At 31.5% G+C, this 115,343-nt stretch carries 105 protein-coding genes, 3 tRNA genes and 1 pseudogene (1 of these 109 running past the window's edge); 52 read left to right on the plus strand and 57 right to left on the minus strand.

The genetic code is table 11. The annotated features are described in order from the left end of the window. Positions 1-204: 204 nt before the first annotated feature. The gene (locus tag ACVC08_RS14495) at positions 205-1,563 is read right to left on the minus strand and encodes a TlpA family protein disulfide reductase (protein ID WP_452602563.1); all 1,359 of its coding nucleotides are present in this window, start codon (positions 1,561-1,563) and stop codon (positions 205-207) included. Positions 1,564-1,694: 131 nt separating this feature from the next. On the opposite strand from ACVC08_RS14495, the gene hutH reads away from it, so the two are divergent. Then, complete coding sequence (hutH, locus tag ACVC08_RS14500) at positions 1,695-3,200, plus strand: histidine ammonia-lyase (protein ID WP_452602564.1); 1,506 nt, start codon at positions 1,695-1,697, stop codon at positions 3,198-3,200. On the opposite strand, the gene ACVC08_RS14505 is transcribed toward hutH, so the two are convergent. The 4 genes from ACVC08_RS14505 to ACVC08_RS14520 form a co-directional block, all read right to left on the minus strand. Continuing rightward, entirely contained in the window at positions 3,197-3,583 is a 387-nt protein-coding gene (locus ACVC08_RS14505) for a hypothetical protein (RefSeq protein WP_452602565.1), read from the minus strand. The genes hutH and ACVC08_RS14505 overlap by 4 nt on opposite strands. Before the next feature lie 216 nt (positions 3,584-3,799). After that, on the minus strand, positions 3,800-4,189 hold the full coding sequence (locus ACVC08_RS14510) for a hypothetical protein (protein ID WP_452598778.1): 390 nt from the start codon (positions 4,187-4,189) through the stop codon (positions 3,800-3,802). An 82-nt stretch (positions 4,190-4,271) separates the two neighbouring features. After that, the gene (locus ACVC08_RS14515) at positions 4,272-4,652 is read right to left on the minus strand and encodes a hypothetical protein (RefSeq protein WP_452598779.1); all 381 of its coding nucleotides are present in this window, start codon (positions 4,650-4,652) and stop codon (positions 4,272-4,274) included. 70 nt (positions 4,653-4,722) lie between these two features. Next, complete coding sequence (locus ACVC08_RS14520) at positions 4,723-7,272, minus strand: ATP-dependent Clp protease ATP-binding subunit (RefSeq protein WP_452602566.1); 2,550 nt, start codon at positions 7,270-7,272, stop codon at positions 4,723-4,725. 261 nt (positions 7,273-7,533) lie between these two features. Between ACVC08_RS14520 and gyrA the strand changes: the two genes are divergently transcribed. Together gyrA and ACVC08_RS14530 are read left to right on the plus strand one after the other, a co-directional pair. Continuing rightward, positions 7,534-10,062, plus strand: coding sequence for a DNA gyrase subunit A (gyrA, locus tag ACVC08_RS14525; protein ID WP_452602567.1), 2,529 nt, complete (start codon positions 7,534-7,536; stop codon positions 10,060-10,062). Between the two features lie 53 nt (positions 10,063-10,115). Then, entirely contained in the window at positions 10,116-11,369 is a 1,254-nt protein-coding gene (locus ACVC08_RS14530; protein ID WP_452602568.1) for a tetratricopeptide repeat protein, read from the plus strand. Positions 11,370-11,437: 68 nt separating this feature from the next. Here ACVC08_RS14530 and ACVC08_RS14535 read toward each other — a convergent pair whose 3' ends face one another. Next, entirely contained in the window at positions 11,438-12,187 is a 750-nt protein-coding gene (locus tag ACVC08_RS14535) for a C40 family peptidase (protein WP_452597874.1), read from the minus strand. 55 nt (positions 12,188-12,242) lie between these two features. Then, positions 12,243-13,421, minus strand: coding sequence for an acetyl-CoA C-acyltransferase (locus ACVC08_RS14540; protein ID WP_452597873.1), 1,179 nt, complete (start codon positions 13,419-13,421; stop codon positions 12,243-12,245). A 164-nt stretch (positions 13,422-13,585) separates the two neighbouring features. Here ACVC08_RS14540 and ACVC08_RS14545 point away from each other — a divergent pair, with 164 nt between their 5' ends. The 7 genes from ACVC08_RS14545 to ACVC08_RS14575 all read left to right on the plus strand — a co-directional run bounded on the left by ACVC08_RS14545 (position 13,586) and on the right by ACVC08_RS14575 (position 19,115). Next, entirely contained in the window at positions 13,586-15,634 is a 2,049-nt protein-coding gene (locus tag ACVC08_RS14545) for an HD family phosphohydrolase (protein WP_452602569.1), read from the plus strand. A 97-nt stretch (positions 15,635-15,731) separates the two neighbouring features. After that, positions 15,732-15,819, plus strand: a tRNA-Ser gene (locus ACVC08_RS14550). A gap of 17 nt (positions 15,820-15,836) precedes the next feature. Then, positions 15,837-15,911 (plus strand) — tRNA-Pro (locus tag ACVC08_RS14555). An 18-nt stretch (positions 15,912-15,929) separates the two neighbouring features. After that, positions 15,930-16,003, plus strand: a tRNA-Arg gene (locus ACVC08_RS14560). A 137-nt stretch (positions 16,004-16,140) separates the two neighbouring features. Continuing rightward, on the plus strand, positions 16,141-17,028 hold the full coding sequence (locus ACVC08_RS14565; RefSeq protein WP_452602570.1) for an EamA family transporter: 888 nt from the start codon (positions 16,141-16,143) through the stop codon (positions 17,026-17,028). A 311-nt stretch (positions 17,029-17,339) separates the two neighbouring features. Continuing rightward, positions 17,340-18,371 (plus strand): hemagglutinin protein, encoded by a 1,032-nt coding sequence (locus tag ACVC08_RS14570; RefSeq protein WP_452599660.1) that lies wholly within the window; start codon positions 17,340-17,342, stop codon positions 18,369-18,371. Positions 18,372-18,851: 480 nt separating this feature from the next. Next, positions 18,852-19,115, plus strand: coding sequence for a hypothetical protein (locus tag ACVC08_RS14575; protein ID WP_452602571.1), 264 nt, complete (start codon positions 18,852-18,854; stop codon positions 19,113-19,115). Positions 19,116-19,199: 84 nt separating this feature from the next. Here the strand turns inward: ACVC08_RS14575 and ACVC08_RS14580 are convergent, their stop codons facing one another. The 8 genes from ACVC08_RS14580 to ACVC08_RS14615 form a co-directional block, all read right to left on the minus strand. Then, positions 19,200-19,619 (minus strand): thiol-disulfide oxidoreductase DCC family protein, encoded by a 420-nt coding sequence (locus ACVC08_RS14580; RefSeq protein WP_452602572.1) that lies wholly within the window; start codon positions 19,617-19,619, stop codon positions 19,200-19,202. Between the two features lie 7 nt (positions 19,620-19,626). After that, a complete protein-coding gene (locus ACVC08_RS14585) occupies positions 19,627-21,792 on the minus strand; it encodes an endonuclease MutS2 (protein ID WP_452602573.1) in 2,166 nt (721 codons plus the stop codon). 186 nt (positions 21,793-21,978) lie between these two features. Next, positions 21,979-22,260, minus strand: coding sequence for a hypothetical protein (locus tag ACVC08_RS14590; protein WP_452602574.1), 282 nt, complete (start codon positions 22,258-22,260; stop codon positions 21,979-21,981). Positions 22,261-22,399: 139 nt separating this feature from the next. Then, a complete protein-coding gene (locus ACVC08_RS14595; protein ID WP_452602575.1) occupies positions 22,400-23,164 on the minus strand; it encodes a TIGR02757 family protein in 765 nt (254 codons plus the stop codon). Then, the gene (locus ACVC08_RS14600) at positions 23,157-24,854 is read right to left on the minus strand and encodes an LIC_10190 family membrane protein (RefSeq protein ID WP_452602576.1); all 1,698 of its coding nucleotides are present in this window, start codon (positions 24,852-24,854) and stop codon (positions 23,157-23,159) included. The genes ACVC08_RS14595 and ACVC08_RS14600 overlap by 8 nt, the downstream gene beginning before the upstream one ends. Before the next feature lie 253 nt (positions 24,855-25,107). Then, the gene (locus tag ACVC08_RS14605) at positions 25,108-25,662 is read right to left on the minus strand and encodes a CPBP family intramembrane glutamic endopeptidase (RefSeq protein ID WP_452602577.1); all 555 of its coding nucleotides are present in this window, start codon (positions 25,660-25,662) and stop codon (positions 25,108-25,110) included. Between the two features lies 1 nt (position 25,663). After that, positions 25,664-26,329 (minus strand): ABC transporter ATP-binding protein, encoded by a 666-nt coding sequence (locus tag ACVC08_RS14610; RefSeq protein WP_452602578.1) that lies wholly within the window; start codon positions 26,327-26,329, stop codon positions 25,664-25,666. Positions 26,330-26,379: 50 nt separating this feature from the next. Next, the gene (locus tag ACVC08_RS14615) at positions 26,380-28,824 is read right to left on the minus strand and encodes a DUF5916 domain-containing protein (protein WP_452602579.1); all 2,445 of its coding nucleotides are present in this window, start codon (positions 28,822-28,824) and stop codon (positions 26,380-26,382) included. A gap of 179 nt (positions 28,825-29,003) precedes the next feature. Between ACVC08_RS14615 and msrA the strand changes: the two genes are divergently transcribed. From msrA to ACVC08_RS14630, 3 genes are read left to right on the plus strand one after another with little or no spacing between them, the layout of a single operon-like run. Then, entirely contained in the window at positions 29,004-29,558 is a 555-nt protein-coding gene (gene msrA, locus ACVC08_RS14620) for a peptide-methionine (S)-S-oxide reductase MsrA (protein ID WP_452602769.1), read from the plus strand. A gap of 2 nt (positions 29,559-29,560) precedes the next feature. After that, on the plus strand, positions 29,561-30,157 hold the full coding sequence (folE, locus tag ACVC08_RS14625; RefSeq protein ID WP_452597809.1) for a GTP cyclohydrolase I FolE: 597 nt from the start codon (positions 29,561-29,563) through the stop codon (positions 30,155-30,157). A 55-nt stretch (positions 30,158-30,212) separates the two neighbouring features. Next, positions 30,213-30,515, plus strand: coding sequence for a hypothetical protein (locus ACVC08_RS14630; protein WP_452597810.1), 303 nt, complete (start codon positions 30,213-30,215; stop codon positions 30,513-30,515). 42 nt (positions 30,516-30,557) lie between these two features. Here ACVC08_RS14630 and ACVC08_RS14635 read toward each other — a convergent pair whose 3' ends face one another. The 9 genes from ACVC08_RS14635 to ACVC08_RS14675 form a co-directional block, all read right to left on the minus strand. Next, positions 30,558-31,394 (minus strand): class I SAM-dependent methyltransferase, encoded by an 837-nt coding sequence (locus ACVC08_RS14635; protein ID WP_452602580.1) that lies wholly within the window; start codon positions 31,392-31,394, stop codon positions 30,558-30,560. A gap of 34 nt (positions 31,395-31,428) precedes the next feature. Then, positions 31,429-32,115 (minus strand): alpha/beta fold hydrolase, encoded by a 687-nt coding sequence (locus ACVC08_RS14640; RefSeq protein WP_452602581.1) that lies wholly within the window; start codon positions 32,113-32,115, stop codon positions 31,429-31,431. Positions 32,116-32,153: 38 nt separating this feature from the next. Beyond that, the gene (locus ACVC08_RS14645) at positions 32,154-32,933 is read right to left on the minus strand and encodes a GNAT family N-acetyltransferase (RefSeq protein ID WP_452602582.1); all 780 of its coding nucleotides are present in this window, start codon (positions 32,931-32,933) and stop codon (positions 32,154-32,156) included. A 212-nt stretch (positions 32,934-33,145) separates the two neighbouring features. Further along, complete coding sequence (locus ACVC08_RS14650) at positions 33,146-33,640, minus strand: DUF6787 family protein (RefSeq protein WP_452602583.1); 495 nt, start codon at positions 33,638-33,640, stop codon at positions 33,146-33,148. A gap of 29 nt (positions 33,641-33,669) precedes the next feature. Further along, a complete protein-coding gene (locus ACVC08_RS14655; protein ID WP_452602584.1) occupies positions 33,670-34,116 on the minus strand; it encodes a DUF6146 family protein in 447 nt (148 codons plus the stop codon). A gap of 201 nt (positions 34,117-34,317) precedes the next feature. Then, positions 34,318-34,956, minus strand: a complete 639-nt coding sequence (locus tag ACVC08_RS14660; RefSeq protein ID WP_452598102.1) for a DUF937 domain-containing protein — start codon at positions 34,954-34,956, stop codon at positions 34,318-34,320. Between the two features lie 121 nt (positions 34,957-35,077). Further along, on the minus strand, positions 35,078-36,034 hold the full coding sequence (locus ACVC08_RS14665) for a D-2-hydroxyacid dehydrogenase (RefSeq protein ID WP_452602770.1): 957 nt from the start codon (positions 36,032-36,034) through the stop codon (positions 35,078-35,080). Between the two features lie 63 nt (positions 36,035-36,097). Beyond that, positions 36,098-37,159 carry a 3-phosphoserine/phosphohydroxythreonine transaminase gene (gene serC / locus ACVC08_RS14670; RefSeq protein WP_452598103.1) on the minus strand — a complete coding sequence of 354 codons (1,062 nt, stop codon included), beginning with the start codon at positions 37,157-37,159 and terminating at the stop codon, positions 36,098-36,100. Positions 37,160-37,269: 110 nt separating this feature from the next. Then, complete coding sequence (locus ACVC08_RS14675) at positions 37,270-38,328, minus strand: acyl-CoA reductase (protein WP_452602585.1); 1,059 nt, start codon at positions 38,326-38,328, stop codon at positions 37,270-37,272. A 76-nt stretch (positions 38,329-38,404) separates the two neighbouring features. On the opposite strand from ACVC08_RS14675, the gene ACVC08_RS14680 reads away from it, so the two are divergent. Then, a complete protein-coding gene (locus ACVC08_RS14680; protein WP_452598105.1) occupies positions 38,405-38,755 on the plus strand; it encodes a 4Fe-4S dicluster domain-containing protein in 351 nt (116 codons plus the stop codon). 74 nt (positions 38,756-38,829) lie between these two features. Here the strand turns inward: ACVC08_RS14680 and ACVC08_RS14685 are convergent, their stop codons facing one another. From ACVC08_RS14685 to ACVC08_RS14695, 3 genes are all read right to left on the minus strand, one after another. Then, a complete protein-coding gene (locus tag ACVC08_RS14685) occupies positions 38,830-39,162 on the minus strand; it encodes a hypothetical protein (RefSeq protein ID WP_452598106.1) in 333 nt (110 codons plus the stop codon). A gap of 170 nt (positions 39,163-39,332) precedes the next feature. Beyond that, positions 39,333-41,012 (minus strand): TonB-dependent receptor plug domain-containing protein, encoded by a 1,680-nt coding sequence (locus ACVC08_RS14690; RefSeq protein ID WP_452602586.1) that lies wholly within the window; start codon positions 41,010-41,012, stop codon positions 39,333-39,335. A gap of 98 nt (positions 41,013-41,110) precedes the next feature. Then, positions 41,111-42,037 carry a TonB-dependent receptor plug domain-containing protein gene (locus ACVC08_RS14695; protein ID WP_452602587.1) on the minus strand — a complete coding sequence of 309 codons (927 nt, stop codon included), beginning with the start codon at positions 42,035-42,037 and terminating at the stop codon, positions 41,111-41,113. Between the two features lie 240 nt (positions 42,038-42,277). Here ACVC08_RS14695 and ychF point away from each other — a divergent pair, with 240 nt between their 5' ends. The 9 genes and pseudogenes from ychF (at position 42,278) to ACVC08_RS14740 (ending at position 50,917) form a co-directional block, all read left to right on the plus strand. Further along, positions 42,278-43,372, plus strand: coding sequence for a redox-regulated ATPase YchF (ychF, locus tag ACVC08_RS14700; protein ID WP_452602771.1), 1,095 nt, complete (start codon positions 42,278-42,280; stop codon positions 43,370-43,372). An 85-nt stretch (positions 43,373-43,457) separates the two neighbouring features. Next, positions 43,458-43,919, plus strand: coding sequence for an SRPBCC family protein (locus ACVC08_RS14705; RefSeq protein WP_452598110.1), 462 nt, complete (start codon positions 43,458-43,460; stop codon positions 43,917-43,919). 61 nt (positions 43,920-43,980) lie between these two features. Further along, entirely contained in the window at positions 43,981-44,229 is a 249-nt protein-coding gene (locus tag ACVC08_RS14710) for a hypothetical protein (RefSeq protein WP_452602588.1), read from the plus strand. Then, a pseudogene (locus tag ACVC08_RS14715) lies at positions 44,202-44,357 on the plus strand (EamA/RhaT family transporter); the annotation flags it as partial. The gene ACVC08_RS14710 and the pseudogene ACVC08_RS14715, both read left to right, overlap by 28 nt. Positions 44,358-44,471: 114 nt before the next feature. Beyond that, positions 44,472-44,888, plus strand: coding sequence for a DMT family transporter (locus tag ACVC08_RS14720; protein ID WP_452602589.1), 417 nt, complete (start codon positions 44,472-44,474; stop codon positions 44,886-44,888). 155 nt (positions 44,889-45,043) lie between these two features. Then, positions 45,044-46,903, plus strand: coding sequence for a DNA topoisomerase IV subunit B (locus ACVC08_RS14725; RefSeq protein WP_452602590.1), 1,860 nt, complete (start codon positions 45,044-45,046; stop codon positions 46,901-46,903). Positions 46,904-46,932: 29 nt separating this feature from the next. Beyond that, positions 46,933-47,088: a hypothetical protein gene (locus ACVC08_RS14730; RefSeq protein WP_452596833.1), complete on the plus strand. Its 156-nt coding sequence runs from the start codon at positions 46,933-46,935 to the stop codon at positions 47,086-47,088. Between the two features lie 34 nt (positions 47,089-47,122). Beyond that, complete coding sequence (locus ACVC08_RS14735) at positions 47,123-49,750, plus strand: DNA gyrase/topoisomerase IV subunit A (protein ID WP_452602591.1); 2,628 nt, start codon at positions 47,123-47,125, stop codon at positions 49,748-49,750. Positions 49,751-49,786: 36 nt separating this feature from the next. Then, positions 49,787-50,917 (plus strand): hypothetical protein, encoded by a 1,131-nt coding sequence (locus tag ACVC08_RS14740; RefSeq protein WP_452602592.1) that lies wholly within the window; start codon positions 49,787-49,789, stop codon positions 50,915-50,917. Here the strand turns inward: ACVC08_RS14740 and ACVC08_RS14745 are convergent. The 4 genes from ACVC08_RS14745 to ACVC08_RS14760 all read right to left on the minus strand — a co-directional run bounded on the left by ACVC08_RS14745 (position 50,914) and on the right by ACVC08_RS14760 (position 53,393). Next, positions 50,914-51,492, minus strand: a complete 579-nt coding sequence (locus ACVC08_RS14745; RefSeq protein ID WP_452602593.1) for a hypothetical protein — start codon at positions 51,490-51,492, stop codon at positions 50,914-50,916. The two genes, ACVC08_RS14740 and ACVC08_RS14745, sit on opposite strands and share 4 nt — an antisense overlap. 1 nt (position 51,493) lies before the next feature. Beyond that, on the minus strand, positions 51,494-52,282 hold the full coding sequence (locus ACVC08_RS14750; protein ID WP_452596530.1) for a TerC family protein: 789 nt from the start codon (positions 52,280-52,282) through the stop codon (positions 51,494-51,496). A 10-nt stretch (positions 52,283-52,292) separates the two neighbouring features. Next, positions 52,293-52,667: a DNA topoisomerase IV gene (locus ACVC08_RS14755; protein ID WP_452602594.1), complete on the minus strand. Its 375-nt coding sequence runs from the start codon at positions 52,665-52,667 to the stop codon at positions 52,293-52,295. Between the two features lie 237 nt (positions 52,668-52,904). Further along, on the minus strand, positions 52,905-53,393 hold the full coding sequence (locus ACVC08_RS14760) for a helix-turn-helix domain-containing protein (RefSeq protein WP_452602595.1): 489 nt from the start codon (positions 53,391-53,393) through the stop codon (positions 52,905-52,907). A 347-nt stretch (positions 53,394-53,740) separates the two neighbouring features. Here ACVC08_RS14760 and ACVC08_RS14765 point away from each other — a divergent pair, with 347 nt between their 5' ends. The 3 genes from ACVC08_RS14765 to ACVC08_RS14775 all read left to right on the plus strand — a co-directional run bounded on the left by ACVC08_RS14765 (position 53,741) and on the right by ACVC08_RS14775 (position 56,040). Continuing rightward, positions 53,741-54,892: a M14 family zinc carboxypeptidase gene (locus ACVC08_RS14765; RefSeq protein WP_452602596.1), complete on the plus strand. Its 1,152-nt coding sequence runs from the start codon at positions 53,741-53,743 to the stop codon at positions 54,890-54,892. A 64-nt stretch (positions 54,893-54,956) separates the two neighbouring features. Continuing rightward, positions 54,957-55,436 carry an Lrp/AsnC family transcriptional regulator gene (locus ACVC08_RS14770; RefSeq protein WP_452598139.1) on the plus strand — a complete coding sequence of 160 codons (480 nt, stop codon included), beginning with the start codon at positions 54,957-54,959 and terminating at the stop codon, positions 55,434-55,436. An 88-nt stretch (positions 55,437-55,524) separates the two neighbouring features. Then, positions 55,525-56,040, plus strand: coding sequence for a DinB family protein (locus tag ACVC08_RS14775; protein ID WP_452602597.1), 516 nt, complete (start codon positions 55,525-55,527; stop codon positions 56,038-56,040). Positions 56,041-56,045: 5 nt separating this feature from the next. On the opposite strand, the gene ACVC08_RS14780 is transcribed toward ACVC08_RS14775, so the two are convergent. Next, positions 56,046-56,324, minus strand: coding sequence for a hypothetical protein (locus ACVC08_RS14780; RefSeq protein WP_452598141.1), 279 nt, complete (start codon positions 56,322-56,324; stop codon positions 56,046-56,048). Positions 56,325-56,416: 92 nt separating this feature from the next. After that, entirely contained in the window at positions 56,417-57,484 is a 1,068-nt protein-coding gene (gene aroB / locus ACVC08_RS14785; RefSeq protein ID WP_452602598.1) for a 3-dehydroquinate synthase, read from the minus strand. Between the two features lie 99 nt (positions 57,485-57,583). Between aroB and ACVC08_RS14790 the strand changes: the two genes are divergently transcribed. Further along, a complete protein-coding gene (locus tag ACVC08_RS14790; protein ID WP_452602599.1) occupies positions 57,584-58,759 on the plus strand; it encodes a proline dehydrogenase family protein in 1,176 nt (391 codons plus the stop codon). Here the strand turns inward: ACVC08_RS14790 and ACVC08_RS14795 are convergent. The 5 genes from ACVC08_RS14795 to porX all read right to left on the minus strand — a co-directional run bounded on the left by ACVC08_RS14795 (position 58,756) and on the right by porX (position 63,246). Next, a complete protein-coding gene (locus tag ACVC08_RS14795; protein ID WP_452602600.1) occupies positions 58,756-59,133 on the minus strand; it encodes a hypothetical protein in 378 nt (125 codons plus the stop codon). The two genes, ACVC08_RS14790 and ACVC08_RS14795, sit on opposite strands and share 4 nt — an antisense overlap. 28 nt (positions 59,134-59,161) lie before the next feature. Next, the gene (locus ACVC08_RS14800; protein WP_452602601.1) at positions 59,162-60,361 is read right to left on the minus strand and encodes an alanine dehydrogenase; all 1,200 of its coding nucleotides are present in this window, start codon (positions 60,359-60,361) and stop codon (positions 59,162-59,164) included. 65 nt (positions 60,362-60,426) lie between these two features. Then, positions 60,427-60,948 carry a hypothetical protein gene (locus ACVC08_RS14805; RefSeq protein WP_452599055.1) on the minus strand — a complete coding sequence of 174 codons (522 nt, stop codon included), beginning with the start codon at positions 60,946-60,948 and terminating at the stop codon, positions 60,427-60,429. A 291-nt stretch (positions 60,949-61,239) separates the two neighbouring features. Continuing rightward, entirely contained in the window at positions 61,240-61,647 is a 408-nt protein-coding gene (gene tsaE, locus ACVC08_RS14810; RefSeq protein WP_452602602.1) for a tRNA (adenosine(37)-N6)-threonylcarbamoyltransferase complex ATPase subunit type 1 TsaE, read from the minus strand. Positions 61,648-61,692: 45 nt separating this feature from the next. Further along, complete coding sequence (porX, locus tag ACVC08_RS14815; protein ID WP_452600190.1) at positions 61,693-63,246, minus strand: T9SS response regulator signal transducer PorX; 1,554 nt, start codon at positions 63,244-63,246, stop codon at positions 61,693-61,695. A gap of 41 nt (positions 63,247-63,287) precedes the next feature. Here porX and ACVC08_RS14820 point away from each other — a divergent pair, with 41 nt between their 5' ends. The 13 genes from ACVC08_RS14820 to ACVC08_RS14880 all read left to right on the plus strand — a co-directional run bounded on the left by ACVC08_RS14820 (position 63,288) and on the right by ACVC08_RS14880 (position 78,363). Next, positions 63,288-64,517, plus strand: a complete 1,230-nt coding sequence (locus ACVC08_RS14820) for an HD domain-containing protein (protein WP_452602603.1) — start codon at positions 63,288-63,290, stop codon at positions 64,515-64,517. 24 nt (positions 64,518-64,541) lie between these two features. Then, positions 64,542-65,570: a UDP-3-O-(3-hydroxymyristoyl)glucosamine N-acyltransferase gene (gene lpxD / locus ACVC08_RS14825; RefSeq protein ID WP_452602604.1), complete on the plus strand. Its 1,029-nt coding sequence runs from the start codon at positions 64,542-64,544 to the stop codon at positions 65,568-65,570. Next, on the plus strand, positions 65,557-66,963 hold the full coding sequence (locus ACVC08_RS14830) for a bifunctional UDP-3-O-[3-hydroxymyristoyl] N-acetylglucosamine deacetylase/3-hydroxyacyl-ACP dehydratase (protein WP_452602605.1): 1,407 nt from the start codon (positions 65,557-65,559) through the stop codon (positions 66,961-66,963). Before lpxD ends, ACVC08_RS14830 begins: the two co-directional genes overlap by 14 nt. Before the next feature lie 88 nt (positions 66,964-67,051). Then, positions 67,052-67,837 (plus strand): acyl-ACP--UDP-N-acetylglucosamine O-acyltransferase, encoded by a 786-nt coding sequence (gene lpxA, locus ACVC08_RS14835; RefSeq protein WP_452597309.1) that lies wholly within the window; start codon positions 67,052-67,054, stop codon positions 67,835-67,837. A 38-nt stretch (positions 67,838-67,875) separates the two neighbouring features. Then, entirely contained in the window at positions 67,876-68,442 is a 567-nt protein-coding gene (gene efp / locus ACVC08_RS14840) for an elongation factor P (protein ID WP_452597308.1), read from the plus strand. A 73-nt stretch (positions 68,443-68,515) separates the two neighbouring features. Beyond that, entirely contained in the window at positions 68,516-69,454 is a 939-nt protein-coding gene (locus tag ACVC08_RS14845; protein WP_452602606.1) for a UDP-3-O-(3-hydroxymyristoyl)glucosamine N-acyltransferase, read from the plus strand. Beyond that, positions 69,451-69,855, plus strand: a complete 405-nt coding sequence (locus tag ACVC08_RS14850) for a nuclear transport factor 2 family protein (protein ID WP_452597306.1) — start codon at positions 69,451-69,453, stop codon at positions 69,853-69,855. Before ACVC08_RS14845 ends, ACVC08_RS14850 begins: the two co-directional genes overlap by 4 nt. 99 nt (positions 69,856-69,954) lie before the next feature. Next, positions 69,955-70,827: a succinate--CoA ligase subunit alpha gene (gene sucD, locus ACVC08_RS14855; RefSeq protein ID WP_452597305.1), complete on the plus strand. Its 873-nt coding sequence runs from the start codon at positions 69,955-69,957 to the stop codon at positions 70,825-70,827. A gap of 138 nt (positions 70,828-70,965) precedes the next feature. Continuing rightward, a complete protein-coding gene (locus ACVC08_RS14860; protein ID WP_452602607.1) occupies positions 70,966-73,944 on the plus strand; it encodes a M16 family metallopeptidase in 2,979 nt (992 codons plus the stop codon). 237 nt (positions 73,945-74,181) lie between these two features. Continuing rightward, a complete protein-coding gene (fabG, locus tag ACVC08_RS14865) occupies positions 74,182-74,928 on the plus strand; it encodes a 3-oxoacyl-[acyl-carrier-protein] reductase (protein ID WP_452602608.1) in 747 nt (248 codons plus the stop codon). 17 nt (positions 74,929-74,945) lie between these two features. Next, on the plus strand, positions 74,946-75,500 hold the full coding sequence (locus ACVC08_RS14870) for a hypothetical protein (protein WP_452602609.1): 555 nt from the start codon (positions 74,946-74,948) through the stop codon (positions 75,498-75,500). Beyond that, positions 75,501-77,534: a vWA domain-containing protein gene (locus ACVC08_RS14875; protein WP_452602610.1), complete on the plus strand. Its 2,034-nt coding sequence runs from the start codon at positions 75,501-75,503 to the stop codon at positions 77,532-77,534. It begins immediately after the preceding gene. A gap of 10 nt (positions 77,535-77,544) precedes the next feature. Next, positions 77,545-78,363 (plus strand): prohibitin family protein, encoded by an 819-nt coding sequence (locus ACVC08_RS14880; RefSeq protein WP_452602611.1) that lies wholly within the window; start codon positions 77,545-77,547, stop codon positions 78,361-78,363. Positions 78,364-78,431: 68 nt separating this feature from the next. Here ACVC08_RS14880 and ACVC08_RS14885 read toward each other — a convergent pair whose 3' ends face one another. Beyond that, on the minus strand, positions 78,432-78,953 hold the full coding sequence (locus tag ACVC08_RS14885; RefSeq protein ID WP_452596566.1) for a thioredoxin family protein: 522 nt from the start codon (positions 78,951-78,953) through the stop codon (positions 78,432-78,434). 268 nt (positions 78,954-79,221) lie between these two features. Here ACVC08_RS14885 and hisG point away from each other — a divergent pair, with 268 nt between their 5' ends. From hisG to ACVC08_RS14930, 9 genes are all read left to right on the plus strand, one after another. Then, on the plus strand, positions 79,222-80,079 hold the full coding sequence (hisG, locus tag ACVC08_RS14890) for an ATP phosphoribosyltransferase (RefSeq protein ID WP_452602612.1): 858 nt from the start codon (positions 79,222-79,224) through the stop codon (positions 80,077-80,079). 25 nt (positions 80,080-80,104) lie between these two features. After that, positions 80,105-81,388: a histidinol dehydrogenase gene (gene hisD / locus ACVC08_RS14895; protein WP_452602613.1), complete on the plus strand. Its 1,284-nt coding sequence runs from the start codon at positions 80,105-80,107 to the stop codon at positions 81,386-81,388. A gap of 61 nt (positions 81,389-81,449) precedes the next feature. Next, on the plus strand, positions 81,450-82,493 hold the full coding sequence (gene hisC, locus ACVC08_RS14900) for a histidinol-phosphate transaminase (RefSeq protein ID WP_452602614.1): 1,044 nt from the start codon (positions 81,450-81,452) through the stop codon (positions 82,491-82,493). A gap of 74 nt (positions 82,494-82,567) precedes the next feature. Further along, on the plus strand, positions 82,568-83,701 hold the full coding sequence (gene hisB / locus ACVC08_RS14905) for a bifunctional histidinol-phosphatase/imidazoleglycerol-phosphate dehydratase HisB (protein ID WP_452602615.1): 1,134 nt from the start codon (positions 82,568-82,570) through the stop codon (positions 83,699-83,701). 69 nt (positions 83,702-83,770) lie between these two features. Further along, positions 83,771-84,352, plus strand: a complete 582-nt coding sequence (gene hisH, locus ACVC08_RS14910; protein ID WP_452602616.1) for an imidazole glycerol phosphate synthase subunit HisH — start codon at positions 83,771-83,773, stop codon at positions 84,350-84,352. A gap of 135 nt (positions 84,353-84,487) precedes the next feature. After that, a complete protein-coding gene (gene hisA, locus ACVC08_RS14915) occupies positions 84,488-85,255 on the plus strand; it encodes a 1-(5-phosphoribosyl)-5-[(5-phosphoribosylamino)methylideneamino]imidazole-4-carboxamide isomerase (RefSeq protein ID WP_452602617.1) in 768 nt (255 codons plus the stop codon). Between the two features lie 85 nt (positions 85,256-85,340). Beyond that, entirely contained in the window at positions 85,341-86,096 is a 756-nt protein-coding gene (gene hisF, locus ACVC08_RS14920; protein WP_452602618.1) for an imidazole glycerol phosphate synthase subunit HisF, read from the plus strand. Between the two features lie 112 nt (positions 86,097-86,208). Beyond that, positions 86,209-86,808: a bifunctional phosphoribosyl-AMP cyclohydrolase/phosphoribosyl-ATP diphosphatase HisIE gene (hisIE, locus tag ACVC08_RS14925; protein WP_452602619.1), complete on the plus strand. Its 600-nt coding sequence runs from the start codon at positions 86,209-86,211 to the stop codon at positions 86,806-86,808. Between the two features lie 30 nt (positions 86,809-86,838). After that, positions 86,839-87,369: a GNAT family N-acetyltransferase gene (locus tag ACVC08_RS14930; protein WP_452602620.1), complete on the plus strand. Its 531-nt coding sequence runs from the start codon at positions 86,839-86,841 to the stop codon at positions 87,367-87,369. Between the two features lie 15 nt (positions 87,370-87,384). On the opposite strand, the gene ACVC08_RS14935 is transcribed toward ACVC08_RS14930, so the two are convergent. From ACVC08_RS14935 to ACVC08_RS14970, 8 genes are all read right to left on the minus strand, one after another. Beyond that, entirely contained in the window at positions 87,385-88,644 is a 1,260-nt protein-coding gene (locus ACVC08_RS14935) for a mechanosensitive ion channel family protein (RefSeq protein WP_452602621.1), read from the minus strand. Between the two features lie 66 nt (positions 88,645-88,710). Further along, entirely contained in the window at positions 88,711-89,301 is a 591-nt protein-coding gene (locus ACVC08_RS14940; RefSeq protein ID WP_452602622.1) for a pseudouridine synthase, read from the minus strand. Beyond that, the gene (locus ACVC08_RS14945; RefSeq protein WP_452602623.1) at positions 89,291-91,591 is read right to left on the minus strand and encodes a DNA topoisomerase 3; all 2,301 of its coding nucleotides are present in this window, start codon (positions 91,589-91,591) and stop codon (positions 89,291-89,293) included. The genes ACVC08_RS14940 and ACVC08_RS14945 overlap by 11 nt, the downstream gene beginning before the upstream one ends. 188 nt (positions 91,592-91,779) lie before the next feature. Further along, the gene (locus ACVC08_RS14950) at positions 91,780-94,446 is read right to left on the minus strand and encodes a T9SS type B sorting domain-containing protein (protein ID WP_452602624.1); all 2,667 of its coding nucleotides are present in this window, start codon (positions 94,444-94,446) and stop codon (positions 91,780-91,782) included. Positions 94,447-94,563: 117 nt separating this feature from the next. Next, positions 94,564-94,854, minus strand: coding sequence for a hypothetical protein (locus tag ACVC08_RS14955; protein ID WP_452602625.1), 291 nt, complete (start codon positions 94,852-94,854; stop codon positions 94,564-94,566). A 2-nt stretch (positions 94,855-94,856) separates the two neighbouring features. Then, a complete protein-coding gene (gene recQ / locus ACVC08_RS14960) occupies positions 94,857-96,974 on the minus strand; it encodes a DNA helicase RecQ (RefSeq protein ID WP_452602626.1) in 2,118 nt (705 codons plus the stop codon). Positions 96,975-97,043: 69 nt separating this feature from the next. After that, positions 97,044-98,639: a hypothetical protein gene (locus tag ACVC08_RS14965; RefSeq protein ID WP_452602627.1), complete on the minus strand. Its 1,596-nt coding sequence runs from the start codon at positions 98,637-98,639 to the stop codon at positions 97,044-97,046. Between the two features lie 52 nt (positions 98,640-98,691). Continuing rightward, positions 98,692-99,501, minus strand: coding sequence for a DUF1853 family protein (locus ACVC08_RS14970; protein WP_452602628.1), 810 nt, complete (start codon positions 99,499-99,501; stop codon positions 98,692-98,694). 114 nt (positions 99,502-99,615) lie between these two features. Here ACVC08_RS14970 and ACVC08_RS14975 point away from each other — a divergent pair, with 114 nt between their 5' ends. From ACVC08_RS14975 to ACVC08_RS14985, 3 genes are all read left to right on the plus strand, one after another. Beyond that, positions 99,616-101,169 carry a DEAD/DEAH box helicase gene (locus ACVC08_RS14975; RefSeq protein ID WP_452602629.1) on the plus strand — a complete coding sequence of 518 codons (1,554 nt, stop codon included), beginning with the start codon at positions 99,616-99,618 and terminating at the stop codon, positions 101,167-101,169. Between the two features lie 157 nt (positions 101,170-101,326). Then, the gene (locus ACVC08_RS14980) at positions 101,327-102,448 is read left to right on the plus strand and encodes a DEAD/DEAH box helicase (protein ID WP_452602630.1); all 1,122 of its coding nucleotides are present in this window, start codon (positions 101,327-101,329) and stop codon (positions 102,446-102,448) included. Positions 102,449-102,450: 2 nt separating this feature from the next. Next, on the plus strand, positions 102,451-103,683 hold the full coding sequence (locus ACVC08_RS14985) for a class I SAM-dependent rRNA methyltransferase (protein WP_452602631.1): 1,233 nt from the start codon (positions 102,451-102,453) through the stop codon (positions 103,681-103,683). A 278-nt stretch (positions 103,684-103,961) separates the two neighbouring features. Here the strand turns inward: ACVC08_RS14985 and ACVC08_RS14990 are convergent, their stop codons facing one another. The 10 genes from ACVC08_RS14990 to ACVC08_RS15035 form a co-directional block, all read right to left on the minus strand. Beyond that, positions 103,962-104,741: a hypothetical protein gene (locus ACVC08_RS14990; protein ID WP_452602632.1), complete on the minus strand. Its 780-nt coding sequence runs from the start codon at positions 104,739-104,741 to the stop codon at positions 103,962-103,964. Between the two features lie 303 nt (positions 104,742-105,044). After that, positions 105,045-105,572, minus strand: a complete 528-nt coding sequence (locus ACVC08_RS14995) for a thermonuclease family protein (RefSeq protein ID WP_452602633.1) — start codon at positions 105,570-105,572, stop codon at positions 105,045-105,047. Continuing rightward, positions 105,569-106,093, minus strand: coding sequence for a retropepsin-like aspartic protease family protein (locus ACVC08_RS15000; protein ID WP_452602634.1), 525 nt, complete (start codon positions 106,091-106,093; stop codon positions 105,569-105,571). The genes ACVC08_RS14995 and ACVC08_RS15000 overlap by 4 nt, the downstream gene beginning before the upstream one ends. Beyond that, positions 106,090-106,704 (minus strand): hypothetical protein, encoded by a 615-nt coding sequence (locus tag ACVC08_RS15005; protein WP_452602635.1) that lies wholly within the window; start codon positions 106,702-106,704, stop codon positions 106,090-106,092. Before ACVC08_RS15005 ends, ACVC08_RS15000 begins: the two co-directional genes overlap by 4 nt. Beyond that, positions 106,701-108,275, minus strand: coding sequence for a hypothetical protein (locus tag ACVC08_RS15010; protein WP_452602636.1), 1,575 nt, complete (start codon positions 108,273-108,275; stop codon positions 106,701-106,703). Before ACVC08_RS15010 ends, ACVC08_RS15005 begins: the two co-directional genes overlap by 4 nt. After that, positions 108,265-109,512: a hypothetical protein gene (locus ACVC08_RS15015; RefSeq protein WP_452602637.1), complete on the minus strand. Its 1,248-nt coding sequence runs from the start codon at positions 109,510-109,512 to the stop codon at positions 108,265-108,267. Before ACVC08_RS15015 ends, ACVC08_RS15010 begins: the two co-directional genes overlap by 11 nt. A gap of 2 nt (positions 109,513-109,514) precedes the next feature. After that, the gene (locus ACVC08_RS15020; RefSeq protein ID WP_452602638.1) at positions 109,515-112,973 is read right to left on the minus strand and encodes a hypothetical protein; all 3,459 of its coding nucleotides are present in this window, start codon (positions 112,971-112,973) and stop codon (positions 109,515-109,517) included. Between the two features lie 6 nt (positions 112,974-112,979). Next, positions 112,980-114,485 carry a hypothetical protein gene (locus tag ACVC08_RS15025; RefSeq protein WP_452602639.1) on the minus strand — a complete coding sequence of 502 codons (1,506 nt, stop codon included), beginning with the start codon at positions 114,483-114,485 and terminating at the stop codon, positions 112,980-112,982. A gap of 14 nt (positions 114,486-114,499) precedes the next feature. Continuing rightward, positions 114,500-114,961 carry a hypothetical protein gene (locus ACVC08_RS15030; protein ID WP_452602640.1) on the minus strand — a complete coding sequence of 154 codons (462 nt, stop codon included), beginning with the start codon at positions 114,959-114,961 and terminating at the stop codon, positions 114,500-114,502. 6 nt (positions 114,962-114,967) lie between these two features. After that, positions 114,968-115,343: the end of a hypothetical protein gene (locus ACVC08_RS15035; RefSeq protein ID WP_452602641.1), read on the minus strand. The gene runs 1,181 nt beyond the window's last position; only the last 376 of its 1,557 coding nucleotides appear in the window; its start codon lies beyond the right edge, outside the window; the stop codon is at positions 114,968-114,970.

The raw sequence follows: 115,343 nt of genomic DNA on the forward strand, positions 1-115,343 counted from the left end.
AATGACCTTGCTCTACTTCTTCAACTATTTGAAGTTTAAAAGAGAGCGAGTAATCTTTTTGGGTGCGCTTGGTGTACCCATTGTTTTCTGATGTTTTCATTACACTAAGATTTTAGTGTATCGCTATTTTAGGACGGGACAAAATAATAATATAAAAAAAGCGAACTGTTAAGTTCGCTTTTTTTATAATTAAATGTTTACTCATTAAATTTCTAAAGAATTAAATAACTCTTTTAATTTAGGATCAGATGGTCTAGGTGCATCTGCACTTACAATGTTTCCGCTAGGATCTATTAAAATAAATCTTGGAATACCATTAATACCGTAGTCTAATACAAACTGAGATTTCCAAGCTTTATCTGCCATTAATTGCACGCCTCCTAATTCTTTGTCATTAACCATCTTTACCCATGTATCGTGGTCTTTAATAGCATCGATAGAAGTACTAACAAAAGCAATGTTTTTTCCATGGTACTCTTTTTCTACTTTTTTAAGAGAAGGAATCTCTGCTTTACAAGGACCACACCATGTTGCCCAAACATCTACATATACATATTTACCTTTTAAATCTTCAAGAGAAGTTGTTCCTCCTTTATGGTTCTCGTAGTTAGCAAATGTAGGCGACGGTTTCCCTTTTACTAATTTTTTAGCTGTATCGAAGTTTGTTTTTAAATCTTCTTTAATTTTATCGTCTGTAGTATTCTCATTAAAAAAAGTATACATTTCTTGTAAATTATTATTAGCTGGTGATAAAGCCATTTTTGCTAAATAATCTATAACTTGGTTTTTTAATGCAGGAATTTTAATGTCTTTTACAGCAGCAAAATCTGCTGGTTTTACATTATTAAAATCATCTAATCCTTCAAAAATAGGATTCATAATGCTATTAAATGCAAGGTTTTGGTATGCAGTAGAATTGTTAAATGCTATGGCATCATCGTAAGTTAATTCTTTTAATGCTTTTGGTAAGAAATTTTCAGAGGGTTTAAAACTATCGTTTTTTGTATAATATGCATGTGCTCTTTCATAGTTGTTTAACGTTGCATAAGAATCGTACTCTAGGTTTTTTAACTCTGCCGCTAAGAATCCTTGATCTATTCCTTTAATGCTATCTAAACTAGCTTTATTACTATTTTTAATTTCTTCAACTTTAGCTTTATAGGCAGTTTCATCTAGGTTATAAAATGCAGATGAAGGCCCTTGTATTTTTCTTGTATTGTCTCCTTTTTTTGCTAAATAATTACTTTCTGCTGCTCCATCTCCAGAAAATACAAATCCAGTTTTGCCTGTAGCAACACCAACACTGTCACCTACTTTTAAGTACATGCTTGCACGACTTCTTCCTAAACTTAAAGTATAGAAGCCATTTTTAGCTATGTTAAGTGTATCGGTAAATTTACCTTCTTCAACAGTAATTTTTTGTTCAAAATCAGTACCTTTTATAGTCACTTCTTTTGCTTTAGCATCTCCTAAGTCCCCAGATACTATTGTATAATCAATTTTTGGTTCTTGTTTACATGCTAAAATTGCTAAAGCAGATAAACTTAATAGTAGTTTCTTCATTTTTGAATAAATTAATTTTTTATCAAAAATAGGGGTTTAAAATTATTTTTTTGCTTTTTCATTAATTATTAACGTTTAGCTTGCATATTTTATATTGAATGTTGATTTTTGAAGCACTTTAAATTTATAATATGACTACTCATTATATATCCAATCAAGTTTTAGAACTTACAACGATACAATCTATTGTTTCTGAGGGGAAAAAACTACAACTTTCTGAAGAAGCTATAACTCGTGTTACTAATTGCCGTAACTATTTAGATGAGAAATTAAAGACAGAGGATAGACCTATCTATGGTATAAATACAGGGTTTGGATCTTTATATAATGTAAAAATATCTAAAGAGAACTTAACAAAGCTTCAAGAGAATTTAATGATGTCTCACGCCTGTGGTACAGGAGACGAAGTCCCTCAAGCTATTGTTAAATTAATGTTACTGCTTAAAATTCAATCATTAAACTACGGGCATTCTGGTTGCCAATTGGAAACTATCCAGCGTTTAGTAGATTTTTATAACAATGATATTTTACCTGTGGTATATACGCAAGGGTCATTAGGTGCTTCTGGAGATTTAGCTCCTTTAGCGCACTTGTCGCTGCCATTAATTGGAAAAGGTAAGGTAAATTATAAGGGAGAAGTTGTAGAGGCTCAAACCGTTTTAGAAGCATTTAATTGGAAACCTGTTAAATTAAAATCTAAAGAAGGATTGGCTTTGCTTAATGGAACTCAATTTATGAGTGCTTATGGTGTGTATTTATTACTTAAAAGTTATAAGTTATCTTATTTAGCAGATTTAATTGGAAGTGTTTCTATTGATGCTTTCGATGGGAGAATAGAGCCTTTTAATGAACTAGTACATATAGTAAGACCTCATAACGGCCAATTAAAAACGGCAAAAAATGTTCGCGAGTTTTTAGAGGGGAGTAGTATTATTAAACAAACAAAACAGCATGTACAGGACCCTTATTCTTTTCGTTGCATTCCGCAAGTACATGGTGCTACAAAGGATACGTTAGATTTTGTTTTAAAAACATTTAAAACTGAAATTAATTCGGTAACTGATAACCCTAACATTTTTTCTAAAGATGATGAAATTATCTCTGGAGGTAATTTTCACGGTCAACCATTAGCATTAGCTTTAGACTATTTAAAAATTGCAATGGCAGAGCTAGGTAATATATCTGAACGTCGTGTTTTTCAATTGGTTTCTGGTTTAAGAGGTTTGCCCGCGTTTTTGGTTAATAATCCTGGATTAAATTCTGGGTTTATGATACCACAATATACAGCAGCGAGTATTGTAAGCGCTAATAAACAATTAGCTACACCAGCAGCAATAGATAGTATTGTGTCTAGTAATGGGCAAGAAGATCATGTAAGTATGGGGGCAAATGCAGCAACACAGGCATATACTTTAGTTAATAATGTAGAGCGTGTGCTTGCTATAGAGTTATTTAATGCCTCGCAGGCATTACAATTTAGAGCTCCATTAAAGTCTAGTGAGTTTCTAGAATCGTTTTTACAAGCGTATAGAGAAGAGGTACCTTTTGTTGAGGAAGATCAAATTCTTCATGATGATATTCAGGCTTCAATTGCTTTTATAGAGAACTTAGCTATTGATGATGAAGAGCTATTTTAGTATGGAGTAGATGGTGTTTTTGCTTCCGTTAAAAGTGTTTCTGCCCATTTTATAGCAAGTTGTAAATCGTTAAAGATTTCAAAAGGTTTTTTTAAGAATAGTTTTTCTACTTGAGCTGCTTGTCTTGCGTTGCTATTTTCTGAAACGACTGCAAAACCTATTAATGATTTTACATTAGAAGTCTCTTTATAAATTATGGGGTCTACAGCATAAGAATTAACACGATGTGTTATATACACAAAAGGTTTGTTCTTAAAATGATTTAAAATAGCTTTTGTTTGTCTATTACACTTTTCAATGCATATTGTTTCGCCTTCGTATACATTACAAATTGCATAGTTTTTATAAAACTGTATTTTACAGAAGCCTAAATCTTTTACCATTTTTTGTTGTTTTCGGGCGGCAAAAGTACTCTACTGTTCTAAAATTTAAAAGAAAAATATATTGTTTTTTTGGTTTTTTAAACTGTAAAAAGTCATGTGTAAATTAACTAATTTAATAATATTTATACTTTATTTTATGAAGTTTATAATAAAGAATAAGAATTGTTATTTAATAATATATTTTTTTGACTAGTTCTTTGCAGGTAAAAGATTCTATTAACACTCTTCTATAGTTTGTTTTTTCTTAAGTAATTTATTTGCCCATTGAATACTTTTATCTAATTCTGAAAAGACTTCAAAAGGTTTTTTTAAAAACAGTCTCTCTATATCTGTAGAACTTAATGCCATGTGGTTAGTAGAAACAACAGCAAACCCAACAAGATTTTTTATTTTAGAAACCGATATATATATTGTAGGGTCAACAGAGTAGGAGTTTATACGATGCGTTATATATACAAAGTCCTCTCCTTTAAAAGACGGTACAATTGTCTCTACCATTTCATCTATTAAATCTTGAGTTAATACAATACCTTCGTTTATTATAGAAACAACTATATTATTATAAATTTGTAATGAACAAAAAGATAGAGTTACTGTATTAATCATTAGTATTAATTAAAAAAAGCTTCACTTAAAGATAGTGAAGCTTTTTTAATTATACTAGCTATTATAATTATTATTACTAAAATTATTTAGCTTCTTTTATAATACGATTGGACCATTCTAATGCATCATCTAAAGAATCGAAAGTATCTATAGGTTTGTGAGAAAATATTTTTTCAATTTCTATAGTGTTATCATAAAGGTTATCTATTACTATAGCAAAACCTTTAAGGTTTTTTAATTCTGAATTGTATTTATATATAATAGGGTCAACAGAGTAAGAATTCTTTCTATTGGCTATATATACAAAAGGCTCAGATTTAAAATGATTAATTGCTACTTCAATAATTTGAGAGCTTTTTTCAAGAGTTACATCTACGCCGTCATTTATTGTTCCTACTATGGTGTTTTCGTATATATCTATAGTACAAAAAGAAAGTTTTGTAGTCTTCGTCTTTTTATGCATTTTTAGGGAATTAATGTATATAAATATTAAAAAAGGTTGCCACTTAAGCAACCTTTTTTACATATGGTAATTAAGATTCTGTTGATTTTTCTGCTTTATCAATTTTTATTGTTATTTCATTAGCTTTTTTATCTAAATCCATAATAATTTTATCGCCTTCTTGTACATGAGAAGTAATAATTTCTTCTGCAAGAGCATCTTCTATATATTTCTGAATAGCTCTTTTTAAAGGCCTAGCTCCATATTGTTTATCGAAACCTTTATCTGCAATATAATCTTTTGCAGCTTTAGTAAGTTTAAGCGTGTAACCAAGTCCTTTTATACGGGTTAAAAGCTTATCTAATTCAATATCTATAATTTTATGAATATCTTCTTTTTCTAAAGCATTAAACACAACCACATCGTCTATTCTATTTAAAAACTCTGGTGCAAAAGACTTTTTTAATGCATTTTGAATTACGGCTCTGGCATTAGCATCTTCTTGCGATTTTTGTGCAGCAGTACCAAACCCTATTCCTGTACCAAAATCTTTAAGTTTTCTAGCTCCAATATTAGAAGTCATTATTATAATGGTATTTCTAAAATCAATCTTTCTTCCTAAACTGTCAGTTAAATACCCATCGTCTAATACTTGTAATAGCATGTTAAAAACATCTGGATGCGCTTTTTCTATTTCATCTAATAGAACTACAGCATAAGGTTTACGTCTTACTTTTTCTGTTAATTGCCCACCTTCTTCATAACCAACATATCCTGGAGGTGCTCCAACTAAACGAGAAATAGCAAATTTTTCCATATACTCACTCATGTCTATTCTTACTAAAGACTCTTCACTATCAAATAGCTCACGTGATAATACTTTAGCTAATTGTGTTTTACCAACACCAGTTTGTCCTAAAAATATAAATGAACCAATTGGCTTATTAGGGTCTTTAAGTCCAGCACGATTACGTTGAATTGCTTTTACAACCTTTGCAACGGCTTCGTCTTGTCCAATAACTTTTCCCTGTATTAATTTAGGTAACTCAGCTAATTTATTACTTTCTGTTTGTGCTATTCTATTAACAGGAACCCCTGTCATCATAGAAACCACATCGGCAACATTGTCTTCTGTTACAGTTTCTTTATTTAGCTTAGTATCTTCTTCCCACTTTTCTTGGGCAATGGCAAGTTCTTTTTCTATGCGTTTTTCATCATCTCTAAGCCTAGCAGCTTCTTCGTATTTCTGCTTTTTAACAACAGAATTTTTAGTAAGCTTTACGTCTTCTAGCTTTTTCTCTAGTTCTATAATTTGTTTAGGAACATCAATATTAGTAATGTGTACACGAGAACCAGCTTCATCTAACGCATCTATAGCTTTGTCTGGAAGAAAACGCTCTGTCATATAACGATTTGTCAATTTTACACAGGCTTCTATTGCTTCGTCTGTATACTCAACATTGTGGTGCTCTTCGTATTTACTTTTTATATTATTAAGTATCTCTATTGTTTCTTCAACTGTAGTAGGCTCAACAATTACTTTTTGAAAACGACGCTCTAATGCTCCATCTTTTTCGATATATTGTCTGTACTCATCTAAAGTTGTTGCACCTATACATTGAATTTCTCCACGGGCTAGAGCTGGTTTAAACATATTTGAAGCATCTAAACTTCCTGTTGCTCCACCTGCACCAACTATAGTATGGATTTCATCTATAAATAGAATAACATCGTCATTTTTTTCAAGCTCGTTCATTACAGCTTTCATTCGCTCTTCAAACTGCCCTCTGTATTTTGTTCCAGCTACTAAACTTGCTAAATCTAAAGTAACTACACGTTTGTTAAATAAAATACGTGACACTTTACGTTTCACAATTCTATTTGCTAAACCTTCAGCTATTGCAGATTTACCTACACCTGGTTCTCCTATTAATAAAGGGTTATTCTTTTTACGTCTACTTAAAATTTGAGAGACTCTTTCAATTTCTTTTTCACGACCAACTACAGGATCTAGTTTGCCTTCTTCTGCCATAGCAGTAAGGTCTCTACCAAAATTATCTAAAACTGGTGTTTTAGACTTTTTATTACCTTTATTTGCTGGTGTATTAAAAATATCTTTAGACTCATTACTTTCAGAAGTAGAATCATCTTCTTGAAAAGATTCTGCTTTTGGTTCTATATAATTGTTATCGTCGTTTGTAATCATAAACTTAAATTGTTCTTTTACATTATCATAATCTACTTTTAGCCTATTTAAAAGCTTAGTTGTAGGATCATTTTCATTTCTTAAAATGCACAGTAATAAATGTGCGGTGTTTATAGAGGTGCTTTGAAATAACTTCGCTTCTAAAAAAGTGGTTTTTAAAGCACGCTCTGCTTGTCTAGTTAAATGTAAATTCTTTTTTTCGTTAGAGGTTATAGCTATGTTAGGGTTTGCTGGGCTTAATATTTCTACTTTTCGTCTTAAATGATTTAAATCTATATCTAAGGCATTTAATATATTAATAGCTTTACCATTGCCATCTCTTAATAAACCAAGCATTAAATGCTCAGTTCCAATAAAATCATGACCTAAGCGTAATGCTTCCTCTTTGCTATATGCAATTACATCTTTAACTCTTGGGGAAAAATTATCATCCATATATTTATCTCGTTTCAGGATTAAAATTACTAAATCATATTACCAAACGCAAAAACTATTCCTTAAATAATATGAATTCAGCTAAGAGACAAAAAAATCTTTATAAAAGAAAATAATTAGTAATATAACTTATTAACGAAAATCACTCTTGAAATTGTTAATAAATACTGTTAAAAAATCTTGTTTAAACGTTACTGTGACTGATGAAATAATTATATTAGCACGTTTTGAAATACTGATAAAAACTTAATTATATTATATATGGCAGAAGGAGAAAAACTTATCCCAATTAATATTGAAGATGAAATGAAATCGGCTTACATTGATTATTCAATGTCAGTCATTGTGTCACGTGCACTCCCAGATGTACGAGATGGTTTAAAACCAGTTCATAGACGTGTACTATATGGTATGCATGAATTAGGTGTTAGAGCAAATAGCGCACATAAAAAATCTGCAAGAATAGTTGGTGAGGTTTTAGGAAAGTATCACCCTCATGGTGATACATCGGTTTACGATGCAATGGTGCGTATGGCTCAAGAATGGAGTTTGCGTTACATGTTAGTAGATGGACAAGGAAACTTTGGTTCTATTGATGGTGATAGTCCAGCAGCAATGCGTTATACAGAAGCACGTATGCGTAAAATATCTGAGGATATGTTAGCAGATATTGACAAAGAGACAGTAGACCATAAATTAAATTTTGATGATACTTTAGAAGAACCAACAGTATTGCCAACACGTATTCCAGGGCTTTTAGTTAATGGAGCATCTGGTATTGCTGTAGGTATGGCAACAAATATGCCACCACACAACTTAACAGAAGTTGTAAATGGTACTATTGCCTATATAGACAATAACGATATTGAAATTGATGAGCTTATACAACACATTAAAGCCCCCGATTTTCCAACAGGAGGTACTATTTATGGATATGATGGTGTAAAGGAAGCTTTTCACACTGGACGTGGGCGAATCGTTATTCGTGGAAAAGCAAATATTGAAGAAGTAAATGGGCGTGAATGTATTATAGTTGAAGAAGTACCTTATCAAATTAATAAGGCAGACATGATTAAAAAGACTGCCGATTTAATTAATGATAAAAAGTTAGACGGTATTTCTACAATTAGAGATGAGTCTGATAGAAACGGTATGCGTATTGTTTACGTTTTAAAGCGTGATGCCATACCAAATATTGTATTAAACAAGTTATATAAATATACCGCATTACAGTCGTCTTTTAGCGTTAATAATATTGCACTTGTAAATGGACGTCCGCAATTATTAAACTTAAAAGAATTAATACATTATTTTGTAGAGCACAGACATGAAGTTGTTGTTAGACGTACAACTTACGAATTGCGTAAAGCAGAAGAAAGAGCTCATATTCTTGAAGGGTTAATTATAGCTTCCGATAATATAGATGAAGTTATTAAAATTATTAGAGCATCCTCTAATGCAGATGAAGCACGAACTAACTTAATAGAACGCTTTAAATTATCTGAAATACAAGCAAAAGCTATTGTCGAGATGCGTCTACGTCAATTAACAGGACTAGAGCAAGATAAATTACGTGCTGAGTATGAGGAAATAATGAAAACAATAATTGACTTAAAAGATATTCTAGACAAGAAAGAACGTCGAATGAATATTATTAAGGACGAACTTGTAGTTGTTAAAGATAAATATGGTGATGAGCGTCGTTCTACTATTGAATATGCAGGAGGAGATTTAAGTATTGAAGATATGATTCCTGATGAGAAAGTTGTTATAACTATATCTCATGCGGGTTATATTAAACGTACCTCGCTTACAGAATATAAAACACAAAATAGAGGAGGTGTAGGGCAAAAAGCTTCAACAACTCGTAATGAAGATTTCTTAGAACATTTATTTGTTGGTACAAACCATCAATACATGTTGTTCTTTACACAAAAGGGTAAATGTTTCTGGATGCGTGTTTACGAAATACCAGAAGGTAGTAAAACATCTAAAGGTAGAGCAATCCAAAACCTAATTAATATTGAGCAAGATGATAAAGTAATGGCTTTTATTTGTACTCAAGATTTAAAAGATGAAGATTACATTAATAATCATTATGTAATTATGGCTACTAAAAATGGTCAAGTTAAGAAAACATCTTTAGAACAATATTCTAGACCAAGAACTAATGGCATTAATGCTATTACTATTAAGGAAGATGATGTACTATTAGAAGCAAAGTTAACAACAGGAGAGAGCCAAGTCATGTTAGCCTTAAAATCTGGTAAAGCTATTCGTTTTGAAGAAGCAAAAACGAGACCTATGGGCCGTGGGGCTTCTGGAGTTCGTGGTATAACATTACAGCATGATAAAGATGAAGTAATAGGAATGATAGCTGTAGACGATATGGACAGTAATGTTTTAGTTGTTTCCGAAAACGGTTACGGTAAACGCTCTAGTCTAGAAGATTATCGAGTTACTAACCGAGGAGGTAAAGGTGTTAAAACAATATCTATTACAGAAAAAACAGGTAATTTAGTGTCTATTAAAAACGTAACAGATGAAGATGATTTAATGATTATTAATAAGTCTGGTGTTGCTATTAGATTGGCTGTTGCAGATTTAAGAGTAATGGGTAGAGCAACGCAAGGTGTAAAATTAATAAACTTAAAAGGGAAAGATTCTATTGCTGCTGTAGCTAAGGTTATGCACGAGGAAGATGAAGATATAGATGAAACGCTTGAAGGTATTGAAAACACTAGTGCCGAGGATAATGGCACGACTCTTGCTTCTAACGAAGAAGAATAAATAAATATTAAATAAATGATTTTTTCTTTATAGAAAAATAAAAACTAAAACTGATGAAAAAACAATTAATTCTCTCTTTAGCATTATTTGTAACTCTGTTTTCTTTTGCACAAAAGAAAGAAGTAAAAATGCTAGAAAAGGCAGTTAAAAATAACAATTATGCTGAAGCTAAAGCAATGGCTAGTAAATTAGAATCTTTAACGGGTTCTATGGATAATAAAATGAAAGCTAAGTATTACCTTAATAAAGGAAAAGCATACTTTGCTAATGGAGCTGGAAGTAACAAAGATGTTATGATGGCTGTAGAAAGTTTAAAGCAAGTACCAAGTGGATCTTACGAAAGTGAAGTAGGGAAGTTAAAGCAATTAATGGAAAACGACCTATTAACCAAAGCTAATGACTTGTATAAGGCTAATAAGTTTAAAGAAGCCTCTGCTGCTTTTTACAACTTATATAATGTAGCACCAGAAGATCAAGTATATCTTTACTACGCAGCAGTAAGCGCAGTAGGAGCGCAAGATTTCGATTCAGCATTATCACATTACCTAAAACTTAAAGACTTAGGTTATACAGGTGTAGAAACACAATATTTTGCAACTAGTAAAGAAACAGGAGAAGAACAGCCTTTTGATAAAGCTACTAGAGACCTTTATGTAAATAAATTAAAAACACATATAAACCCAAGAGATGGGAAAACAGAATCTAAAACTGCAGAAATAACAAAGAATATTGCTTTAATATACCTTGAGCAAGGGAAAAATGATGAAGCATTAGCTGCTATACAAGAAGCAAGAGCTGCGAACCCTAAAGATACAGCGCTTATTCTTACAGAAGCAAATACACAGTTTAAACTTGGTAATAAAGAAGCTTATGCAACTTTAATTAAGGAAGCTATTAGTAATGATCCAACAAATAAAGATTTATTATTTAACTTAGGTGTTTTAGCTTCAGATGCAGGTAATAAAGAAGAAGCTAGAAGTTACTACGAGAAAGCGATAGAAATAGATGCTAACTATGTTAATGCATTAACAAACTTATCTGCTTTAATATTAAGTGCAGAAAATGCTATTGTTGAAGAAATGAATGGATTAGGTAGTTCAGCTAAAGACGATAGACGTTATGATGAGTTGAGAGCTCAAAAAGATAAAATATATAAAGAAGCAATACCTTACTTAGAAACTGTTTTAGAAATTTCAGAGAAAGAGAATAAAAGTAATGCAGATGTTGCTAGAACGCTAATGAATATATATAATGCCATTGATGAAACTACTAAAGCAAAAGCTTTAAGAGAAAAATATGGATTATAATTTTTAAACCTTAAAAACTTTAAGGTAAAACTAAAAAAACCACTAATTAATTTTAGTGGTTTTTTTAGTTATATAATTTTCTTGATGACTCTTAATTTGTGAGTATGTGTACGTTTGTCTACATTATAAATGCCAGAATGATCTAGCCTGTCTATTCTAACTTTTCCATGGGCATGTACTATATAATTGTCTTTCATAATAATGCCTACGTGTACAATATGGCCTTCACTATTATCAAAAAATGCTAAATCTCCAGGTTCACTTTCTTCAATAAAACTTAAAGCTTCTCCTTGGGTGGCTTGTTGTGATGCATCTCGTAATAATTTATAACCATTTAGTTTATAGACCATTTGTGTAAAACCAGAACAATCTATTCCAAAAGGTGTTTTCCCTCCCCATAAATAAGGAGCATTTAGGTACAGAAATGTTGTATCTATAATATTACCTTTTGGTTGCTTTATTTCAGAAAAACTGCCGTCAAAACTATGGTTTAATAACGTTAATCCATTTAAAGTAGAGCCCAACGTTATTGGTAATAATTGCTGATTTTCTCCTTGTACAAATTCAACTAAATCTGTAGATAATTTAAGAGGTTCGTTTACAAAGTCGGTATAAACTTCCTTTGTAATTTCTAAGTATTGTTTATGGTCTATCCAACCTTCATATTTATCAAACGCTAAACGAATCTTATGCCAAGATTTTCTTTGCTCTAAAACTTTAAAAACATCACCATATAATACTTGCGAAACCATTTCACTAGTATCGGAAGCTTCTAGTCTTAAAGGAACAATGCTTAAATTACAGATTCCGTATTGCATTAATTAAATTAGGATTCTAAAGATATTGTTATTGTAAAAAATGATTTGTTTTATACTAGTTACGTTCTAATACTAATGCAGATGCACCACCACCACCATTGCATATAGCAGCAGCACCAACTTTTGCATCATTTTGTTCTAGTACATTAAGTAATGTAATTAAAATTCTAACACCAGAACATCCAAGAGGGTGACCTAAAGATACGGCTCCTCCGTTTACATTTACATTACTATCATTTAAACCTAATAATTTCATATTTGCTAAACCAACAACAGAGAAAGCTTCGTTAAATTCAAAGAAATCCACATCTTTAATAGTTAAACCTGCTTTATCTAAAGCTTTTGGTAGTGCTTTAGCTGGTGCTGTAGTAAACCATTTTGGTTCTTGTGCAGCATCTGCATAGCTCTTTATTGTAGCTAAAGGTTTTAATCCTAACTCTGTAGCTTTGTCTTTACTCATTAAAACCATTGCACCGGCACCATCATTTATAGTTGATGCATTTGCAGCAGTAACGGTTCCTTCTTTTGTGAAAGCTGGGCGTAAAGCTGGAATTTTTTCTATTTTTACGTTAGTGTATTCTTCGTCTTTACTTACAACAATAGGTTCTCCACGACGTTGGGGTACTTCTACAGGAACTATTTCATTATCAAATTTTCCTGCATCCCAAGCAGCTGCAGATCTATTATATGATTGTATTGCATAAGCATCTTGATCTTCTCTAGAAAAGTTATGTTCTACTGCACAGGCATCTGCACATACACCCATTGCATTTTGGTCGTAAACATCTACTAAACCATCTTTTTGCATTCCATCTACCATGCTTGCTGGGCCAAATTTTGTAGCACTACGTGCGTGAAAATAATGTGGTATTAAACTCATATTTTCCATACCTCCAGCAACAATAATATCTGCATCTCCTAAAGCAATTGCTTGTGCCGCTTGCATTACCGTTTTCATACCAGAAGCGCAAACTTTATTAATAGTAGTACATGGTACTGTATCTGGAATACCAGCAAAAATTGCAGCTTGTCTAGCTGGTGCTTGACCAGTTCCTGCCTGAACAACATTACCCATTAATACTTCCTGTACTAATTCAGGTTTTAAATTTATTTTATCTAAAGCTCCTTTTATAGCTATGGCCCCTAATTTTGGAGCTGGAATTGTCGATAAAGCACCTAAAAAACTACCAATTGGTGTTCTTGCTGCTGAGACGATTACTACTTCTTTATTCATTTTTACAGTATTATTTAATAGTAGCGCGAAATTAATCAATTTTTAGTAAAAATTAGAACCTTCATGCTATAATAACGAGTTAAGCAATGAATATTTATTACATTTGAAATAGTTACATTAAACATTTAATAAAAAACATATAACTAAAGGATAGTTAAACATACATGAAGGATCTTATTAATACGTTTTATAAAAATCATGCTCTTATTTATAAAGTTATTCTTTTTATAACAACTACTTTTTTAATAGTATACTTATTTCCTAAAGGTGGTAGGTTTAAATATGATTTTGAAAAGGGAAAGCCATGGCAGTCCGAAAACCTTTATGCTCCGTTTAATTTTGCTGTTCAAAAAACAGTAGATGAAATTAATAAAGAACGTCAGGAAATTGAGGAAAACGCAGTTACTTACTTTAACTTAAACCCCAAAATAAAACCTCAAGTAAAATCTGAATACAACAAACAGTTTAGCAGAGTTTTTTCAGATTCTATTTATCAAAAAGATTTTAAAGAACTTAAGGAAAAAGGAATTAAAATTATCAATGATTTATATCGTTATGGAATATTAGAGGATAATATTTCTCTACCAGTAAATAAGCATGTTACCATTTTAGACGATAGGGTTGAACGCTATAAAACGGAGTTTTCTAAACTATATAAAGTAGGCGATTTAAAACCAAAAATAATAAAAGAACTAACCAACTCTAGTTTAGAAAGTTACATAACACCACTTACTGTACTCTTTTTTGACATTATAGAGTCTAATTTAGAATATAATAGTTCTTTAACAGAGCAGGATTTATCAGAATCATTAAGTAATATTTCTTTTGCAAGAGGAAGTGTTGAAAAAGAAACGCTTATTATTTCTAAAGGAGAGGTTGTTGAAGGCGACACCTATTTAATATTAAAATCTTTAGAATCTGAATATGAATCTCAGGTTTGGAGCGAATCTAATTATAATTGGATTGTATTTGCTTATACCTTATTAGTGGCCTTAGCTTTATTGATGCTATTATTGTTTCTTAGAAAATATAGAATGACCGTGTTTAATAATAACACCAAAGTAACATTTATTTTCTTTAATGTATTATTAATGGTATTGTTAACTACTTTGGTAGTTAATTATAATTCTAAATACATTTATATTGTTCCTTTAGCCATATTGCCCTTGGTTTTAAAAGCTTTTTTCGATGCCAGATTGGGTTTATTTACACATGTAATAACTGTATTACTTCTAGGGTTTATAGTACCTAATAGTTATGAATATATGTTTTTGCAAATTATAGCTGGTATTGTTACTATTTTAACGGTATCTGAATTATATAAGCGTGCTAATTTATTTATTTCTGTAGGACAAATTACTTTAGTGTACATTATAGCTTATTTTGCTTTTTTTGTAATACATGAAGGAAGTATAGAAACCTTAAAATGGGAAACTTTTGGATTGTTTGTGCTCTGTGGGTTGGCAACATTATTCGTGCAACCACTTATTTATATTTATGAGAAAATATTCGGTTTAGTTTCAGACGTTTCACTATTAGAATTATCAGATACTAATTCTAAATTATTAAAACAATTAGCTAATGATGCTCCAGGAACATTTCATCATTCTTTAAATGTTGCTAATTTAGCCGAAGCTTGCGCCAATGAGATTAGAGCTAATGCCATGTTAGTAAGGGTAGGGGCACTGTATCATGATATTGGTAAGATGAAGAATCCAACGTATTTTACAGAAAACCAATCTTCAGGTATAAATTCGCATGATGAGTTATCCTCAATAGAAAGTGCCAGAATAATTATAAATCATGTTATTGATGGTATTGAGATCGCCAAGAAAAATAACTTACCAGATCGTGTTATAGACTTTATAAGAACACATCATGGTACTAGTAGTGTTTATTATTTTTATATGAAAGAAAAAGCATTAAATGAAGATACAGATATTAATGATTTTTCATATCCAGGGCCTAAGCCTTTTAGTAAAGAAACAGCTATTTTAATGATGTGCGATAGTGTAGAAGCTGCATCCAAAAGTTTAAAAGAACCAACATCTTCTAAAATAGATATGTTTGTAGAAAACATACTTAATAAGCAAATGGATAATGGACAGTTTCTTAATGCAAACATTACTTTTAAAGAAATTCAATCTATAAAAAAAGTGCTAAAGCACAAGCTTGCAAATATTTACCATTTGAGAATTGAATATCCAGAATAATTTTTAAAAAAAAGTGCAAAAAAATGTTGCGATATCCAAGATGTTGTCTTAAATTTGCACCCGCAATTAATTGCTAGTTCATATTACATAAAAAATTGGAGAGGTGCCTGAGTGGCCGAAAGGAGCGGTTTGCTAAATCGTCGTACCCCAAAAGGGTACCCAGGGTTCGAATCCCTGTCTCTCCGCAATCTTTAGATTAATTCGGGGTGTAGCGTAGCCCGGTTATCGCGCCGCGTTTGGGACGCGGAGGTCGCAGGTTCGAATCCTGCCACCCCGACTATTAAATCTAAAATTTGGAGGCGTAGCTCAGCTGGATAGAGCATTGCCCTTCTAAGGCAACGGTCATAGGTTCGAATCCTATCGCCTTCACTCAAACCCTCGTAAACTATATTGTTTGCGAGGGTTTTGTTTTTTACAATAATTAAAAGTGTAATTCATAAAAAAGAAGCATAATACTATTGCCTTCTAAAATAATTATTTAGCTTTACTAACAATTCTTCTACTAAATGCCAAAAACGACCTCTAAAGTTCTTATTATTTTAGCTTTCATTGCTATTTATTTTATTTGGGGATCTACATACATGCTTAATAAAATAGCTGTCGAAGAGTTGCCTCCATTAATGTTGTCTTCTTTTAGGTTTACTACTGCTAGTGTTTTAATTTTTATTATTGCAAAATTTATGAAACTGCCATTATCTATTACTAAAAGACAGTTTTTAAATTGCGCTATCGTTGGGTTTTTATTTTTAGTTTATGGTAATGGTGTTTTTGTTTGGGCTTTAAAGTATTTAGATAGTGGTTTTGCAGCATTGCTGGCTGCTTCTCAGCCTTTATTTGTATTATTACTAATGCGGATTCTCGATAAGAAAACAATGAAACCGAAATCTATAATTGGTGTAACTTTAGGGTTTATAGGTATGTATCTATTGGTTAGTCAAAAAGAATTGTCTTTTAATGAAGGAAGCGCCATAGGTGTTATCATGGTTTTAACTTGTGTTTTGGGTTGGAGTTATGCTAGTATCTATGTCTCTAAAGCAAATTTACCTCCAAGTTATTTTATAAGTACAGCATATCAAATGCTTACTGCTGGAATAATGTTAGCGTGTTTTAGTTTATTGTTTAGCGAAACATGGAGTTCTCCATTAAACTGGTCTGTAGACACGAGGTGGGCTGTTATATTACTTATTGTATTTGGTGGGATTGTGGCGTTTACAGCTTTTAACTACTTATTAAAAAATGTATCTCCAGAAAAAGTGGCAACTTCTGCATACGTAAACCCTTTAATTGCATTGTTTTTAGGTTGGTATATACTAGATGAGAGTTTAACTATACAATCTATTTTTTCAGCAATAATACTATTAACTGGTGTTTATTTTATTACTTCAAAAAAGTGAATAATAATAAATGATACTAATATTAAAAAAATATTGGTGATTAAACTGTTTGTTTACTAGAGAGTTACTATTTATTAAGCAATAACTTTAAATCTGTAATAAGATAAATCAAAAAAATAATTGTTTAAATTATTACTTAGAGAAAGTTTTAATTTTATAACTAACAGAATATACATAATACTTTGCTTTTCATCGAAAAAAAAGCATTGTTCATTGGAAATTTGTATTTTTGAATTATATTAATCAAAATAAAACCTGTTAGTGTGATGTAAAAATTACACTTTAAAACAAACTAACTAAACACAAAAATTATGATTAAAAATATTGTTCGATTAGGAATCCTTCTTTTAGCATTTCAAATGAATGCACAAAGTATAGAACGTCAGGTTATAGGTTCTGCAGGAACAACATTAACTAATGGAACTGTAAGTTTAGATTTTACAGTTGGAGAGTTAGCCGTTTCTACTATTACAGATGGTACTACAACTTTAACTCAAGGATTTCACCAAGGAACAGTTGCTCTACTAATTCGAGTAGATCCAGTAGTATTTTTACAAGGTGCTTTGTTAAATAATGGAGGAGGAAATTTAATGAGGGATGATTTAAGATCTTCTTATTTGCCAACAACCTCTCCTTACAGTGATGGATTAACATGTGCATCTAGTGTATTTAATGATGGGGGAACTTCTGGAACAGGACCTGTTAACGATAATATTGTTGATTGGGTTTTAGTAGAATTAAGAGATGCTAATGATAATGAATTAATTGAAGCTAGCCAATCTGCATTATTGCAAAGAGATGGTAATGTTGTTGGAGTAGATGGTGTTTCTCCTTTAGAGTTTAACATTGCTACAAAATCTTATTATATAGCAATAAAACACCGTAATCACTTATCAATTATGACATCTGCTACAGTTGCTTTATCAAGTGGTTCTGCTACTGTAGATTTTACAGATGTGAGTAATCAAATAACTTTTGGTACAGATGCTCAAACCACTTTTGGAATTCCAACTGGAGCAGTAGCAATGTGGGCAGGAGATGCAAATCAAGATGGAAGATTAAACTATCTAGGTGGATTATCTGATACGCCTTCTATAAGAGCACAAGTTTTTAACGATCCAGATAACTCCGTATTTGGAGGACCACCTGTAGCAACATATAAATCTATTGGTTATTATGCAACTGATTTAAACATGGATGGTTTTACTGTATATTCTGGTGCAGATAGTGATGTTTTAAAATTAAGAAATAACATTTTTAATAATCCATCAAACTCAGTATTCGGAGGGCCTCCAGTTTCAACATATATCTTTACTCAACAATTACCAGAAGGAGCTAACTAATTACAGTTAAGTTTTACATAAAAAATGCCTCTAACTTTTAGAGGCATTTTTTATACAAAAAAGACTCAAAGCAACAAGTATAATTGTGTCTAATCAGAATTACCAAAACTGAAACTTTTAAAATACGGACTAAAATATACTTTAAAAGAACTTAATTCGTTCCCTACCAACCGAGGTAAGGATTAAGTTAACCATATATTGTGCTTTGAGACTTCTAACCAACCTCAAAATGATATTTAAAAGTATTATTTTTTAGAGTTGTGTAAAACCTATTTTGAGGGAAGTAGCTGTTTTGGTGAGTAAAACTATTTTTTCAATGAGTAAAAAGGATTTTTATTACGAGCCTGAATTTTTTGTGCATTTCATCGGTATTTTATGCATTAATAAATGCTTTATCAAATACTTATGTTATTTAACGACTTTTTTATAAACAAGCTTAACGGCTTTATATCTTAGCACCAATAACAGATTATTGTAATTATGAAATTTATTATTTCCATAACCCTTTTTTTTACTATATCATTTGTATCAGCCCAGTCTAATGAGACTGTAAACATAAATAATAACACTCCTAATGCATTAAAAAAGAAGATTGAGGTAGTGGCTAATAAAGAAACTAAAACATTACTGGTTATAAGTGTAAAAGGAGTAAAAAAAATTGAGGATTTAGATATTGAAAATTTTAATAAGAACTCTTTTTTTAATTTAATAGCTTCAAAAAAGAGGAAAAATAACGTTTGCTAAGAGTTTATTTAATATTAAATAAATATAAAGTCTGAATTAATATTCAGACTTTTACTTTCTATACAGTTATAATAAACTAACCTTTTAATCTAAAAACTTAGCCTTTAACTCTTTGGTAGGAATCATACAAGATTCTTTTTTTCCATACCATTTGTATCTATTCTTTGCAATATAGTCGTATACTTTATCTCTAATAAAACTTGGTACAATAAAGAATATCGTTAGTAAATTATTAGGAAAGCCTAATTGACTTGCTATGTGCAAAGCTGCAGACGATTTACTTTTTAAATCCTTAGTTTCGGTATATAATAATATAGAATCTGTTTTTTCTACATCTATATTAAACATATCTATTATTTGTTTACCAATATTGCTTTGTAAAGCAGCAAAACGGAAGCTGTCGCTTTTATCATGTTTAATAACATATTGCACTGTTGTATTACATAAATTACATACGCCATCAAACAAAATTAATTTCTTCCCCTTTGGTAAATCACTAATCATAATTAAATTATTTTACTGCTTCAACTAGTTCTAATGTATCAATATTTACATTAGTCGTAAAAATGCCATAATTTACAATAGCTTTCCCTTTTTCTATGGCATCTATAGTACCAATAGCCTTTCCATCTTGCATTCTTACTCTATCTCCTAGTTTTAATACAGGTTTAGGCTTTTCTATTTTAATTTCTTTTTTCTTTGCTTCTTTCTTTTTCTTTCTTATAACTTCTACTTTTTTTTCTGCTTCTTTTTTTACTTGAGTTTCTTTAGCTTTAATAGCTTTTTTTCTTTTGGCAGAAACTTTTTTGCGTTTAGAGTTTTCTATTTGTACTAACCTAAACAACTCGGCCATTAATTCACGTTTCTTTTTATCTTCAAAATACTTTTCGCTGATATCATTAACCTTTTGACCTAAATAAATTAAACGTTGATTACTGTCGTACAGTTCTTGGTAGCTTTCTAGTTTTTTCTGTATTTTTTCATTTATAGACTCTAATTTGTCTGCTTCGGATTGTTTTTTCTTCTCATTTACTTTTAGAGATTCGGATGTTTTTTCAAGCTTAGAGCGTTCTTTTTGTAATTTAGCTATAGTAGCATCAAAACGAACTTTAGAGCGTTCTATTTTCTTTTTTGCTCTATTAATTAAGCTATACGGAATTCCATTTTTTTGCGCTACTTCAAATGTAAATGAGCTTCCTGCTTGTCCTAAGGCTAATTTATATAATGGCTCTAATGTGCGTTCATCAAACATCATATTGGCATTAATCATTTCCTCTTTTTCTGTAGCAAGTATTTTAAGATTTGCGTAATGTGTTGTAATAATACCAAATGCTCCTCTAGAATAAAACTCTTCTAAAAATGTTTCAGCTAAAGCTCCACCAAGTTCAGGATCGGACCCTGTTCCAAATTCATCAATTAAAAAGAGTGTATTTTTATTACACTTTTTCAAAAAATAATTCATTTGTTTAAGTCTATAGCTATATGTACTTAAATGGTTCTCTATGGATTGATTATCTCCTATATCTGTTAAAATACGACCAAATAGGCTTACTTTACTTCGTTCATGTACAGGAATAAGCATACCACTTTGTAACATTAGCTGTAATAAACCTACAGTTTTTAATGTAATACTTTTTCCTCCTGCATTTGGCCCAGAAATAACAATTATTCTGCTATTATCATTTAATTTAATTGTTTGAGGAAATGTTTTTTCTTTACTTTTTAAATTATTTAAATAGAGTAATGGATGGTAAGCATCTCTTAAATATAAGTGTCTATTCGTAGCAATCTCTGGAAGAATTGCATTCATAGATTTTGCATATTTAGCTTTAGCAGAAATTACATCTATAGTTGTTAAAAAGTCTTGGTATTGCTCTATAAGTGGCGAAAAATCACGTAAGTAATTTGTTACTTCTTTTAATATACGTATTACTTCTTCGTTTTCTTCGTATTCTAAATTATTGAGCTCTCTTGTATGTTGTAAGGTTGTTTCTGGTTCTATATATACTATACTTCCTGTTTTACTGCCACCCATTATGGCTCCTTTAACTTTACGACGATACATCGCCTTTACTGCTAAAACACGTTTATTATCTACAACAGATTCTCTTATATCATCTAAGTATTCTAAATTATGATAGGTATTTAACGCAGATGTAAAACTAGAATTTATTTTACCTTTAAGTCTGCCAATACTTTGTCTTATTTCATGTAATAAAATAGATGCATTATTTTTTACATCTCCAAATCTGTCTACAACACTATCTACTTTTTCTATTATAGCTTTGGTAACTTCAATATTAGAAGCATACTCATTTAGGTTTGGATAATATTCTTCGAATTTTTTAAAAAAAAGAATAATATCATTGCTAGTAATAGATATAGAAACTAATTTTTTTAAACTGTGTGTTTCTAAGTAAGTATTTTCTATACGTAGTAATTGTAGCTCTTTTGCAACAGTATCGAAACCATGGTTTGGTATACGGTTATCGTTATAATATGATGAGACATACTCGTTTGTAAGTTGTAATGCATTTAAAAGAGTGTCTTTATCTTTATATGGTTTAATTTCTAGAGCTTTAGTATTACCCAAATGTGTAACACAATATTCGCTTACTTGCTGTAAAACCGTTGAGAACTCTAAATCTTGTAATGTTTTATTATGTATGTTTATCATTGTATTATCCCTGAAAATATTTACAAAGGAATATATCTTAAAATTGTGAACTTGTTTTTATTGTGCATAACAAAGTTAAGGATTAGAAATGAATTTTATTGAGGTATACTTTGTTGTACATTTAATAATAAAAAAGCCCAATAAGAAGAGACTTATTGAGCCAGATTATTTTATTATAAAATAAGTTTATTCTAATTCCATAAAAGCTTCAAATTCTTTAATACGAATAAAAAAGTCTTTTTTTTCTTTTGAATCTTGTAACTGTAAAGTAAAAATAACTTGATTATTAAAAAAACCATAAGAGCAATCTATAGGGGTAAAAAACTCTTCTAACTCATTAAAATTTAAAAGTATACTAATTGCATTAAAAACATCATTTTTATTTTCAATAGACATATTTTTAATCCCTAATTTCTGTTGGAATACAGATTTTATTTCAGATTTTTTGAATTTGAAAGAATGCTTCATTTAGATTTAGTCAGTTAAAAATTTTTTGGATGCGTGCAAATATATAAAAACTAACACTAATTTGACTACTAGTGAAGTAAATAAAGTTTCTATTTTACCATTTAGGTTTGTTTAGTCTATAGGAATACTAGGTTAATTGCTAAAATCCTTCGAAAACACCAAGTCCAAAAAGTGCAAAATCATATTTTACGGGATCTGTATTATCTAGAGCTCTCAATGCAGCATCTAGTTCTAAAAGTGCTTTTCCATCGTTTTGCTTTCGCTTTAATAACCCTAGTTTTCGAGCTACATTACCCGAATGGACATCTAGCGGACAGGATAATGAGGCAGGGGATATAGTATTCCATATTCCAAAATCTACACCAGCATTGTCTTTACGAACCATCCAACGCAAAAACATATTAATACGTTTTGCTGCAGAATTTTTTAAGGGGTCACTAATGTGTTTTTGTGTACGTTGTAAATGTTCTATTTCAAAGAAATAGCACTTAAAATGATGAATGGCTTGTTGTAGTGAGTCTTTTTCTGCATGTTTAGCAAATATGGCTTCTAACCCGCCATAGGTTTTATAAATGTGTTGCAATCCTTTTATAAAGGTTATAAAATCTGTACCATTAAAAGTACGGTGTACAAATGTGGTTAGTTTTTCTAAGTCAGAATCTGTATGGTTTATAACAAAATCGTATGGAGATTGCTCTAATAAATGCATCATTTTATTTGCATTGTTAATAATACTTTTACGATTTCCCCATGCGATAGTTGCACTTAAAAAGCCAGCAATTTCAATATCTTCTTTTGTATTAAATTTATGGGGTATTTGTACTGGATCGCTATCAATAAAATTTAAGTTGTTGTATTGTTCAACTTTAGAGTCTAGAAAATCTTTAAGTTCTGCTTTAGTCATTTAATAAATTTTTTGAATAGAACCCTTCTTTTAATGTCTCGCCGCGTAATTGAGGAATAGTATTGAAGTAGGTGCTAAAATAATCTAGTTGTTCTTCTTTTAATGCGGGAAGCGGAATATTTCCTGTCCCCCAGAAAAAATCTATTTCTGTAGGTGCGTTTAATTTTAAATTTCCTACTGTAACAGTTTCATACTTACTGTTATATTTTGTGTTTTTATAAGGAAAGAAAGTATAGCTAAACCTGAACGTACTAGATTCTGTATGGTAGGTTGTATTGGTTAAATTACTATTGTTTATGGGATAAAGTAAAGGAACACAAATTAAAACTAATGCCCCAGTTTGTATTAAATACATGAGTTTATGCGATTTTAATATTTGTGCACTAGTAATTAATAATAACACCATTAAAAAAGGAAAGAAAAAGCGATATTGAGGCGAGAAGTTAAAGATTATAATTAAATTAATAATTGTTATGCTATAAATAAAAAAGAACGCTTTTTTATATTTTGATTTTAGTATTACAAGCGGAAAAATTAATAATATTAATAACATTAGTTTATTTATAATACCATCTAATTTGGGAAGCAATAGCCAATGCTTAAATAAGTCTATTTTTGAAGCTGTGTTATAATTGTCTATAGTTAAATTATAAGTTGAAGCTTTAGAGTAGTTTGAGATATACTCAGTAATAGTTTCTGGTAAACTCCAACTTGTTTCTATAATACCATGTAGTGGGTACAATATAGTGCCAGTGAGTATTAAATTTTTAATGATAAATAAACTTAATGTTATTGCACCGAACCCACTTATTAATAGTGTAAGTTTTTTAGCTTCTATATAGTATTTTAGATAAATAATAATAGTAAAGAGAAACAAAAATACACCTGTAAGCTTTATAAAAGAAGCAAAAATAGTAAGTAGTGCTAGAGTTATAAAAGTAGATTTTTTATAAACTAAAAAACAGGTTGTAAATTGGTGAAAAACGATTAAAGTTATTACATAAATTGCAATATCTGCAGATGGAGCACTTATAAACTGAAAGAAAAACACATTGAATAATGGGAATAAGCCAATAATTAAATCTAGAGCATTTTTTTTCTTAGATTTTATATAAAGATTCAATTTACTCATTGCATAAAAGTTACCAAGAAGCAAACAAAAACCACTAATGTCATTTAAAGAATCGTAGATAAAACTAAAATTAAATGCGCTCTGTAGTATATGCCAACCAGATGTTTGCCCTAAGAATACATGTAAATTTGTTAAACCTTTTACAAAACCATATTCATTCAACCATTTTATAGTTTGTATATAGTACGATTCGTTATCTATTAAAAAAGGAGGAGAGGCACATTGCGCTAATGCTAAAATAAGCACTAGAATAAGGCTACTTTTAAAAAAAATAGAGAAGGTTTTAAATTGTTGTTTTAAGTCTGTTAATGCTATTAGTATTAATGGTTTGTTATAATAAAAAAGTAAGCAAACGATTAATATTTGAATAACTTGGTATATTCCATTTATTGGTAGAAATATAGCCCAAAAACCTGTGAAAATACTAATACCAAATAAGCCGAAAAATAAAGTGATAATTACATTTAAATCATCAAGTTTTAAAAGTTGTTTTACAGTTACTCCTACTGTGAGTGCGACTATAAAAATATAAAACCATGAAAGTAGTATTACAAGCATTGATTTGGGTTGGTTTGGAAAACGAATTTACAAATTTGTTAATAAAGTCTAGTTAAAAAAGACTAGGCCTTTAGAATAAAAGCACTAAATCTCATATTAATTATTACTATGCAATTCTAAAATTGTAATATATATTTATTTAGTCTAGTTTTTGTTTAGAATAACTAAACATTCTAAACTTATTAATCTTTATGTTGTTGCATAAACTATATTGTTTATATAAACAATATAGATGTAAATACTTTTAGGGTTTTTACAATTTTAAAAAGAGTATACTAGGGATTACTATACTAGCATTATATAGCATGTGTAGTAAAATGGAGTATATTAAACCTAATTTAACTCTTAAATAACCTAAAATAAGACCCAAACATATTTGAGGAGCAACAAGTATAGGGGATAGGATTAAAACATTAAATGTCGTTTCATAATTTAATATATGAATGTAGCCAAATAAGAGGGCAAAACCATAAAATATATATTTAAAAGCGCCTTTAAATTTACAAAATAACCGTATTGGAGCTCTAAAAATTAACTCTTCAATTATTGGAGCAGCAATAGCAGCCAAAAAAATAATCATAACAGGAGTGTAGTTTTTAAACAAATCGCTAGAGGCATGTTTACCTATATCTAATTCTGTAATTAAAGTTGTAAGTCCGATAACAATAGCTAAAGTGAAACCAATTAGTAGCGATAATATTAGTGTATAAAAAACAGTTAAAACTTTATCCTTAGCAGGGAGTTGTTCTATGGGAGGGCAATTAGGTGCTTTTAAATAGGCTATAATATCATTTAATGTGGTGAGCATGTTAATTGGTTACTATTTTGCCATCTACCATTGTAAGCTTTCTATCAGCAAGATTTGCTAATTCGTCATTATGAGTAACTATAACAAAGGTTTGACCAAATTTATCTCTTAATTCGAAAAATAAGTTATGTAAATTTTCTGCACTCTCGCTGTCTAAATTTCCAGAAGGCTCATCGGCAAAAATAAGCTCTGGATTATTTATTAATGCTCTTGCTACTGCAACACGCTGTTGCTCTCCTCCAGATAACTCGTTTGGCTTATGATTGTAACGATGAGATAAGCCTAAGAAATCGAGTAATTCTTTAGCTCGTTTTTCGGCATCTCCTTTTGGTGTCTTTTTTATAAAAGCAGGAATACAAACGTTTTCTAATGCAGTAAATTCTGGTAATAACTGATGAAACTGAAAAATAAACCCTATATGTTCGTTTCTAAATTGTGCTAGTTTTTTTTCGGATAGGGCGTTAATGTCTTTACCATTAATAATTAAAGATCCATTACTACTATTAGAAATCTTATCTAAAGTACCAAGAATTTGTAAAAGAGTTGTTTTACCTGCCCCAGAAGCACCTACTATAGAGACAACTTCTCCTTTTTTTATGTGAACATTTACACCTTTTAATACTTGTAAATCGTCGTAGTATTTATGTATATTTTCTGCTTTAATCATTGTAAATATTTAAAGTTTCAAAATACTACTTTACTAATAACTGGGCAACTTTAAATGGCTTTAGATTTTCTATTAAATACGTTTTTTATATTATTATAATCTATAAAATAAACCATTTTTAAAGAAAAAGTATTTCCGTTTGGTTGTTTAAGTAATTGGTCTAAACTATCATTCCAACTCTGCGTACCATTAGTATCGAAATTAAATATACGGTTGCGGTATTGTGCGGTTAATTGGCTACCTGGAGCAAATTGCCATGAGTATGTAAGGTTTAAATTCCAAGTATTAAAGTTTACATCTGGGTCTGGTAAATCTTCTTTAGTATAATTATCATCTCTATTCAACCTGCCATTTTCCGAGAGTGCAAATAAATCATTTTCATATTGTACAGAACTCCAATAGTGTCTAAAACTTAGTACGAGCCCATGAAATGAATTAAAATTATAATTAGCAGAAATGCTATTTACTATTGTTATTTGGTCGCGTTGCCCATAAATAATATCGTCTCCAATAAAATCTACAAAATTTCGCTCTCTTAGTTCTTGATCCCATTCAAATTCGTAAATCATGATAAAGTTATCATTTAGTCTTACCCTTGGTTCTAAGCCAAAAAATACACTTTGGTAGGTTCTACCTTCTTCAAATAAAGTTTCGTAACCTATGTTAGCATCAATAGCAAATGTGTTGTTATAGTTAGACGATAACCACGCAGAAGTATTTAACCAATCTTCTGTTATAAAGTACCTACCATCCACTCGTGGGCCAAAATAGTCGTATTGTTTTCCAGGCTGTACATTAAAATTACCTCCGTAGGCCATTAAACTTTTTTTACCAATAGCAAATACGCTACCTCCAAAGTTTTTTCCTGTATAGGTATTAGGTTTGTACAATTGTCTATAATTAGCCCAAAAGTTTATTCTAAAATTATTATGTTTTTCTGTTGGTTCAAAAATTTGATAAGAAAAATTACTACTAAAATTACTATAGTTATTTCTAAATAAAAGGCCTAAATCATTAATGTTGTAATCTTTATCTGCTAATTCATGATTAAAGTTAAAACGATACTTACCACTATTTTTGCCAAATCCTAAACGTGTACTTATTCCTGTTTGGGTACCATCTTCAAGATTTAAATTACTCATTTTCACTTCAGCTACAGCTCCATAAGTATTCTTTTTATTAATTAAATCGAATAAAAGGCCTGTAACATTAGCATCTCTAAAAGACCCATTTCTTGTAACATTAGTATTTATTAAACTAACAGAAGAGTTTTTGTTAAACTGTTGGTCTAATACCAATATACTATAATTGGCCAAAGGTTCTAAAACTTCACTTCTTTTTTCGTTAGTTACCGTATTAATAATATCCACTTCAGTCTTTTCTGTAATAGCATTAAATATTCCAATACCTAAACCATTTTTTGTACGTCCAGAGACTTTAACAGCGTTAAGCATGGTTACCTTTTGAGGGGCGTCTCCATCTATTCTTTCATCATCAGATAGATTTGCTCGACGAGATGGTGCATTACCAATACGTCTCGAATAGAATAAGTTTCCTTTATTAAATAAATCTGTTCCTTCTGTAAAAAACTGTCGTTGCTCATTAAAACGCTGCTCGAAAGGGCCTAAGTTAAGTTGTACATCATCAAAACCTACTTGGCTAAAATCTGGTATTAAAGTAGCATCTAAGGTGAAATTTTCTGTAATTCCGTATTTTATATCTAGTCCTATATTAAAATCGTCTTCAGTATCTCCATCAAAATTATCTATTACAGTAGAGGCAAAAGGGTAAAAGCTTAAACGTGTAGGTGGTTTTAAATTTTGTAAGCCTTTTAATTCGGCATTAAATAAACCTATACCACCGCCAACAGTTGGGTCTACAGCATTCCAAGTACTTTGCTCTCTAGTTTTTCTATAATGTCTGTGAAATTGTATACCCCATGTTGGGTTTTCTTGCTGTGTAAAGCGTAAGGCACGGTATGGAATTTTCATTTCCACTATCCAACCATCGCTTACCATTTTTGTTGCACTTTCCCAAACCGCATTCCAACCAAAATCTTCACCATTACTAGGACTCTCTGTGGCGTCTGCTTGAGTACCAGAGCTAAAAACAAAAAATTCGGTATTATTTTGGGCATCATTATTAGGATTAAATACAGCAGCAAAAAAATCCGATTGTCCAAAATTATCACGTTGTGTAAACTGTTTCATAATGTCTTCTGGGTTGTCGTACATATGCGCAGCAATGTAAATTCCAGAATCATCATAAGTCATTTTAACTTCTGTTCGTTTATTTTTAGGAGCGACTGCTCCCATTGTTGGTCTAAACTGAACAAAATCTGTTGCTACTTGTGCAGTTTGCCAAACAGCATCATCTAAAATACCATTTATAGTAGGAGGAGTGCTTGTCCTTTCTATGTTATAAACTTTCTTCTCTTGGCTATTAGCAGGAATAGCAAAGAGTATTGCTAATGCAATAAGCGATATATATTTCATTAGTTAACCGATTAGTTGGTATTTGATATAGTATAGATAAACCTATTATCAAATTGTTACATTTTCACATAGCAAAACTAATTTTGTTGAGATAATTTTATCATAATTTAAAGTTAAAAAAGCCTTCTTATGTAAGGCAATACTGTTAAAAAGGACTTTTTTTTAACTAAATTTACATGATGAAAACTGGAAAAAAAGAGATTGCTACATTGGCTAATGGTTGTTTTTGGTGTACAGAAGCAGTGTTTAATAGGTTAGAAGGGGTAGAAAAAGTTGTACCTGGTTATACAGGTGGTTTTATTAAAAACCCGCCATATCGTGAAGTTTGTTCAGGAAGAACAGGACACGCAGAAGGTATACAGATACACTTTAATCCAGAAATTATTTCTTTTAACGCACTATTGGAGATTTTCTTTGCAACACATGACCCAACAACATTAAACAAACAAGGTTACGATGTGGGGACACAATATCGCTCTGCTATTTTTTATCATAATGAAAAACAAAAACAACAAGCTGAAGATTTTATAGTTTTGTTGGAGTCTGAAGCTGTTTTTAACTCGAAAATAGTTACAGAGGTAACTCCATTTGATGTCTTTTATCTTGCAGAAGAAGATCATTTTGAGTATTATGAAAAAAATAAAGAACAATCGTATTGTCGTTTTATTATAGACCCAAAAATTGATAAATTAAAAACGTACTATAGCGACAAGCTAAAAGACAAAACAGTATAAATATGCCATATAAAAAATTTGAAGAATATAATATTCAGGTAACAGATGATGTAAAGAACCGTTATAAAAGTATTATTGAAGATTTAGGAGAAAATACAGAGCGTGATGGTTTGTTAAAAACGCCGGAACGTGCTGCAAAAGCTATGCAATTTTTAACACAAGGTTATGAACAGGATGCTGCCGAAATATTAAAAAGCGCTATGTTTAAAGAGTCTTATAATGAAATGGTAATTGTAAAAGATATTGAGCTGTACTCGCTTTGTGAACACCATATTTTACCTTTTTTTGGAAAAGCTCATATTGCATATATTCCTAATGGACATATCGTAGGTTTAAGTAAAATACCAAGAATTGTAGATGTTTTTGCAAGACGCTTGCAGGTACAAGAGCGCTTAACGGAGCAAATTTTAGATTGTATTAATGATACATTAAAACCAGAAGGGGTAGCAGTGGTAATTGAAGCTTCGCATATGTGTATGATGATGAGAGGTGTACAAAAGCAAAATTCTACAACAACAACCTCTGGATTTAGAGGTGCTTTTAAAAATATTGAAACACGTACAGAATTTTTAAAGTTAATAACTTCCAATTTGTCATAATTGTTTTTTTGGAACGCTATTTGCTTTCTAATCAATATTAAACAATTATTATAGAATGAATTTAGAGAATACAAGTAAATACAAAAAGTTAGCAATGAGTATCGTTTTTGATGCTATAGGTTATGCTAGCTTTATTATACCAGGATTAGGGGAATTTGTAGATTTAGCTTGGGCACCAGCTGCAGCATGGTTAATGACAAGAATGTACAAAGGGAACACTGGGAAAATAGCTGCAGGTGTCGCTTTTTTAGAAGAAATACTACCTGGCTTAGATGTAATACCTACGTTTACTTTAATGTGGTTATATACGTATGTATTTAAAGCTAAACCAAAAGAAACTATTATTGATATAGATTAACTAACATGCACACAAAAAAGCATTCATAATTGAATGCTTTTTTTATGCCTCTTTTTTAAGAAGATAAAAATGCTCATTTAAAATAGCCTCTTTTTCTAATACAATAGTATGATTATATTTTTTAGATTGGCTAAAATAATCTTGATGATCTATTAAAGAATATCCAGTTCTATTTATATAAAAACTATCTTCAAGAGTTAGATAATCGGACGCACTAGTTTTAGAGACTTTTTTATTAAAAAATGATAGTAATTTTTTAAAAGCTATTGTTTCTTTTATGTTATTCTGGTAGGATATGCTACCAATAAAATCGCCAATATTTTGAAGTTGAGAGAAAAAACTAAAAATTCGATTTGTTTCTTCTTTATTTAAAAAGAATAATACCCCTTCTATTAATATAAATGAGGTCTTATTTTGTACAATAGTATTAATTTTAGACAAGAGATCCTGTTCATAATTTTTACTAAAATCTACACCTATAAAGTGAATTTCTCTTTTTGGTAATTGTTTACTGCTTTGCCACTCATTAATTTTTAAGCTTTTGTAGTTTACTATCTCTGGCTTATCTATCTCTATGTTTATTAAAGATTCATTTAACAAAAAAGGATACATACTAAAACCACTGCCAAAGTTTATTAAAACTTCAACATTATTAGTTTTTATAAGTTTTTTTATTGTATCTAAAAAATACCTATTTCTTAAGCAATGTGTATAGACATCTTCAGTAGAAACGTTACTTAAGTAATCTTTAAGCCATATATTAGTTTTGTTATTATTCCATAGTTTTGCATAATAATCACCACTTAAATCTTCATGGTGTGACCTAAGTGTAGCAGTAGCAAATGCTGTTTCGTGTATTTCTATATTTGTATTACTCATTTGTTAGTATTACTTAATACTAATGTACATATTTTTATGGGGTTATAAAGCCTGTAATTATTTTAGTAAGGTTTTTTATATCTATTTTTTCTATTTGATGAGGAAAATTTTCTATAATTTGTAATGTACCATTTGGTAGTAGAGTAGCACTTTTTTGAGACTCTTCTAAACTTACCATTTTATCTTTATCTCCAATAGTTATAAGTATTTTATGGGGTATAGACTGTAATACTTTTTCTGTAAGTATTTTATTATTACCTAAGCCTAACATCATTGTGGCGGTTTTGCGTACTACTGTTTTCCAGTTAAAACCATGTATATTACTTAAACTATTTGCAAAACTTGGTACCTTTTCTTCAATTTTATCTGGGTTTAGCATTTTTGCTTCTTGTTCGGCAGTTTCCTTTGTCCAGTTAAACTTTGTGCCAAAAGTTACTATTTTACTTACTAGTTCTGGTTTCTTGTTTGCTAAATTTAAAGCAACATAACCACCCATACTATAACCAAAAATAGAGATGCATTCTATTTTATGTTCATTTAAAAATTGAATAACATTATCTGTAAATAAGTCTATAGAGAAGGCTGCATTAGATTTGTTTACACCATGGCCTTCAAAATCTAAATCGTATACTTCAAAATTAGAAGATAGACTATTTTTTAATTTTTTTAGTTGTTCTTTAGAGCCTAAAGCACCATGTAATAATAATAGTTTAGTATTCATGTTTTAGTTTTTATAAATTAAAAATACTAAAACTGTTTTTAAAATGCCATATCGAAAATAATGTGAGAACAGTAAAAACCAGCTTTTTCAATTGCTTTTTTAGAAGCAATATTATCTAGAGTTGTAGAACAAATAGGTTTTTTATTGTTTTCTATAGCTTTTTTAGCAAGGGTTTTAAGTATGTTAGTTGCTATTCCTCTTTTTCTGTAATCTTTATTTACTATCACTCCTAAATCTACAATATATGGTTGAGAGGTACTCTGCCTATATTCGCCAGTGGCAATGATAGTATCATTCTCTTGTATATAATATAAAGCGTTACGTTGTATTAAATTTTCGGTATAACCAATATTGTCTATAAAACCTATTTGATTTAAAAGAAACATTTTTATATCTTTTATATTGTCTTTATTGGCTAATAATAAATTAGAATTACACTCTAAATTATTAGGTATTACATACTGAAAACAATAAGTGTTTTCTGTTACTGTTTTAGAAAGGGCTAAACTAATATTGAATGCAATAGGTTCTATAGAGCTTAAACTGGCAGTTGTTATTAACTTTAAGTCTATTAATTTAGAAATAACATCTTGCATGAGAAAGCGATACTCTGGTTTTACATATACTTGTAAAAGTGTGTTTTCAGAATTAATACAACAATACCCGATAGTATTAGCTTTAATATTTATTAAATAATTCGAAGCGTTTGCTATATAGCGAGATTCCCACATACCATCTATTGCTGTAATAAATGTAGTATATAATTCTTTTCTGTATTTGGTAATTATGCTAGTCTCTTCAGTTTTTATAAAATCCATTACTTGTGTACTATATAATAGTAAAATTTAGTTTTCTATATCAAGAAACGCATAAATTATGAAATTTGAGGGCAAGTTTTAAATTCTATTTCTTTGGAAAGCTTTTTTTTAATAAAAATAAAATCTCTGCATGCTCTATTTTATAGATTATACTCATGTTATGCCTTATGTTAAAGTATAATCCTTTTTATAACAGTTTTTTAAGTTTTAGACTATTTTAAAAATCGTCCTAATCCAAACCTGCGAAGCATTTTCTTCTCGAATGCCCAAAAGAATTGAAATTGTCCAAATAACCAACCAAAGGTTACTAATAATATTTGGTAGAAAATGAGTCCAATAATAATATATAAAATCCAATAGATAAGTACATTTAGGTTGTCTTTAGTGATTCCTAAGAACTTTATTATAGGGCGTCCTATAAAAACAGAGGAAGAACCAGTAATTGCAAATACAATAAAAATGCGGATCATTTCCCATTTATGTTCTACTACCCACTTTTTTTCTAATTTCTTAAATAGGTACAAAAAGAAGCGAATAAGTAAAAAACTAATAACTAAAGTTGTTACAATTGTAAGTACTAATGGGTATGTTTTGGTAAATACTAAAGCGAGCTTATACGCAGAATAAAATGTTCCTACAAGACCTAAAAATGGAAATAATAATTGCCAATTTTCTTTAATTTGCCAATGGTTTTTAAATTGCTCCATAAACGTAATTTTGAAGCGACAAAGATAATTTAATTTATAGGAACTCTACCTCCTAATAGATTCTGATTGTAATTATTTTGAAAGTAAATAAAGTAATTATACAGTTTATAATTTACATCATAACCATAGTCTATACCTTGTTGATAGTCTATTTGTAATTCGTAAAGGTTAGAATTGTAAAGATTAGGTAGTAGTACGCGTCTGTTCCATTCTGCTACATAGCGTATATTTCTAGCTTCTAAAAAGCTTTGTGTATAAAACCCTTCTGGTTTTGCTTGTGAGACTAACCAAGTGTTAAAACCTGGCTCTATTATAATAACATCGTATTCTAAAGAGTCATTAGAAATACGTAAAGTGTCACTGAGTTCTGCTGTAGCCTTTTCATTACTAATAGTATTACTCTGCGTTGTTTTTTTTGTAGAGTTACAACTAAATGCTATACAAACAATTACAAGTATTAATAGTATGTTTTTCATTTTCTTTTTTTATGATAGTATAAATAGCCCTTTATTAATATTTAAATACTTAGGTTAGCTTGCAAAATGAATATAAGCTTAGTATAATATAAATATTTACTAAATAAAAATACAAAAATTACTCATGTAGTTGTGTTAAAATAAAAATAAGGTTGCTAATATTAGCAACCTTATTTTTATATATTACATGTTTTTGCTGGTTTATTTTCCTCCAAAAAGTCCACCTAGTAAGCCTCCAAGGCCTCCTTTTTTCTTGTCGCCTCCTAATAGCATACCTGCAACATCATCTACAACGCTACCATCTCCATCTGCATCTAGTATTTTTTCTAAAAAGCTTTGTTCTTGGTTAGTACTAGAACCACCAAGTAATCCACCTAATAAGTCTCCAATTCCATTAGAAGAACTAACATTATTTTGTTGTGCTTGTTTTCCTAAAACTCCCATTAAAATAGGAGCTGCTACTTTTAGTATATCTCCAACAGATCCAGCATCTATTCCAGCTTTTTGTCCAATTACAGATTCTACACCAGATTGTTTACCTCCTAAAATATGACCTAAAATTTTGCTTCCATCAGTTTTTACTTCTTCACCTACACCGCCAGCAAAAAGACCTCCTAAGTTATCTAAAATACTACCATCATGTTTGTTTTGTATAGCTCCCATTAAACCTTCTGCTCCTTGTGGAGTAGATGCGTTTCTTTGCATAGCTTTCATTAATACTGGCAAAGCCATTGTTAATACATCTCCTGTTTTTGATTGATCGTTACCTGTAGATCCAGCAACACCACTTATAATTGATTTTCCTAAGTCTGAGTTTAATAAGTCTAAAATTCCTGACATTATAAATTATTTTTATTGTTAATAAATTTGGATATGTAAATTACATAAAAAAAGCCTCAACGCTATGTTGAGGCTTTATGTTTTTATTTTTTTTACAAAAAACATCGATAAAACGACTGTTTTATTCGTTAATCAGTATGTTTTTTATTTGTGTAGCCAATTCAGTACCAATTCTATCTTGCGCTTCATTAGTTGCTGCACCAATATGTGGTGTTAAAGAAATTCTGCCATTCATTAATAATTGAACCGCCGGTTTTGGTTCATCTTGGAAGGTATCTAAACCTGCAAACGATACTTTACCACTTTCTAATGCTTTTACTAATTCTACTTCGTTTACAACACCTCCACGAGCAGCATTGATTAAGCCAACACCATCCTTCATTAACTTAAATTCACTTTCCCCAATAACATAATCTTTTTGTGCAGGAACATGTAGTGTAATAAAATCGGCTTCTTTTAATACCGATTCCATAGATTGCGTTTCAATAGTAAAGTTAACAGATTGTCCGTCGAAAAACTCTACTTTTACGTCTGCTTTGTCTAGAAATTTATCACTAGCAATGACTTTCATCCCTACACCAAGTGCAATTTTAGCTACTTCTTGTCCAATACGACCAAACCCAATGATCCCTATAGTTTTTCCACGAAGCTCTATACCTTTGGCATAATTCTTTTTTAGTTTTTTAAACTGAGTATCTCCATCTAAAGGCATATTTCTATTAGAGTCGTGTAAAAAACGAACACCTCCATACAAGTGGGCAAATACTAGTTCTGCTACAGATTGAGAGGATGCAGCGGGTGTATTAATAACGTGCAATCCTTTTTCACGAGCGTATTCTACATCTATATTATCCATACCAACACCACCGCGGCCAATAATTTTTAGGCTAGGACAGGCGTCTATAAGGTCTTGTCTTACTTTTGTAGCACTACGCACTAAAAGTACAACTATAGCATTTTCATTGATATAGTTAACTAATTGTTCTTGTGCAACTGTTGTTGTTAATACTTCAAATCCTGCGGCTTCTAATGCGTTAATTCCGCTTTGAGAAACACCATCGTTTGCTAATACTTTCATTAAAAATTTATTTTTCATTTCCATTTATATGGAAATCTTTTAATTATTATATTTTAACTGCTATTACGCTTTACTTTCTAATTCACTCATTATTTCAACAAGTGCTTTTACACTATCTAGTGATAATGCATTGTACATAGAAGCTCTATAACCTCCAACACTTCTGTGACCGTTAATACCATTAATGCCAGCGTCTTTACACATGGTATCAAATGTTTCTTTTAAGTCTTCATTTAACAATGTAAATGTTGCATTCATTTTAGAGCGATCTTCTTTTGCTGCATAGCCTTTAAATAAAGGATTTAAATCTATTTCAGAATACATTAAGCTTGCTTTCTTTTCGTTTTCTTCTTCAATAGCTTTTATTCCTCCAAGATTTTTAAGCCATTCCATAGTTAGCATAGATGTATATACTGCAAAAACGGGAGGTGTGTTAAACATACTACTTTTTCCTATATGAATTTTATAATCCATCATTGAAGGAATTTTACGAGAAACTTTACCTAAAATATCTTCTTTAACAATAACAAGGGTAGTACCTGCTGGGCCCATGTTTTTTTGTGCACCTGCATAGATTAAATCAAATTGAGTAAAGTCTAATGTTCTAGAAAAAATATCGCTACTCATATCGCATACCATAGGAATATCGCATTTTGGAAACTGCTTTATTTGTGTTCCATATATGGTATTGTTAGATGTACAGTGGAAATAATCGTAATCTGAAGGGATATCGTAGCCTTTAGGAATATAATTATAACCTGCATCTTTAGAAGAGGCCACTTCGTAGATATCGTCGTATAACTTTGCTTCTTTAATGGCTTTATCGCTCCAAGTACCAGTATTTAAATATCCAGCTCTTTTTTCTAATAAGTTTAATGCTACTTGCAAAAACTGCATGCTAGCGCCTCCTTGTAAAAATAAAGCTTTGTATCCTTTACCTTCTAAACCTAATAACTCTAAGGCTAAGGATCTAGCTTTCTCCATAACATCTACAAAAGCCTTACTTCTGTGAGATATTTCTATTAAAGATAATCCATTGTCAAAATCTAATAGGGCTTCAGAAGCTTTTAAAATAACTTCTTTCGGTAATACGCAAGGTCCTGCGCTAAAGTTGTGTAATTTCATAAAGATTATATTTTAGTTTTCTTAAAAGGAGAAAACTTTTACTTATTAAAATGGTTACAAAGGTGAGAATTTATGTTCTTTTTTTAGTTATTAAAATGATAAATTATCAACTATATTTTTAACAGAAATGCAATTGTATCTTCTCCATCTGCATAATCCCAAAGTTCAGGTTTTTGGGTATTACCAAATTGTATTTCGTTTTCTGCAAAATTTTTAGCAACAATGCATTGTATCTTATTTGCGTCTGTATTTAGTTTTGTTTTTAACTCTGTTTTTGAATTATAATATTCATAAAAAACAGTAGCAATGGGTGAGGCGTAACTTGCATCTTCTTTAATCATTAAAAAACCATTTTCTAGCATATCGAATTCGCTCATTAAATAGACCGCCTTATTATAATCGTAATTATTAGCATATTTTGCTTCATTTATAATTTCATTCCATGGATACATGGCTTTAAAAAAGGCGTCGAAATTATAGTTTTTAGGAATAAATAGTTTTGAAACATTTCTGCAACCCAATCCATAATATCTAAAAATATCTTCAGAAAGGTTTTGCATCTCTGTTTCGCTTTCTTCTCCTGTTAATACTGCAACAGAATTTCTGTTTTTACGAATTATTGAAGGTTTTCCTTTAAAATAATATTCAAAATAACGAGCGGTATTATCACTGCCAGTTGCAATTACTGCATCAAAACCTTCTAATTTGCCTTCTGTAAAGTGTATTAAGCCTTTAAAACTAGGTTCTACATATTCTAAATACTTACTTAAAAAAGGAAGTAAATGTTTATCGTTAGAGGATTGTTTAACTAAAACATGATGGCCAGAGATTAGTACACTTAAAAAATCGTGAAAGCCAACTAAAGGAATGTTTCCTGCCATAATAATGGCAATTTGTTTAGGTGAAACAATCTCCATAGTATAAGGCTTTAGCCATGTTTCTAACTGTTCCTTTTTTAAAGTATTAGCCCAGCCTTTTAATGCAAATTGAATATTTTTAAGGCTAAACCAACCGTTATGCTCATTGGCTAGTTTTAGTTGATGTTTAAATCCGTCGAAAAACAGATCGTTGTGTGGAATGTTTTCTTGTTTCTGAAATGTTTCAGATGAAAATTGATTCATGAAAGCGCCTAATTTTACAAAAGCGTTAATTCTTTGCTGTAAATTCATTTCGTATTTGCGTAAGACTTGTTTTGTCGTTATTTTTGCAACTGCAAATTTAAGCAAACAAAAGATAAAAATTACTATGGCAATAATTATAACAGACGAATGTATAAATTGTGGGGCATGCGAACCAGAATGTCCAAATACAGCTATTTATGAAGGAGCAGACGATTGGCGTTATAAGGATGGTACAAGTTTAGATGGTAATATCGTTTTACCAGATGGAAAAGCTGTTGATGCAGATGAAGCACAAGAACCTATTAGCGATGAAATATATTATATAGTGCCAGACAAATGTACTGAATGTAAAGGGTTTCATGAAGAACCACAGTGTGCAGCTGTTTGTCCTGTAGATTGTTGTGTTCCAGATGATGATAATGTAGAAACTGAAGAGGTGTTATTAGGTAAGCAACGCTTTATGCACCCAGACTAATAATTAGCAATTATTTAAATATAAAAAATCTCAAGTGGTTAACTTGAGATTTTTTTTGCTCTAAATTTTATTAATTAGTTGCTAGCTGAGATGTCTAAACCATTAGCGCTATTAATAACAATATTACTATGTGTGTTTAATACCCAGTCGAAAGTAGGAGCAGAGCCTCTTGCAATTACTTCTTGCTTTGCGGTTGTTAAAGATTGGTTTTCTGCATCTTTGTATTCTAAAATTAATCCGTTTAAATAGATGTTGGTTGCATTACCATATTCAACGAATTTACTTTCTCCAGCATTTAAAGAAAATGTTTGTTCTAAGGATGGTTTACTTATGTCTTCGCCTTGACGAATTAATAAGGTTACATTCATGTAATTTTTAGATCGGTTTGTGAAATTTTTTCCTGCCATAATAAATTATGTTTTAAAGATTAATACTATGGCTAAATTATAGATTACTTAAGAACCTGATATCCGTGTTTATACGGGTTTTAAAAAAGAAGTATTATTAACGCAAAATAAAGAGGTCGTCTAAAAAGTAATTTTTAGACGACCTCATTTAAGTTTATAATATTATGGTTTTAGAAACTAAAGTTTAGTCTACTAAAAATATATCTACCATCTGATCCCATTTGTACAGAATCTGCTAAACCACCTTGATCCGTCCATCCATCAAATTGAGGTGTAGGGTAGGTGTTAAACAAGTTATTAGAACCGATAGTAAGTTTTAATTTATCTGAGAAGCTGTATCCAATATTTATGTCTGCAGTAATTGCAGATTTGTAAATATCTGTTGCTACTGGAAATAAAGCATCTGCTTCTGCCTGTGTAGTTGCAGGAGAATCTACCCATTGGAAATCTTGTAAAATAACTTCACTAAACTTAGTTAATACTAATCCTGCATTAAATTTAGAATTGCTATAATTTAAATTTAAACCAAATTTATGATCTGGAGCAGCTGCTTCTAGATAAGCTTGAGAGAATGGTCCAAAGAATGTAAACTGGTTAAGGTTGCCATTATTAATATTTTTAATTTCTAATTTATTAAAGTTACCTATTAATGCGGCACTTAATTTACCATTGCTTCCTAAAGATAGATCGTAATTTAAAACAATATCTAATCCAGATGTTCTAGTATCTACACCATTAGCAAAAAACTGTGCTGCATCAACACCTAATGGTCCTAAAATAGCTTGATCTGTAAAGTTATCTGTTAAAATAATTCTATCATCAACACTAATAGAATAAGCATCTACAGTAGCAGTAAATGCACCTTTTTTATAGGTAAACCCAATACTTCCGTTTATTGCTTTTTCTTCTGTTAATTGTCCTATTCCAAAAGCTTTAGTAACCGTACTGTTATTAGCAGATAATAAAGACGGCACAGATTCTCCTGCAACAATATTATTAAAGATTAAGTTATAGTATAACTGTGCTAAAGAAGGAGCTCTAAATCCTGAAGAAATAGACCCTCTAAAAGTAAGGGCATCATTAACTTTATATCTACTAGCTAGTTTAAAGTTAAAAGTGCTACCAAAATCGCTATACTCTTCAAAGCGTAATGCTCCAGCTAACATAAAAGCTTCAGTAACATTAAGTTCTGTATCAAAGTAAATGCCATAGTTACTTCTACTTCTATCTACTTCGTTAGAAGGGCTATAACCAGGGAACCCTTGAGATCCTCCAGGTAATTCATCTCCATTAGAGTCGGTAGCAACTGTTTGTGTTGCTGGATTTGTAATAGGAATTCCGTTTTCATCATAAAGCGCATAAGAGGCTACTTCTCCAGCAAAAATCCCAAAGTTTTCTGTTCTATATTCTAAACCAAACGCAATGTTCATACCTGCTGCAACATCTTCTAAATACTTATTGAAGTCTACACCTGTAGTGTTTTGAGATAAAAAGTGTCCACCAGCATCAAAATCTGTAGGTGAAGCGTCTTGTAAAGAAGCATTATTAGAGTTTTTAATATAGTAATGGAAATTGTTTTTTCCGTACGTATTATTAAAGTCTACATTCCATCCACTACTCATTGTATGTCTAACTCCAGCAGAAACAGAGGCATCTGTAATATTAGAGGTTATTCTTGGGGTAAAACCATTTGGATATAAACTTAATACAGTTCTATTGTCAGAATCATCAGGGTTTCCTTCTATATATGGACCTCTTGAAAACGCATTTGCATCCGTTTCTCTAAAGTTTCTACCTCCAAAGGCATAAACTTCAGTATTGTCATCTACAGGAACAGATGCATTAACCATAAAGTTAAACCCATCTACACCAGCGCTACCATATCCTTTTCTCCATGAAAAACCAGGTCTTAATGTTTTATCTCTAGATAAAAACTCTGTTGTAAAGTTTATAAAACCTCCATTTTACCTAAAGTAGCACCATAATTAGCATCAATTTTAACTGTGGTACCATCATACTTTTTGCTTTTACCATCCAAGCGGTTTTCTCCTTCTACATTAAAAAGAGTTTCGCCGGTTTCTTCTGCCCATCCATCACCAATGGCTGTACTATAAGCACCGTAAGTAATTCCTCCAGTAAAACCATCTGTATTATCTTTTAAAACGATGTTAATAACACCAGCTATGGCATCCGATCCGTATTGTGCCGATGCTCCATCTCTTAAAACTTCAATTCTTTTAATAGCAGAAGCTGGAATAGCATTTAAATCGGTTCCAGAATTTCCACGACCTCTAGTTCCAAAAATATTAACTAAAGACGATTGGTGTCTTCTTTTTCCATTAATTAATACTAAAGTTTGATCTGGTCCCAAACCTCTTAATGAAGCAGGTACTATATGATCTGCCCCATCAGATCCAGATTGTTTACTAGCATTAAAAGAAGGTGCTGCGTATTGTAAAATATCATTAACTTCTACTTTCCCAGTAGCAGAAGCTATTTCAGCCACATCTAATACGTCTACAGGTACAGCGGTATCTGTAGCTGTTCGTTTTGGACTACGTGACCCAACAAGTAAAACTTCATCTAAGGCCTCACCGTCAGATAATGTAATATTAAAAGTAGATTGTCCATTAATTTCTACCTCTTGTGTTTCGTAGCCAACATAGCTAAACACTAAAGTTCCATTAGAGTCTGCATTAATAATATACTTCCCATCAAAGTCAGATGTGGTTCCATTAGAAGTCCCTTTTTCAATAATGTTAACGCCTGGTAAAGCGTCTCCATTAGAATCTGTAACTTGCCCCGTAATGGATTGTTGTGCAAAAGCAAATGTAGAGCACAAAAACAATAATAATAAAGCGTTAAGTTTTTTCATTCTATTTTGAGTTTTTGATTAGACTAGTAAAATTGATAATTATTATTGAAATTAACACTACAGATTTCAATAAATTTTAACATATTTTTTAGATATTCAATTAAAATGTTGTTGTCTGTATAAAAAAGAGAAGTTTTAAAATCTATTATTTATTATTAGAAAACTAAGAAGAAGTAGTATATTTGCAGTCGTTAAAAACAAAAGGTTCCCATAGTTGTGGGAATGAATAATATTTACTCAATGAAAGCAGGAATTGTAGGCTTACCAAACGTAGGAAAATCAACATTATTTAATTGTTTATCTAATGCAAAAGCACAAAGTGCAAACTTCCCTTTTTGTACGATAGAACCTAATGTAGGTGTTGTAAATGTACCAGATCCAAGACTTCAAAAATTAGAAGAACTAGTTAACCCAGAGCGTGTTTTACCAGCAACAGTAGAGATTGTTGATATTGCAGGATTAGTAAAAGGTGCAAGTAAAGGAGAAGGTTTAGGAAATCAATTCTTAGCTAATATTCGTGAGACAGATGCTATTTTGCATGTATTACGTTGTTTTAATAACGATAATATTGTGCACGTAGATGGTCGCGTAGACCCAATACGTGATAAAGAAACTATAGATATAGAACTTCAGCTTAAAGACCTAGAAACAGTAGAGAAGAAGTTAGATAAAGTAAAACGTGCAGCAAAGACAGGTAATAAAGATGCTCAAAAAGAAGAAGCTGTTTTATTAAAGTTAAAAGAAGGTTTAGAAGCAGGTAAATCTGTTCGCGCTTTAGAATTTTCTGAAGATGAGTATAGAGATTATGTTAAACCTTCTCAATTAATTACAGACAAACCTGTAATGTATGTTTGCAATGTAGATGAAGGTGCTGCAGTTTCAGGAAATGATTATGTAGAGCAGGTTAGGGATGCCGTTAAAGATGAAGATGCAGAAGTGTTAGTACTTGCAGTAGGGACAGAAGCAGACATTAATGAACTAGACGATTACGAAGAGCGCCAAATGTTTTTGGCAGATATTGGTTTAGAAGAACCAGGATCGGCTAAATTAATTCGTTCAGCATACAAATTATTAAATCAGCAAACTTACTTTACAGCAGGAGTAAAAGAAGTAAGAGCTTGGACAGTAAATATTGGAGCAACAGCTCCGCAAGCAGCTGGGGTTATTCATACCGATTTTGAAAAAGGATTTATTAGAGCAGAAGTTATTGCTTATAATGATTATGTAGAATATGGTAGCGAAGCTAAAGTAAAAGAAGCGGGGAAAATGAGAGTAGAAGGAAAAGGTTATACTGTTAAAGATGGAGATGTCATGCATTTCTTATTTAATGTGTAGATCTCTTAAAATAATAGAGATAATGAAAACGCAATAAAGTAGTATTCTTTATTGCGTTTTTTGTTTCGCTTTAGCGCATTAGACAATGGCATTAATAGAACTAAGAACAGTTATAAAAGCAGATGTTAAAACTTGTTTTGATTTGTCTAGGGATATAGATTTTCATAAAAAGTCATTACAACATTCAAAAGAAAAAGCAATAGCAGGAAAAACCACTGGGTTAATTGAGTTAAATGAATGGGTTACATGGGAAGCTGTTCATTTTGGAATAAAACAACAATTAACGTCTAAAATAACAGTATTTGAACCCTCAAATTATTTTGTTGATGAAATGGTCTCAGGAGTATTTAAATCGTTTAAACATGAGCATATTTTTACTGCTGAAGGTGGAAAAACGATAATGGTAGATAAATTTCATTTTAAAAGCCCATTAGGGATACTCGGAAAATTAGCAAATATTCTTTTTTTAAAACGCTATATGCGAAAACTATTAAATACTAGAAACCAGTTGTTAAAACAAGAAGCAGAAACTAGTTGTAAAGGTTGACTATTGTAATTTATGTCTAACAAGGTTAAATCTAGAAAACTGACTAATATACCTTAGTACAATGGAGGCAAAAAGAAAATTTATTTATGGTATTTTATTAGGAGTTTTAGGTATAGTAATGTTTTCATCTAAAGCTGTAATGGTGAAGCTTATATACCAATATAATATTGATGCTTTAAGTGCACTGTTATTAAGAATGCTTTTTTCTTTTCCATTTTATATACTAATAGCATATCTATATAGAAACAAAAAAAGAGAGCAAAAAACACTAAAAAGGATTATCTGTGGGTTGTCTTTTTTGGATTTGTAGGCTATTATTTAGCAAGTTATTTCGATTTTGTAGGTTTAACATACATTAAAGCTAGTTTAGAGCGCATTATACTATTCGTTTACCCAACAATAGTATTATTTTTTAATAACCTCTTTTTAAAAAAACGCATTACTAAAAACCAGAAATTAGCTATCATTATTACTTATTTAGGGATAGTAATCACTTTTGGTAGTGAAGTAACTATCTCAGGTAACGATACATATTTAGGAGGTTTCTTTGTTTTGCTTAGTGCGTTAACCTATGCCTCATACTTAGTAGGTAGTGGCTGGTTAATACCTAAATTTGGAGTTATGCGTTTTACAGCATATGCAATGTTAATTTCTTGTATATGTGTATTTATACATTACGGTATTGTATCTAGAGTAGATATTTTTAATTACCCTTGGCAGGTTTATATCTTGGGCGTATGCATAGCAATTTTTGCTACAGTAATACCTTCATTTCTTGTTTCTATTTCTATAAAATTAATTAATTCTTCAAATTTTGCTGTGATAGCAGGAATAGGTCCAATATCTACAATTATTTTAGCTGTTATTTTTTTAAACGAACAATTAACAAGTATTCAAATATTAGGAACAATAACTGTTATTTTTGGAATATTATTAGTCTCTAAAAAGAAAGAAAATAAGAGTAATTAAAATTATTTTTTTCTTTTTTATAAAAAACAAGCTTAACTCCAATGTTCTCAACACTATTGGCGTTTTATTGTTAATTACTTTATGTGTCTGCTATTTCATTTTTTACAGGGTTATATTATATTAGCATCCTATTCTATAAATTGCACTCACATCCTATGTCTGAACAAACTAAATATACCGAAGATAATATACGCTCATTAGATTGGAAAGAACATATTCGTATGCGTCCAGGAATGTATATTGGTAAGTTAGGAGATGGATCGTCTCCAGATGATGGTATTTACATTCTGTTAAAGGAAGTTTTAGATAACTCCATTGATGAGTTTGTAATGGGGGCAGGTAAAACTATCGAAATCTCTTTGCAAGGTAGCAAAGTCATCGTTAGAGATTATGGGCGTGGTATTCCATTAGGTAAAGTTGTAGACGTAGTTTCTAAAATGAATACAGGAGGAAAGTACGACTCCAAAGCCTTTAAAAAATCGGTAGGACTTAACGGTGTTGGTACCAAGGCGGTTAATGCATTATCCTCTTATTTTAGAGTAGAATCGTCTCGTGATGGTAAAAGTGCTTCGGCAGATTTTGAACAAGGAAACTTAACAAATCAAGAGTTTTTAGAAGAAACCAGTAGAAGAAAGGGGACAAAAGTCTCTTTTATTCCAGATGAAATCATTTTTAAAAACTATAAATATAGAAGTGAGTATGTTATAAAAATGCTTAAAAACTATGTGTACCTTAATCCAGGATTAACTATAGTTTTTAATGGCGAAAAATATTTTAGCGAAAATGGTTTAAAAGATTTATTATCTGAAAAAATTGCAGAAACCGATTTGCTCTACCCAATCATTCATTTACGAGGCGATGACATAGAAGTTGCTATTACGCATAGTAAAACACAATATAGCGAAGAATATAACAGTTTTGTAAATGGGCAACATACTACGCAAGGAGGAACACATCAAGCAGCCTTTCGTGAAGCTGTAGTAAAAACATTACGTGAATTTTATGGTAAAAATTACGAAGCATCAGATATTAGAAAATCGATTGTTTCGGCCATTGCAATAAAAGTTATGGAACCCGTTTTTGAAAGTCAGACCAAAACAAAACTAGGTTCTACAGATATGGGAGGAGACTTGCCTACGGTAAGAACCTATATCAATGATTTTTTAAAAACCTATCTAGATAACTACTTACATAAAAATCCAGACACCGCAGAAAAAATTCAGCGAAAAATTCTACAAGCAGAGCGAGAACGTAAAGAATTATCTGGAATACGTAAATTAGCTAAAGACAGAGCTAAAAAAGCGAGTTTACATAATAAAAAATTAAGAGACTGTCGTGTACATTTTGGCGATACTAAAAACGAACGCAATTTAGAAACTACACTGTTTATTACCGAGGGAGATTCTGCATCGGGAAGTATTACAAAATCTAGAGATGTAAATACACAAGCGGTATTTAGTTTAAAAGGGAAGCCTTTAAATTGCTACGGATTAACTAAAAAAATTGTTTACGAAAACGAAGAGTTTAACCTATTACAAGCTGCATTAAACATAGAAGAATCTTTGGAAGATTTACGCTATAATAATGTTGTAATAGCTACCGATGCCGATGTAGATGGAATGCACATTCGTTTACTGCTAATAACATTCTTTCTTCAGTTTTTTCCAGAAGTAATAAAAGAAGGACATTTATATATTTTACAAACACCTTTATTTAGAGTACGAAATAAAAAAGAAACGATTTATTGCTATTCTGAAGAAGAGCGAGTTAATGCAATTGAAAAATTAAAACCAAAACCAGAAATTACACGATTTAAAGGATTGGGTGAAATTTCTCCAGATGAGTTTAAATATTTTATAGGAGAAGATATGCGCCTAGACCCAGTAATGTTAGACGATAATATGTCTATAGACGAATTATTAGCATTTTACATGGGGAAAAACACACCATCCAGACAGGAATTTATTATTGAAAACCTTAAAGTAGAGTTGGATTTAATTGAAGAAGGAAAATAATGTATAAAGGATTTAAAATACTTTGCTGGATGGCTTTAACAATATATTGGTCTTACAAAGCATATACAAACGATTTTAGTGTGCGAGATAGTAATACAATGTATTATATAGCACTTGTAGTATCTGTGTTAGGTTTAGCTAAAAGTATATACGATTATAAACGTTCATTAAAAATCAAAGAATAGATTCCTAACCCTTAAAAGGAATGACAAAACAAATATGGCAGAAGAAAACGACGATTTAGAACACTTAGAAAACGAAGCGGCAGAACATCAAGAACCACAAGAAACCATTACTCGAATTACGGGAATGTATAAAGAGTGGTTTTTAGATTATGCATCGTATGTTATTTTAGAACGTGCAGTACCAGCAATAGAAGATGGTTTTAAGCCTGTACAGCGCCGCATTATGCATTCTATGAAAGATCTTGATGATGGCCGTTACAATAAAGTGGCAAATATAGTAGGGCATACTATGCAATATCACCCGCATGGAGATGCAAGTATTGCAGATGCCATGGTACAAATAGGCCAAAAAGATTTGTTAATAGACACGCAAGGAAACTGGGGAAACATTTTAACAGGAGACCGTGCTGCTGCCTCACGTTATATAGAAGCTCGTATTTCTAAATTTGGATTAGATGTCGTTTATAATCCTAAAATTACAGAATGGCAAGCCTCTTACGATGGACGTAGAAAAGAACCCGTTAATTTGCCAGTAATGTTTCCGTTACTATTAGCACAAGGAGGAGAAGGTATTGCTGTAGGGTTATCTACTAAAATACTACCACACAACTTTATAGAACTTATAGACGCTTCAGTAAAACACTTACAAGGCAAACGATTTACGTTAGTACCAGACTTTCCAACAGCAGGAATTGCAGATTTCTCTAATTATAATGATGGATTAAGAGGCGGTAAAGTACGTGTAAGAGCTAAAATATCTCAACGCGATAAAAACACTTTGGTTATTACCGAAATTCCTTATGCTACAACAACATCTTCATTAATAGACTCTATTTTAAAAGCAAACGATAAAGGGAAAATTAAAATAAAGAAAATAGAAGATAACACGGCTGCTGAGGTCGAAATTTTAATACACTTACCATCTGGGTTATCCCCAGACAAAACTATAGATGCCTTATATGCCTTTACAAGTTGCGAATCTTCAATATCACCTTTAGGATGTGTTATCGAAGATAATAAACCATTGTTTATTGGCGTTTCTGAAATGCTTCGCCGTAGTACAGATAATACAGTACAATTACTAAAACAAGAATTAGAAATAAAACTTGGAGAGTTCGAAGAACAATGGCACTTTGCAAGTTTAGAGCGTATTTTTATAGAAAATAGAATATACCGCGATATTGAAGAAGAAGAAACATGGGAAGGCGTTATACAAGCAATAGATAATGGATTAAAACCACACATAAAACACTTAAAACGAGAAGTTACCGTTGAAGATATTACACGTTTAACAGAGATTAGAATTAAACGTATTTCTAAATTTGATATAGACAAAGCACAGCAAAAAATTGATGCTTTAGAAGACCAAATCGCTGAGGTAAAACACCATTTAGCTAACCTTATAGATTATGCCATAGCGTATTTTACACGATTAAAAAAGGAATACGGAGAAGGAAGAGAACGTAAAACAGAAATTAGAACCTTTGGTGATGTAGATGCTACAAAAGTAGTAATACGTAATACTAAACTCTATGTAAATAGAGAAGAAGGTTTTATAGGGACTTCTTTACGCCGAGATGAGTATGTGTGCGATTGTAGTGACATTGATGATATTATAGCCTTTACTAACGATGGTAAAATGATGGTTACCAAAGTAGACACAAAAACCTTCATTGGTAAAAATATCATTCACGTAGCTGTCTTTAAAAAGAAAGACAAACGTACCATTTATAACATGATTTATAGAGATGGTAGTAAAGGACCATCGTACATAAAACGTTTTGCTGTAACAGCAATGACTAGAGATAAAGAATACGATTTAACTAACGGAAGTAAAAGCTCTAAATTATGGTATTTTTCGGCAAACCCTAATGGAGAAGCAGAAGTTATTAGTTTATATTTAAGGCAAGTAGGAAGCGTTAAAAAATTAAAATGGGATATAGACTTTGCCGATATCTTAATAAAAGGAAGAGCCTCTAAAGGAAATTTGGTAACCAAATACCCAATTAAAAAAATAGAACTTAAAGAAAAAGGAGTTTCAACACTAAAACCTAGAAAAATATGGTTTGATGAAACTGTACGACGCATTAATGTTGATGGTAGAGGAGAGCTGTTAGGAGAATTTAGAGGAGAAGACCGTATACTAATCATTAACCAAAAAGGAATCGCAAAAACAATTATTCCAGAAGTAACTGCGCATTTTGATGATGACATGATTGTTATGGAAAAATGGATTCCTAAAAAACCTATATCTGCTATTTATTTCGATGGAGAAAAAGAGAAATATTACGTAAAACGTTTCTTAATTGAAAATGAAAGTAAAGAAGAATCATTCATTACAGGGCATGAGAAATCGCAATTAGAAATAGTGTCAACAGATTGGAAACCCTTAGCAGAAGTTGTTTTTGCGAAAGAACGCGGTAAAGACAGAAAGGATAATTTAGAAGTTAATCTAGAAGAATTTATTGCTATAAAAGGTATAACAGCATTAGGGAATCAATTAACAAAAGATAAGGTAAATCAAATTAACTTGTTAGACCCAATTCCTCATGAAGCTCCAGAAGAAGTTCATGCAGAAGATATAGAAGTTGTAGACGAAGAGAATGTAACTAATTCTAATGATGCAAAGGATACTACAGATGATCAACCAACGTTATTTTAAAATGAATACTCTATTTTTCTCTATACTTTTAGTATTATGATAGTTAAAAAATACTTTTCTTTTTTATTAGTATTTGCGGTAAGTATTTTATTTGCACAAGAAGACCTTGTTGAAAATGTAGTATTTCCTAATCCAGATGCAGCAGTTACAATGTTCTTAAAAGACAATAGCATTTATGGAGAGAATAATTTTAATGGCCCTGTAAAAAACATTACTATAAAAGTAAAGCATTTAGATAATGGAGATTTAACAAGCAAATCTAACATAGATATGTTTTACAGTTTAAAAAGTAAACTAGAAAAAGTAATTAATAAAGAAACCCTTTACACAGGCATAGAACCATGTAATTGTGCTGATGAAGAAGATAAAAGTACGGTAGAGTTTGTTGATACAACTTTTTATACTATTGGTTCTTTAAAAAATATTAAAAATGTAAAACCTACCGCTATAGATACATTAACAGGTGCATTAGAGTTAAAACCTAACCATTGGTATAAAAATAAGTTACTTGTACAGAAAATTAAGGATGATGCAAAAACTGTTTACGTATACGACGATAAAAAAAGACTAATTGAGGAACATAGCTATATTCGTGATATATTAGAAAGTGAAGATGAAAATAACCCAGCAATGGTTACGGCATTTTATAAAAACTATATGGCTAAAGCAAAGTATAATGAAAAAGACCAAATAGTAGAAGTGAAATCCTACAGTAACTTTCAAAATGAATTTTATTTTTCTCATATAGTCTATAATTATAACAATACAAATCAGTTAATAGACTACAAGAAAACTACTAGAGATTATTATAACATTACAATTAATAATCAAGAAGACTTAGACAATCAATCATGGTCAGACTATGTGTCTGGAATTGTAACTCAAAATTGGGTTTACAAAGACGATAAATTAATGCAATCTATTTATAAATCTAGTAGTGACGACACTGTATACACGCAAGACTATAGTTACAATAACAATACAATAATTATAAATGAATTCAATACTTCTTTTTCATTTTACGATAATAAAACAGAAGAGTATAATAGCAAGTCTATTTACAAATATGATGAGCATAACAATCTAGTATCCTATAAATATATAAATATAGAAGAAGGAAAAGACATTTTAGTAACAGATGCAATTTTAAAAATAACTTACTATTAAAATTTCAACTCATTTCTAATAGCATATAATTCACTCCAAACACTACTATTTCTAGGTTTAGGAGATACTAATCCAATAATATATGTGGTATTAGTCTGTTTATTATTAATAACTTCTATAGCTATATTTAATACTACTTTTTCTCCAGAATTAAAAGTGTCTAAATATAAAACCTTACCGCTATAAATATTCTTTCTTCGTTTTAAAGAAACCGTAATGTTAGAAGAATCTATTTTTATTTTTTTTGAATTAGCTACAGTTTGAGAAAGACCTCTATAATAACTATGTAAAAACTGTTTTAACTTACGTTTTGGTAGTTTCACATTTTCATTAATAGTAATTACAAAAGCATAAGAAAAATACTTTTCTGCTTTCGTATTAAACATTCCAGGAGCAAAACGTAATTCTTCAAAACCATTATAATCAAAGCTTGGCGCAAAATCTAACGGTAAATCTATTTTTTCATATCTCCAATCTGTTGGCGTTTTTAAAATGATGCCTTCCTTATTTTGAGCTATAGAAAAGTGAAAGCCTAAAAAGAAAATAAGAGCTATACTATTTAATTTATACTTCATATTAAGTATTGCGTTTTTTTGTTTTATAACCTAAAAATTCAATAAATAAAGAGAATGCAATTGCAAAATATAAATATCCTTTTGGTATTGCTCCAATAGCCTTATTAAATAATTTTGTGTGCGATAGGTGTGCAGCTTCAGTAATTAACATAAAACCAATTAGAATTAAAAAAGCTAATGCTAATAATTGTAAACTTGGGTGTGTATCTATAAATTTTCTAATTTTATTAGCAAAACCTATCATTACCGCAATAGAAATAACAACAGCAGTAATCATTAATATAAGGTTATAATTATGGTTTTCAGACAATCCATTTGTCATGCCAACAGCAGTTAAAATAGAGTCTATAGAGAAAATAAAATCTATAATTAAAATCTGCACAATAGCTTGTTGTAGCGACTTAATAGTTTTGCCTTTAACTTGATCTTTATCATGATCTGGAGTTTCAACCTTTTCTCTTATTTCGGAAGTAGATTTATAAATTAAAAACAACCCACCAACAAATAAAATAATAGCTTGGTAACTTATTTCTACACTTAGCCAACTTAAATTAAGCTTATAAAAAGGTTCAGATAAACCTACTAAAAACGAAACAAAAAACAACAAAATAATACGTTGTACCATAGCTAGTAAAAGCCCAATATTTGTAACTTTTTTTCTTTTCTCTTCAGGAAGTTTATTAGCAGCAATAGATATAAAAACAATATTATCTATACCAAGAATAATTTCTAAAAAGGTAAGTGTAATTAATGCAAATATGGCATCGCTGGAGGTTAAGAACTCTATCATAAAAATGCAGTTAAAATTTAAAAGCTTTTCCCTTTTGCTTTTTAGTCTCCCCAACATAGGAATATTCAAAAACATAAGAAGAATCTGTTGTTGTTAAAATTTTTAAATGAATGTCTTTACGCTCAGCCATACTTTTTGGGTTAATTGTTTTAAAAACAACTTCACAATCATTTATCCATCTTACTTCAGAAGAATCTATTTTTCCGTTATAAGTTTCTATCTGCAATGTATTGGTTCTTACAAACGAAGACTTAAAAGTTTGTCCATTAATAATAACTTCACTTTTAAAGTTACCAATTTTAAAATCTTTACAATCTCGTTTAGCAGTTGTAATACAACTTGAACATAATAAAAGTAAAAACGTAAAAGCTAATAATTGTTTCATAAAAAAGAATTTCAAACAAATTTAATGAATATATAAATTTTGTCATTTACAATTTCAAAATATATAATTAAGAATAGAATACGGTATTAAAAAAATGGACTGTTTTATAAATCGCGTATTTGAAAAAAAACTGTACAATGTCTCGAATACGCAAAATTTGAAAAAAAGTAAGTTTTAATAGAAAAAATAATAAAAAAGTAAATTTTACTTAGAATTTAAAAAAATGTCTTTTTCTGATTAAGAATTTTGAAAATTTGAAAAACTACCATCTTTATAAAAAATGACGATACGTTCAATTTCTTTTTTTTCTGAGTTCACTATTTTTTGAATTTCTGAATTTTGAGGCTGCTCAGTTTTTGAATCTGTTTTCGAAAATAAATTTTGTTCTTCAGAAAATAGATTTGAATTTGTTTCTAAATTTTGATTAGAATTTTCAGTCTGAATTTTATTTTGATTTGGAGGAGTAGGTTGTCTTTCAATTTTTGCTTCAACATTTTTCTCAACTGGAAATTTTCCCTTTCCATTCATTAACCAATATAATTCTACTTCAGGAAAAGCAGAAAGTACTTTTAAAACGAATTCTAAACTAGGCTTATTTCTACCAGAAAGTATGTGCGAAATACTAGAACGTTGCACTCCAATTTTTTCGGCAAAAGAAGAGGCACTTTCACCATAATAGTCAATGATTTTTTTAAGTCTTTTTGTAAACTCCTCGTTGTTTAACATGTTGTTACAATTGTAAACAGTTAGTGGTTAATATTGATGTTTACAAATGTAATATTTATATGTATACTATCAAAACAATAAGCTTTAATTCTTAAAATAATAGATTTTATATTGTATTTATACTTTAAGTAATAGTATTTAAATTACTGATTAATAATAAAATATGATTTTTAAATAATTTTTATTGAATATTCTTCAATGCTTAAAGACTTTAGGTTTCTGTTAAAAACTAAAGTGTATACATACGTAAACATCTAAGTTAAATTTCAATGTTTACAAATGTAAAATAGCGTGTTTACAACTGTAAATTTATTAATGTTTACATTTGTCTACCATATATTACTTAGATGACTTTAGATACTTTAAAAAACTATTATAAAAAGCATAAAGAGCAACTGCTTTTTGGGCGCTATATAAACACGGAACATATTAAACCGCTATTAGAAAAGCATGCTGCTTTTTTTAAAATTGATAAAATAGGACAATCTGTTTTAGGCGAAAATATTCATAGCATTACTCTAGGTAATGGACCAAAAAAAATATTAATGTGGTCTCAAATGCACGGTAATGAATCTACAACAACCAAGGCTATTTTCGATTTATTAAACACAATTAAGGTAGAAAATAAATTCTCTAAACAGCTTTTAAAGTCTTGTACGGTTAAAATAATCCCCATATTAAATCCAGATGGAGCAAAAATGTATACGCGCCTAAATGCAAATACAGTTGATTTAAATAGAGACGCTCAAAAGCAATCTCAACCAGAAAGCAAAGTTCTAAAAGACTGTTTTGAAAACTTTAAGCCTCATTATTGTTTTAATCTACATGGGCAACGCACTATTTTTAATGTAGGTAATACAGATAAATCTGCTACAGTATCCTTTTTGTCTCCAGCTCAAGATGAAGCTTGTAGTGTTACAGAAACACGTAAAAAAGCGATGTCTGTAATTGTAAAAATGAATACTGTATTACAATTACAAATACCTGGGCAGGTAGGGACGTACGATGACGCTTTTAATATAAATTGTGTCGGCGATACATTTCAAACACTAAATACGCCTACCGTTTTATTTGAAGCTGGCCATTACGCAAATGATTACGATAGGGAAGTAGTGCGTGAGTTTATCTATCAATCCCTTATAACGGCTTTAAATGCGATAATTAACGATGAAGTAGATGTTGATGATTATAAATATTATTTACGCATACCAGAAAATAAAAAATACTACTACGATATTATTATTAGGAATGCACTAGTAAATAATGAAATGAAAGATATAGCTGTGCAATATGAAGAAAAATTAGATGGAAATACTCTAGATTTTGTTCCAAGAATAGTAAAAATGGAGCCCTTAAAAGACTATTACGCACACAAAACCATTGAGGCTTATGGTACTATGGTTTTAGGTGAAGAAAATGAAGCGTTGAAACTGGGTAGCGAAATCGATTTCGTAAAAGTTAACAATGTAAAATTATCATTAAAAATCTTAAAATCTTAAAATTTAATATTTATTATTCAGTAATATTGTGGTATTTTTGCTTTATATTTAATAAAAAACAAAAATGGCAAAATTTAAATTAGACGAAATTGATCATCAAATTCTTGATATGCTGATAGATAATACAAGGGTGCCTTTTACAGACATTGCTAAAAAATTATTGATTTCTGCAGGGACTGTGCATGTAAGAGTTAAGAAAATGGAAGATGCAGGTATTATAAAAGGGTCTTCGTTAACATTAGATTACAGAAAATTAGGATACTCTTTTATAGCATATGTAGGAGTGTTTCTTCAAAATACATCGCAAACAACCTTTGTTTTAGAGCGAATTAACGAAATACCATTTGTAACTGTTGCACATGTTACTACAGGGAAGTTTAATATTTTCTGTAAAATTAGAGCGCGTAATACAGAACATGCAAAAGATGTAATTTTTATGTTAGATGATATCGAAGGCGTGTATAGAACCGAAACAATGATTTCTTTAGAAGAAAGCATTAATGATAAGAAACGCTTAATGCACGATATTTTTAGAGAACTATAATTTAGTTTTAACAGTATATTATAAAACCTTTCGAGATTTCGAAAGGTTTTTTTTGTTACATTTAATTTTTAATCTAACCCTTTACTTTATGAATGCGACTCAATTACAAAAAGACGAATATATACCATACTTTAATAGCTATATACAGCAAGCAGGAGCTGTAGATTTAGTTGAAGGATTACAGCAGGGTATGGACACTATGATTGCATTTTATGAGGCGATAGAGGAAGATAAGCTAGAATATAGCTATGCTGAAGGAAAGTGGACTATAAAGGAGATTATAAATCACTTAATAGATTCAGAGCGCGTTTTTTGTTACCGTGCTATGCGTTTTGCTAGATATGATAAAACAGTCTTGAGTGGTTTTGAAGAAAACCATTATGCAGAAGCCAGTAAAGCAAATGGTAGAAGTATAGCTTCTTTATTAGAAGAATATAGACTTGTAAGGCTATCTACTATAGCTCTGTTTAGTAGTTTTGATAACGATATGATGCTTAATAAAGGTGTTGCAGGAGGAGGAGAGGTTTCTGTAAGAGCATTAGGATTTTTGATTATAGGGCACGAGAAACATCATGGTAACGTCATTAAAGCACGTTATTTGTAGTAGCTTTAATCATTGTTATCAAAGTTTATTACAACATGGCCATCATTATTTAGCTCTAAAACATCATTTGTATCAAAATTAGTCATGGTATAGTGTAATTTACTACTTACTTTTACTAAGTAAATGGTGTCTTCTGTTTTTACTTCTACAGCTTCTATTGTTTGATTTTTATGATCATCGAAGGTTATAATATCCTTGTCTCCGTAGCCGTCTGGATACTTTTCAGTTAATAAATTTAAAACTTCTGGTGTTAATTTTTTATAATCTACTATAACTCTTTTCATAACAACTATACTTTTAAGTTAATAATTACTTATGTGGAGTTCCTTTATCTAAGGATTATTATAAAGTTACAATTTTTTTGTTAAAAAATAATTTATGAATTATAAAAATTAAACGCTTCTATTATTAAGTCATTATTTACAATACAATTAATTTTTGTTTTACTTATAGCTTCAAGTAGTACAAAATTAATATTACCATGTTCATTTTTTTTGTCATACTTTAAAAGTTCAATAATAGGGCTGTAATCATCAGGTTTAATGTCTACATGGCCGTATATAGACTTAATGGTTTGTTTTATGTCGTCGTTATCAATAGTGGGGAAATCAAGGAGTTTGGTAGATAAATAAGTCGCTAAAACCATTCCTATAGCAACAGCTTCACCATGTAAAAGTGTTTGGCGTTCAGGATGACTCAAAAAATGAGACTCTATAGCATGCCCCAATGTGTGTCCGTAATTTAATGTTTTACGTAAATTTTCTTCGTTAGGATCTTGTTCTACAATGTCTTTTTTAATTAAAATAGATTCAAAAATTAAGTCGTCTAAATCTTTAAGTGATAGTTTAGATAAGTCTTTTAATTTATTCCAATACAGTTTGTTATAAATTAAGCCGTGTTTTAGCATTTCTGCTAAACCAGAGCGCATTTCTAGCTGTGGAAGCGTGGTTAAAAAAGACGTATCTACCAATACCATCTTTGAGGTGTTAATAACACCTATTTGATTTTTTAAGCTCCCTAGGTCAACCCCAGTTTTACCACCAATAGAAGCATCTACCATTGCAAGTAAAGATGTTGGTACATTAACAAAATCGATACCTCTTTTAAAAGTAGAAGCAACAAACCCTCCTAAATCTGTAACCACTCCACCGCCTAGATTTATCATCAGGCTTTTACGGTCTCCATCTAATTCAGATAAGGCGTCCCATACTCCAGAACAAGTATCTATTGTTTTATTAATTTCGCCAGCTTCAATTTCAATAATTTCAATAAGCGTATTAGTTTCTATACGAGCCAAAAAACTTGGTAAACATTCTTTATGAGTATTTGTGTCTACTAAAAGAAAAATTTTAGAATAATTTTTCGTCTTTAAAAGGTTGTTTAAAGCAGGATAGCAAGCTTCATTTAAGTATATAGTGTAATCTTGAGTTGTAATAGAAGTCATCTAAAAATATCTAAAATATAGTATGCGAAAATAAGTGATTTTTGTATAATTATATGTTAGTATAATTATATTTGTACAAATATATTTTCATAAAAAACGATGAGTCAAGAAAAAATCTTTGATAACACAGCAGTTGCTTTCTCGTTGAAAAGCGATTCTGAATTAGAACGAGCTTATTTTTTATTTAAAATGATAGCAAGTCAGCCTTTAGTAAAAATAGGTACTGCCGCCACAAATTTTGCGTTAAAGGCCAAATTACCTGTCGAAGGTTTAATTAGAGCTACAGTATTCGATCATTTTTGCGGAGGAGTAAATGAAGATGATTGTTTAACCGTAATTGATAAAATGTATTCTAAACGCGTATGTTCTGTTTTAGATTACTCGGTAGAAGGCAAGGAAACAGAGGAACAGTTTGATGAGGCAACCGAAAAAATATTAAAAATCGTAGGATTTTCTGACGAAAAAGATGCAATGCCCATAGTTGTTTTTAAACCAACGGGATTAGGGCGTTTTTATTTATTTCAAAAGAAAGGAGAAGGGAAAGCTTTTACAGAAGAGGAAGAGCAGGAGTGGGCGCGTATAGTGTCTAGATTTAATGCTATTTGTAAGTTAGCTAGTGAGAAAGATGTTGAAGTTTTAATTGATGGTGAAGAGAGCTGGATGCAAGATGCTGCAGATGAGTTAGTAGAAGACATGATGGCAATTTATAATAAAGAAAAGCCAATTGTTTACAATACATTACAAACTTACAGATGGGATAGGTTAGAATTTTTAAAAGCATCTCACGAGCGTGCTAAAAAAGGAGGTTTTACGCTAGGGTTTAAGGTAGTAAGAGGCGCCTACATGGAAAAAGAGCGAGAACGTGCTGAAGAAAAAGGATACAAATCTCCAATATGTAAAGATAAAGCAACAACAGATGATAGTTTTAACGATTGTTTAGTTTATATTTTAAACAACCTTAATGAAATTTCTATTTTTGTAGGAACGCATAATGAAGAGAGTACATATTTAGCAATGGATATTATGGAGCAGTTAAAAATAGATAAAGGAGACAATCGCGTATGGTTTGGTCAACTTTATGGAATGAGTGATCATATAAGTTTTAATCTAGCTGAAAAAGGATATAATGTTGCTAAGTACGTGCCTTTTGGCCCTGTAAAGGATGTTATGCCATATTTAATTCGTAGAGCAGAAGAAAACACCTCTGTTTCTGGGCAAACCAGTAGAGAGTTATCGTTACTAAAAAAAGAGAGAAAACGCAGAAAAACAAATTAATCTGTTATAAACTGAATAGACTTAAGAGTCGCTGTTTTTTCACAGTTTTCAACTGTTAGAGCTGCGGCTTTTTTATTCAATTCTCCTTCTATACGGTAAATACCACAAGGTTTTTTTCTAGGCTCGCTTTTTGAGAATACAACATCGCCTTTATATAATATATAGTTTAACTCTAAAGTATCTATATCTTTTGAGCTTATAAAGGCTTTAGATTGCGCACTAATAACTAGCTTTTTATTATTAATATCTTTAAGTGTGCGGGCTTCTGGCCCGTAACTACATGAAGCCTTTTTGCCGTTTAAGAAAAAAGCTAAAACAATTAATCCAATAGAGAAGCCTCCTAGATAATATCCTAATCTGTGTATTAATTTCAATGGGTCTAAATTTTTATAAATTGCAAATTTAGAATATTAAAAGGTTAATATCACTATATTTTAAATCAAACCATTCTCCAACAGATCTATTTGTTAAAATACCATGATAAAAGTAGAGCCCATTTTTTAGTCCTCTATCCAGGCGTAATGCGTTTTCTAGACCTCCATCTTCAGCTATTTTTAATAAATATGGCGTAAAAATATTACTTATAGATGAAGAAGCTGTACGAGAATATCTAGCTGGAATGTTAGGGACACAATAATGTATAACGCCATGTTTAATAAAGGTTGGGTGTTTATGTGTTGTGACTTCGCTGGTTTCAAAACAGCCACCCATATCTATACTAACATCGATAATTACAGAACCTTTTTTCATTTGTTCTACCATTGCATCGGTAACAATAACTGGAGCTCTGTTTTTTCCTCTAACAGCTCCAATAACAACATCACAACGTTTTAAGGCTTTACTTAAGTGTTTTGGCTGTATGGTAGAAGTGTAAAGTGTACGGCTCAAATTGGCTTGCACACACCTTAATTTGGTTATAGAGTTGTCGAAGATTTTTACATTTGCTCCAAGTCCAATAGCACTTCTTGCGGCAAACTCTCCAACAGTACCAGCGCCAAGTATAACAACTTCAACTGGTGGTACACCACTAATATTACCAAGCATAAGGCCATTGCCATTATTGGAATTACTCAATAACTCCGAAGCTATTAAAACAGAGGCAGTTCCAGCCAATTCGCTTAAAGCTCTAACTGCTGGGTAAGCACCATCATCATCTCTTATAAACTCAAAAGCTAAAGCGGTAATTCGCTTAGAAGCTAAAGTTTCAAAATACTTTTTATTTTGAGTCTTTAACTGTAATGCGGAAATTAATATAGTTTGTGGGTTTATTAACTTTAATTCTTCTAGAGTAGGAGGCTCTACCTTTAAAATCATTGGGCATGAATATACCTTTTCTGTATCATTTGTTATTTCTGCTCCAGCCTCACTATAATCTTTATCACTAAAGTTTGCGCCTTTTCCTGCATTCGATTCTATTAGTACCCGATTGCCGTTATTTACAATGGCAGACACTGCGTCTGGTGTTAGGCATACTCTTTTCTCTTGAAAAGCTGTTTCTTTGGGAATCCCCAAAAACAAAGCGCTTTTTTTCTTTAATATCTCAAGTGTTTCTTCTTGAGGAAGCAATTGTGCCTTAGAAAAAGGAGTGATAGGTTTATCCATTTTTTGTAATTAGATTGTAATAAAAAATCAAATTACGAATAAATTTTGAATGATTACAAAATCTATTAAAAATACTGATTAAAAACACCTTTAATTCCTTTAGGCTTCATTTTTAATTCGTCTTCCAGTTCTTGTATAGATTTTCCAACAGAATTCAACCTATTGAATAACCTTGCTCTAATAAGGTAGATGCTTGGTATTATTACAGCAATAAAAGGTATAATATGTATTAGTTCAAATTCATCGATTAAAAAACTATTAGATAATGAAAAACTTATAATTTGATATAAATACATGGCAATTGGAACTAGTAAAGCATGGTACCACCAGTGTCTACATGTAAAAAACCATATTATTAATAATATTAAAGGGATAATTTTACCAGTAAGTGTCCATACGACTACTTGGACATCTTCGTATATTTCACTGTGAAATGTATAAATGAGTGTTTCCCAAGTAGCGGTATTTGGCACTATTTCATGTAAATAAAATAGGTAAGGTGTAATAGCTATAAAAGTAGCTATTACACTTCCTATAATAATTGTTTTTTTATTACCCGTTTGTCGGTATTTTAATTTTTCTTCCATCGATTGCTGTTTCTGTTTGGTTAATTAAATCAATGATGCTGTCTGCGTTTGCAGCGAAGAAAACACAGCCAAAGAGGGCTAATACTATTATGTGCTTTTTAGACTTCATTTTGGTTTTGGTTTAGGGTGAATATGTAATCAAATTTAACTAAAACCTAAGCTTAATTTAAGCTTAAATGTTAAAAGAATGTTAAAATTGATTGTTTTTTAAAATTTTGTTACGGGTAAAACCGTAATATTCCAAAAATACGTTTGTTTTGTTGGGTTTTAAAAAGAGGGGTAATATGCGTTTTATACAGACATTGTAAGGGTTCTCGTACCGTTTTCGTTCTGTTTTATGTGTATGTTAGAGGTATTAGTTTGTAGTATGTCTTTTAATATTTCTGGCCATTCAACTAATAGCCAATTGTTACTAGAAAGGTATTCCTCAATCCCAAAATTGTATAATTCCTCTTCATTTTCAATACGATATAGGTCGAAATGAAAAATAGAATCATCAGGAGTTTTATATTCGTTAACTAATGAGTAAGTAGGGCTGCTAATGGCATCTTCGCTGCCTAATAATCTCACTAATTCTTTTATAAGTGTTGTTTTACCAACCCCCATGTCTCCATTAAAAAGTAAGACTTTGGAGGTTGAGTATTGTATAATTTGCTTTGCTACAGTCTCTATAGCTTCAAGTGAGTAATTTATTGTCAAAACTCTAATAATTTTTGATGAGCAAATTTAAAACTTTTCTCGGTTTTATTTAGGATTTAAAACAACAAAAGGAATTATCATTTCTTCTAAAGACACACCTCCATGTTGATATGTGTTTCTGTAATAACTTACATAATGGTTGTAGTTGTTAGGGTAGGCAAAAAACAAATCACTTTTTGCAAAAATGAAGGAGCTATTCATTGATAATGATGGTAAATGTATTGTTTTAGGATCTTTAGCGGCTAGGACATCTTTATCCTCATAGCTTAAGCTTCTTCCTGTTTTATACCTTAAATTCAAGCTAGTATCTCTATCGCCTATTACTTTCGATGGGTTTTTTACATTTATAGTACCGTGATCTGTAGTTAAAATTAGTTTAAAGCCTAATTGTTGTGCATGTTGAATCATTTCTAAAAGTGGCGAGTTTTTAAACCAACTTTGAGTTAATGAGCGGTAAGCTTTATCATTTGAAGCTAGCTCTTTAACAACGTCCATCTCTGTTTTAGAATGAGATAGCATGTCTACAAAATTATAAACAACAACAGTTAAATCGTTATTTTTTAACCCTCTAAAGTTATCTGCTAACTTTTTTCCTGATTTTAAATTGGTGATTTTATAGTATTCATGCTTTAAGTGTGTTAACCCTAGGCGTCTCATTTGAGCTTCTAGAAAATCTGCTTCATGTAGGTTTTTACCTCCTTCATCTGTATCGTTTTTCCAATACTCTGGGTGTAGTTTTTCCATATCACTAGGCATTAACCCAGAAAATATGGCGTTACGAGCATATTGTGTTGCTGTTGGTAGTATACTAAAAAAAGCTTCTTCAGTTTCTTTTTTATAATGGTTGTTAACAGCAGGTTCAAAAGCTTTCCATTGGTCATAACGCAAATTATCTATAACAACTAAAAGTGTTGGTTGTTCTTTACTTAACTGAGGGGCAATTTTATCTTTAAATAAGTTATGAGATAAGGTAGGAGCATCTGTATTAGGTTCAAACCAAGTTGGGTATTCTTTATCTATAAACTTACCAAATTGTATATTGGCTTCATTTTTTTGAGATTCTAATATCTCGAACATTCCAATGTCTTCAATATCTTCTAGCTGTATTTCCCAATAGATTAATTTTTGATAAAGTGCTACCCATTCTTCATAAGAATTTACCATAGATAAATCCATGGCAATTTTTCTAAACTCACGCTGGTAGTTGGATGTTGTTTTTTCAGAAACAAGTCGAGAATGGTCTAAGTTTCTTTTTAAACTTAATAAAATTTGATTAGGATTTACAGGTTTAATCAAGTAATCTGCTATTTTATTACCAATAGCTTCTTCCATAATATATTCCTCTTCACTTTTAGTTATCATTACTACAGGAAGCGTGTCTTGTTTTTCTTTTATTTCATTTAAAGTTTCTAAACCTGTTAAACCAGGCATATTTTCATCTAAAAAAACAATATCAAATGTGCTCTCATCTAAAATTTCTAAAGCTTCTGTACCACTGTTACAAGTTGTAACGTTGTAATTTTTCTTCTCAAGAAAAAGAATATGAGGCTTTAATAAATCTATTTCATCGTCAACCCAAAGAATATTGATAGTGTTCATGTATATTTGTTTAAATATTATTAATAAGTAATTATAGAAGCTTGCAAACAATTAACAAACTTAAGATTTTAAACGATCCAATTTACGGATTTATTACAATCCCTAACTCTTTAATTTTCGATTTAATCGAACATAGATATTTTCAGAGGTTGCGTCGTATAACACAAATGGGGTTGTCCTATCTCGTTTATCCTGGAGCACATCATACAAGATTTCAGCACGCTATTGGTTGTATGCATTTAATGCAAAAAGCAGTTAATGTCCTTCGTTTTAAGGGGGTTAAGATTTCAGAAGCAGAAGAAAACGCACTATATATAGCTATTTTATTGCACGATATAGGACATGGTCCATTTTCTCATGCTATGGAACATAGTATCGTTAATGGGGTTTCTCATGAGCATATTTCCATGCTTTTTATGGAGCAATTAAATAAAGAATTTAACGGCGATTTAACATTAGCAATTAAAATATTTAAAGGGGAATATAATAGAAAGTTTATGTGTCAGCTTATTTCAAGTCAATTAGATATGGATAGGTCAGACTATTTAAAAAGAGATAGTTTTTACACTGGAGTTGCCGAAGGAAATATTAACAGCGAACGTTTAGTAACCATGCTAAATGTAAAAAACGATGAGTTAGTAATAGAATATAAAGGGATTTATAGTGTAGAGAAATTTTTGGTAGCAAGGCGTTTAATGTATTGGCAAGTCTATTTGCATAAAACTAGTTTAGTTGGAGAACAATTAGTGATTAGAGTTTTAAAACGTGCAAAAGAGTTAACCAAAAATGGTGTGATTTTAGAAGCTAGTAAAGCGTTGTCTTACTTTTTGAATAATGAGATTTCTTTAAAAGATTTTAATACAGAAAGCTTAGAGGTTTTTTCAAAGTTAGATGATTATGATATTGTGTCTGCAATGAAAACTTGGCAATTTCATGAAGATTTTGTTTTAAAAAATCTATGCGAAATGATATTAAATAGAAATCTTCTTAAAATTAAACTCAAGAAAAAACCAGTTAAAAAAGAACAAGTTATAAAGCATCGAGAAGCTTTAATAGCAATGTATAATATTTCTGAAGATGAAGCAGATTACTTTGTGTTTACCGGTTCGGTTACAAATCAAGCATACCAACAAAAAAAGCAAGGTATAAAGATTTTATATAAAAACGGAAAAACAGAAGATATAGTAAAAGCTTCCGATCAATTAAATTTAAAAGCACTGTCAAAACCAGTAACTAAATATTATATATGCTACCCAAAAGAAAAAATGTGATAATTTTTTCTATTTTTGCGGATAATGAAGTTTAAAGCAGAACAAATAGCAGGAATTTTAGAAGGTGATGTTGTCGGTAATTCGCAAATAGAAGTTTCTAAATTATCAAAAATAGAAGAGGGAGAAGAAGGGGCATTAACTTTTCTAGCAAACCCTAAGTATACACCTTATGTATATACCACTCAAGCATCTATAGTGATTGTTAATAAGGATTTTATTCCAGAGCAAGAATTAACAGCAACTTTAATAAAAGTAGAGGACGCCTATCAATCCTTTTCAAAATTATTAGAGTATTATAATAAAGTAAAGCTAAATAAGTTTGGTGTAGAACAGCCATCGGTAATATCGGAATCCTCAAAACTGGGTGAAGATGTATATGTCGGGGCCTTTTCTTACATAGGAGACAATGTTGTTATAGAGGATAACGTTAAGATATTTCCCAATGTTTATATAGGCGATAATGTAGTAATAGGTGAGAACACTATTGTGTTTTCTGGAGCAAAGATTTACTCAGAATCTATTATAGGAAAATATTGTGTTATAAATTCTGGAGCAATAATAGGAGCAGACGGCTTTGGTTTTGCGCCTCAAGATAATGGAGAGTATAAAAAAATACCACAAATAGGTAATGTTATTCTAGAAGACTTTGTAGATATCGGTGCAGCAACAACTATAGATAGAGCAACACTAGGGTCTACCGTAATACGAAAAGGAGTAAAATTAGATAACCAGATACAAATAGCGCATAACGTAGAGATTGGAAAAAACACTGTTATAGCTGCCCAAACGGGAATAGCTGGGTCTACTAAAGTTGGCGAAAATTGCCAAATTGGAGGACAAGTAGGTATTGCAGGACACTTGGTTATTGGCAATGGTGTACGTATACAAGCACAATCTGGAATAGGAAGAAATATAAAAGATAACGAAACACTTCAAGGGTCACCTGCGTTTGGTTATGGAGACTGGAATAAATCTTACGTATATTTTAAAAACTTACCAAAACTAGCGAAAACAATAAACGAATTAGAAAAAAAAGACAATGGCAATAGTTAGTACTGAAATAAAGCAAAAAACGATAGGAAAAGACATTTCCTTAACAGGTGTTGGCTTACATACAGGAAAAGATGTTACATTAACTTTTAAACCAGCAGCCGCAGATACAGGATTTGCTTTTAAGCGAGTAGACTTAGAAGGAACACCTAGTATAGAAGCAGATGCAAATTATGTAACTAATACGCAAAGAGGAACTTGTTTGGAAAAAAATGGCGTTACCATTCAAACATGCGAACACGTATTAGCAGCGTTAACAGGTTTAGATATAGATAATGCGATTATAGAATTAGATAATTCTGAACCTCCAATCATGGACGGCTCATCTAAGTTTTTTGTTGAAGCTATTGAAAATGCAGGAATTGTTGAGTTAGATGCTTATCGAGAAGAGTATGTAGTAACAGATGTTATTTCGTATTGCGATGAAGAGTCTGGAAGCGAAATATTAGTTATGCCATCTAAAGAGTACCAAGTAACCACTATGGTAGATTTTGGTACAAAGGTTTTAGGAACACAAAATGCAACTTTAAAGCATTTATCAGACTTTAAAGAAGAAATTGCAGACTCAAGAACATTTAGCTTTTTACATGAACTAGAATCGCTCTTAGAACATGGATTAATAAAAGGAGGCGACCTTAATAATGCTATCGTATACGTGGATAAAGAGTTATCCGATGAAACTATGGGGAAGCTAAGAGAGGCCTTTAAAAAAGATACTATTTCAGTTAAGCCTAATGGTATTCTTGATAACTTAACATTACATTACCCTAACGAAGCTGCTAGACATAAACTACTTGACGTAGTAGGCGATTTAGCGTTGATTAAAACAAGAATTAGAGGTAAAGTTATAGCAAATAAACCAGGTCACTTTGTAAACACTCAGTTTGCAAAGAAAATGGCTAAACTTATAAAGAACGAAAGACGTAACAATGTTCCTGTAATAGATTTGAACCAACCGCCAGTAATGGATGTAAATCAAATTATGGATATGTTACCGCACAGGCAACCATTCTTATTAATAGATAAAATTTTCGAATTATCCGAAAATAATGTGATAGGAATGAAAAATGTAACAATGAACGAGCCATTTTTTGCAGGACACTTCCCTGGAGCACCAGTAATGCCAGGTGTTTTAATTATAGAAGCTATGGCACAAACTGGAGGAATACTAGTTTTAAGTACTGTCCCAGATCCTGAAAACTATTTAACCTTCTTTATGAAGATGGATAACGTAAAATTTAAACAAAAGGTTATACCTGGAGATACGCTTATCTTTAAATGTTCGTTAATTACACCAATTAGAAGAGGTATATGCCATATGCAAGGTTATGCATACTCTAATGGTAAATTATGTGCAGAAGCCGAATTAATGGCGCAAATAACAAAAGTAAAATAAACAAGAAGTCGTAACATACTATTCAAGCAAAACTCTAGTTTTGTTTAGATATATTATGCTTCAATTATTTAATATAAAAAACAAAGAGATGAACCAACCATTAGCTTATGTACATCCAGGCGCTAAAATCGCTAAAAATGTAGTGATAGAGCCATTTACAACAATATATAATAATGTTACTATTGGCGAAGGAACCTGGATAGGAAGTAATGTTACTATTATGGAAGGTGCTCGTATAGGTAAAAATTGTAATATTTTCCCTGGATCTGTAATCTCTGCAGTACCTCAGGATCTAAAATATAACGATGAAGATACAGAAACTATTATAGGAGATAATGTTACCATTAGAGAATGTGTAACTATAAATAGAGGAACAACAGATAGAATGAAAACAGTTGTAGGCAACAATTGTTTAATAATGGCTTACTGCCACATTGCACACGATTGTATTGTTGGAGATAATTGTATTTTTTCTAATAATACTACCTTAGCAGGACATATAAATGTAGGCGATTATGTTGTTTTGGCAGGAATGACCGCGGTGCATCAATTTTGTTCTATAGGAAATCATGCCTTTGTAACAGGAGGATCTTTAGTGCGTAAAGATGTACCACCATTTGTAAAAGCTGGTAGAGAACCTTTATCTTATGTTGGTATAAATTCTGTAGGATTAAGACGAAGAGGGTTTACAACAGAGAAAATAAGAGAAATTCAAGATATATTTAGGTTATTATATCAAAAAAACTATAACAATACACAAGCCGCTGGGATTATAGAAGCGGAAATGGAAGCAACTACAGAACGCGATGAAATATTAATGTTTATTAAAAATTCTCATCGTGGTATTATGAAAGGTTACTTCAAATCAAATTAAAACAAAATAGCATTAGCTAATAATTAAACACCAATAACATGGCAAGTACTTCAGATATTAGAAACGGATTATGTATTAGATATAATCACGATATTTATAAAATAGTAGAATTTTTACATGTAAAACCAGGAAAAGGCCCTGCTTTTGTAAGAACAAAATTAAAAAGTGTTACCTCGGGTAAAGTAATAGATAATACATTCTCAGCTGGACACAAACTAGACGATGTACGTGTAGAAACACACAAATTTCAGTATTTATATAATGAAGGAGAAACGTATCACTTTATGAATACAGAAGATTATTCTCAAATAGAATTACAAAAAGCAGCTTTAGATTCTCCAGATTTAATGAAAGAAGGAGAAGTCGTTACTATTTTAATTAACTCAGAAGATAACATGCCGTTATCAGTAGATATGCCAGCGAGTGTTATTTTAGAAGTTACAGCAACAGAACCAGGAGTTAAAGGTAATACAGCTACAAATGCTACAAAACCAGCAACTGTTGAAACTGGAGCAACTGTTAATGTACCTCTATTTATAAATGAAGGCGATAAAATTAAAGTAGAGACCGCTAAGGGGACTTACAAAGAAAGAGTAAAAGAATAATAAAGTAGGTCGTAATCGGTATTTAGTAAGCAATTCTTACTCAATATTAGATGCTAATATTAGAGAGCAATAGATGAAATTTCCTAAACAATATACTTTAAAAGAAATAGCGCAAATTATTAATTGTGAATTTGTAGGCGTCGATGATTTTCCTGTATTAGGAATGAACGAAATTCATGTAGTAGAGCCTGGGGATATTGTCTTTGTAGATCATCCAAAATATTATAATAAAGCATTAGAGTCTGCGGCTACAATAGTATTAATCAATAAAAATGTAGATTGCCCTGAAGGTAAAGCATTGTTAATTAGTGAGGATCCTTTTAGAGACTTTAACAAGTTAACACAACATTTTAAGCCTTTTCAAAGCACTAATGTAAGCCTTTCAACATCCGCTACAATAGGAGAAAATACAGTAATTCAACCTAATTGTTTTATTGGTAATAACGTTGTTATAGGAGATAATTGTGTTATTCATGCAAATGTAACCCTATACGATGATACTGTGATAGGTAATAATGTAACAATACATTCAGGAAGTATATTAGGAGCCAGTGCCTTTTATTATAAAAATAGACCAGAAGGCTTCGATCAGTTACTCTCTGGAGGTCGTGTTGTAATAGAAGATAATGTAGATATAGGAGCATTATGTACAATAGATAAAGGTGTTACAGGAGACACAACAATTGGAGCGGGTTCTAAGCTAGATAATCAAATTCAAGTTGGACATGATACTGTTATAGGAAAAAAATGTTTAATAGCCTCTCAGGTCGGTATAGCTGGTTGTTGTGTTATAGAAGATGAAGTTACCATTTGGGGGCAAGTAGGCACAAATAGTGGTATAACAATAGGAAAAAAAGCTGTGATTTTAGGGCAAACAGGTGTTACAAAATCTGTAGAAGGTGGGAAAAGCTATTTTGGAACACCAATTGAAGAATCTAGAGTAAAATTAAAAGAGTTAGCTTACGTTAAGCAAATACCTAATATATTAAACGAACTAAAAAGTAATAAATGACAGCTAAAACTATAGTTCAATCCTTTTACGATTTAGACTTAGCAACTTGTGAAAATGCTATGGATAAATTTCATAAGGATTGTGAGTTACATTGGAATAGTAGTAAAGGGTTTACAAAATTAGATTATAATGGTATCGAAAAAATGATGGAAGGTGTTCGAGAATCTTTTCACTCATTTACCTACAAACTAAGTCATCTTCTAGAAAGCGACAATACAGTAACAGCAAGATATACTGTGTACGTAACAAGTATTGAGCGTCCAGAAAAAGAAGACCCATTAGCACATTTTATTTCTATTTGGGAAGTAAAAGATGGTAAACTCTATAGAGGCTGGGAGATGAGTCAATTATTAGATGAAACTCCAGAAAATATCTCATCCTATTCAGAAATAAAAATTTAAAAAATAGCTTAATAAATACTAATCAAAATAGTATTTTTGCTGAAAAATTAAGAAGCTTTAATAAAAGTTAAAATAGAAATTACCTAACATAAATATAAAATGAGCGTTTTAGTAAACAAAGATTCAAAAATAATAGTTCAAGGATTTACAGGTAGTGAAGGTACTTTTCACGCTAGTCAAATGATTGAATACGGAACAAATGTTGTAGGTGGCGTTACTCCAGGAAAAGGAGGTCAAACACATTTAGATAAACCAGTTTTTAATACAGTACAAGAAGCTGTAGAGAAAGTAGGAGCAGATACAACAATTATATTTGTACCGCCAGCGTTTGCTGCAGATGCAATTATGGAAGCTGCAGATGCAGGAATTAAAGTAATCATTACAATTACTGAAGGTATTCCTGTTGCAGATATGATTAAAGCTTCAGATTATATAAAAGGTAAAGACTGTCGCTTAGTAGGGCCTAATTGTCCAGGAGTTATTACTCCAGGTGAAGCTAAAGTTGGTATTATGCCTGGTTTTGTATTTAAGCAAGGTAAAGTAGGTATTGTTTCTAAATCAGGAACATTAACTTACGAAGCTGCCGATCAAGTTGTTAAACAAGGATTAGGAATAACAACAGCAATTGGTATTGGAGGAGATCCAATTATAGGAACAACAACAAAAGAAGCTGTAGAGTTATTAATAAACGACCCAGCAACAGAATGTGTTGTAATGATAGGTGAAATTGGAGGTCAATTAGAAGCAGATGCTGCTAAATGGTACCAAGATAGTGGAAGCAAAAAACCAATTATTGGGTTTATAGCAGGAGAAACTGCACCAGCAGGACGTACAATGGGGCACGCAGGTGCAATTGTAGGTGGTAGTGATGATACTGCACAAGCTAAAAAAGCAATTATGAAAGCATGCGGAATTCATGTAGTGGATTCGCCTGCAGAAATTGGTAAAAAAGTAGCAGAAGTTTTAGGATAAGAAGACTTAGCTAAAATAAATACATAAGTTGTTTTAATAGTTAAAAATTGTTAAAATAATTATAATAAACAAACGTTATAAGTTCGTTGGCTGTACATTAGCTAACGAACTTTTTTTTAAACAAAAAACTATCAAAAAATGAAGCACTTAAAATTAGTTATTATGCTTGCGGTTGTTGCTTTCGTCTACAGCTGTAAAAAAGGTAACGAAACTAAAACCTCGGCAATGGCTTACAATACGGAAGCAAAAACAGATGCTAATGGTTATAGTTACGAAACCGTTGCTAATGACCCAACGGGATTACGCTTATATACTTTAGATAATGGATTAAAGGTATACATGAGTAAAAACACAGATGAACCAAAAATACAAACATATATTGCTGTTAGAGCAGGTTCTAATTACGATCCTAAAGAATCTACAGGATTAGCACACTATTTAGAGCATATGGTGTTTAAAGGAACCGATGAAATAGGAACCCTAGATTGGGAAAAAGAAAAGGTTTACCTAGATCAAATTTCCGATTTATATGAGCAGCATAGAGCAGAAACAGATCCAGATAAAAAATTAGAACTGTACAGAAAAATAGATGAAGTATCGTTAGAAGCATCACAATATTCTGTAGCTAATGAATACGATAAAATGACGAGTTCATTAGGGGCTACAGGAACTAATGCACATACATGGTTTGAAGAAACTGTATATAAAAATAAAATTCCTGCTAACGAGTTAGGTAAGTGGCTAACATTAGAAGAAGAGCGTTTTAGTCAATTAGTACTACGTTTGTTTCATACAGAACTAGAAGCTGTATTTGAAGAGTTTAATAGAGGTCAAGATAATGATGGTAGAAAAAGTTATGCAGCAATGTTAGAAGGCTTATTCCCTAATCATCCATATGGACAACAAAAAACAATAGGAACAGCAGAGCACCTTAAAAATCCATCATTAGTAGACATTAATAATTATTTTGATAAATATTATGTGCCAAATAATATGGCAATGGTATTAGTAGGAGATTTAGACTTTGATAAAACAATAGCAGAAGTAGATAACACTTTTGGTAAGCTTAAAAAGAAAGACGTTACACATCCAGTACTTCCAAAAGAAGAACCAATTACATCAGTTGTAACTAAAGAAGTCTTTGGGCCTACAGCAGAAAGTGTTGGGCTTGCATTTCGTTCAGGAGGTGTTAATACAAAAGATGAGAAGTTTGTAACACTGTGTGATATGATTTTGGCAAATGGAAATGCTGGTTTAATAGATTTAAACTTAAATCAAAAACAAGTAGTACAAAGTGCAGGATGCTCACCAACTTTTTTAAATGATTATGGTTACCATAGCTTTAGAGGCTCTCCAAAAGAAGGACAATCTTTAGATGAAGTTAAAACGTTATTATTAGAGCAAATTGATAAATTAAAGAAAGGAGAGTTTGAAGAGTGGATGATTGAAGCTGTTGTTAACGACCTTAAAAAATCTCAATTGCAACAATATGAAAACAGTACAGCTTTAGCATCAGCTTATTACAATGCATTTATTCATCATGAAGATTGGGCTAATAAAGTAAAGTTTTTAGACGATTTAAAAGCTATTACTAAACAAGAATTAGTAGCATTTGCTAATGAATTTTATAAAGATAACTATGTTGTAACCTACAAGCGTAAAGGTGAAGATAAAAACATTGTAAAAGTTTCAAACCCAGGAATTACACCAGTTAACTTAAACAGAGATAAATCTTCAGAATATATGAAGAATTTTAATAAAATGGAATCAAAACCATTAGAGCCTGTTTATGTAGACTATACTTCTGCAATAAAAGAAACAAAGACCGATAATGGTATAAATGTATCTTACATAGAAAATGAAACTAATGATTTATTTAACTTAAACATCATTTTCGATATGGGAAGTGATAATGATAAAAAATTAGGATTAGCCGTTGGATATTTAGCATACCTTGGAACAGATAAATATTCTGCAGAAGAATTAAAGAAAGAGTTTTATAAACTAGGAATAGATTATTCTGTTAATGCAGGAGGAGAGCAAACTTTTGTTGGGTTAAGTGGTTTAAAAGAAAACTTACCTAAAGGCTTAGAATTGTTAGAGCATTTGTGGGAAAACGCAGTTGCAGACGAGGATGCATATAGTAAATATGTAGAATCTATAGCAAAAGGAAGACAAAATAATAAAACAAGTAAAGGAAGTATTTTAAGATCTGGTTTATTAAATTTTGCTAAATATGGTGAAAATTCAAGATTACGTAATATTATACCAGTGAGTGAATTAAATGCTATAAACCCACAAGAGTTGGTAGAATTAACAAAAGGCATGAAAAACTACAAACAACGTATGTTTTATTATGGTAAAGATGTTAATTCTGCAGTAACAGCATTAAATAAGTTTCATAACGTTTCAAGTGACTTAAAAGAGTACCCGGAAGCAATGACTTACTTAGAAAAGGAAACAGGAGGAAATGTTTATTTTGTTGATTACGATATGGTACAATCCGAAATGATGTTTTTAGCAAAAGGAGAACCTTTTAAAGTAGAAAACATGGCTGCATCAACATTATTTAATACCTATTTTGGAGGAGGATTATCGTCTATAGTTTTTCAAGAAATTCGTGAATCAAAATCATTAGCATATTCAGCTTGGTCTAACTACTCAACAGCACGTAAAAAAGGAGATGCTAACTATGTAATGGCTTACATTGGTACACAAGCTAATAAAATGCCAGAAGCAGTAGATGCAATGATGAACTTAATGAGTGATATGCCAGAAGCAGAAGATCAATTTAATGCAGCAAAAGAAGCAACATTAAAAAAATTAGCAGCGCAGCGTATTACAAAATCTAATGTATTTTGGAGTTACGAAAGATTAAAGAAATTAGGAATAGAGAACGATAATCGTGAGGCAATGTACAATGCCATTAAAAACATGAAAATGGAAGATCTACGAGATTTCTTTAATAAAAACATTAAAGGAGAAAACTACAATGTTATGGTAATAGGTAATAAAAAAGATATCGATTTCAAAGCCCTTAAAAAGTTAGGAGAAGTGCAGGAAATGGATGTAGATTATTTATTTAATTACGAAAAACCAGAAGCAGTTAAGTTATAATACTTAGTGCTTATAAACTATAGAATAGAATAATGTAAAAATCTATTCATAACTAAAGCCTCACAATTAATTGTAAATTGTGGGGCTTTTTTTATTCATAACAACGAGTAATTGTTATATTTGATATACTAATAAAACCTAAATATAAAATGTAGCTTGTATACTAAAAAACACATCATTTTAAAGAGTGATTTATAGAAGATAGTATGTAAGTTAAAAAGTACTAAATAAAAACACATGAAATTATTAGAAGGTAAAACAGCTATAATAACAGGCGCAAGTCGTGGAATAGGAAAAGGAATCGCTCAAATTTTCGCACAACAAGGCGCTAATGTAGCCTTTACATATAGTTCGTCTGTAGACGCAGCTAACGAATTAGAAAAAGAACTAAATGCTTTAGGTGTTAAAGCAAAAGGCTATAAAAGTAATGCAGCAAGTTTTGATGAAGCTCAAGAGTTGTCAGCAGAAGTTTTAAAAGAATTTGGTTCTATAGATGTTTTAATTAATAATGCAGGAATAACAAAAGATAACCTCTTAATGAGAATGGGAGAGGAAGATTTTGATAAAGTAATAGAAGTAAACCTTAAATCGGTTTTTAACATGACGAAAGCAGTACAGCGTACCATGCTTAAGCAGCGTAAAGGATCGATTATTAATATGAGTTCTGTAGTTGGTGTAAAAGGTAACGCAGGGCAAACAAATTATGCAGCATCTAAAGCTGGTATTATTGGTTTTTCAAAATCAGTAGCTTTAGAGTTAGGATCTAGAAACATTAGAAGTAATGTTGTAGCACCTGGTTTTATAGAAACAGAAATGACTGCAAAACTAGATGAAGATACTGTAAAAAGCTGGAGATCGGCTATTCCTTTAAAGCGCGGAGGGACGCCAGAAGATATTGCAAATGTATGTGTGTTTTTAGCTAGCGATATGTCGGCTTACGTAACAGGACAGACACTAAACGTAGATGGCGGAATGCTTACCTAACTAAATATCATAATATTATGAAACAAAAGATTTTATTAACGCTACTAATTTTATGCAGCGTATGCACATCTATAGCCCAAAACGATTCTACTTGGTATAAAGTTAAAGATGTAGATGCAGCCTATATTATTAGTTATCCTGAAGAGCCAGAAAAAGGAGAAGACGATGTGGCCACAGACAGAGGAACTGTAAAGATGAATACCTATACATTACAGGTGTCCGATGATGATAATTTAATCTATATGTCGTCTTTTACAGCCTATCCGGCTTCATTTTTTCCAAATAAATTAGAGTCTTCCGAAAAACAAGAAGAAGTATTAAGTAATAGCGTAAACGGAGCAGTTACTAATACTAAAGGCACTTTAATAATGGACGAAAAAATTACTTTTAACGGTTATAAAGGAAGACTTGTTAAAATAGAAATAGATGGTGGCTATATTATAAAAATGAAAGTACTACTAGTGGGTATTAAGCTGTACTTAGCACAAGTTATCTATACTAAAGAAAATGATAATAACGAGAGCCAAAAACGTTTTTTTGATTCTTTAGAACTAATAAATGTAAAAGAATAGTTGACAACACAAACACTTTTATACATAATACTTGCAGGAATAATAGCATTATTACTTGCGTTATTCCAATATCGATATAAACAAAAAGGGAATTCTAAAAAGAATACCCTTTTTGCTTTTTTAAGATTTTTATCCATTTTTGGAATCCTTCTGTTACTTATTAACCCAAAATTTGAACAGATTAAAGTATATACAGAAAAACCAAATCTAATTCTAGCAGTAGATAACTCGAGTTCTATTAAGCACTTAAAACAAGAGGAAAATGCCGAAAAACTGTTAGAATTATTAACAAGTGATAAAGCATTAAATGAAAAGTTTAATGTCAATGTGTTTTCTTTTGGAGAAACGTTAAACATTAGCGACTCCTTAAGCTTTAATGAGAAGAAAACAAATATAAATAAAGCATTTAAAGAGTTATCTCAAATATACAAAAACACCATTTCGCCTACGCTGGTTATAACCGATGGAAACCAAACCTATGGAAATGACTATTTGTTTTCTGCAAAACGGTATAACCAATCTATTTACCCAATAATTTTAGGAGATACTACACAATACACAGATTTAAAGTTAAAACAACTAAACGTTAATAAATATGCGTATTTAAAAAATAAGTTTCCAGTAGAAGCAATTTTAGTATATAATGGGAATAATAAAGAAAATACAAGATTTATAGTTACCTCTGGAAATACTACTGTGCACTCGCAAGTTGTAAACTTTACAAAAGACGATAACTCTAAAGTTATAAATTTTACCTTGCCAGCAAATACGGTAGGTGTACAAAGTTACAAAGCAACATTAGTACCTGTAGAAACAGAAAAAAATAAAATAAATAACAGTAAAAACTTTGCAGTAGAGGTTATAGATCAAAAAACAAAAGTAGCTGTAGTAAGTACAATGCTTCATCCAGATTTAGGAGCTATTAAAAAGAGTATAGAAAGCAATGAGCAACGCGAAGTTGTATTTTTAAAACCAAACGAGTTAATTAGTAAATTAAATGATTTTCAATTAATTATATTGTATCAGCCAAACAATAGCTTTAAGCAATTGTATAAAGTGCTAAATGCTGAAAATAAAAATAGAATTGTAATTTCTGGAACCAAAACCGATTGGAATTTTTTAAACCTAGAAGCTGAAAGTTATACGCAAGATGTAACCTCTCAAACAGAAGACTATCAAGCTATTTTAAACTCAAACTATAGCGCTTTTATTGTTGAAGATTTAGATTTTGAATCCTTTCCACCATTAGCATCATCTTTTGGAGCGCCAAGCTTTAAAGTTCCTACAGAAACTATACTGTATAAAAAAGTAAGTGGTTTTGATACAGAAGAACCTCTGCTTGCTACATTTGAAACTAACAATAGGCGAGAAGCTATATTATTTGGAGAAAACATCTGGAAATGGAGAGCACAAAGTTTTATAAACACACAAAGCTTTAATAATTTTGATAATTTTATAGGGAAACTAGTACAATATTTAGCCTCAAATAAACGTAAAAATAGATTAAATATAGAATACCAGTCTTTCTATCAAGGCAATACAAATGTTATAGTTAAAGCTCAGTTTTTTAATAAAAACTATGAATTTGATGCAAAAGAGAATTTAAATATAATAGTAAAAGATAAAAAAACAGAAAAAGTAATAACAATACCATTTATACTAAAAAACAACAATTACCAAGTAGACTTAAGTAATTTACCAGCATCAAAATACTCATTTACAGTAAAAGCGTCTAGTGAAGCTATTTCTAAATCTGGGCAATTTCAAATACTAGAATATAACGTAGAACAACAATTTTTAAATGCCAATGTAACAAAACTACAACAGTTGGCTACTAATAGTAATGGGCAGAGTTATTTTATTGCAAATTATAACAATATAACAAACGATTTATTAAACAATCAACGATATTTACCTATACAAAAGAGCAATAAAAATATAGTACCTTTAATAGATTGGAAATACCTTTTATTTCTAATCATACTAACCTTAGCAATAGAATGGTTTCTAAGGAAATATAACGGATTAATCTAAACTAAAAATAATGGAAAAATTACCAAAAATTATAGTACCCTTAGTAGTAATTGGGATAATATTACTTATTATACTTACCAAATCTGCAATAACAATAGGCTCAGGAGAGCGCGGTGTTTTGTATGAAACGCTAGGAAGTGGTGTTGTAGTAGACGAAGCTCCTTTAGGAGAAGGATTTCATATAATAGCACCTTGGAATAAAGTATTTGTATATAATGTAAGACAACAAGAGTTATTTGAAAGAGAAATGTCTGTATTATCATCTAATGGATTAGAAATTAAATTAGACGCATCAGTATTATATGAAGCAAGGTCTGCAGATGTGGCGCAGTTACACCAAACAAGAGGAGAAGACTATTTACAAAGCGTTATTATCCCTGCAATACGTTCGGCAACAAGAAGTGTCGTTGGGCGTTATACACCAGAACAATTGTACTCTACTAAAAGAGATGCTATACAAAAAGAAATTTATGAAGAAACTAAAAAAATTGTAGAACCACAATTCATTCAATTAAACTCTGTTTTAGTACGCGATGTAACATTGCCTCCAACAATTAAGCAAGCCATAGAGCGTAAACTAAAACAAGAACAGGAATCTTTAGAGTACGAGTTTAGATTGGTTACAGCTCAAAAAGAAGCCGAAAAACAACGTATTGAAGCACAAGGTAAAGCAGATGCAAATAAAATATTAAGCGCCTCTTTAACAGATAAAATTCTTCAAGATAAAGGTATTGAAGCAACAATAAAACTATCAGAATCTTCAAACAGTAAAGTTATTGTTATAGGCTCTGGAGATAGTGGAATGCCAATAATATTAGGGAATCAATAAAAAGAAAAACTTTAAAATTAAAAAAATCGATGCTTTTAAGCATCGATTTTTTTATATATAATAGCCAATTATTTTTCTATAATAAACTGCTTGCTAACTATTTTTAAATCGGCATCCGTTAATTTAGAAGAAGCTTTTAGTTTATTTACAAACTCAGCAACTTCCTCAGGAGTAGCAGGGCAACCCAAATTATCTCCTTTAGCATTAAAAGAATCCTCTATTAATTTTCCTTTATTGTCAAAAATCAACCAGAACGGTAAACCAGCTTGTCCGCCCTTGTAACGCTCTAAGAAAGCTTGAGCTCCAGGATTCTCTAAAGCTTTATTTTTAGCAGATTCCATAACTGTTAAATGCTCAATAACATAATTATCTTCAAATAACTGTTTAGTAGTATCAGCCATCATGTTTTTATCCATTTTTTTGCACCAACCACACCACGAAGCATGAAACATTATAAAAACATTTTTATTCTCTTTTTTTGCTTTAGCATAAGCCTTTTCTAAAATAACTTTTGAATCCTCTTGGGCATTAAGGTTAAAAGAGCACACAATAATTAAGGAAAGGGATACTAATAAGTGTTTAATTTTCATAAGTTTAAGTTTTTTATATGTTAAAAATATAGTTTTAAATAATATAAATTAGGATTTATGAAATATTTTTTTAGATATTTGCATAACAAAATAAAGACATGACATTTATTCAATTACATCATCATCATTTTCACACTGGCAGTCAAGCGAGATGAAAATGTATTGAATAAAATCAAAATATTTAAAAAACCCGTTTGAGCCAATCAAACGGGTTTTTTGTTTCTACTCGAATTTGGTTGGTTCTATACTTTAAAAACAAGTAGAAATAATGACTAAACTAAAAATTGCAGTACAAAAATCAGGAAGACTTAATGAGGATTCAATGAAAATCCTTAAAGACATTGGCGTTTCTATAGATAACGGAAAAGATCAATTAAAAGCTTCTGCTCAAAACTTCCCCTTAGAGGTTTTTTATCTAAGAAATGGAGATATCCCTCAATACCTAAGAGACGGAGTAGTAGATGTTGCTATAATTGGCGAAAACGTATTAATAGAAAAAGGAGACGATTTACCCATAGTAGAACGTTTAGGCTTTTCAAAATGTAGAGTATCTATAGCAGTTCCAAAAGAAGCTACAGCAAGCACTTTAAAAGATTTAGAAGGAAAACGAATAGCGACCTCTTATCCAAACACAGTTAATCAGTTTTTAGAAAAAAATGGTATTACAGCAAATCTTCATATTATAAATGGCTCAGTAGAAATAGCACCCAATATAGGTTTGGCAGATGGTATTTGCGATATTGTTTCTAGTGGAAGCACACTATTTAAAAATGGATTAAAAGAAATAGAAGTACTATTACAATCTGAAGCAGTGTTAGCAGTATCTCCAAAAATATCCAACAATAATAAAACCCTACTCGAAAAACTTCAATTTAGAATACAATCGGTATTAAAAGGCCGGAACTCTAGATACATTCTATTAAATGCTCCAAATAATAAATTGCAAGACATAATAAGTAGTCTTCCAGGAATGAAAAGCCCAACAGTATTACCATTGGCAGAAGAAGGTTGGAGTTCTGTACATTCTGTTTTAGATAAAAATGCATTTTGGGAAGTTATAGACGAACTTAAACAAAAAGGAGCACAAGGTATTTTAGTCTGTCCAATAGAAAAAATGGTTGTTTAATAATAGAATTAATTCCTAAAAGAAAATGAAGACAATTATAAATCCCGAAAGAAGCGAGTGGAATGCAATTTTGCAAAGACCAACACAAACAGTAAACGATATAGAAACCACAGTAAATCAAATATTTAAAGATGTAAAACGTAATGGAGATAAAGCCATAGAAAAGTATACAGAACTATTTGATGGAGCCAGTTTAAAAACAAATATAGTAACTAAAGAAGCCGTTGAAGCCGCTTCAGTATTAGTGCCACAAGTATTAAAAGAAGCCATAATAACAGCAAAAACTAATATAGAAACCTTTCATAAAGCACAAAAAACAAGTGTAGTTTCGGTGCAAACACAAGAAGGCGTATCCTGTTGGCAAGAAAAACGACCAATAGAAAAAATAGGCTTATATGTTCCTGGAGGAACAGCACCATTATTTTCTACAGTATTAATGTTGGCAGTACCAGCAACAATAGCAGGCTGTAAAGAATTAATATTATGTACACCACCAAATAAAGATGGGAAAATAGCTAACGAAATACTGTATGCAGCACAATTATGCGGAGTAACAAAAATTATAAAAGTTGGAGGCATACAGGCAATAGCAGGATTAACTTTTGGAACAGAAACTATTCCTGCTGTATATAAAATATTTGGACCAGGAAACCAATTTGTAACAGTAGCAAAACAATTAGCCACTAAATACGGTGTAGCAATAGATATGCCAGCAGGACCTAGCGAACTATTGGTTGTTGCAGACGATAGTGCAAATGCAGCATACGTAGCATCAGATTTATTAAGCCAAGCAGAACACGGTGTAGATAGCCAGGTCATTTTAGTATCAACTTCAAAAACAGTAATTAAAGCAGTATTAAATGAAATTAGAGAGCAAATAAATAACCTACCACGTAAAACAATAGCAGAACAAGCAATAAATAATTCAAAATTAATATATGTAGAAGACAATAATACCGCTTTGGAGTTAATTAATGAATATGGTCCAGAGCACTTTATTATATGTATGGAAGACGAAGATTTATTTGTAAACAGAATAACTAATGCAGGATCTGTATTTATAGGTAATTATACACCAGAAAGTGCAGGAGATTACGCCTCAGGCACCAACCATACATTACCAACTAATGGTTTTTCTAAAGCATATTCAGGTGTTAATCTAGATAGTTTTACTAAAAGTATAACATTTCAAAAAATAACAAAGCAAGGCCTTATTAATATTGGGAATACTATAGAGTTAATGGCAGAAGCAGAGGGCTTGCAGGCACATAAAAATGCAGTAAGCATTAGATTAAAAGATATTGTTTAAATAAAAGAATTTAAAAATCCCTCAAAATAGTGTAAATGTAAAATTATAAGACCCCAAAATTATGAATATTAAAGAATTAGTAAGAGAAAACATAAAAACATTACAACCATATGCTTCAGCAAGAGATGAGTTTGAAGGTTTAAAAAAGGATATGATTTTTTTAGACGCTAACGAAAACCCATTTAATAATGGTGTAAACCGTTATCCAGACCCTCAACACTATAAAGTTAGAGAATTATTGTCCAGCATAAAAAAAATAAATATTCAGCATATTATGTTAGGAAACGGTAGTGATGAAGTGTTAGATCTTATCTTTAGAGCATTTTGCGAACCTAAAATAGATAATGTTATTACGCTACCACCAACATACGGAATGTATGAAGTATTGGCTAACATAAACAATATAGCAACTATAAAAGTAGCATTAGATGCAAACTTTCAACCACGAGTAGAAGCCATTTTAGAGGCCGCAAATAAGAATTCTAAAATATTGTTTTTGTGTTCGCCTAATAACCCCACAGCCAATAGTTTTGAAAGCAGTAAAATAGAAAAAATAATAAAAGAATTTAATGGAATTGTGGTTATAGATGAAACATATATAGACTTTACAGAAGAAGAAAGTTGGTTGGGTAAATTAAAAAAGTACCCTAATTTAATTGTAACACAAACATTATCTAAAGCTTACGGAATGGCAGGAATACGTTTAGGTATTTGCTATGCATCAAAAGAAATTATAACAATACTAAACACAATAAAACCACCTTATAATATAAATGAATTAACACAGCAAAGAGCAGCTAAGCTATTACTTTACAAAGAAGGATTAAATAGAGAAATAGGTGTAATACTTGAAGAGCGCGAAAAATTAATACAGTCCTTAAAAGCAATACCTTTTATTGAAAAAATATATCCAACAGACGCTAATTTTATTTTAATAAAAGTAGACGATGCAAATAAACGCTATGCAGGATTAATTAAACATGGTATTGTAGTAAGAAACAGAACCAAACAACCATTATGCGAAAACTGTTTAAGAATAACAGTAGGAACATTTTCTGAAAATAAAAAATTAATATATGCCTTAAAACAATTAAAAAGGCAATAAAGTATAATAAGGTTTTCAACCCTATGTGAAAACGAAAATAAAACAAAGACTCCCGCTTTCTCGGGAAATAAAATATGAAACGAGTATTATTTATAGATAGAGACGGCACGATAATAAAAGAACCGGCAGATGAGCAAATTGATGCTTTCGATAAATTAGAATTTTACCCCAAAGTATTTCAATACTTAGGAAGAATAGCAAAAGAATTAAATTACGAAATAGTAATGATTACTAATCAAGATGGATTAGGAACAGAAGTTTATCCAGAAAACACCTTTTGGCCAGTACATAATTTTATTATAAAAACATTTGAAGCAGAAGAAATTACCTTTAAAGAACAGTTTATAGATAAAACCTTTGCACGAGACAATGCACCAACCCGAAAACCAAATACAGGACTGTTAACACAATATTTTTCAGAAGCATACGATTTAGCAAACTCATTTGTAATAGGAGACCGCTTAACCGATATAGAATTAGCAAAAAACTTAGGCTCTAAAGGTATTTATATAAATGACGAAACCCACTTAGGAACAGACGAAATTACTGTAAAAAGAAGTGATTTAGAGGCACACATAGCCTTAGAAAGTAACGATTGGGAAGCTATTTATAGCTTTTTAAAAGCAGAAGAACGCACAGGGCACATTACACGAAATACTAACGAAACTAAAATAGATATAACATTAAATCTAGATGGTACAGGACAAAGTAGTATAGATACCGGAATTGCATTTTTCGATCACATGCTAGATCAAATCTCTAGACACGGGCAATTAGATTTAAATATAAAAGTTGAAGGCGATTTAGAAGTAGACGAGCACCATACCATAGAAGATACCGCAATAGCATTAGGAGAAGTTTTTGCAGAAACATTAGGAAACAAATTAGGAATAGAGCGCTATGGTTTTTGTTTACCAATGGACGACTGTCTATCTCAAGTAGCAATAGACTTTGGAGGAAGAAATTGGCTCGTTTGGGAAGCCGATTTTAAACGGGAAATGATTGGTAAGATGCCAACAGAAATGTTTATGCATTTCTTTAAATCGTTTAGCGATGGCGCAAAATGTAACCTAAACATAAAAGCAGAAGGAACAAACGAGCACCATAAAATAGAAGCCATATTTAAAGCCTTTGCAAAAGCAATAAAAATGGCAGTAAAACGCGATGTAGAAAAAATGATATTACCATCAACAAAAGGCGTATTATAAAAATTGCTTTTAGTTTTTTGCGGTTAGCTATTAGCTAAAAGCAAAAAGCCGATAGCCAAAAGCTTAACAATGAAACTAGTTATAATAGATTACGGAGCAGGAAATATAAAAAGCATTCAATTTGCTTTTAAACGGTTAGGAGTAGACGCAAAACTAACAAACAATCCAGAAGAAATAAAAAAAGCAGATAAAGTTATATTTCCAGGAGTAGGAGAAGCAAGCTCAGCAATGCAAAAATTAAAAGAAAGTGGATTACACCAACTAATCCCCCAGTTAAAACAACCCGTTTTAGGCATCTGTTTAGGAATGCAATTATTATGTAACAGTACAGAAGAAGGTAACACTAAAGGCCTTGGCGTTTTTAATGTAACAATAAAACGATTTACAAACCAAGTAAAAGTACCACAAATGGGGTGGAACACAATAACAACATTAAAAACCAAACTATTTAAAAATATAAAAGAAAACGAATTTATGTATTTGGTACACAGTTATTACGCAGAAAATTGTAGCGAAGCCATTGCAATAACTAATTATGGATTAAACTATGCTTCAGCATTGCAAAAAAATAACTTTTATGGCGTACAATTTCACCCAGAAAAAAGCAGCTTAGCAGGCGAACAACTATTAAAAAACTTTCTAGAGTTATAAATAACACAACTTTAAAAAAACACATAGAATATATTTTACATTCCATTATTATAAGTGTTGTACCAAGCGAAACCAAAGTACTAACAAAATTTAAGTTTAATAATTAATAGAGTCTTGCCTACGCAGGAAACGAATATGAGAATAATACCAGCAATAGATATAATAGACGGTAAATGTGTACGCCTAACAAAAGGCGATTACAACACAAAAAAAGTATATAATGAAAACCCACTTGAAATAGCCAAACAATTTGAAGCAAGCGGTATAGAATATTTACACGTAGTAGACTTAGATGGCGCAAAAGCAAAACATATTGTAAACTATAAAACATTAGAAGAAATAGCCTCAAAAACTAATTTAAAAATAGACTTTGGAGGCGGTTTAAAAACTAACGAAGATTTAAAAATAGCATTTAATTCTGGAGCAAATCAAATAACAGGAGGAAGCATAGCAGTAAAAAATGCAGCACTTTTTGAAACATGGATAACCAATTATGGAGCCAGTAAAATTATTTTAGGAGCAGACTTTTACCCAGATACAGCAGGAGGGAAAATTGCAACCAATGGATGGCAAGAAGAAAGTAATCTAGAGCTAATACCCTTTATTAAAAACTATTTAAAAAAAGGAATACAATATGTAATATGTACAGACATTTCTAAAGATGGTATGTTGCAAGGCCCATCATTTAAAACCTATAATAAAATAATTAATCAAGCAACAGTAATAACCAATGACTCCAACATAAGTAGCACTGTAAAATTAATTGCATCAGGAGGCATTTCGTCTTACGGCGAGTTGCCAAAACTAGTAGGATTAGGATGCGAAGGAGTAATTATAGGTAAAGCTATCTATGAGAATAAAATAAGCTTAAAACAACTAGAGCATTTTATATTGAATAATTAATAGTTCTACCATGCATAGAGAACTATTATTAAAATGAAAATGATAAACTAATTTAAAAAGAGTCCTGTTTTTACAGGAGATAAATATGCTAACAAAAAGAATAATACCATGTTTAGATATTAAAAACGGAAGAACAGTAAAAGGAGTGAATTTCGTAAATTTAATAGATGCAGGCGACCCTGTTGAATTGGCAAAACAATATGCCAAAAACGGAGCAGACGAATTAGTGTTTTTAGACATATCGGCAACTTTAGAAGGGAGAAACACAACCTTAGAAATGGTTTTAAATGTCGCAGAACAAGTTAACATACCATTTACCGTAGGAGGAGGAATCTCATCAATAGCAGATGTAGATAGGCTTTTAAAAGCAGGAGCAGATAAAATATCTATAAACTCCTCAGCAGTAAAACGCCCAGAATTAATAAATGAACTATCAGGTAAATTTGGTAGTCAGTGCATCACAGTAGCTATAGATGCAAAACAAATAGCTGGCGAATGGATTGTACATTTAGCAGGAGGAAGCATACCCACACAATTAAACTTATTTGATTGGGCAAAGGAGGTCGAAAAACGAGGTGCAGGAGAAATACTTTTTACCTCCATGAATAATGATGGAACAAAAGCAGGATTTGCAAACAAAGCCTTAGCAAAACTATCTAATACCTTAAATATACCAATAATAGCATCTGGCGGAGCAGGCACCATTCAGCATTTTGTAGACACGTTTAAAGTAGGGGAAGCAGATGCAGCCTTAGCGGCGAGTGTATTTCACTTTGGAGAAATTCCAATTTTAGAATTAAAAGAAACATTAAAACAAAATAACATTCCAGTACGATTATAAGCAAGTAAAAGAATTATAAAAGTAAATTAAAAACGTCGCTCAGAGTGATTTTTGAGGCGCAAAAAAATAGTATCGAGAAGCTACAATTACAAAACAACACATTAGGTAAATTATGACTATAGATTTTAATAAAAATAACGACGGATTAATTCCAGCTATCATTCAAGATGTAAATACCAAAACCGTATTAATGTTGGGATATATGAATGAGAAAGCGTTAGAAGTAACCAAAACAACTAAATTAGTAACCTTTTATAGCAGAACAAAACAGCGACTTTGGACCAAAGGAGAAGAAAGCGGAAATGTGTTAAATCTAGTAAGTATGGAGCAAGATTGCGACAATGACACTTTATTAATACAAGTAAAACCAGAAGGACCAACATGCCATAAAGGAACAGATACCTGCTGGAATAGTACTAATACGGAGTCGTATGGTTTTATATCTAAATTAGAAAATACTATAGAAGATAGGCGCACCAATGCAACTGGAGAAAAATCGTATGTAGCCTCTTTATTTGAAAAAGGAATTAATAAAATAGCACAGAAGGTTGGGGAAGAAGCAGTAGAAGTTGTTATTGAAGCTAAGGATAATAACGATAACCTGTTTTTAAATGAAAGTGCCGATTTACTGTTTCATTACTTAATGTTGTTGCAAGCTAAAGGATTTAAATTAAAAGATGTAGTTTCAGTTTTAAAAGGGCGAGAGAAATAGTAATTTAGACTTAATTAATAATTTTGTTGTATGCAATTTGATAATTATAAGATTAAACTATTAGAATCGAGTGAAAATAAAGCCTTTTTTAATTTAATAGAAAATAATAGAGTACGTCTTGAAGATTTTTTTGCAGGAACAGTTTCCAGAACTCAAACTTTTGAAGATACTGTAGCCTATTGTAGGGAAATTGAAGAAAGAATTACAAACAAAACATATTTACCTTTTATAATAATAGATACAACAACTAATGATTTTGTTGGTTTAGTAGATGTTAAAAATATCGATTGGAGTATTCCTAAAGCGGAGTTAGGTTTGTTTATAGATAAGCATTACGAAGGAAAAGGCATTACAACAAAAGCAATGCGTTTAGTAATAAAATCTATTATTAGCAAGTACCACTTTAAAAAGTTACTCTGTAGAGCAAGCAGTAAAAACCTAGGAAGCATAAGCGTAATATTAAAAAACAATTTCAAGCTAGAAGGTACCATACGACGAGATTATAAAACCACGAAAGGGGAAATTGTAGACCTTAATTATTACGGACGTATTTTCGATTAATGCCTAAATAAAACTTTAGTTTACTACAGTAGTATTAAAATTCTTAATAGAACTTGGTAGCTCAAAAACCTCTAAATCAAAGTAAGAAACAGCCGCTAAGATATGATCGAAAATATCGGCCATAATGTACTCATAATTAGCCCAACGTTTATCGCTACTAAAAGCATAAATTTCTAAAGGAATACCTTGAGAAGTAGGAGGTAATTGTCTTACCATAATCATCATATCCTTATTAATGCCAGAGTGTTCATTAATATAACTGTCTATGTATTTTCTAAAAACACCAATGTTCGTTAGGTTTCTACCATTTATTAATAACTTTTTATCTATGTTATTTAAAGTATTGTAGTCGTTTATTTTGTTTTGTTGACTGTTTAAATACTCTGTAATTAACGATATTTTTCTTAGAGATTCTATAGCTTCTGGCGTTAAGTATTTTATACTACTTTGTTTTATAATTATAGCACGTTTAATACGTCTACCATCAGAATTGGTCATACCTCGCCAATTTTTAAAAGAATCAGAAATTAAAGCGTAAGTTGGAATTGTTGTAATGGTTTTGTCAAAATTCTGAACCTTTACAGTTGCTAAATTAATTTCTGTAACATCGCCATCGGCACCATATTTTTCAAAAGTAATCCAGTCTCCAATTCTTACCATATCGTTTATAGAGACTTGAATACTAGCAACAAAACCAAGGATGGTATCTTTAAAAACTAAAATAATAACTGCCGAAATTGCGCCAAGCCCAGTCATAAATTTCCATACAGACATATCTGTAACTATAGCAAAAGCTAGAATAAAGCCAGCTATCCATACAAAAATCATAAAAACCTGTATGTAACTGTCTACAGGCTTATCTTTTAAACGAGGAATAGTCTTAAAAAAATCTTTTAACGAGTTTAATAAACTTCTAGCAATCCACAACGTTAAAATAATACCAAAAACTTTAAATGCTTTTTCTATTTTGCCTTCTATAAAAGGAAAATCAACAAAAACAGTTGGCGTCGCTTCTAAAGCAATAATTAACGGAATAATGTGGGCTATATTTCTTGGAACTTTGTTTTTAACTAATATATCATCAAAATTAGATTTAGTACGGGCAGCAAAGTTGCTAAAAACGTTTATTAAAAGCCGTCTAACTATAAAATCTACTATAAATACTATTATTAATAAAGCAAGTAGTAGTGCTAACATATTTAAATAGGTAGCTATAGTTTTAGACACTTCTATAGAAATTAAGTAATCGTAAAGCCAATGTGTAATGCGTCGCATATTAATAGTGTATTAAGCTGCAAAATTAAGGGGATTTATCTTATTAGAGTAATAATATATCGTTAATTATAAACTATAGTTGTCTAGGTTAATGCTGTTGACTTCTCCAACAGCCATACCATCTAAAAAAACATCCCCAACACGAATACGTACTAAACGCAACGTAGGAAAACCAACCGCAGATGTCATTTTTCGTACTTGTCTAAATTTACCTTCTGTTAGCGTTATAGATACCCAAGAGGTAGGGCCGTGGCGTTCATCTCTAATTTTTTTCCACCGTACAGGCAAATCGGGTGGTGTTTCAAATGTAAAAACTTTACTGGGTTTGGTTTGGTATTTTTTGCCATCAAAACCAATTTCTACACCGTTTTTAAGTTTAGTTATAGCATCATCTGTAATAATTCCATCTACCTGCGCATAGTATTCTTTTTCTATATGGCTACTATTTATGTAATTGCTTAATTTACCATCTGTAGTGAGTAGGAGTAGACCTTCGCTTTTTTCATCGAGTCTACCAATAGGCATCGTGCCTTCTGGAAATTCGCCAAGTTTACCAAGAAATGTTTTACGTTTTTGCTGTGTAGAATTACTAGCAAATTGGCTTAACATGCCGTAAGGTTTAAATATTTTAAAGTGTTGGTGTGTTTTAGTTGCCATTTAAAATAGTGTAAACTAAAGCCTTGGTTATGGTTTGTCCTTTTGCTTTTTCACGAATTGTATCGTAACTAAATCTAAAATCGCAACCCGTTTTGTATTCGCTGCAGCCATAAGCTGTTTTTCCTTTTATAACTTCACCTTTTTTGCATTTAGGGCAAATTAAGGTATCATTAGTAGTGTTTTTAGTCGCTTTTGTTGTCGTTTTTTTAGGCTCTAATTTTATATTGAAATCATCATCAAAGCGTAATAAGCCTTCCACTTTACCAGTTTCGGTTTTAAAGCCCTTTAAATTTACAGTAGAGCCTTTTTGTAATAAACGAATGTATTGCTTCTCAGAAATGGTTTTATCACTAAATTTAAAAGGTAACATAAAACGGCATCCTGCTTTAAACTCGCTACAACCATAAGCGGTTTTACCTTTTATAAGCTGTCCTTTTTTACATTTAGGGCAGCTCTCATTTGTAATACTAGCGTTTGTTTTTTTAGAAGCCTTTTTAACAGGAGTAGGTTTTGCAGTAACATGAGAAATATTAGCTTTTTTAGTTTCGCTACGAACTTCGTATACTAGATGGTCTACCATACGTTTCATCTGTTTTATAAAGCTTCCTGCATTATAATTTCCTTTTTCAATTTCTTTTAATTGTTTTTCCCAAGACCCAGTTAATTCTGCCGATTTTAATAATTGGTTTTGTATCGTATCTATGAGTTGAATGCCTATTGTTGTTGGTAAAACTTGTTTTTTGTTTCGTTTTATGTATTTACGTTTAAAAAGTGTTTCTATAATATTGGCACGCGTAGAGGGACGACCAATTCCGTTCTCTTTCATGAGTTCTCGCATCTCATCATCATCAACTTGTTTCCCCGCAGTTTCCATAGCCCGAAGTAGTGAGGCTTCTGTATATTGATTTGGTGGACTTGTTTTCTTTTCTAAAAAAGAAGGCTCGTGCGGGCCTTTTTCGCCTTTTTCAAATGTAGGTAATATTCCAGACTCTTTAGTTTTTGCATTTGCATCTTCGAAAACAACACGCCAACCTTTTTCTAATATTTCTTTTCCTGTGGTTTTAAAATTTACAGTTTCTGCTTTTCCAATTACGGTTGTGTTAGATACTTTACATTCTGGATAAAATACCGCTATAAAACGTTTGGTTATAATATCGTAAACCTGTTTTTGGTTGTATTGTAGGTTTATTTGTATTCCTGTTGGTATAATGGCGTGGTGGTCGGTTACTTTTTTATCATCGAATACCTTTTTCGATTTTTTAATAGTTTTTCCTAAAAGCGGTTGCGTTAATGTAGCATAATTTGTTAATTTTTGAAGTATGCCTGGCACTTTAGGGTAAATATCGTTTGGTAAAAAGGTGGTATCTACTCTTGGGTAGGTTACAACTTTCTGCTCGTATAATTTTTGTACTATTTTTAGTGTTTCGTCTGCCGAAAATCCAAATTTAGTATTACAATACACTTGTAAACCTGTTAAGTCGAATAATTTTGGAGCATACTCATTACCTTTCTTTTTGGTAATAGATACAATTTCGAAATCGTGTTCTTTTACAATATTGGCTAACTTTTCTCCATCTTCCATTTTTAGGAAGCGGCCCTCCTCGTAACTAAATAAGGTGTCTCTATATAATGTTTGCAACTCCCAATAGGGCTGGGGTTTAAAGTTTTCTATCTCTTTAAAACGGTTAACAAGCATAGCTAATGTAGGGGTTTGTACGCGCCCTATAGATAGTACTTGTTTGTAGCCTCCATGTTTTACAGTATATAAACGGGTCGCATTCATACCTAAAAGCCAATCGCCTATAGCGCGAGAAAAACCTGCGTAGTATAGGTTATCGTAATTTTCGGAAGGTTTTAAGTTTTGAAACCCTTCTTTTATAGCTTCTGTAGTTAATGATGAAATCCATAATCGTTTAACTTCTCCTTTGTAATTGGCTTGATTAATAACCCAGCGCTGTATAAGTTCTCCTTCTTGCCCAGCATCCCCGCAGTTTATAATTAATTCTGCTTTATCAAATAAACTTTTTACAATATTAAATTGCTTTTTAATACCATCATTGTCTACCACCTTTGTTTGAAACTTTTCTGGTAACATGGGTAAATTGTTTAAATCCCAACTTTTCCAGTAAGGTTTATAATCGTTGGGTTCAAAAAGTGTACATAAATGACCAAAGGTGTAAGTTACAGCATAACCATTGCCTTCAAAATAGCCATCACGCTTGGTGCTAGCTCCTAATACAGCAGCAATTTCGCGGGCAACACTTGGTTTCTCGGCAATACAGACTTTCACTTATATCTAAATTTTATAGGATTTACAACGGTGCAAAATAGGAAATTTACTATGGTTTTTGAAGTGCTTTTAACAGGAGTTATTAACTAAATCATTAACCCCTTTAATATGTAGCTAATGTAAGTTTTGTTAGCCTATAAATTATGAAAGTAAAAGTGTTTTATATACTACTTGTAGGCATTTGAGCATTATCTAAGTAAACTAAAATGCCCAGTTATATTTCTATGATTATTATTATGATCTGTAAGTTCTATAGTATACCAATAATCTGTTGATGGGAGTGGTTTACCATTAAGTGTGCCATCCCAACCATAAGAAAGTGGAGAGATTGTAGTTAATAATTTACCATAACGATTGTAAATATATATGGTAGTTTTCTTGTAAATGGAAGGAGAGTACCCTTTTATATTCCAAAAATCGTGAACAGTATCGTTATTTGGTGTAAAATAATTAGGAAAACCTATAACATATATTGTAATACTACTTGTACCACAACCGTTTTTATCTCTAACAAAAATTGTGTGCGCACCAGCTGGAACATTACCAAAAAAAGGCGAGTCTTGATAAGGGCCAAAGCTATTATTTAAAGCATATTCATAATCTCCAAAACCTATTGTACTAGGTAGTATAGTTAGAGAATTGTTGGCAGATCCATCATTTATAACAATACTGTTAGGTGTTAGTATTGCTATTGCAGATTCTTCAATTGTAATGGTATGTGGTATAGATTCGCAAATGTACCCATTACCATAATCGTAAGTTGCAATAACGGTATAAGTCCCGCCACTAGTAACTGTTAGTGATGATTCTGTACTAGTAATTTCTCCAAAACTGTTAGTCCAAGTGTATTGATAAGTATTTAGAGAATTGGTTATGCCTACTGTTAAATTAGGAGTGTCGTCCATGCATATAATGGCATGTGTGTTTAACTGAAATTGAGGTTGTTGTAGAACATTTAATGTAATGTAAGGGCCTAAACCTAAACACTCATCGTTTAATTCATTTTCTATACGAACGTAGATGTCTTGTTGTGTAGGAGAGTTTATATTCTCATAATTAGTAATATCTTCTATAACATTGGTTTCTGTAATAGCATCGGTAAGGGTGCTATAGTAATTTATATGTATAGGTTGGTTTGCTGGAAATAATGCAATAATATCGTTTTCTATAGTGCTGAAATTAAAAACAGCAACTCCATCTGTATCATCATCACATTCAAAAAAATCTCTATGAAATGTATCAGGAATTTGTGATACGGAAACCACTAAATCTATTTGAGAAACGTCATAACAACCATTATTATTTTCTACTCTAGCCCAAACAGTGTCTAGACTTGGAATTTGATTGTTATAAGCAGTTTCATTAAGTATAGAATTAATATTATGCTCTGCATCGTTTAATGTTTCATGATAAGTAATTACCAAAGCGTTGTTATCTGTAATTAAGTTATTCGCTAATTGCAAGTTAAATGGGCTTACACCATCTGTATTATCATCGCATTGATTTAATTGAACAATAGGTGTTATTTCTGGTAACGGAAAAATTTCTACTTCTATGGTTTCTATAGAAACAACATTACCTTTTGTTACTGTTGCTGTAACTTCATAAATACCAGGAGCGGAAAAGACATGTGTTGGTTGAAGGTTATTTGAACTATTGTTAACTCCACTTGTAGCATCTCCAAAATTCCATGCAATAGCATCTACGGTATTATTAAAAAAGAATTGAGTTTCGTCTCCAAAACAATCTTTTTGGTAGGAGAGTAGCACAAAAAAGAAAGATTGAACAAAAGCCGGTAAACCAAGGCCACTAGCTTTTCCTGCTAAGTCTATAGCATTCACATTGAGAATTGAGCTGCTACCAATGTTTTCAGGGAAGGTTATAGTACTTAAAGTATTACTTCCAGATTTTGCTATATATATTTTACCGTCTGGCGCGAGTTGTAATTGTCCATATTGAATATTTTGGTTCGTAGATAACACAAACTCTGAAGCTGGAATGTTGGTAGCATTTAAATTGTATTGAAAGATTGTATTACTAAAATTAGAAGTATATAAAAAGTTCCCTAAAGGGGAGAAGGCTGCGCCGTATGTATTAGATTTATTATTTATTGTAATTGGGTTGCTAATAACTCCTGTATCTGCATTAAAGTCAAACAAAATAGTTTCGTTTCTATTATTACACATTGCTGCTTTTTCTCCGTTTGGCGAAAAGACTAATGCGCCAACAGTGTTTTGGTTTACGCCATTACTTATTGGCCCAACACTACTTATTACAGGAGTATCGCTAACACCAGAGCTTGTAACTAAATAAGCGTAGAAGTTATTATTATTCCAACCGTGTACAACCACCCAAGTGTTTATGCCATCTGCATGCTGAACTGCCGTTACTTTTTCTGTAACAGTATCTAGTAATAATGTGTTTTTATTAGCAACTAATACCACACCTAGTCCATTATTTGGTACCATATTTACTTCAGAATATCTAAAACCATTATTTCCCGCTTCAAAATCTAGTGTAAATACAAAATAGGTGTTATTGTCTTCTGGTTTTTTTACAATTATACAAGATTGTGTAGCAGAAGGGTTACCTAATAACCCATCTCCATTACTCATAATCTCATGGTCTTTATTCCAAATTGTATTGCCTTCTGTATAAAAAAGAAGATTTCCAGAGGCATCAGAAATAGAAGCGCAACCTTCGTTAGACGATAGACTACTATTAGTTAATACTGCAGGAGGATCTACATTAAAATCTAACCCTGCATTAAAACCAAAGTACCAAATATTACCTTCGCCTTGAGCAAATATAAATTGAGAAAAAATAACAGATATAATAAGAAGTACCTTTTTCAAGTGTATTGTTTTCTTTTAGTAATAGCCATACGAAGTTAGACTATATTTAAGATACTATCAATTATTTATAGTATTAATACTCGCGTATTTATAAAATGTTGGTACTAAATAAAACCATTATTTGATTGATTTTCTGTTATAAAAGGCTAAAATCCATTTTCCGAAAATAAAATATAAGCTCATAACAGTTAATGGTCCCATAAAAAAGCCGTTAGTTATAATTTCTGTAAAACTATACTTTACGGCTATTAAAATTAAGCATATAATAAACTGAAGAACTGCATACATAATGTTGCCTCTAGGCGAGTAGCCAAACAGTCCTAAAAACTTGGTTTTAGTAATCCCAATTACAAAATGTGGCATAGCATTAGCTAATAAAGCTCCTATAATAAAGTCTATAATATCCATTGTTACATGTTTTCTTTTTCAATAACACTTAAAGCTAAACGGATTTTAAAATAGTCCATCTGCTCATTAAAATAGTCGAAATAATCTTTTAAAGTTTTAGAATTATTCAACTCTATTTTTGCCATATGTACAGCTTCTACATCGCTTTTTGAAATAAAATCGAAAATATTAATGTCTTTACCATCTAAATACAATTTGGCTATGTGCGAGTAGATAGTAGGTGTTTTTAATTGTCTTTGAATAGAGATTTCTTCAATAGAAAATCCTTTTTTATATAAGTTATATGTAAGGATATGTGTATCAGTTTTTTTTGGTTTCTTTATTTTAGAGCCCATAAAATCTAATATTTCTGCAATAAACTCATCGCCATAGACTTCCATTTTTCTTTGCCCAACTCCAGAAATGGTTAAAAACTCACTTTCGCTCATAGGGCGAACACGTTCCATTTCTTTTAGTGTAGCATCGTTGAATATAAGGTATGCGGGAAGGTTTTCTTCTAGAGAAATGCGGTAGCGCAATTGTCGTAAACGCTCAAATAAACTATTGGTTGGTGTACGTTTTGTTTTGGGTTTTGCTATCGCTTTTTCTTGCTCTTTAGTTTCAATAGGGTAAGTAAGATGCACTTTTAAGCCCTTAAAGAGCACTTTGTTTGAAAAGTCTGTAAGTTGAAGCGCATTATTTTTATGAAAAGCGATTTCACAAACCCCTTGATTTATTAATTGTATAATATAATGTTGCCAGTCTTTCCAAGAAATATCATTACCAATACCAAAGGTTTTTATTGCATCATAGCCTTTTTCTAAAACATTAGCATTTCTAGCACCTCGCAATATATCTATAATGGTCCCTGTGGCTTCTTGTTGTTTAACTCGCGTTATAGTTGATAATGCTTTTTGCGCAATAATAGTACCATCAAAGAACTTTGGAGGGTTTTTACATACATCGCAATTACCACAGTTTTCGCTTAATAATTCCCCAAAGTAACTTAATAGAATTTTGCGTCTACAAGTCGTTGCTTCACTAAACTGTTTCATACGGTCTAGTTTTGCTATTTGCACCTCTTCGTTAGAAGCTCCTGAAGCAAATTTTCGCAATTGTATTACATCGGCATAACTATGAAACAGTAAAGCATGCGCTTTTAAGCCATCTCTTCCGCCACGGCCAATTTCTTGATAATAACCTTCTATGTTTTTAGGCATATTATGGTGTATTACCCAACGCACGTTAGATTTATCTATACCCATACCAAAGGCAACGGTAGCACAAACGACCTGTGTTTTATCGAAAATAAAATCTTCTTGTATTCTAGAACGGTCTTCAAAACTTAAGCCAGCATGATAGGCATCTGTATTAATACCGTTTTGGTTTAATTTTTTAGCTATTTGCTCAGTATTCTTTCTACTTAAGCAATACACTATACCAGCTTCGTTTGGTCTTTGCTTTATAAAACGTACAATTTGGTTAGCTCTACCATCGGCAGGGCGGACTTCTAGCTCTATATTTTTACGATCGAAAGACGAAATAAACTGATTTGCATTTGGAATTTGTAATTGGTCTACAATATCTTGTCGCGTTGCTTTGTCTGCTGTAGCTGTTAGTGCTATTATTGGGGTATTGGGTAATTGACGTTTTAAAAAACCTAATTGTTGGTACGATGGTCTAAAATCGTGCCCCCAAGACGAGATGCAATGGGCTTCGTCTATAGCTACACAGCTAATGTACTGTTCGTTGAGTAAGTTTTCTAAACCACCTAAGCTTTCGGGGGCGACATATAATAGTTTTAAGCTTTTATTTATAACCCTATCTATAATTTCTTGCTGTTCTTCTGGGTGTTGGCTACTATTAAAAAAAGCCGCCGAGATACCATTAGCATTTAAACCATCTACTTGGTCTTTCATTAAAGCAATAAGTGGGGAAATAACTAGCGTTAATTGTTCTAGTATAATGGCTGGTAATTGAAAACAGATAGATTTACCACCACCAGTAGGCATAATTACTAAAGTGTCTTTTTTATTAAGAACATTCTCTATAATATCCTGTTGTTGCCCACGAAAACTATCGTAACCAAAGTTTGTTTTTAAAGTAGGGATTAATTGAGTTTGAAGCGTACTGTTTTGCATATTTAGATTGACGTTATTGCAAATTACGGAAGAAATACATGGTTATCCATAATATTAACTTACTTTAATTTAATCCAAATAATATTCTGTATATGTTTTAATATCTAACCATCCCTTTTTGCCATTTTTTGTAAAGGAGTAAAAGGATTGTGATTCTTTTTTTAGTTCGTCGTAAACGACTGTTTTATCTCTTGGGAAAATTCCAACTTTATTGTTCTTGTAAAATAAAATCTGTCCATCTTGATTATTATATTCTATTGCATCAAAACGTATAGGAAGCAATTCTTTAACTTTTGCTGGTTTAGTCGGTAAGTGGACATCTTTTCTTGTTTCTAATATTTCGTCAGATATAAAGTTGCTTTCTTCTTTTTCATAGCTATAAGTATAGATACCATACTTTTTATTTTTTTTAACTTTTAGGTAACTACTTATGTTTCTAGCTTCAAGATTATTATCGTCTGTATAGGTGTAATCCGAATCATCTAAAAAACTTACGGTATACCCTTTAGAAGTATTTAAAGTTAATTCTTCTATAGTATCAAAAGGAGCAGCTAGACCGCCACTTGTTATGGTAATACTATAGGGAGATGTCTTGCTTTTTGTAGTGTTTATTTTATGAGAAATAGAGTGTACTGTGCCACAAACACTATAAACATAACTAGGCAGAGTTTTCATTTTATTAAAATTAAAATCATAATAACTAACACCTGCATTTGTTAAAACCTCTAAACCTGTCGGTTGAAGATAAGCTTTTCTTATAGTCTGTAATGGCAATGGCTCTAATTTATGGTTGTAAATAGTACTATTTTTATTATTTATCATTTCAATAAAAAAACGATTGTATATAATAGTATCTGCTACTTTATTTAATACACGTTTTTCAAATTGATTAATCAGTTGGTATTTTTTATTGTCTACTTGTTTTAGTTTATAAAACTCATCAGGGTAAAATCTATTAAAAGCTTCAGAATATTTAACATTAACGTCTTTATGGTTAGTATTTTTAATAGGTATTATGCCATAATCGTCTGCAACAATGAGATTACTATTCTTTAATGGTAACAAAATGTGATATATGTATTTTGCGTCACCTAAAAAAGCAATATGTTTATTGTTTCCTAAGTCTAAAATAAAGGTGTAAAACCATTTGGAGTTATTAACATGCCATTGCTTTTGTTTCGCTTGTTTTACATGAATACCAAAGCCTTGGTTGGGTTGGCTTTCTCCATAATATAACTCTTGAAAATTACTAACACCGTTTTTAAAAGATTCTATATTTAAAACGCTTGCTGCAGTGTTATCTTTTTTTGGATTAGGGAAAGACCAGTTTGTATTATACAAATCATTAACTGTTATAGCTCTTAAATCTTTTATATAAGTAATACTGTCGTAATCACTTAAAATAGCCTCTAAAGTTTCATGATCGTCTTCATCTTTAGCTATTTTATGGGTTATTATTTTTGTTTTATAGTTTATATCAAAATCTATAGCTATTCTTTTAAACCTATTTGCACTAATTTTTTGATACAAACTATAGTTTAAGTCTGTATCATAAGCTATTAAAGCTATATCTTTTAATTTAACAACTGTTTCTTGCGCAAAACTGCTAGCAATACTTAATATTAAAATAAGAATTGATATAAAGTGTTTTATGTTTTTAATCATAGATATCTAAAAATTATAAATGAGTAAAGTGCTACATTATTAGTTGTAACCATTACCATGCCACAACAAAACATTTATCTAAATGCCCTTTGGGGTGTTTTAACCATAACATTGGGGAATACCCTTCGTTTTCATAGACTTTTAATTTAGGCAAAACGGCATCATAGGTTTGCCAATCTACGTTTGGTGTAACATCTAGAAGCCAATCTGTTTTTTTAGGGATATAAAATTTATAATCTTTAAAAAAAGGAAGTGTTTTATATTTAAAATAAAAGCCATAAACACACTTTGGATTTAATGTCTTTAAAACATAGCTTTTTTCAAAAGGCATGAAAATTTGGGCTTTAAAGTAAATTTGCTGAACAAAATCATTAGCCTTAAGATTTAATTTTTCTAATACAGGTTTTGTTTCTGGGGCATAGAGTAGAGGTAGCTGCTTTGTTTTAAGTTTATTTAATTTTTCATTTAAACTATCTTTACGCATGGGGCCAATACAATGGTCTATTTCGGTTGTGCCTAAATTAGGGTCGAATAAATAGTATTTAAACTGTATTTCTAAATGTATAGGTTGTTTATTTTGCATAAATAAACAATCTAACTCGCCAATAGTTACTTTACCATTTTTTATTTGAGGATTTTCTGCTAAAATAGTAATGCTATCGTGTTCTTGTAACTCTTTAGATACAAACCGTTCTACACGCTGACCAAGGCGTATGTTTTTTAAAATAGAATTACCAAAAACAGGAGTGTAATTTAATGTATCTATAAAAGGGTAAATACCATTAATAGAATTTAAAAATAGATGTGGTGTGTTAAAAAAACCACTAAACTGTGGTTGAAGGTCTTCTGTTTTATCTGTCATAATCGAGTATAAAAATAAACAATAGATAGATTCTATAAAAAAAACGACCATTTATTCTTTGAAACCTGTTTAATCGTTGTATTTTTGCGCATCGTTAAAATTTAAAAACTATTAATGTCAGTTACAGCTTTAGAATTAGAAGAACGTAAAGAAGGAAAAAGTTTATATAGTTATCAAAAAGGTGCTATTAACAAGATTTTTAAGTGTTTTGAAGATGCACCAAAAGACTATCACCTTTTATATCAATTACCTACTGGAGGAGGTAAAACGGTCATTTTTTCTGAAATCGTTAGGCAATATTTAAAAATACATAAAAAGCAGGTTTTAGTCATGACACACCGTATTGAGTTGTGTAGGCAAACCTCTAATATGCTAACAGAGTTTGGTGTAACAAACAAAATTGTAGACAGTAAGGCCGATTTATCCGATCAGCATGATTATAACTGTTTTGTTGCCATGGTTGAAACCTTAAACAACCGTTTAAATGATGATAAGTTAGATATTTCAGACATAGGATTAGTTATTATCGATGAGGCACACTATAACTCGTTTACTAAGTTATTTAAGTTTTTCGAAAAATCTTTCATTTTAGGAGTAACTGCTACGCCTTTAAGTAGTAATATAAACTTACCAATGAAAGACAACTACAATGAGTTAATTGTAGGTGAAACGATACAATCGCTTATAGAAAATGAATTTTTAGCACGTGCCGAAATATACTCTTATAATGTAGGGTTAACCTCATTAATAGTAGGTGCTAATGGGGATTATACTGTAAAATCTTCTGAGGATTTATATACCAACACAGACATGTTAACAAAGCTTATTCAAGCTTACGAAGAGCGTTGTAAAGGTAAAAAAACACTAATATTTAATAACGGTATTAATACCTCTCTGCATGTATACGATACCTTTAGAAGAGCAGGATACCCAATTGCTCATTTAGATAATAATAACTCTAAAAAAGAGCGTAAAGCCATATTAAAATGGTTTAAAGAAACGCCAGATGCTATTTTAACATCGGTAAGTATCTTAACTACTGGTTTCGATGAACCAACGGTAGATGCAATTGTTTTAAACAGAGCGACAAAATCGCTAACCTTATATTACCAGATGATAGGTCGTGGATCGCGTATTTTAAAGAATAAATCTAAATTCTCGGTAATAGATTTAGGTAACAACCTACACCGTTTTGGACCTTGGGGAAGCGATTTAGATTGGCATAAAATATTTAGATCTCCTAATTTCTATTTAGATGGAATTTTAAGTGACGAAGATTTAGAGAGTAACTTTAGGTACGAAATGCCTGAAGATTTACGTAAGGAGTTCGCTAAAAGTGAAGACGTGTATTTCGATATCAAGAAAATGTACATAGAATCTGTTAGAAATGGAGAATCGTCTAAAGTTATTTTAGAACGCTCTATACAACACCATGCAAAAATTTGTATAGAAAATAGCGAGGATTTATGGGATGCTTTAGCCTTAGCTAAATTATTAAAAGACGATATAGATTACCGCATACAACGTTATACAAAGTGTATTAGTAAAAGCACATTTAACTTTGTAGAATGGTTAAAAGACGACTATAAAAAGAAATTAAACGCGTATTTACGCTTAAATTTCGATGAAGTTTTCGAACAAATTCACGGGTATCCACCAGAGGATTAGTAGTTTTAATTACGAATTACGAATGTTCACTCTAATGTCAGTCTGAGCGTAGTAGAAGACTTTTAAAAAAATGATACTTTTCTTATAAAATTGAAATTTAAGTTGAAATAAGACTACTTAACGCCAATAGCAAATAGCAAAAAGCCAACATAAAACTATGAGTACATTTAGAGATTTAGGACTAAACAAAAACTACGTAAAGTCTTTAGAAGAATTAGGAATTAAAGTGCCAACTGAAATTCAAGCACAAGCCATTCCTATTTTAATGGCATCGGCAACAGATTTTATTGGTTTAGCACAAACAGGAACAGGTAAAACGGCTGCTTTTGGCTTGCCCATATTACATAAAGTAAACCCAAATATAAAAGAAGTACAAGGTCTTATCATTGCACCAACACGCGAGTTAGTACAGCAAATAAAAAAGCAATTGTTTAAGTTTACAAAGTATAACGATGTTAAACTTTTTGTTGAAGGGGTTTATGGTGGCGAGAAGATAGATATTCAAATAAAAAACTTACAACGTACAACGCATATTATAGTGGCGACACCTGGGCGTCTAGTCGATTTAATAGAGCGTAATATCGTCAATTTAAAACACATAAATACCGTTGTTTTAGATGAAGCAGACGAAATGCTTAGCATGGGTTTTAAACAAGATTTAACAACCATTCTACAAGCAACAACTAATAAAAAGAGGAATACTTGGCTGTTTTCGGCAACTATGCCAGAAGATTTAAAAGTTATTGTAAAACGTTACATATCGGACAAAGCAGCACGAATAGCAGTAAATAGAACAAGTATTGTTAACGAAAATATTTCGCACTTTTTTGTAGAAACGACTATTCCAGATAAACCACAAACGTTAATGCACTTATTAGAAGATAGAGAAGAGGAGCGTGGTATTATTTTTTGTAGAACTAAAGCTGGCGTGCAAGCCTTAAAACAAACACTACAAAAGGAAGGGTTTAATGTGGATGCTTTAGAAGGCGATATGCAACAACGCGAACGCGATAAAGTTATGCGAGCCTTTAAAAACACAAGTTTACAAATCTTAATCTCTACAGATGTCTCTGCTAGAGGCATAGATGTAAATAATTTAGGTTTTGTAATACACCACCAATTACCAGAACATATAGAATATTATACGCATAGATCGGGGAGAACGGCAAGAGGAGGCAAAACAGGAGAATCTATAGCATTGGTATTATCTAACGAGTTACAGCGTGTAAAAACAATAGAAAAAACGCTTCAAATACAGTTTAAAGCCTTGACACTATAATCATGTCTACTTTTTCTAAAGCTATAATTTCCAATTATAAACCTAATCGTTTAGCTGTAAAGCTTAACGCTAAAGGTGAGCAGTTTGTGCTTAGCGGACATCCTTGGGTGTTTTCTAATAATATTACAAAGATTAATGATACTGCCGAAACTGGAGATTTGGCTATTATCTTCGGAAAAAATAAAAACAAAGTTATAGGTTTGGGTTTATACGATGCAGCATCTCCCATTCGTATTAAAATGTTGCATAGCGAAAACAGAAGTGTTCAAATTAATGCTAAATTTTTTCATAGTAAAATTGAAACCGCCTTTTCTAAACGCCAATCGCTTTTAGAAACCAATACTAATAGCTACAGATTGTTATTTGGTGAAAATGATGGTTTTCCTGGCTTAATTGCCGATAAATACGCAACTGTTTTAGTGGTTAAGCTATATTCTGAAATATGGTTACCGTATTTAGAGTCTATTTTAAAGAGTTTACAAATGGTTTCAGAATGTGAAACTATTGTTATGCGTTTAAGTCGTGGTTTACAACAGTCTATGCGTCATCATTTAAAAGATGGAGAAGTGGTTTATGGTACGTTAGAACACGAAGTGGTACAATTTGTAGAACATGGGGTTAACTTTTCGGCAAACGTTATTAAAGGGCATAAAACGGGCTATTTTTTAGACCACAGAGATAACAGACGGCAAGTAGGAGAGTGGAGTAAGGGCAAAACGGTTTTAGATGTGTTTAGTTATGCTGGCGGATTTTCGGTACACGCCTTAGCAAATGGTGCTAAAACAGTTACAAGCTTAGATATTAGTAAACAGGCTTTAGAGATTGCGTTACAAAATGGTAAACTAAACAACTATACAGGAAAACACTATACTATTGCTGGCGATGCTTTTGCCGAATTAAAGCAATTAATTAAAAATGGTAAAACTTTTGATGTCGTTGTGATTGATCCTCCAAGTTTTGCAAAACAACAGAAGGAAATAGACTTAGCTAAAAAGAAATATGCGCAATTAGCCAATTTAGGCGTACAATTAACCGCTAAAAATGGTTTGTTAGTGTTGGCCTCCTGTTCGTCTAGAGTATTAGCACAAACGTTTTTTGATATTAATACGCAAACGTTATTAGCGTCTAAACGTAAGTTTGATATTATTAAAAAAACAGAGCATGATACCGATCATCCTGTTGGGTTTCCTGAAGGGGCTTATTTAAAGTGTGGGTATTATAGGTTTTTTAGTTAGGTAAGTTGCTTGTATTTTATTCCGTTAATAATTTATTCAGTTTTGGAAATTCCGTGACCATATTTTTGTCAGTATAATTTCCGTATTCAAATCTGTGCTATCGGGTATATCTTATTTATACATTTTTTTTGGTTATTGTAGCTAACTATTGTATAAGATTAGTTGCGTGTTTTAAGCACTAAAGTTAGAAAATAAAACACAGATAGAAAGTCCGCTAGGACTTTCGTAAACTGGCTAAAACCAGCAATTAATTTTATACGGTGTTAGCCATAGTATTTTTAATTTCCGAATGGACTTTTATCGTTCATAAACGGACTCTCAAAGGTTGTCCAATCAGTTGTTTTTAATGATTTCCCGTCAGTATTCATTGGTGTGAACCTAACTTTATATTTTCCTTTATTTTTATAAGTAAATGCTCCTGCACACATTCCGTGTCCAACATTTAGCTTACCATTCCATTCTTTTATGTAAAAGACTTTTTTATCGTTAGTGGTCAAGTCAACAACTTCTGTCTTATACCAAATTTCAGATTCCGATTTATTTTTTACATTAAAAATTGCATTTGCAGATGGTCCACAACCATAGTGGATAACTTCGGTTTTTTCAAACTCAACATTCAAGTTAGAATTCAGGTTTTCGAGTTCTTTTTTGTCCGTCGTTTTCCAATAGACTTTTTCTCTTACTTTTTTTTGTCTGTTGTATTGCTTCATTTCTCTTCCTTCATTTTCGGTTTGGTCAGAGTATTTAAGAAAGTATTTTGTATTTGGCTTTAATTCTGATGTTGGACAAAAAATAGCTTGGGTTAATTGCATTTGTCCAGTATAGAATTCTTCAAGATTCAGTTCAATTAATTCTCCATTTTCACTTTCAAGGTAAACTTTTCTGTTTTTAAAACTTTTTATTGTTTTTTGACTAAACGCATATCCTTGAATTATAAATTTTGAATTCAAGCCAATTTCTTTTGGTTCTGGAAAGAAATACATTGCACTCATTGAACATTCTGCAAATGCTGTTTTAACTCCGAAAGTCAGTAATAAAAGAAGTATGATTTTTTTCATAATGTTAGTTTCTTAAATAACCTCAAATATCGTTCCGTTCATATTACGGTCAAGTATAAGAGCAGTAGCGGATTTCAAGGCGATTACCTGTCCGCCACCACAAAAGTTTATTGAATGCACAGACCTTGATTTTACCACTGCACCCGCTATTGCTCTTATACAATGTTGTGCGGTCGTACTTTCTTCTTTTATGTCTGTGAGCGTTGGCAAAGACATACTCTTTTGCAATTTTTGGCTTGTGTGTCGGCTAGCGCGAATTGCAAATGTGTATGGCTTTTAGCGTTGGCATTTTATATTCTTTACTTATTCAATATTCATTTTCCAAAGTCCTCGATTGTTTTCCCTTGCTTCTTGCTGATATTTCACAAATTCGTCCGCGTATTTTACATTCGGAGGAACGGTCATAACCATTGCATATCCATTTTTCACTAAGTCAGCATTAACGAATGTTCCATCTGTCAAATAAACGTATGCAAGTGTTCTACCATATTGGTCTAAGCTGTCAACATCAAATTCAAGGCGTACACTTTGCCCGTCAAACATATTTGATAAGTAATTCTTGGCCTCTTCGCCATAATACCCCTTTTTCTTTTTAAAAACATTTCTAGATTCTGGTGCATCAACTCCGATTAGACGAATTTTGATTCCTTTTGCGGAACCGTCATCAGCCCAAAATGTATCTCCGTCCACTACTTTGGTGACTTTTAAAAAGCCTTCCTTATCGGTTTGTTCGCTTTGTTCCGATTGTGCTTTCCGATTACCACTTTTTGAATTACACGAAAAGGCTGTAAGAGATGCAACAATAAAAAAAATTATTAGCCTTTTCATCATTCTAAAGTAATTTGACTGTTTTTATAATCTATTGTAATCTGACCAAATTGATTTAAAGCTGATTGACCCAAAAGCAATGGTGCAGATGTATTATGTATAATTGAAGCTTTCACGTTGTACAGCACCTTGTTTCCTATCTGTACTGTTTTAAGATTGATTATTGAACCTTCAGAAATACTGCCATCAGCGATTTGATACTTTTGAACACCAATGAAATCATCATCTGTCAAAGTGCCTTGCCTATAAAGGAATAGGGCTTCAACCTGAGAAATTGTAATGTCGGAAGCTCCTGTATCAAAAATAAAATCCATATTAGATCCGTTAACTAAGGCCGGAATTAAATAAACACCACCTGATTGCTTCATCTTAATTACATTCTTTCCTTTGATATTGTCAGTTCGCTTTGTAGAATTAACTTGTGGTGTTTCATTATCTGATATAGGTTTGCGCCTGCCCGATTGAGTACAAGTAGCTGTTAACACCAAAGAGCAAAGAGTAAATATTAATGGTTTGATTTTCATTCTAATTTTATTTCACCAATTTTTGGTACAATTTGTATCAATATCCTTTGGTTTTTGAATTCTTCATTATTGGGAAATCTACCAATGCCACCTGTTCCCGAACCTGCAACTTGTACTTCACATACGGATTGATCTGGCATCACATTCTCTCTTTGCCACAACTTCATTACTGCCCAAGCTCGTTTATAACTGAGTGGATAATTATCAAAGTAATTATCATTAGAAGCCATTCCTTCAATTATGACTACATACTTAATGTCTTGTTGAGCGTATTTGCTTTTCAAATTACTTATCAAGTCTTTTATAGAAACTCCTACATCAATTAAATACTGCTCATACTTAGGCTTGATAATATCTTGCCCTCTTTCAAATTCAATATTTTGAACAAGCGAAAATCTTTTGTATTCAGAGTCATATTGAAAATAATCTTGCGGTAGTTCCTTAACGGCAGCTTGAATTTCCTTTATCTTGTTTAACTGTTGTTCGGTCGCTCTCTGTTGATTTGTAAGCTTCAAATAAGTCAAAACATACAATACCAACATAATGAAAAACAAACTGGTCATTAAGTCTGTAAAACTTGGCCAAAAGAATCCTGAGTTCTTTCCTGTCATACTGAATTCTTTTTAGACTTGAAAAGATTTCTAACAGAAGATATGACGTCTTTTTTGTTCTCAATCTGCTCAAGAATTACGATTGCCTTCACCATATTTCGATTTAGATCTTCTATTGTTTGTTTAAGCCTTTCACCCTGAGTAGCCGAACTGTTTTTAAATTGAGAAACATCTGTTTTGAGTGTAGACAAATGTTCGAGGTTAACCAAGTTTGTTTTGCTTTCAGAAAGAGCATTTTTTAAAGCTTCTGTTTCATCGATTGTGAACTGTTTGACTGCTTCACTTGAATTCTGAATGTGTTCTTTGAGCTCTTTAAAAGTTTCGGAAATTGAATGTCCAACATCAGCAACTGTATTTGAGGTATACTCTTTATGTTCTTCCAACTTGTTGAAATGCTCAGAGAGAAACGTTAGTAGCTGTTGGCTCTGATTTAATTTGCTATCAAGATTTTCCGCAATTGTTTTGAAATTATCTGTTCGTGTAAGAAGCTCATTTGACTTTGTAACTATTAGTTGCGAATTCTCAACGAATTGAGTTGTATTTGAAAGGAAGGCATTAAACTTCTCAAACTTTCCTACTGAAAGGTCTAATTGCTTTAGAACAGCAACATTGTATTTGGTCATTTCAGAGACCTTTGCCTTATCTATTGCATCAAGTAACTCCTTCTGCTCTCTAATTGCACTTCGGTTTGAATCAAACACACCTGTCAAGCCTTTCAAGTTGCTCGAAAATTCTTTGTTGAATTGTAATAAATTTCTTTGAAGTGAATCCAAGGTCGATGCTAAACCTTGGTTTATTATAGGAAGAAGTTCTACTTGAATAAAAGTATAAAACTCATTTTTTCTAGCCTCACTGTAGCTTCTTGATCCTTTAAAAACCCAACCTGAATTAATTATAGTTAACATTAAGCCCACAAAACTAGCTATCATCGCAATTTTAACACCACCAATAAGCATTGCAATACCTTCGTCAAGGGTTTTCCCTGTTTGTTCAGTACCTAGTTCTACACCTAGATCCGGCATATTAAAAAGAGCAATTACAATACCCATCATCGTACCCATTAAACCCAAATAGAGTGGAGTTCCCACTGACAAGTTTATATCCTCTTCTACTGCATCAGTATTTCGCTCTACAATATCTTTCATCAGATTGAAATCCGAAGATGCCCCTCTATTTCTTACGAGATAATTATTCACTGAGAACAATATATTTTCAAAGACCTTGTTCGCTTTACCGTCTATCTCAATAATATTTACTTCGGTTTTTTCAATATTTTCAAAGATTGGGCTAGAGTTATTAAATAAATCCAAGTTTTCATACTGATTCAAATCTTCGTCTGAATTAGAGTCTGTTTGAACTTCTTTATAACTATCTATTTTTTTCAGAAACTCTTTCGGTGATAAGCTTTCTAGTTCCGAAACTGGTACAATAACTTTAGTAACATACAGTGAATTTATATTTGGAATTATCCTCTTAAAAAGGCGAATTTTAAAAAATGTCCTTGCGAAAACACCTATCTGAATGGAAACAATGATGCAAACTAAAACTGTTTCTATAAATTCAATCTTCATAGCGAATTACAGCTTTAGAGTTAATAATCCATTTTCCATTTTGTAATTCGGCTTCACCCATTTTAATAGTTGAAATTCTATTAGCCCTTGGGTTAAATGCGTTCTCAGCATCACAAACAGGGTCAATATTTTTGTCTGGATATTGTAAGGCAAGCTTTATTGAAGTTTCCTTTTCATCAATCTGAAAATTAGCATTAGAATTACTTATTTTCATAAGTCTATAAATGCTTGCACCATCTTTATAAGTATTTGAGGCCGAACTTTCGTTGAAGCTTCCGTCTGAATTTGGTGTAGATAAGAAGAGTATCTCTGTTTTTGGTTCAGGACGTCTAACTTCTTTATCGGAAGTAGAAGGAGTTGATGGAAAAGTTGAACTCGGCTGCTTTAATTTTTCGATATCGTTGTTAAGTCTATGGATTTGTGATTCCAAGTCTCTAATTCTTCCCTGCATATCTCTTATTTCTGAAGATGTGGAATTATTATGTCTCATTCCACTGCTTGTTGATTTATTTTGCGAATGAATGAGATCTTTCAATCTTCTACTTTCTAAAATCCTAGGTAATAATTCTTCGTAATTATCTCTTTTTCTAAGAGCTAGAAACAAGCCTAAAATGCCTAAAATGCCTAAAATGATTGCTAAAAGGACTAAGTAATCTGAAAACCCACCAAATATGCCTGACTTTTCTTTCTTGACATTTTGATTTTGTTCAATTATTTGAATTCTGCTTTCAAGAGTTGAAAGCAGACTTTCTGCTTCGTTTTGACTAGAAGTGTTCGCTTGAATGTTTTCTTGCAAAACACCTTCTAACTGCCGTGTTAAATTAGTTTTATAGTCAGAAAGTTTTCCTTTTTGTTCTAGTTGATTCTTAAAGTCTTTCAAAATCTTAGACTCATTAAATGAGCCATTCAAAAGAAAATCCAAAGCACGGGACTGTCCAAATGCCGAAATATCTTGACTTTTTAATTCCTGAATTTCATTGGAGATTTCGATTGTTTTTAGCTCTGTTTCTGGAATTGAAGATTTGATTTTTTCAAAAACAGGGTCGTTTACACATTTACAATTAGACTTGAACTTGGCAGTAACTCCACTTGTTGGGCTTAAAACAGATAATGAATAATATACAGATTGATAATTAAGTATATCAACTGCTTTCTTATAGGATTCTTTAGTAACCTGACTAAAGGAAGGCTCAAATAGCATTACTGCTAAAACTAACAATAGAATGTTTTTTTTCATTTTCAGCTGTTTATTGGTGTTAACTGAGAGAGATGAGTGGAAAGGTTGCTAATTGCACCAATAAGTGGATAGAAGAATAAGGATTCTTCTAACTCCTTATCATCCAAACCAATGCTATCTAGTTTTTTGTTAAATTCTAATCCTTCCTCTAGATAATCTCTTAGATGTTTGTTGACTTCTTCCTTGAATACTATCAATGATTTTTCGGAAACGTTGAAGTAATCGCTGAAACAAAATTGTTTATTCAGATTTAAGAAGAACTCATTGAATACTTCTACATAAGAAATAATAGCAGCTTTTCTTTCATCATTCAAATCAGTATAAGTTAGACTATCAACACCTTGATTTTCAAGACAAGTGAGTGTTGTTTTAATATTCCTAACATCCAACTGCTCGTCCTCCGGGTTCATCATTAATCCACCCTTACAAGTAACTTCTTTAGGAATTTCATTCTCGGTTTCGACTGACAAACCTTCTAAATTAAACTTTTCACCTTTGTAAACTTCTTCAAAAATCATTTTCGAAAAGTCAGAAAGTATCGTTTGATTGCTAGTTATAATATTTAATATTTTAGATCCTGTTCCACTAAAGATTATATGTTTGGGCAGTTCGACATCGCTTTTTTTCATTAAGGACGCAATATGAAATATGATTGCAGCATAGAAATAAATAAAGACTATCTTAAAATCATCATCTTTTGATAGCAATGAATTGTACGAGAAAAGCTTATTATCTTTTATCTTGGGATTGTTTTCTATCGAGAAGAAAAAAGCATTTAAGTCCTCTGCTTTGTTTTTTTCTTTTATGGAAGAAAGCACTTTAGATAAATCATAAAATCGATTGGTGGCAAGTAAATTTTCAAAGTGCGAATAATATTTATTGATAATACCATTTGAGTTTGCCGCACCGTACTCACTATATCCATCGCCAAATATCGTGTTTGCTGCAAATTTAAAAGAGGTAAGCAAAAGAGGTTTATTTTGTTTAAACACCACGATATCTGTTGTACCACCTCCTATATCAATTGCTATTGCTGGTTTGTAAGCACCTATTTCTTTCTTTTTATTTTTAAAGTAGAAGAAAGGGGCTAAGGACTCAGTAATACCTATCGCTGGTTTTGATGGATTAAAATATTTTACAAAAAGTTCATTCCAAGTATTCTCTAAGTCTGCTTTTCTTCCTGGTTTCATACTGGATGGATAGAACCAAGTCAAATGAGTTTTAGATAAATCACCATTCTTATTTAGAACTTTATTTCTCATAAGCATTATTAGGTTTTCAAAGAATGCTCTTACACGTTTTTCGTTTCCCTTTTCCTTTTTAGCCCACTTAAGATTTGGTTGAATCTTATCCTTTTCTGGTTTTTGCTCATATATAAATGGGATGTTGAAATCAGCTAGAGAAAAAGTTTGGGTATTTATGTCTAAAGAGTGACTTTCTGCAATTACAGTTCTGTGCGGGAATTTGTGATCAGATTTATTTCCAATGAATCTTGGGATAAACTCGTGTTCTATCAATTCTCGAATAGCAATCGCCCCCGAGCCACCAAAGTCTTCTGTTGTTTTTGTAGGGTGAAATAAAGTAGCTATTTGGATATCATCAGTTGATATATCAAATGGTTTTGGAGCACCATCACCAATTTTATATTCTAAATGAGTGTTAGTGGTGCCAAAATCGATAGCAAAACTTAACTTTTCATTTCCTTTTTGAAATGGTTCCCACTTCGGTATAATAATTCCTGACGCACCATTTGAATTAATATTTTTTACTTGAATAAAATCAAATTCACTATGTAATACGTAATAGTCCGATGTGGCAGATTCTACTGCATCTGGCTTTTTACTACTCCTTCTCTTTCGTGCCTTGACTTCAATCGCATCTTCCTTTGAGTTAGTATAGTACTTAAGCTCATAGTTTGCGTTTTTCATTATTCCCGCAACATCTCGATCGACCAATTGAACTCGGTAATGAGCTTCTATATTTGGATCATTGGTTTTAATGAAAGGAAATAGTGTGATTCCAAACTGATGCTCTACTATAACTCCTTTATTCTTCTCTTCATCAGGTTTTCCAAGTTGATTGTCGGGCGATTGGTAATAAATTCTTTCAAAAGAAATGTATTCACCTTGTTTTGCTATTGGTATCCGTAAGGTAACTTTTACGGAACCTGCTGCACCTTGCACCATTTTAATTTCAGGATTATTTTGCGAGGCGTTCAATAAATCTTCTGAATTGAAATAATCAAAAAATTTCTGTTTTAGAGGCAAGATGTACCCTTTGGAGTCATTTCCTACTTCTGTGTTTACATTTCCATCAAAAAATTTCTCCTTATTAATGGGATAAACCAAACGGATTAGATGAGGCTCTAAAAAATCACTTACTGTAAGATAGGGGTATTGAATGCTAATTCCTGGTAATCTTCTCTTCTCTAAAACAGTTTCGTTATCAACATACGGAACTCGAATCGAGTTGTCCCATAGGTCATTAACATACCTGAAAGGTTTATTAAGGTTGTTTTGAAGCACTAGGGGTTTTACTTCATCCTTGCATTTTGTTGATTGAATGATGAAGTCGCTGGATTGGATTGAATTAACTACATCTTCTTTTTTTCGCTTTCGTAACGGAACTCCAACTACTTCAACTACATCACCTGAAAGGCCTGTATCTAATTCTGAATAGTTCGAGATAAAATCAGCAACATCTAATTTTTTAATTTCTTCATAAAGGCTATTATTGACTCTATCGAGGATTTTGAGGTTCTTATCCAAGTAGTCATTTAATACAGTTAGTCTTTGTGATAAAACTGGATTGGCTTTAAAAAGTAGATAAAAGTATTTTTGGAAGTCAGAATCCCTTTCATAAAGCGGAGCATAGGAGTCATCAAAGATTTTATCATTCTTTGTGAAAGTGATTTGCGCGTGTGATAAATCATTTGCTGTAGCAAAAAATAGGGTGGCGGGAGAAGTACAGCCAATTATTTTGTGATTGTATTGAATCAGGTATAGTCTGTTGAGCAAATCAAAGTTGTATGATTCCTTATCTTGGTCTAAATAGAGTTCTAGTGTTTCAGCAAGGTGCCTGTGAGCCACCGATCCACTTTTAAGTTTTGCCAATTCAGTTTCTCTATCCCAAACAATTATTTTGACATTGTCCTTTATGCTATCAATATTGAATAGTAATTCGGCAAGGTCTAGCGCATCAGAAACTAACTTCTCATCGTCTTTTCCTGCAACTACATCACCATCTTTTGTGTAGGCTTTTAAATCGGGTGATTTAGTAATGTTCCTGAAGGCTGTTTTCACTAAGTCAATTCTTGCAAATGGGCTTGGTATTGCTGTTGGCAGTGAAATTTCACTACCGCCTTCGGGGTCTTTAATGGATTCAATTTCTTTGTCCGAATAAGCATCAGATGTAAACCAATGCTGTCCACCTTTTCTTGTATAGCCAAATATCTTGCTCATAGTCTTTTAGTTTTTTAATCCGAATTTAGAAGTGAGGATTTCTTCTGTTGTATCATAAAAGAGTTTGATTAGTTTCTGGGATGCAGAACTATATGTTTTCCCCTTTCCAAGTTTGCTCAGTTTATTGTTCATTGCTGGAAAATCAACTTTTGATGAAAACCAACCGCTTTTTACAGTTCTACCTTCAATTAGAGCTTCAATTGATGAATCTAGATTAAAAGGGGAAAAACCTCTTTTATTTTCTGCCATTTCTTTAAGCCAATCAGTGAAAGAGTTTAAAAACTCAGTGAGATTGCTACGGTAAAAAGTATCATCCACAAACTTTTTATTTATTTCAGGTGAGTCATTGCTCCAAGCTTCTTTTTCTATAGCACTACTAAGGTGTTCTGTTAGATATTTTTTAAACAACGCGAATTGAGAAAGTCGCAATGCAATTTTACGCTCAGTATAATCTTCGAGATCAGAAAATTTGATGTCAGATGAATCTTTGCGAATTCCAAACTCCTTGTAGATAGGTTTTAGTGCCTTGCCTTCTGATGTCTCTAAATCTCTATCAGGGGTTTCAAGGAAATCTATTATGGCAAGAGCAGATGCCATTTCTACAAAATGTGCATCATTCTTTTGTCCGTTGTCCCCTGGATCGTTTTTATAAGGTTTTCCGCTGTAGTTGTCGGCAATGTAGTACAGTGCGTTTATGGAATTATTGCCTGTAACATTGTCCTTATAGTAATATAATGCAGCCTTGGTCTTGGCAATAAAATCAGATTTTTGTATTGGACTATCGTTATCCTTTTCAATATTAAAATAGGGAAGCGCAGTAACCGCCCCGATTTTTGCATTCTGTAAAAATCCTTTGCCATCAATGTTCCGAATGTTCATTGCATCCCTAATGTTCTTGAGTATGGTGGGAAAACCTGCTGCACCTGTGCCGCCAAAAATTGAACTGATAATAAAGACTCTATCGTCCTCATTGTAATTGGATGCGAAATCCTTGAACTCTTGTGAGTCTTTAACTTGATTTAATACTATACTGCCAATATTGGGATTTCCAACGAAGCCAATATCCATTTCTACATCCAATAGATTAACTTCTTCGTGTCGTTTATTAATTGATTTTCCTGAAAAGAGAATATCAGCTAAAGCCTTGTTGGGCTCGTCTAACTGATTGAAACCAATATATTCGCTAAACTTTCTGCCACCAACTTCTTGCAGGTTGAAAGTAAAACTTCCTGATAATCTGTTTTGAGAGGTTGTTAGCCTGTCAAGCGTTGTGATTTTAGTGCTGAAAAAACCACTATCTAATCCTGCTTCATTTGAAATGGTCTGATAATTCCCGAGTAATCTTTCAGTCCGCTTTAAATCTTCGTTTGATTTATGAGGGTCGATAATAATCGGAACAATTTCAAAGCTTTTGTCTGAATTAGGCTTCACTCCTGAAGCTAAAAGCATAGTAAGTGATTTCAAAACCCTTGAACCTGTGCCTCCTATTGCGAATATGTATAAACGTGCCATCGTGTTTTTTAATTTTAAGGTTTCCAAAATGTTGTGTGTCTGCAATTATTGCTGAATCTTCTAAAGACTGGAATTGTTGTTATTACAGCGAATAGAATGAAACTCCATACAGCATTTGATAATCCAAAACCGACACAATCCGAAACTGATATGTTTAATTGATTACAATAATCACCCGCCTGAATACTGTTATATGGGATTAGAAATGCAATTAGAAAATTCATAAGCAGAATTATCAAGGCAAAAAGCCACCAATGAGTTTTGTTTTTCCATCGAGAATTGTCAATGACGTGATATTGTAGAGCGTAGAAGACTGCCGTAGTCGATATCATAATCCAACCGATGATTACATACCAAGGTGTACCAATGTAATCGGTACAGGTAATGTCCCAACCTCTTAATTGATCACCCATATCTGTTGAGTAAAGCGGGTTCAAGCCAAACCATTCGTATAAGCTAGCAAAGAATTCTTCCATAGTGCTCTATTTTTTAATTGTTATAGTAAATGTGGTAATTGCATTCGAGCTTGATTTTGGATAAAAAGCATCGCTTACACCTTCTATCAAGTATTGCAAGCCAAATGTCTTTTGTTGCTCGGAGATATCGTTCAAAATATTAGAGTCATCAATTGAAGATGAGTTGAAAACCCAATTTGGTGTTTGGCCAACAACTTGAATTTCTAAAATTTCATTTCTCAAATCGGTTGTTTTTAATTTGATTAAGTGCGTAAAACCTGAAAGAGAAGGGTCATTTTGTTTTGATATGGACTCGACTTCTATCTGATAGTTTGGATTACTTAACACATAATTTGTTGTGTCCAAAAAGTAACTTGGATCCTGTATGCTATTCCTGAAGTCA

This window comes from Pontimicrobium sp. MEBiC06410, assembly GCF_053601615.1.

Bases quoted from the DNA above. Each gene is read 5' to 3' on its own strand.
- hutH (WP_452602564.1), top strand. From the start codon at position 1,695: ATGACTACTCATTATATATCCAATCAAGTTTTAGAACTTACAACGATA.
- ACVC08_RS14655 (WP_452602584.1), bottom strand. From the start codon at position 34,116: ATGAAAAACATACTATTAATACTTGTAATTGTTTGTATAGCATTTAGT.
- ACVC08_RS14640 (WP_452602581.1), bottom strand. From the start codon at position 32,115: ATGAATACTAAACTATTATTATTACATGGTGCTTTAGGCTCTAAAGAA.
- ACVC08_RS14885 (WP_452596566.1), bottom strand. From the start codon at position 78,953: ATGAAAATTAAACACTTATTAGTATCCCTTTCCTTAATTATTGTGTGC.
- hisG (WP_452602612.1), top strand. From the start codon at position 79,222: ATGACTAAACTAAAAATTGCAGTACAAAAATCAGGAAGACTTAATGAG.
- porX (WP_452600190.1), bottom strand. From the start codon at position 63,246: ATGAACACTATCAATATTCTTTGGGTTGACGATGAAATAGATTTATTA.
- ACVC08_RS14615 (WP_452602579.1), bottom strand. From the start codon at position 28,824: ATGAAATATATATCGCTTATTGCATTAGCAATACTCTTTGCTATTCCT.
- ACVC08_RS14505 (WP_452602565.1), bottom strand. From the start codon at position 3,583: ATGGTAAAAGATTTAGGCTTCTGTAAAATACAGTTTTATAAAAACTAT.
- ACVC08_RS14495 (WP_452602563.1), bottom strand. From the start codon at position 1,563: ATGAAGAAACTACTATTAAGTTTATCTGCTTTAGCAATTTTAGCATGT.
- gyrA (WP_452602567.1), top strand. From the start codon at position 7,534: ATGGCAGAAGGAGAAAAACTTATCCCAATTAATATTGAAGATGAAATG.
- ACVC08_RS14650 (WP_452602583.1), bottom strand. From the start codon at position 33,640: ATGGAGCAATTTAAAAACCATTGGCAAATTAAAGAAAATTGGCAATTA.
- ACVC08_RS14565 (WP_452602570.1), top strand. From the start codon at position 16,141: ATGCCAAAAACGACCTCTAAAGTTCTTATTATTTTAGCTTTCATTGCT.
- ACVC08_RS14575 (WP_452602571.1), top strand. From the start codon at position 18,852: ATGAAATTTATTATTTCCATAACCCTTTTTTTTACTATATCATTTGTA.
- ACVC08_RS14595 (WP_452602575.1), bottom strand. From the start codon at position 23,164: ATGACTAAAGCAGAACTTAAAGATTTTCTAGACTCTAAAGTTGAACAA.
- ACVC08_RS14540 (WP_452597873.1), bottom strand. From the start codon at position 13,421: ATGAATAAAGAAGTAGTAATCGTCTCAGCAGCAAGAACACCAATTGGT.
- ACVC08_RS15020 (WP_452602638.1), bottom strand. From the start codon at position 112,973: ATGAGCAAGATATTTGGCTATACAAGAAAAGGTGGACAGCATTGGTTT.
- folE (WP_452597809.1), top strand. From the start codon at position 29,561: ATGCCATATAAAAAATTTGAAGAATATAATATTCAGGTAACAGATGAT.
- hisIE (WP_452602619.1), top strand. From the start codon at position 86,209: ATGACTATAGATTTTAATAAAAATAACGACGGATTAATTCCAGCTATC.
- hisB (WP_452602615.1), top strand. From the start codon at position 82,568: ATGAAACGAGTATTATTTATAGATAGAGACGGCACGATAATAAAAGAA.
- ACVC08_RS14600 (WP_452602576.1), bottom strand. From the start codon at position 24,854: ATGCTTGTAATACTACTTTCATGGTTTTATATTTTTATAGTCGCACTC.
- ACVC08_RS14845 (WP_452602606.1), top strand. From the start codon at position 68,516: ATGAAATTTCCTAAACAATATACTTTAAAAGAAATAGCGCAAATTATT.
- aroB (WP_452602598.1), bottom strand. From the start codon at position 57,484: ATGACTTCTATTACAACTCAAGATTACACTATATACTTAAATGAAGCT.
- hisA (WP_452602617.1), top strand. From the start codon at position 84,488: ATGAGAATAATACCAGCAATAGATATAATAGACGGTAAATGTGTACGC.
- ACVC08_RS14665 (WP_452602770.1), bottom strand. From the start codon at position 36,034: ATGAAAGTATTAGCAAACGATGGTGTTTCTCAAAGCGGAATTAACGCA.
- ACVC08_RS14780 (WP_452598141.1), bottom strand. From the start codon at position 56,324: ATGAAAAGAGTTATAGTAGATTATAAAAAATTAACACCAGAAGTTTTA.
- ACVC08_RS14830 (WP_452602605.1), top strand. From the start codon at position 65,557: ATGGCAATAGTTAGTACTGAAATAAAGCAAAAAACGATAGGAAAAGAC.
- ACVC08_RS14750 (WP_452596530.1), bottom strand. From the start codon at position 52,282: ATGATAGAGTTCTTAACCTCCAGCGATGCCATATTTGCATTAATTACA.
- ACVC08_RS14515 (WP_452598779.1), bottom strand. From the start codon at position 4,652: ATGCATAAAAAGACGAAGACTACAAAACTTTCTTTTTGTACTATAGAT.
- ACVC08_RS14590 (WP_452602574.1), bottom strand. From the start codon at position 22,260: ATGAAGCATTCTTTCAAATTCAAAAAATCTGAAATAAAATCTGTATTC.
- ACVC08_RS14580 (WP_452602572.1), bottom strand. From the start codon at position 19,619: ATGATTAGTGATTTACCAAAGGGGAAGAAATTAATTTTGTTTGATGGC.
- lpxA (WP_452597309.1), top strand. From the start codon at position 67,052: ATGAACCAACCATTAGCTTATGTACATCCAGGCGCTAAAATCGCTAAA.
- ACVC08_RS15005 (WP_452602635.1), bottom strand. From the start codon at position 106,704: ATGACAGGAAAGAACTCAGGATTCTTTTGGCCAAGTTTTACAGACTTA.
- ACVC08_RS14635 (WP_452602580.1), bottom strand. From the start codon at position 31,394: ATGAGTAATACAAATATAGAAATACACGAAACAGCATTTGCTACTGCT.
- ACVC08_RS14770 (WP_452598139.1), top strand. From the start codon at position 54,957: ATGGCAAAATTTAAATTAGACGAAATTGATCATCAAATTCTTGATATG.
- ACVC08_RS14610 (WP_452602578.1), bottom strand. From the start codon at position 26,329: ATGATTAAAGCAGAAAATATACATAAATACTACGACGATTTACAAGTA.
- ACVC08_RS14585 (WP_452602573.1), bottom strand. From the start codon at position 21,792: ATGATAAACATACATAATAAAACATTACAAGATTTAGAGTTCTCAACG.
- ACVC08_RS14645 (WP_452602582.1), bottom strand. From the start codon at position 32,933: ATGGATTTTATAAAAACTGAAGAGACTAGCATAATTACCAAATACAGA.
- ACVC08_RS14545 (WP_452602569.1), top strand. From the start codon at position 13,586: ATGAAGGATCTTATTAATACGTTTTATAAAAATCATGCTCTTATTTAT.
- hisH (WP_452602616.1), top strand. From the start codon at position 83,771: ATGAAACTAGTTATAATAGATTACGGAGCAGGAAATATAAAAAGCATT.
- ACVC08_RS14705 (WP_452598110.1), top strand. From the start codon at position 43,458: ATGGCATTAATAGAACTAAGAACAGTTATAAAAGCAGATGTTAAAACT.
- ACVC08_RS14755 (WP_452602594.1), bottom strand. From the start codon at position 52,667: ATGAAACAATTATTAGCTTTTACGTTTTTACTTTTATTATGTTCAAGT.
- ACVC08_RS14980 (WP_452602630.1), top strand. From the start codon at position 101,327: ATGAGTACATTTAGAGATTTAGGACTAAACAAAAACTACGTAAAGTCT.
- ACVC08_RS14725 (WP_452602590.1), top strand. From the start codon at position 45,044: ATGTCTGAACAAACTAAATATACCGAAGATAATATACGCTCATTAGAT.
- ACVC08_RS14630 (WP_452597810.1), top strand. From the start codon at position 30,213: ATGAATTTAGAGAATACAAGTAAATACAAAAAGTTAGCAATGAGTATC.
- ACVC08_RS14995 (WP_452602633.1), bottom strand. From the start codon at position 105,572: ATGATGAAAAGGCTAATAATTTTTTTTATTGTTGCATCTCTTACAGCC.
- ACVC08_RS14570 (WP_452599660.1), top strand. From the start codon at position 17,340: ATGATTAAAAATATTGTTCGATTAGGAATCCTTCTTTTAGCATTTCAA.
- ychF (WP_452602771.1), top strand. From the start codon at position 42,278: ATGAAAGCAGGAATTGTAGGCTTACCAAACGTAGGAAAATCAACATTA.
- ACVC08_RS14680 (WP_452598105.1), top strand. From the start codon at position 38,405: ATGGCAATAATTATAACAGACGAATGTATAAATTGTGGGGCATGCGAA.
- ACVC08_RS14870 (WP_452602609.1), top strand. From the start codon at position 74,946: ATGAAACAAAAGATTTTATTAACGCTACTAATTTTATGCAGCGTATGC.
- ACVC08_RS14695 (WP_452602587.1), bottom strand. From the start codon at position 42,037: ATGAAAAAACTTAACGCTTTATTATTATTGTTTTTGTGCTCTACATTT.
- ACVC08_RS14790 (WP_452602599.1), top strand. From the start codon at position 57,584: ATGAGTCAAGAAAAAATCTTTGATAACACAGCAGTTGCTTTCTCGTTG.
- serC (WP_452598103.1), bottom strand. From the start codon at position 37,159: ATGAAATTACACAACTTTAGCGCAGGACCTTGCGTATTACCGAAAGAA.
- ACVC08_RS14985 (WP_452602631.1), top strand. From the start codon at position 102,451: ATGTCTACTTTTTCTAAAGCTATAATTTCCAATTATAAACCTAATCGT.
- ACVC08_RS14675 (WP_452602585.1), bottom strand. From the start codon at position 38,328: ATGAATTTACAGCAAAGAATTAACGCTTTTGTAAAATTAGGCGCTTTC.
- ACVC08_RS14880 (WP_452602611.1), top strand. From the start codon at position 77,545: ATGGAAAAATTACCAAAAATTATAGTACCCTTAGTAGTAATTGGGATA.
- ACVC08_RS14765 (WP_452602596.1), top strand. From the start codon at position 53,741: ATGACTTTAGATACTTTAAAAAACTATTATAAAAAGCATAAAGAGCAA.
- ACVC08_RS15015 (WP_452602637.1), bottom strand. From the start codon at position 109,512: ATGAAAAAAAACATTCTATTGTTAGTTTTAGCAGTAATGCTATTTGAG.
- recQ (WP_452602626.1), bottom strand. From the start codon at position 96,974: ATGCAAAACAGTACGCTTCAAACTCAATTAATCCCTACTTTAAAAACA.
- fabG (WP_452602608.1), top strand. From the start codon at position 74,182: ATGAAATTATTAGAAGGTAAAACAGCTATAATAACAGGCGCAAGTCGT.
- ACVC08_RS14510 (WP_452598778.1), bottom strand. From the start codon at position 4,189: ATGATTAATACAGTAACTCTATCTTTTTGTTCATTACAAATTTATAAT.
- ACVC08_RS14805 (WP_452599055.1), bottom strand. From the start codon at position 60,948: ATGGAAGAAAAATTAAAATACCGACAAACGGGTAATAAAAAAACAATT.
- ACVC08_RS14710 (WP_452602588.1), top strand. From the start codon at position 43,981: ATGGAGGCAAAAAGAAAATTTATTTATGGTATTTTATTAGGAGTTTTA.
- ACVC08_RS14940 (WP_452602622.1), bottom strand. From the start codon at position 89,301: ATGGCAACTAAAACACACCAACACTTTAAAATATTTAAACCTTACGGC.
- ACVC08_RS14690 (WP_452602586.1), bottom strand. From the start codon at position 41,012: ATGGTTAATGCATCTGTTCCTGTAGATGACAATACTGAAGTTTATGCC.
- hisF (WP_452602618.1), top strand. From the start codon at position 85,341: ATGCTAACAAAAAGAATAATACCATGTTTAGATATTAAAAACGGAAGA.
- ACVC08_RS14685 (WP_452598106.1), bottom strand. From the start codon at position 39,162: ATGGCAGGAAAAAATTTCACAAACCGATCTAAAAATTACATGAATGTA.
- ACVC08_RS14735 (WP_452602591.1), top strand. From the start codon at position 47,123: ATGGCAGAAGAAAACGACGATTTAGAACACTTAGAAAACGAAGCGGCA.
- ACVC08_RS14860 (WP_452602607.1), top strand. From the start codon at position 70,966: ATGAAGCACTTAAAATTAGTTATTATGCTTGCGGTTGTTGCTTTCGTC.
- ACVC08_RS14990 (WP_452602632.1), bottom strand. From the start codon at position 104,741: ATGAAAAAAATCATACTTCTTTTATTACTGACTTTCGGAGTTAAAACA.
- ACVC08_RS14775 (WP_452602597.1), top strand. From the start codon at position 55,525: ATGAATGCGACTCAATTACAAAAAGACGAATATATACCATACTTTAAT.
- ACVC08_RS15000 (WP_452602634.1), bottom strand. From the start codon at position 106,093: ATGAAAATCAAACCATTAATATTTACTCTTTGCTCTTTGGTGTTAACA.
- ACVC08_RS14535 (WP_452597874.1), bottom strand. From the start codon at position 12,187: ATGCAATACGGAATCTGTAATTTAAGCATTGTTCCTTTAAGACTAGAA.
- ACVC08_RS14800 (WP_452602601.1), bottom strand. From the start codon at position 60,361: ATGGATAAACCTATCACTCCTTTTTCTAAGGCACAATTGCTTCCTCAA.
- ACVC08_RS15030 (WP_452602640.1), bottom strand. From the start codon at position 114,961: ATGGAAGAATTCTTTGCTAGCTTATACGAATGGTTTGGCTTGAACCCG.
- ACVC08_RS15025 (WP_452602639.1), bottom strand. From the start codon at position 114,485: ATGGCACGTTTATACATATTCGCAATAGGAGGCACAGGTTCAAGGGTT.
- ACVC08_RS14660 (WP_452598102.1), bottom strand. From the start codon at position 34,956: ATGTCAGGAATTTTAGACTTATTAAACTCAGACTTAGGAAAATCAATT.
- ACVC08_RS14975 (WP_452602629.1), top strand. From the start codon at position 99,616: ATGTCAGTTACAGCTTTAGAATTAGAAGAACGTAAAGAAGGAAAAAGT.
- ACVC08_RS14745 (WP_452602593.1), bottom strand. From the start codon at position 51,492: ATGAAGTATAAATTAAATAGTATAGCTCTTATTTTCTTTTTAGGCTTT.
- hisD (WP_452602613.1), top strand. From the start codon at position 80,105: ATGAAGACAATTATAAATCCCGAAAGAAGCGAGTGGAATGCAATTTTG.
- ACVC08_RS14955 (WP_452602625.1), bottom strand. From the start codon at position 94,854: ATGGATATTATAGACTTTATTATAGGAGCTTTATTAGCTAATGCTATG.
- hisC (WP_452602614.1), top strand. From the start codon at position 81,450: ATGAATATTAAAGAATTAGTAAGAGAAAACATAAAAACATTACAACCA.
- lpxD (WP_452602604.1), top strand. From the start codon at position 64,542: ATGAAGTTTAAAGCAGAACAAATAGCAGGAATTTTAGAAGGTGATGTT.
- ACVC08_RS14605 (WP_452602577.1), bottom strand. From the start codon at position 25,662: ATGCTCACCACATTAAATGATATTATAGCCTATTTAAAAGCACCTAAT.
- ACVC08_RS14965 (WP_452602627.1), bottom strand. From the start codon at position 98,639: ATGATTAAAAACATAAAACACTTTATATCAATTCTTATTTTAATATTA.
- ACVC08_RS14930 (WP_452602620.1), top strand. From the start codon at position 86,839: ATGCAATTTGATAATTATAAGATTAAACTATTAGAATCGAGTGAAAAT.
- ACVC08_RS14520 (WP_452602566.1), bottom strand. From the start codon at position 7,272: ATGGATGATAATTTTTCCCCAAGAGTTAAAGATGTAATTGCATATAGC.
- ACVC08_RS15010 (WP_452602636.1), bottom strand. From the start codon at position 108,275: ATGAAGATTGAATTTATAGAAACAGTTTTAGTTTGCATCATTGTTTCC.
- ACVC08_RS14935 (WP_452602621.1), bottom strand. From the start codon at position 88,644: ATGCGACGCATTACACATTGGCTTTACGATTACTTAATTTCTATAGAA.
- msrA (WP_452602769.1), top strand. From the start codon at position 29,004: ATGAAAACTGGAAAAAAAGAGATTGCTACATTGGCTAATGGTTGTTTT.
- ACVC08_RS14740 (WP_452602592.1), top strand. From the start codon at position 49,787: ATGATAGTTAAAAAATACTTTTCTTTTTTATTAGTATTTGCGGTAAGT.
- ACVC08_RS14850 (WP_452597306.1), top strand. From the start codon at position 69,451: ATGACAGCTAAAACTATAGTTCAATCCTTTTACGATTTAGACTTAGCA.
- sucD (WP_452597305.1), top strand. From the start codon at position 69,955: ATGAGCGTTTTAGTAAACAAAGATTCAAAAATAATAGTTCAAGGATTT.
- ACVC08_RS14970 (WP_452602628.1), bottom strand. From the start codon at position 99,501: ATGACAGATAAAACAGAAGACCTTCAACCACAGTTTAGTGGTTTTTTT.
- efp (WP_452597308.1), top strand. From the start codon at position 67,876: ATGGCAAGTACTTCAGATATTAGAAACGGATTATGTATTAGATATAAT.
- ACVC08_RS14730 (WP_452596833.1), top strand. From the start codon at position 46,933: ATGGCTTTAACAATATATTGGTCTTACAAAGCATATACAAACGATTTT.
- ACVC08_RS14760 (WP_452602595.1), bottom strand. From the start codon at position 53,393: ATGTTAAACAACGAGGAGTTTACAAAAAGACTTAAAAAAATCATTGAC.
- ACVC08_RS14530 (WP_452602568.1), top strand. From the start codon at position 10,116: ATGAAAAAACAATTAATTCTCTCTTTAGCATTATTTGTAACTCTGTTT.